This is a genomic window from Streptomyces sp. NPDC085931 (assembly GCF_044540565.1).
Lineage (GTDB): Bacteria > Actinomycetota > Actinomycetes > Streptomycetales > Streptomycetaceae > Streptomyces.
The window spans coordinates 1-112625 of the sequence record NZ_JBITSK010000015.1 but is presented as its reverse complement, the minus strand read 5'-3'; the positions used below and the strand labels follow the sequence as shown (position 1 = coordinate 112625).

General features: G+C 72.0%; 107 protein-coding genes, 1 rRNA gene and 1 pseudogene (1 of these 109 running past the window's edge). 45 read left to right on the top strand and 64 right to left on the bottom strand.

Features of this window, described 5'->3' with window-relative positions; all coding sequences use genetic code 11:
- On the bottom strand, positions 1-107 hold the start of the coding sequence (locus ACIGAN_RS28330; protein ID WP_365088704.1) for an A24 family peptidase. Its footprint begins 622 nt before the window's first position; only the first 107 of its 729 coding nucleotides appear in the window; the start codon lies at positions 105-107; the stop codon falls past the left edge of the window.
- Positions 104-3103 (bottom strand): BTAD domain-containing putative transcriptional regulator, encoded by a 3000-nt coding sequence (locus ACIGAN_RS28325; RefSeq protein ID WP_399861853.1) that lies wholly within the window; start codon positions 3101-3103, stop codon positions 104-106. The genes ACIGAN_RS28330 and ACIGAN_RS28325 overlap by 4 nt, the downstream gene beginning before the upstream one ends.
- Positions 3104-3276: 173 nt before the next feature.
- Here ACIGAN_RS28325 and ACIGAN_RS28320 point away from each other — a divergent pair, with 173 nt between their 5' ends.
- On the top strand, positions 3277-3603 hold the full coding sequence (locus ACIGAN_RS28320; protein WP_365741678.1) for a hypothetical protein: 327 nt from the start codon (positions 3277-3279) through the stop codon (positions 3601-3603).
- Positions 3604-3761: 158 nt separating this feature from the next.
- Here the strand turns inward: ACIGAN_RS28320 and ACIGAN_RS28315 are convergent, their stop codons facing one another.
- The 10 genes from ACIGAN_RS28315 to ACIGAN_RS28270 form a co-directional block, all read right to left on the bottom strand.
- Positions 3762-3989, bottom strand: coding sequence for a hypothetical protein (locus ACIGAN_RS28315; RefSeq protein WP_399861849.1), 228 nt, complete (start codon positions 3987-3989; stop codon positions 3762-3764).
- 299 nt (positions 3990-4288) lie between these two features.
- On the bottom strand, positions 4289-4759 hold the full coding sequence (locus ACIGAN_RS28310; protein WP_365741680.1) for a TadE/TadG family type IV pilus assembly protein: 471 nt from the start codon (positions 4757-4759) through the stop codon (positions 4289-4291).
- Positions 4760-4800: 41 nt separating this feature from the next.
- Complete coding sequence (locus tag ACIGAN_RS28305; protein ID WP_365741682.1) at positions 4801-5256, bottom strand: TadE/TadG family type IV pilus assembly protein; 456 nt, start codon at positions 5254-5256, stop codon at positions 4801-4803.
- A complete protein-coding gene (locus ACIGAN_RS28300; protein ID WP_365088698.1) occupies positions 5256-5717 on the bottom strand; it encodes a TadE family protein in 462 nt (153 codons plus the stop codon). Before ACIGAN_RS28300 ends, ACIGAN_RS28305 begins: the two co-directional genes overlap by 1 nt.
- Positions 5718-5746: 29 nt before the next feature.
- Positions 5747-5998, bottom strand: coding sequence for a hypothetical protein (locus ACIGAN_RS28295; protein ID WP_031107180.1), 252 nt, complete (start codon positions 5996-5998; stop codon positions 5747-5749).
- Between the two features lie 55 nt (positions 5999-6053).
- Entirely contained in the window at positions 6054-6977 is a 924-nt protein-coding gene (locus tag ACIGAN_RS28290) for a type II secretion system F family protein (RefSeq protein ID WP_399861846.1), read from the bottom strand.
- Positions 6974-7927, bottom strand: coding sequence for a type II secretion system F family protein (locus tag ACIGAN_RS28285; protein WP_365741716.1), 954 nt, complete (start codon positions 7925-7927; stop codon positions 6974-6976). The genes ACIGAN_RS28290 and ACIGAN_RS28285 overlap by 4 nt, the downstream gene beginning before the upstream one ends.
- 40 nt (positions 7928-7967) lie before the next feature.
- A complete protein-coding gene (locus ACIGAN_RS28280; protein WP_365088696.1) occupies positions 7968-9275 on the bottom strand; it encodes a CpaF family protein in 1308 nt (435 codons plus the stop codon).
- Entirely contained in the window at positions 9272-10210 is a 939-nt protein-coding gene (locus ACIGAN_RS28275; RefSeq protein ID WP_399861843.1) for a hypothetical protein, read from the bottom strand. Before ACIGAN_RS28275 ends, ACIGAN_RS28280 begins: the two co-directional genes overlap by 4 nt.
- A gap of 17 nt (positions 10211-10227) precedes the next feature.
- Positions 10228-10962: a hypothetical protein gene (locus ACIGAN_RS28270; protein ID WP_399861840.1), complete on the bottom strand. Its 735-nt coding sequence runs from the start codon at positions 10960-10962 to the stop codon at positions 10228-10230.
- A gap of 643 nt (positions 10963-11605) precedes the next feature.
- Between ACIGAN_RS28270 and ACIGAN_RS28265 the strand changes: the two genes are divergently transcribed.
- From ACIGAN_RS28265 to ACIGAN_RS28230, 8 genes are all read left to right on the top strand, one after another.
- A complete protein-coding gene (locus ACIGAN_RS28265) occupies positions 11606-13570 on the top strand; it encodes a hypothetical protein (RefSeq protein ID WP_399861838.1) in 1965 nt (654 codons plus the stop codon).
- Between the two features lie 711 nt (positions 13571-14281).
- Entirely contained in the window at positions 14282-14953 is a 672-nt protein-coding gene (locus ACIGAN_RS28260) for a hypothetical protein (protein ID WP_399861835.1), read from the top strand.
- Positions 14950-16035 (top strand): hypothetical protein, encoded by a 1086-nt coding sequence (locus tag ACIGAN_RS28255; RefSeq protein WP_399861832.1) that lies wholly within the window; start codon positions 14950-14952, stop codon positions 16033-16035. Before ACIGAN_RS28260 ends, ACIGAN_RS28255 begins: the two co-directional genes overlap by 4 nt.
- A 40-nt stretch (positions 16036-16075) precedes the next feature.
- Positions 16076-16375, top strand: a complete 300-nt coding sequence (locus ACIGAN_RS28250; RefSeq protein WP_399861829.1) for a hypothetical protein — start codon at positions 16076-16078, stop codon at positions 16373-16375.
- Positions 16372-17727, top strand: a complete 1356-nt coding sequence (locus ACIGAN_RS28245; RefSeq protein ID WP_399861826.1) for a hypothetical protein — start codon at positions 16372-16374, stop codon at positions 17725-17727. The genes ACIGAN_RS28250 and ACIGAN_RS28245 overlap by 4 nt, the downstream gene beginning before the upstream one ends.
- 9 nt (positions 17728-17736) lie before the next feature.
- Complete coding sequence (locus ACIGAN_RS28240; RefSeq protein WP_399861823.1) at positions 17737-18150, top strand: hypothetical protein; 414 nt, start codon at positions 17737-17739, stop codon at positions 18148-18150.
- A gap of 85 nt (positions 18151-18235) precedes the next feature.
- The gene (locus tag ACIGAN_RS28235) at positions 18236-18769 is read left to right on the top strand and encodes a hypothetical protein (protein ID WP_399861820.1); all 534 of its coding nucleotides are present in this window, start codon (positions 18236-18238) and stop codon (positions 18767-18769) included.
- Between the two features lie 43 nt (positions 18770-18812).
- Positions 18813-19454 (top strand): hypothetical protein, encoded by a 642-nt coding sequence (locus ACIGAN_RS28230; RefSeq protein WP_399861818.1) that lies wholly within the window; start codon positions 18813-18815, stop codon positions 19452-19454.
- A 995-nt stretch (positions 19455-20449) separates the two neighbouring features.
- Here the strand turns inward: ACIGAN_RS28230 and ACIGAN_RS28225 are convergent.
- The gene (locus tag ACIGAN_RS28225) at positions 20450-20749 is read right to left on the bottom strand and encodes a WXG100 family type VII secretion target (protein ID WP_365088685.1); all 300 of its coding nucleotides are present in this window, start codon (positions 20747-20749) and stop codon (positions 20450-20452) included.
- Between the two features lie 368 nt (positions 20750-21117).
- Here ACIGAN_RS28225 and ACIGAN_RS28220 point away from each other — a divergent pair, with 368 nt between their 5' ends.
- A complete protein-coding gene (locus ACIGAN_RS28220; protein ID WP_399861814.1) occupies positions 21118-25812 on the top strand; it encodes an FtsK/SpoIIIE domain-containing protein in 4695 nt (1564 codons plus the stop codon).
- Between the two features lie 57 nt (positions 25813-25869).
- On the opposite strand, the gene ACIGAN_RS28215 is transcribed toward ACIGAN_RS28220, so the two are convergent.
- Together ACIGAN_RS28215 and ACIGAN_RS28210 are read right to left on the bottom strand one after the other, a co-directional pair.
- The gene (locus tag ACIGAN_RS28215) at positions 25870-27672 is read right to left on the bottom strand and encodes a serine/threonine-protein kinase (protein ID WP_399861811.1); all 1803 of its coding nucleotides are present in this window, start codon (positions 27670-27672) and stop codon (positions 25870-25872) included.
- Positions 27673-27768: 96 nt separating this feature from the next.
- The gene (locus tag ACIGAN_RS28210) at positions 27769-28617 is read right to left on the bottom strand and encodes a menaquinone biosynthetic enzyme MqnA/MqnD family protein (protein ID WP_365088682.1); all 849 of its coding nucleotides are present in this window, start codon (positions 28615-28617) and stop codon (positions 27769-27771) included.
- Between the two features lie 320 nt (positions 28618-28937).
- On the opposite strand from ACIGAN_RS28210, the gene ACIGAN_RS28205 reads away from it, so the two are divergent.
- Together ACIGAN_RS28205 and ACIGAN_RS28200 are read left to right on the top strand one after the other, a co-directional pair.
- Positions 28938-29141 carry a cold-shock protein gene (locus ACIGAN_RS28205; RefSeq protein ID WP_003974443.1) on the top strand — a complete coding sequence of 68 codons (204 nt, stop codon included), beginning with the start codon at positions 28938-28940 and terminating at the stop codon, positions 29139-29141.
- A 219-nt stretch (positions 29142-29360) separates the two neighbouring features.
- Positions 29361-30056, top strand: coding sequence for a class I SAM-dependent methyltransferase (locus ACIGAN_RS28200; protein WP_399861808.1), 696 nt, complete (start codon positions 29361-29363; stop codon positions 30054-30056).
- Positions 30057-30170: 114 nt separating this feature from the next.
- Here the strand turns inward: ACIGAN_RS28200 and ACIGAN_RS28195 are convergent, their stop codons facing one another.
- The 3 genes from ACIGAN_RS28195 to ACIGAN_RS28185 form a co-directional block, all read right to left on the bottom strand.
- A complete protein-coding gene (locus ACIGAN_RS28195) occupies positions 30171-31295 on the bottom strand; it encodes a sugar ABC transporter substrate-binding protein (protein ID WP_399861805.1) in 1125 nt (374 codons plus the stop codon).
- A gap of 108 nt (positions 31296-31403) precedes the next feature.
- On the bottom strand, positions 31404-33323 hold the full coding sequence (locus tag ACIGAN_RS28190; protein WP_399861802.1) for an AMP-dependent synthetase/ligase: 1920 nt from the start codon (positions 33321-33323) through the stop codon (positions 31404-31406).
- Positions 33324-33552: 229 nt separating this feature from the next.
- Positions 33553-34842, bottom strand: a complete 1290-nt coding sequence (locus ACIGAN_RS28185; protein WP_365088678.1) for an acetyl-CoA C-acetyltransferase — start codon at positions 34840-34842, stop codon at positions 33553-33555.
- A gap of 102 nt (positions 34843-34944) precedes the next feature.
- Between ACIGAN_RS28185 and ACIGAN_RS28180 the strand changes: the two genes are divergently transcribed.
- Together ACIGAN_RS28180 and ACIGAN_RS28175 are read left to right on the top strand one after the other, a co-directional pair.
- A complete protein-coding gene (locus tag ACIGAN_RS28180) occupies positions 34945-36324 on the top strand; it encodes a 3-oxoacyl-ACP reductase (RefSeq protein ID WP_399861799.1) in 1380 nt (459 codons plus the stop codon).
- Complete coding sequence (locus ACIGAN_RS28175) at positions 36324-37169, top strand: MaoC family dehydratase (RefSeq protein ID WP_399861796.1); 846 nt, start codon at positions 36324-36326, stop codon at positions 37167-37169. Before ACIGAN_RS28180 ends, ACIGAN_RS28175 begins: the two co-directional genes overlap by 1 nt.
- On the opposite strand, the gene ACIGAN_RS28170 is transcribed toward ACIGAN_RS28175, so the two are convergent.
- The 9 genes from ACIGAN_RS28170 to ACIGAN_RS28130 form a co-directional block, all read right to left on the bottom strand.
- Complete coding sequence (locus ACIGAN_RS28170; protein WP_365088675.1) at positions 37157-37822, bottom strand: TetR/AcrR family transcriptional regulator; 666 nt, start codon at positions 37820-37822, stop codon at positions 37157-37159. The genes ACIGAN_RS28175 and ACIGAN_RS28170 overlap by 13 nt on opposite strands.
- A gap of 89 nt (positions 37823-37911) precedes the next feature.
- Positions 37912-39222 (bottom strand): dicarboxylate/amino acid:cation symporter, encoded by a 1311-nt coding sequence (locus tag ACIGAN_RS28165; protein ID WP_365088674.1) that lies wholly within the window; start codon positions 39220-39222, stop codon positions 37912-37914.
- A 72-nt stretch (positions 39223-39294) separates the two neighbouring features.
- Entirely contained in the window at positions 39295-39396 is a 102-nt protein-coding gene (locus ACIGAN_RS28160; protein WP_365088673.1) for a putative leader peptide, read from the bottom strand.
- Positions 39397-39538: 142 nt separating this feature from the next.
- The gene (locus tag ACIGAN_RS28155; protein ID WP_365088672.1) at positions 39539-39838 is read right to left on the bottom strand and encodes a DUF4229 domain-containing protein; all 300 of its coding nucleotides are present in this window, start codon (positions 39836-39838) and stop codon (positions 39539-39541) included.
- Positions 39839-39929: 91 nt separating this feature from the next.
- Positions 39930-40454, bottom strand: a complete 525-nt coding sequence (locus ACIGAN_RS28150) for a GNAT family N-acetyltransferase (protein WP_365742955.1) — start codon at positions 40452-40454, stop codon at positions 39930-39932.
- Positions 40455-40470: 16 nt separating this feature from the next.
- Entirely contained in the window at positions 40471-41121 is a 651-nt protein-coding gene (locus ACIGAN_RS28145) for a UdgX family uracil-DNA binding protein (protein WP_365742953.1), read from the bottom strand.
- Positions 41122-41190: 69 nt separating this feature from the next.
- Positions 41191-42354, bottom strand: coding sequence for an aminofutalosine synthase MqnE (gene mqnE, locus ACIGAN_RS28140; RefSeq protein WP_399861790.1), 1164 nt, complete (start codon positions 42352-42354; stop codon positions 41191-41193).
- Positions 42355-42436: 82 nt separating this feature from the next.
- Positions 42437-42892, bottom strand: coding sequence for an Lrp/AsnC family transcriptional regulator (locus ACIGAN_RS28135; protein WP_094056892.1), 456 nt, complete (start codon positions 42890-42892; stop codon positions 42437-42439).
- A 58-nt stretch (positions 42893-42950) separates the two neighbouring features.
- Positions 42951-43637 carry a UbiX family flavin prenyltransferase gene (locus ACIGAN_RS28130; protein WP_365088668.1) on the bottom strand — a complete coding sequence of 229 codons (687 nt, stop codon included), beginning with the start codon at positions 43635-43637 and terminating at the stop codon, positions 42951-42953.
- Positions 43638-43728: 91 nt separating this feature from the next.
- Between ACIGAN_RS28130 and ACIGAN_RS28125 the strand changes: the two genes are divergently transcribed.
- Complete coding sequence (locus ACIGAN_RS28125) at positions 43729-44343, top strand: rhomboid family intramembrane serine protease (RefSeq protein WP_399861786.1); 615 nt, start codon at positions 43729-43731, stop codon at positions 44341-44343.
- On the opposite strand, the gene ACIGAN_RS28120 is transcribed toward ACIGAN_RS28125, so the two are convergent.
- From ACIGAN_RS28120 to ACIGAN_RS28110, 3 genes are read right to left on the bottom strand one after another with little or no spacing between them, the layout of a single operon-like run.
- Positions 44340-44912: a Uma2 family endonuclease gene (locus ACIGAN_RS28120; RefSeq protein ID WP_311688044.1), complete on the bottom strand. Its 573-nt coding sequence runs from the start codon at positions 44910-44912 to the stop codon at positions 44340-44342. The genes ACIGAN_RS28125 and ACIGAN_RS28120 overlap by 4 nt on opposite strands.
- 46 nt (positions 44913-44958) lie before the next feature.
- Positions 44959-45861 (bottom strand): menaquinone biosynthesis prenyltransferase MqnP, encoded by a 903-nt coding sequence (gene mqnP, locus ACIGAN_RS28115; protein ID WP_365742947.1) that lies wholly within the window; start codon positions 45859-45861, stop codon positions 44959-44961.
- Positions 45858-47309, bottom strand: a complete 1452-nt coding sequence (locus tag ACIGAN_RS28110; protein ID WP_365742945.1) for a menaquinone biosynthesis decarboxylase — start codon at positions 47307-47309, stop codon at positions 45858-45860. Before ACIGAN_RS28110 ends, mqnP begins: the two co-directional genes overlap by 4 nt.
- Positions 47310-47377: 68 nt before the next feature.
- On the opposite strand from ACIGAN_RS28110, the gene ACIGAN_RS28105 reads away from it, so the two are divergent.
- The 3 genes from ACIGAN_RS28105 (at position 47378) to ACIGAN_RS28095 (ending at position 48750) form a co-directional block, all read left to right on the top strand.
- Entirely contained in the window at positions 47378-47698 is a 321-nt protein-coding gene (locus ACIGAN_RS28105; protein ID WP_365088664.1) for a PLD nuclease N-terminal domain-containing protein, read from the top strand.
- A gap of 105 nt (positions 47699-47803) precedes the next feature.
- Entirely contained in the window at positions 47804-48409 is a 606-nt protein-coding gene (locus tag ACIGAN_RS28100; RefSeq protein ID WP_365088663.1) for a DUF6232 family protein, read from the top strand.
- On the top strand, positions 48406-48750 hold the full coding sequence (locus ACIGAN_RS28095; RefSeq protein ID WP_365088662.1) for a hypothetical protein: 345 nt from the start codon (positions 48406-48408) through the stop codon (positions 48748-48750). Before ACIGAN_RS28100 ends, ACIGAN_RS28095 begins: the two co-directional genes overlap by 4 nt.
- A gap of 1 nt (position 48751) precedes the next feature.
- Here ACIGAN_RS28095 and ACIGAN_RS28090 read toward each other — a convergent pair whose 3' ends face one another.
- Positions 48752-48865, bottom strand: a complete 114-nt coding sequence (locus ACIGAN_RS28090; protein WP_365088774.1) for a DUF397 domain-containing protein — start codon at positions 48863-48865, stop codon at positions 48752-48754.
- Entirely contained in the window at positions 48813-49763 is a 951-nt protein-coding gene (locus ACIGAN_RS28085; protein WP_365742942.1) for a helix-turn-helix domain-containing protein, read from the bottom strand. Before ACIGAN_RS28085 ends, ACIGAN_RS28090 begins: the two co-directional genes overlap by 53 nt.
- Before the next feature lie 105 nt (positions 49764-49868).
- On the opposite strand from ACIGAN_RS28085, the gene ACIGAN_RS28080 reads away from it, so the two are divergent.
- Entirely contained in the window at positions 49869-50477 is a 609-nt protein-coding gene (locus ACIGAN_RS28080) for a DUF7848 domain-containing protein (protein ID WP_399861780.1), read from the top strand.
- Between the two features lie 15 nt (positions 50478-50492).
- Here ACIGAN_RS28080 and ACIGAN_RS28075 read toward each other — a convergent pair whose 3' ends face one another.
- Positions 50493-50891 (bottom strand): DUF6281 family protein, encoded by a 399-nt coding sequence (locus ACIGAN_RS28075; protein ID WP_399861778.1) that lies wholly within the window; start codon positions 50889-50891, stop codon positions 50493-50495.
- A 130-nt stretch (positions 50892-51021) separates the two neighbouring features.
- Complete coding sequence (uvrA, locus tag ACIGAN_RS28070) at positions 51022-53469, bottom strand: excinuclease ABC subunit UvrA (RefSeq protein ID WP_399861775.1); 2448 nt, start codon at positions 53467-53469, stop codon at positions 51022-51024.
- Positions 53470-53550: 81 nt separating this feature from the next.
- Between uvrA and ACIGAN_RS28065 the strand changes: the two genes are divergently transcribed.
- Complete coding sequence (locus tag ACIGAN_RS28065) at positions 53551-54300, top strand: MerR family transcriptional regulator (protein WP_399861773.1); 750 nt, start codon at positions 53551-53553, stop codon at positions 54298-54300.
- Here ACIGAN_RS28065 and ACIGAN_RS28060 read toward each other — a convergent pair.
- The 3 genes and pseudogenes from ACIGAN_RS28060 to ACIGAN_RS28050 all read right to left on the bottom strand — a co-directional run bounded on the left by ACIGAN_RS28060 (position 54275) and on the right by ACIGAN_RS28050 (position 57037).
- The gene (locus ACIGAN_RS28060) at positions 54275-55765 is read right to left on the bottom strand and encodes a hypothetical protein (RefSeq protein ID WP_399861770.1); all 1491 of its coding nucleotides are present in this window, start codon (positions 55763-55765) and stop codon (positions 54275-54277) included. The genes ACIGAN_RS28065 and ACIGAN_RS28060 overlap by 26 nt on opposite strands.
- A 71-nt stretch (positions 55766-55836) precedes the next feature.
- Positions 55837-56238 (bottom strand): annotated as a pseudogene (locus tag ACIGAN_RS28055) (HNH endonuclease); the annotation flags it as partial.
- 361 nt (positions 56239-56599) lie between these two features.
- Positions 56600-57037, bottom strand: coding sequence for a hypothetical protein (locus ACIGAN_RS28050; RefSeq protein WP_003992141.1), 438 nt, complete (start codon positions 57035-57037; stop codon positions 56600-56602).
- Between the two features lie 507 nt (positions 57038-57544).
- Between ACIGAN_RS28050 and hemL the strand changes: the two genes are divergently transcribed.
- From hemL to ccsB, 7 genes are all read left to right on the top strand, one after another.
- Positions 57545-58861: a glutamate-1-semialdehyde 2,1-aminomutase gene (hemL, locus tag ACIGAN_RS28045; RefSeq protein ID WP_399861767.1), complete on the top strand. Its 1317-nt coding sequence runs from the start codon at positions 57545-57547 to the stop codon at positions 58859-58861.
- A 5-nt stretch (positions 58862-58866) separates the two neighbouring features.
- On the top strand, positions 58867-59592 hold the full coding sequence (locus tag ACIGAN_RS28040) for a histidine phosphatase family protein (protein WP_399861955.1): 726 nt from the start codon (positions 58867-58869) through the stop codon (positions 59590-59592).
- A 120-nt stretch (positions 59593-59712) separates the two neighbouring features.
- Positions 59713-61005, top strand: a complete 1293-nt coding sequence (locus ACIGAN_RS28035; RefSeq protein ID WP_399861765.1) for a hypothetical protein — start codon at positions 59713-59715, stop codon at positions 61003-61005.
- A gap of 66 nt (positions 61006-61071) precedes the next feature.
- On the top strand, positions 61072-61695 hold the full coding sequence (locus tag ACIGAN_RS28030; protein ID WP_399861762.1) for a TlpA family protein disulfide reductase: 624 nt from the start codon (positions 61072-61074) through the stop codon (positions 61693-61695).
- A gap of 1 nt (position 61696) precedes the next feature.
- Positions 61697-62470: a cytochrome c biogenesis CcdA family protein gene (locus ACIGAN_RS28025; RefSeq protein WP_094056857.1), complete on the top strand. Its 774-nt coding sequence runs from the start codon at positions 61697-61699 to the stop codon at positions 62468-62470.
- Positions 62471-62473: 3 nt separating this feature from the next.
- A complete protein-coding gene (locus ACIGAN_RS28020; RefSeq protein WP_399861759.1) occupies positions 62474-64204 on the top strand; it encodes a cytochrome c biogenesis protein ResB in 1731 nt (576 codons plus the stop codon).
- Positions 64201-65280: a c-type cytochrome biogenesis protein CcsB gene (gene ccsB, locus ACIGAN_RS28015; protein ID WP_365088644.1), complete on the top strand. Its 1080-nt coding sequence runs from the start codon at positions 64201-64203 to the stop codon at positions 65278-65280. The genes ACIGAN_RS28020 and ccsB overlap by 4 nt, the downstream gene beginning before the upstream one ends.
- Before the next feature lie 12 nt (positions 65281-65292).
- Here ccsB and ACIGAN_RS28010 read toward each other — a convergent pair whose 3' ends face one another.
- Positions 65293-66705, bottom strand: coding sequence for a condensation domain-containing protein (locus ACIGAN_RS28010; protein ID WP_365088643.1), 1413 nt, complete (start codon positions 66703-66705; stop codon positions 65293-65295).
- A 229-nt stretch (positions 66706-66934) separates the two neighbouring features.
- On the opposite strand from ACIGAN_RS28010, the gene ACIGAN_RS28005 reads away from it, so the two are divergent.
- Positions 66935-67735 carry a GNAT family N-acetyltransferase gene (locus ACIGAN_RS28005; protein ID WP_365088642.1) on the top strand — a complete coding sequence of 267 codons (801 nt, stop codon included), beginning with the start codon at positions 66935-66937 and terminating at the stop codon, positions 67733-67735.
- 27 nt (positions 67736-67762) lie between these two features.
- On the opposite strand, the gene ACIGAN_RS28000 is transcribed toward ACIGAN_RS28005, so the two are convergent.
- From ACIGAN_RS28000 to ACIGAN_RS27980, 5 genes are all read right to left on the bottom strand, one after another.
- Positions 67763-69028 carry an ArgE/DapE family deacylase gene (locus ACIGAN_RS28000; protein WP_365088641.1) on the bottom strand — a complete coding sequence of 422 codons (1266 nt, stop codon included), beginning with the start codon at positions 69026-69028 and terminating at the stop codon, positions 67763-67765.
- A gap of 189 nt (positions 69029-69217) precedes the next feature.
- On the bottom strand, positions 69218-70642 hold the full coding sequence (locus ACIGAN_RS27995; protein WP_365088640.1) for a HAMP domain-containing sensor histidine kinase: 1425 nt from the start codon (positions 70640-70642) through the stop codon (positions 69218-69220).
- Positions 70643-71383, bottom strand: a complete 741-nt coding sequence (locus ACIGAN_RS27990; protein ID WP_399861754.1) for a response regulator transcription factor — start codon at positions 71381-71383, stop codon at positions 70643-70645. It lies immediately after the preceding gene.
- A 96-nt stretch (positions 71384-71479) separates the two neighbouring features.
- A complete protein-coding gene (locus ACIGAN_RS27985; RefSeq protein WP_399861752.1) occupies positions 71480-72556 on the bottom strand; it encodes an LLM class flavin-dependent oxidoreductase in 1077 nt (358 codons plus the stop codon).
- A 22-nt stretch (positions 72557-72578) separates the two neighbouring features.
- Positions 72579-73211 carry a TIGR03086 family metal-binding protein gene (locus ACIGAN_RS27980; RefSeq protein ID WP_399861750.1) on the bottom strand — a complete coding sequence of 211 codons (633 nt, stop codon included), beginning with the start codon at positions 73209-73211 and terminating at the stop codon, positions 72579-72581.
- Positions 73212-73273: 62 nt separating this feature from the next.
- Here ACIGAN_RS27980 and ACIGAN_RS27975 point away from each other — a divergent pair, with 62 nt between their 5' ends.
- The 3 genes from ACIGAN_RS27975 to ACIGAN_RS27965 all read left to right on the top strand — a co-directional run bounded on the left by ACIGAN_RS27975 (position 73274) and on the right by ACIGAN_RS27965 (position 75916).
- The gene (locus ACIGAN_RS27975) at positions 73274-74131 is read left to right on the top strand and encodes a DUF6597 domain-containing transcriptional factor (RefSeq protein WP_399861748.1); all 858 of its coding nucleotides are present in this window, start codon (positions 73274-73276) and stop codon (positions 74129-74131) included.
- A gap of 511 nt (positions 74132-74642) precedes the next feature.
- Positions 74643-74978: a YnfA family protein gene (locus tag ACIGAN_RS27970; RefSeq protein ID WP_365742913.1), complete on the top strand. Its 336-nt coding sequence runs from the start codon at positions 74643-74645 to the stop codon at positions 74976-74978.
- Between the two features lie 161 nt (positions 74979-75139).
- Positions 75140-75916, top strand: a complete 777-nt coding sequence (locus tag ACIGAN_RS27965; RefSeq protein ID WP_399861745.1) for an SDR family NAD(P)-dependent oxidoreductase — start codon at positions 75140-75142, stop codon at positions 75914-75916.
- Between the two features lie 12 nt (positions 75917-75928).
- Here the strand turns inward: ACIGAN_RS27965 and ACIGAN_RS27960 are convergent, their stop codons facing one another.
- A complete protein-coding gene (locus tag ACIGAN_RS27960; RefSeq protein WP_399861743.1) occupies positions 75929-77122 on the bottom strand; it encodes an RtcB family protein in 1194 nt (397 codons plus the stop codon).
- A 171-nt stretch (positions 77123-77293) separates the two neighbouring features.
- Here ACIGAN_RS27960 and ACIGAN_RS27955 point away from each other — a divergent pair, with 171 nt between their 5' ends.
- From ACIGAN_RS27955 to ACIGAN_RS27945, 3 genes are all read left to right on the top strand, one after another.
- Positions 77294-78127 carry a DUF3558 domain-containing protein gene (locus ACIGAN_RS27955; protein ID WP_399861741.1) on the top strand — a complete coding sequence of 278 codons (834 nt, stop codon included), beginning with the start codon at positions 77294-77296 and terminating at the stop codon, positions 78125-78127.
- 119 nt (positions 78128-78246) lie between these two features.
- Positions 78247-79155 carry a DUF3558 family protein gene (locus ACIGAN_RS27950; protein ID WP_399861739.1) on the top strand — a complete coding sequence of 303 codons (909 nt, stop codon included), beginning with the start codon at positions 78247-78249 and terminating at the stop codon, positions 79153-79155.
- 124 nt (positions 79156-79279) lie between these two features.
- Positions 79280-80548, top strand: coding sequence for a DUF2637 domain-containing protein (locus ACIGAN_RS27945; protein ID WP_365742903.1), 1269 nt, complete (start codon positions 79280-79282; stop codon positions 80546-80548).
- Between the two features lie 60 nt (positions 80549-80608).
- Here the strand turns inward: ACIGAN_RS27945 and lysS are convergent, their stop codons facing one another.
- Positions 80609-82351 carry a lysine--tRNA ligase gene (gene lysS / locus ACIGAN_RS27940; protein ID WP_365088629.1) on the bottom strand — a complete coding sequence of 581 codons (1743 nt, stop codon included), beginning with the start codon at positions 82349-82351 and terminating at the stop codon, positions 80609-80611.
- 149 nt (positions 82352-82500) lie between these two features.
- On the opposite strand from lysS, the gene argS reads away from it, so the two are divergent.
- Positions 82501-84264, top strand: a complete 1764-nt coding sequence (argS, locus tag ACIGAN_RS27935; protein ID WP_399861736.1) for an arginine--tRNA ligase — start codon at positions 82501-82503, stop codon at positions 84262-84264.
- A 77-nt stretch (positions 84265-84341) separates the two neighbouring features.
- On the opposite strand, the gene ACIGAN_RS27930 is transcribed toward argS, so the two are convergent.
- Complete coding sequence (locus tag ACIGAN_RS27930; protein ID WP_365088627.1) at positions 84342-84725, bottom strand: peptidase inhibitor family I36 protein; 384 nt, start codon at positions 84723-84725, stop codon at positions 84342-84344.
- Between the two features lie 305 nt (positions 84726-85030).
- Here ACIGAN_RS27930 and ACIGAN_RS27925 point away from each other — a divergent pair, with 305 nt between their 5' ends.
- From ACIGAN_RS27925 to ACIGAN_RS27915, 3 genes are read left to right on the top strand one after another with little or no spacing between them, the layout of a single operon-like run.
- On the top strand, positions 85031-85804 hold the full coding sequence (locus ACIGAN_RS27925) for a peptidoglycan-binding protein (RefSeq protein ID WP_399861733.1): 774 nt from the start codon (positions 85031-85033) through the stop codon (positions 85802-85804).
- On the top strand, positions 85801-86640 hold the full coding sequence (locus ACIGAN_RS27920) for a helix-turn-helix domain-containing protein (RefSeq protein WP_399861730.1): 840 nt from the start codon (positions 85801-85803) through the stop codon (positions 86638-86640). Before ACIGAN_RS27925 ends, ACIGAN_RS27920 begins: the two co-directional genes overlap by 4 nt.
- Positions 86641-86684: 44 nt before the next feature.
- Positions 86685-87470 carry a DUF4253 domain-containing protein gene (locus ACIGAN_RS27915; protein WP_399861728.1) on the top strand — a complete coding sequence of 262 codons (786 nt, stop codon included), beginning with the start codon at positions 86685-86687 and terminating at the stop codon, positions 87468-87470.
- 43 nt (positions 87471-87513) lie between these two features.
- Here ACIGAN_RS27915 and ACIGAN_RS27910 read toward each other — a convergent pair whose 3' ends face one another.
- Positions 87514-88737, bottom strand: a complete 1224-nt coding sequence (locus ACIGAN_RS27910; protein ID WP_399861725.1) for a PLP-dependent aminotransferase family protein — start codon at positions 88735-88737, stop codon at positions 87514-87516.
- Positions 88738-89080: 343 nt separating this feature from the next.
- On the opposite strand from ACIGAN_RS27910, the gene ACIGAN_RS27905 reads away from it, so the two are divergent.
- Entirely contained in the window at positions 89081-89635 is a 555-nt protein-coding gene (locus ACIGAN_RS27905; protein ID WP_365088622.1) for a hypothetical protein, read from the top strand.
- Between the two features lie 64 nt (positions 89636-89699).
- On the opposite strand, the gene ACIGAN_RS27900 is transcribed toward ACIGAN_RS27905, so the two are convergent.
- Both ACIGAN_RS27900 and ACIGAN_RS27895 read right to left on the bottom strand, forming a co-directional pair.
- On the bottom strand, positions 89700-90602 hold the full coding sequence (locus tag ACIGAN_RS27900; RefSeq protein WP_399861722.1) for an SAM-dependent methyltransferase: 903 nt from the start codon (positions 90600-90602) through the stop codon (positions 89700-89702).
- A gap of 127 nt (positions 90603-90729) precedes the next feature.
- Positions 90730-92229 carry a helix-turn-helix domain-containing protein gene (locus tag ACIGAN_RS27895; RefSeq protein WP_399861719.1) on the bottom strand — a complete coding sequence of 500 codons (1500 nt, stop codon included), beginning with the start codon at positions 92227-92229 and terminating at the stop codon, positions 90730-90732.
- 227 nt (positions 92230-92456) lie between these two features.
- Between ACIGAN_RS27895 and ACIGAN_RS27890 the strand changes: the two genes are divergently transcribed.
- The gene (locus tag ACIGAN_RS27890) at positions 92457-93170 is read left to right on the top strand and encodes a DUF4232 domain-containing protein (RefSeq protein ID WP_399861716.1); all 714 of its coding nucleotides are present in this window, start codon (positions 92457-92459) and stop codon (positions 93168-93170) included.
- Between the two features lie 23 nt (positions 93171-93193).
- On the opposite strand, the gene hemB is transcribed toward ACIGAN_RS27890, so the two are convergent.
- Entirely contained in the window at positions 93194-94192 is a 999-nt protein-coding gene (gene hemB, locus ACIGAN_RS27885; protein WP_365088618.1) for a porphobilinogen synthase, read from the bottom strand.
- A 233-nt stretch (positions 94193-94425) separates the two neighbouring features.
- On the opposite strand from hemB, the gene ACIGAN_RS27880 reads away from it, so the two are divergent.
- A complete protein-coding gene (locus tag ACIGAN_RS27880) occupies positions 94426-95814 on the top strand; it encodes an FAD-binding oxidoreductase (protein ID WP_399861714.1) in 1389 nt (462 codons plus the stop codon).
- 57 nt (positions 95815-95871) lie between these two features.
- Here ACIGAN_RS27880 and ACIGAN_RS27875 read toward each other — a convergent pair whose 3' ends face one another.
- The 5 genes from ACIGAN_RS27875 to ACIGAN_RS27855 all read right to left on the bottom strand — a co-directional run bounded on the left by ACIGAN_RS27875 (position 95872) and on the right by ACIGAN_RS27855 (position 101676).
- Positions 95872-97578 (bottom strand): uroporphyrinogen-III synthase, encoded by a 1707-nt coding sequence (locus ACIGAN_RS27875; protein ID WP_365088616.1) that lies wholly within the window; start codon positions 97576-97578, stop codon positions 95872-95874.
- Positions 97575-98570, bottom strand: coding sequence for a hydroxymethylbilane synthase (gene hemC, locus ACIGAN_RS27870; RefSeq protein WP_365088615.1), 996 nt, complete (start codon positions 98568-98570; stop codon positions 97575-97577). Before hemC ends, ACIGAN_RS27875 begins: the two co-directional genes overlap by 4 nt.
- Positions 98567-100324: a glutamyl-tRNA reductase gene (locus tag ACIGAN_RS27865; RefSeq protein WP_399861710.1), complete on the bottom strand. Its 1758-nt coding sequence runs from the start codon at positions 100322-100324 to the stop codon at positions 98567-98569. The genes hemC and ACIGAN_RS27865 overlap by 4 nt, the downstream gene beginning before the upstream one ends.
- Positions 100321-101085 carry a redox-sensing transcriptional repressor Rex gene (locus ACIGAN_RS27860; protein ID WP_399861707.1) on the bottom strand — a complete coding sequence of 255 codons (765 nt, stop codon included), beginning with the start codon at positions 101083-101085 and terminating at the stop codon, positions 100321-100323. The genes ACIGAN_RS27865 and ACIGAN_RS27860 overlap by 4 nt, the downstream gene beginning before the upstream one ends.
- A gap of 321 nt (positions 101086-101406) precedes the next feature.
- Positions 101407-101676 carry a glutaredoxin family protein gene (locus ACIGAN_RS27855; RefSeq protein WP_365099643.1) on the bottom strand — a complete coding sequence of 90 codons (270 nt, stop codon included), beginning with the start codon at positions 101674-101676 and terminating at the stop codon, positions 101407-101409.
- Between the two features lie 169 nt (positions 101677-101845).
- Here ACIGAN_RS27855 and ACIGAN_RS27850 point away from each other — a divergent pair, with 169 nt between their 5' ends.
- From ACIGAN_RS27850 to ACIGAN_RS27840, 3 genes are all read left to right on the top strand, one after another.
- Positions 101846-102763 (top strand): HAD family hydrolase, encoded by a 918-nt coding sequence (locus ACIGAN_RS27850; protein ID WP_365099644.1) that lies wholly within the window; start codon positions 101846-101848, stop codon positions 102761-102763.
- A 349-nt stretch (positions 102764-103112) separates the two neighbouring features.
- Entirely contained in the window at positions 103113-103883 is a 771-nt protein-coding gene (locus ACIGAN_RS27845; protein ID WP_031117141.1) for an ECF subfamily RNA polymerase sigma factor, BldN family, read from the top strand.
- Between the two features lie 235 nt (positions 103884-104118).
- On the top strand, positions 104119-105369 hold the full coding sequence (locus ACIGAN_RS27840) for a DUF5667 domain-containing protein (RefSeq protein WP_365099646.1): 1251 nt from the start codon (positions 104119-104121) through the stop codon (positions 105367-105369).
- A gap of 64 nt (positions 105370-105433) precedes the next feature.
- Here ACIGAN_RS27840 and ACIGAN_RS27835 read toward each other — a convergent pair whose 3' ends face one another.
- The 5 genes from ACIGAN_RS27835 to ACIGAN_RS27815 all read right to left on the bottom strand — a co-directional run bounded on the left by ACIGAN_RS27835 (position 105434) and on the right by ACIGAN_RS27815 (position 109176).
- Positions 105434-106486: a lysophospholipid acyltransferase family protein gene (locus ACIGAN_RS27835; protein WP_399861703.1), complete on the bottom strand. Its 1053-nt coding sequence runs from the start codon at positions 106484-106486 to the stop codon at positions 105434-105436.
- A gap of 14 nt (positions 106487-106500) precedes the next feature.
- Positions 106501-107562 carry an NAD-dependent epimerase/dehydratase family protein gene (locus tag ACIGAN_RS27830; protein ID WP_365742878.1) on the bottom strand — a complete coding sequence of 354 codons (1062 nt, stop codon included), beginning with the start codon at positions 107560-107562 and terminating at the stop codon, positions 106501-106503.
- A gap of 199 nt (positions 107563-107761) precedes the next feature.
- Positions 107762-107860 carry a 30S ribosomal protein bS22 gene (locus tag ACIGAN_RS27825; protein WP_003948845.1) on the bottom strand — a complete coding sequence of 33 codons (99 nt, stop codon included), beginning with the start codon at positions 107858-107860 and terminating at the stop codon, positions 107762-107764.
- 158 nt (positions 107861-108018) lie between these two features.
- Positions 108019-108231, bottom strand: a complete 213-nt coding sequence (locus tag ACIGAN_RS27820; protein WP_004984898.1) for a helix-turn-helix domain-containing protein — start codon at positions 108229-108231, stop codon at positions 108019-108021.
- Between the two features lie 129 nt (positions 108232-108360).
- On the bottom strand, positions 108361-109176 hold the full coding sequence (locus ACIGAN_RS27815; RefSeq protein WP_399861700.1) for a phosphatase: 816 nt from the start codon (positions 109174-109176) through the stop codon (positions 108361-108363).
- 29 nt (positions 109177-109205) lie between these two features.
- Here ACIGAN_RS27815 and ACIGAN_RS27810 point away from each other — a divergent pair, with 29 nt between their 5' ends.
- Complete coding sequence (locus tag ACIGAN_RS27810) at positions 109206-109406, top strand: hypothetical protein (protein WP_399861698.1); 201 nt, start codon at positions 109206-109208, stop codon at positions 109404-109406.
- Positions 109407-109411: 5 nt separating this feature from the next.
- On the opposite strand, the gene ACIGAN_RS27805 is transcribed toward ACIGAN_RS27810, so the two are convergent.
- The 4 genes from ACIGAN_RS27805 to rrf all read right to left on the bottom strand — a co-directional run.
- Complete coding sequence (locus tag ACIGAN_RS27805) at positions 109412-110584, bottom strand: acetoin utilization protein AcuC (protein ID WP_399861696.1); 1173 nt, start codon at positions 110582-110584, stop codon at positions 109412-109414.
- Positions 110535-111752 (bottom strand): MFS transporter, encoded by a 1218-nt coding sequence (locus ACIGAN_RS27800; RefSeq protein ID WP_399861693.1) that lies wholly within the window; start codon positions 111750-111752, stop codon positions 110535-110537. The genes ACIGAN_RS27805 and ACIGAN_RS27800 overlap by 50 nt, the downstream gene beginning before the upstream one ends.
- 75 nt (positions 111753-111827) lie before the next feature.
- Positions 111828-112472, bottom strand: coding sequence for an HAD family hydrolase (locus ACIGAN_RS27795; RefSeq protein ID WP_399861690.1), 645 nt, complete (start codon positions 112470-112472; stop codon positions 111828-111830).
- A gap of 61 nt (positions 112473-112533) precedes the next feature.
- Positions 112534-112625: ribosomal RNA gene (gene rrf, locus ACIGAN_RS27790) — 5S ribosomal RNA — on the bottom strand; the annotation flags it as partial.

Genomic DNA, 112625 nt, shown 5'->3' with positions numbered 1-112625 from the left:
CACGGCTCCCCCGACGGCGCCGAGAACCGGTAGGCCGCGCGCGGCAGCGACGCGCCCGCCGCCGCGCCCCACAGCGCGGCGGCCAGGACCAGCAGCCCGGTGCTCATCCCGCCGCCGCGATCGCGTCACGCCACGTCGGCAGCAGCTCGTCGAGCAGTGCCTCCGTGCGCGGCGGCAGCCCGCGGGCCCCGCTGCGGCCGATGAGGTCGCCGGCGAGGGCCGTCAGCCGGTCCGCCTCTCCGGTGGCGTGGGTGGCGCGCAGCAGTTCGTGCCACAGCCGCTCGTCCTCCGGGGCGGTGCGCAGCGCCGCGTTCAGGGCCTCGATGGCCTTCTCCTCGCGGCCCTTCTCCCTGTGGAAGGCGCTCAGCGCGAGCCCGGTGTCCGCGACCAGCAGCGGCAGTTGCGCGTCGACGATCTCGTGCGTGAGCCACTGGTAGCGGCCCTCGGGCCGGTCGGCGAGCAGCGGCCCGCGCACCAGCACGAGCGCGTCGGTGAGCAGCCGCCCGCGCACGGCCCGGCTGCCGACGCCCTTGCCCTGCGTGGCCTCGTAGTACAGCGACCGCAGAACGTCCAGGTCGGAGACGACGGACGGGGCGAGGGTGAGCCGCCCGGCGGCGTCGGTGCCGAGGCGGGGCGTGCCGTCGGGGTCGGTGCCGAGCCATGCGCGCAGCCGGTCCAGCAGCGCGCCGCGCACGTCGTCGGTGACGCCGCGCGGCCACAGCGCCGAGGACAGCACCCGCGGGTGCACGCCCTCCCGGTGCAGGAGCAGCAGCGCCAGCGCCTCGTGCAGCAGGGCGCTGCGGTCCCCGTCCGGGCTGTCCAGGCCGATGATCTCGTACGGCCCGACGAGCCGGGCGTAGACGGCCGGGCGTCCCTGCTCGCTGATGTCGACCAGGAACGGCGGCCGGTGCGGGGGGTCGCCGTCGGGGCGGCCGTCCGGGTCGGCCTCGACGAACAGCTCGACCACGGCGCGCCGCTGGGCGGCGGGCAGCGTCTGGGCGTCGAGTTCCAGGCCGAGGAGGGGCGCGAGCAGCCTGCCCTCGGCGGTGATCTCCATCTCCCAGGCGGCGCCGGGCAGATCACCGGTCTCGGTGCCGACGAGGTAGCCGATGCCCAGCCGGCTGGCGTCGGCGGCGAGTTCGGCGAGCCTGACGGCGTCCTCGGCCGAGGGCTGGGCGGCGAGCAGGACGAGGTGCGGGGCCCAACGTGTGTGCTGGGCGGGCCCGGTGCGCCCGGTGAGCACCGAGTCGTGCCCGGCGGCGCCCAGCGCTCCGCGCCGCTGCCGGGTCTCGGCCTCCATGGTCTCGATCAGCGCCTCGACGTCGTCCAGGTGGCGAATGCGGTTCGGGGCCAGCGGTGTGAGGTCCTCGCCGAAGCCGACGAGCGTGATGGTCATGCGGTCGGACCAGCCGTTGGTGGCCAACTCGGCCGCGATGGACGCGAAGACGGCGGCCCGGTCGGCCTCGCGGCCGGAGAGGGAGACGATGCCGGGCACGGCCTCCAGGTTCAGCAGCAGCCGCGAGTCGTCCATGGTGCCGAGGCTGACGAGGCCCGGGTAGGGCGCGGCGGTGTCGACGTCGCCGTAGCCCTCGGCGTCCGTGCGGGCCAGCATCCAGAACGTCTGGTCCTGCCCCTGCTGCCAGGGCGCGGGCGGCTTCCCCGAGGGCTGCGCGAGCTGCAGGTGCAGGTCGCCGTTGCTGAGCCAGGCCGCGTACACGACCGGCAGCGGCCGCGACTGCGCGGCGAGGGAGGCGGCGAGACCGCGCAGGGACCGGTCGAGCAGCCGGACGCCCTCGGGGTCGGCGCCGACGAGCAGCGCGTCCTGGACGTCCTGCGCGTCCCCGCTCGGCGTGGGCGGCTCCATGCCGCGCCGCCCGCCGACCGAGCCCAGCGCCGACTGCCACAGCGCCTGCCGGCGCCGCCGCCCGAGGGCGCCGAGGAGGCCGGCGGCGAGGAGGGGGGCGGCCAGGAGGGCTTCGGGGAGGCCGAAGGCGCTCTCGGACCCGGTGGCCGCCGTGGCCCGCTGCCGGTCGCCGTCGGGGGCGGGCTGCTGCTCGGGGACGGACTCGTGGGCGGCGCCACCACCGGTGTGCTCGTGCCCACCGCCCTGCGCGCCGGACCCGCCGTCCTGCGCGCCGGATCCCCCGCCGCCCTGGGCGTGGTCGCCGGTCCGGGCGTAGTCGGCGATCTGCTGCCGCACCTCGGGCGAGACGCTCGGTGCCTCGTCGGGCATCTCGACGAGTTCGCCGCCGCGCGCGTCGCCCGGCATCTCCATGATCCAGCCGGGCCGGATGAGGCTGGCCTCGGAGAGCCTGGACCCGTCCGGCTGCACGCGGTCCTTGTTGAGCTCGAAGATCTCCTTGTAGCGGCGCCCGTCGCCGAGGTGGCGTTCGGCTATCTCCCACAGCGAGTCGTGGTGGCGTCCCTCGGGCGGCTGGATGCGGTAGTACTTCGTGTCGCCCTGCCGGGCGGTGCCGCCGGCGGTGTCGGCCTGGGCGGCGGCGTGCGCGGCCTGTTCGGCGAGGGCGGCCGCGGCACCGGAGGCCTGCTCCTGCTGCTGGGCGAAGAGGCCGGGCGTGGCCTGGGCCGCGGCCACGGTCGGCCGGTGAGGGGTGTCGTACCCCTGCCCGAGCTGCGACAGCCCGGGCGCGAAACCGGCGGCGGTGGCACCGACGAGCAGCAGCGCGGCGACCAGTTGGCGCGCGAGCAACTGGCTGGGCCCGGCGCCCGGGACCCGGCCCGGTACGCCCACCCCCGACAGCGCGGCCTTCAACTCCACGAGCACGCAGGCGGTGAACTGTGCCCACGCCAGCCACACGATCACGGTGAGGATGTTGAGGAAGGTGTGGACGGTGATCTCTTGCTGCAGCCAGTCGAGGCTCGGCACGCCGTCGGGCAGCGGCCAGCCGATCTGCGTGGCGAGCGCGAGGGGCACACCGACCAGGAGCACCGCCAGCGCGACGAACGCGAGGAAGGCCTTGACGAAGTCCCCGAACGACCGCCGCCGGATCCGCACCGGCTGCGGCGTCCGGTTCCTCGGGGCCGTCGTTCCCGTCGTGTCTCCCGTCGGGCTTGACGGGCTTGGGGTGCGGCGTCGCGGCATGGCGGGTGTCCTGGGGTCGTGTGCGGCGGGCGGTGCGGCCGGGCGGGGGAGGGTGGGGGTGTGCCGAGCCTACAGAGATCTTATGGACTCACCGTCGGGAGGCACATCAGGGCCGGGATACGGTGCTGGGACGAAAAGGGTGCAGGACGCGCCGACGTGGGGGAGGCCGCGGCATGGGACAGGGCAAGAGTGATCTCGCGCTTCCGCTGACCGAGTTGGAGGGGTTCGGGCGCCGGCTGCGTTCCCTCAAGACCCGCCTGAACCACACCAAGAAGCTTTTCGAGGCCTACCAGGACGACATCGGTGACGGCAGCGTCAATGACGCGCTCGGGGATTTCGAGTCCAACTGGGAGGACGGGCGGGAGGACATCACCCAGCAGCTGGACGCGCTGGCGAGTATGTCCGACGCCGTCGTGCGCGAGTTCAAGAAGCTCGACGACGAACTCACCAAGAAGGTGAACGACGCGATGAGGACCGAGGACAAGCGGAAGACGAAGTGACCGCTGCGGGTGACCGCTGTCCGGGTAACGGGAAAAGGCCCCGGTTCCGGCCGACCGGGGCCTTTTCCCGTGCGTCAGGGAGCGTGCGACGCGACGCGTGCGTCAGGGAGCGTGCGTCGCGACGGGTGCGTCAGGAAGCGCACGACATGACGGGTGCGTCAGGAAGCGACGGCCGCGTTGAGGTGCAGGTCCGCCGCGATGCCCTGCGGGGAGACGGCGAGGCCCACGCCGCCGCCGACACCGGCGGTCAGACCGGCGGCCGTGGTCTCGACGCAGAGACCGGCAGCGGCGCCGGCGCCCGCGGCGGCACCCGCCTGCCCGCCGGCGATGCCGTCCAGCTCGGCGTCGGACATCTGGGCGGTCGCGATCTGCGGGGTGAAGGCCATGGGAGGCGGTTCCCTTCGTTTCGAGAATTCGGGGTGCTCAAGCGCGACCGATCAAAGCACGCGAGATCAACGCACGGCCAGGGGCGGGGTTTTCGGACGCGGTGCAGCGACGGGTCCTTATTCATGGGTGTGGTGGTTCGGTCACCGGCCGGCCCTTTCCCTTCACACCATCCGCCGTATCCCGTGACACGCGGAGCGCGGAAGGCGGGGGAATCGCGCATGTCCCGCTTCCCGGAGGGGATTTCCGCGACCTCGCGGTGAACGGTGTGCAGATCCCCGGAAGGTTCCGGCCGCAGTCGTCAGCCGACCTGGTTCTCCGCCACCGCCCGGCCGCGCACGGTCACGTCGCCGCCGTAGAACATGCCGGTGAAGACCGGGGAGTACGTGAGCTGCACCTCGACCTCCACCGCGTCGGCGTTCGCCGTGACGCAGTGGGTCGCGGCGATGTCCGGGCCCGTCAGGTCCATCTCGCGGGCGAAGGCCTTCACGCGGGCGTCGCAGTTCGCGAAGTTGATGGGGGCCGGGCCGCCCTCGTTCTCGTAGAGCGCCTCGCGGTCGATGTCCTGGGCGGCGTAGCGGGCAGCCTGTTCGGCGATGTCGGCGGCGCGTTCGCGCTTGGAGATGGACAGGCCCCCGTCGATGACGAACGCGGAGAGGGAGAGGAAGACGAGCGCGAAGATGATGACCGCGCCGGCTCCCGAGCCGCGGTCGTCCAGCCGGGTGCGGCGCGCCGACCACCAGGACCGCCCGGCCCGCGGCACGTCTCTCACACCGACCTCTCGCACGCCGGCCTCTCTCACGCCGGCCTCTCTCACGCCGACCTCCGGAACGGGTCGAGCGGGGAGCTGAAGCTGGCCGTCAGCCGGGTCGGCACGTCCAGGCCGAGCATGGCCAGGCCCCGCACCTGGCAGCTCACCTCGACCGTGAAGATGGTGTCCGGCTCGAAGCCCCGGCTCGTCTGGACGACCGAGACCGGACCCGAGCAGACGTCGGCCAGGTCGGCCTCGGCGGCCTTCTTCGCCTCGGCCATGGCCAGGGCGTGGTTCTTCTGGATGGAGCCCGCGCGGGCCGCGTCGCGGGCCGCTCCGTCCAGGGCTCCCCGGCCCTCCACGAGCTGGCCGAAGGCCACCAGGACGAGGATGAACAGGATCATCACGGGGGCGAGGATCACGACCTCGACGGTGGACAGGCCGCTGTCGTCGCTCCTGCGGAGGCTCTCCGACGGGAACCCGCGGGTGCTCTCCGGCGGGAAGGAGCAGCCCGGCATCAGTTTCCCTCCTCCTGCACGAACCGCTCCACGGGCCCGGCCGACCGTGCGTGCACCGTCAGGTCCAGGCCGGGGAAGACGGTGGGGACGCGCGCCTCGATCTCCACGCCGACCGTGTTCTGTTCCGGCTGCAGCATCGTCACGTCCGGTGAGAGGACCAACTGCGGGCCCAGCTGGCGGATGTAGCTGTCCACCACGTCCCGCGCCTCGCCCCGCCACGCGCCCGGCTGCTCGTCGGCCGTGGCGCGCGCCTTGCGCGCGCCCGCCTGGGCCGCCGCCTGGGCGACGTGGTCCGCGAAGAAGTACAGGGCGAACTGCACCGTCGCGAAGATCATGAAGAACAGGACCGGGGTGAGCAGCACGAACTCGATCGCGGTCATGCCCGAGTCGCCGCCGGCGGCCGCCCGTCTCCGCGCGGCCCGCACCCTGCGGCGTGTCCGTCTGCCCAGCTCTGCCGGCATCCCCGTGAACCCCGTTGTCCCTGAGCGGGTCAGCAGGTCTTGCCCGCGTCCGCGCCCTTGATGCAGTCGCCGACCTTGTTGGCGCCCTCGCTCAGCGCGGCGTTGATGATGGCGGCCACCACCCCGACGATCGCCACGACGACCGCGGAGATGATGACCCACTCGACCGCGGAGGCGCCGCGGTCCAGTTCGCCGGAGCGGGCGCGCTCGGTGCGGGCCTGGAGGAAGGTGACCAGGAAGTCCACGGCGGGGATGCCGGTGTGGAAGGTGCGTCCGTTCATGACGTCTTGTCCTTTCGAGATCCGTTCGGAGGGTTCTTCGGTCGGGGAGGCCGGCTCACTGCACCTGGAACACCCGCATCGCCGCCGGAAAGATCAGGAACACCAGGAACCCCGCGCACAGCAGCAGTTGCGCCACGAGCATCGACTGGGACTTCTCGCCCGCGCTGCCCTCGATCTCGGCGAGTTCGCGGTGCCGCATGGTCTCGGCACGGGAGGCGAGGGACTCGCGCACCTTCGCCCCGTCGTCCGCGACCAGGGCCAGGGAGGCGGAGAGGTCCTTGAGCTCCTCCACGCCGATCTCCTCGCCGAGCTGGCCGAGCGCCTGCCACTGGCTGACGCCGGTGATCCGGGCGTCGGACAGGGCGTTCCTGATGCGCTGGTTGGCCCACCCGTCGGACACCTCGGCCGCCGCCATCAGGGCCTCGGGCAGACCGCGTCCGCCGGCCAGGCTCATGGACACCAGGTCCAGGTAGGCGCCGATCACGCGCCGCAGGTCGCGTCGCTTCGCCGCGGCGTCGCGCCGCACCTCCAGGTCGGGCAGGAAGAAGAACACCGCCGCGCACAGCAGCGCCAGCCACACCGGGATGATCGGGCTGCGGCCGATCCCCAGGGTCCACACGACGGCGAAGAGGAACGGGCCGAAGAACAGGCCGGCCACCGCCAGCAGCACCTTCGTCGCCAGGAACTTCTCCCAGCTGCGCTCCAGCACCGCGAGGTCCGCACGCAGCGAGCGCTGTTCCCAGCCCTGCTGGAGGTAGAACTCGCTGACGCGCAGGCCGACTTCGGCCCGCAGTGCGCCCAGGCGGCCCGTCTCGCGCTCGACGCGCGCCGTTTCGTACGCCGAGCCGCGCGCCCGCATCGCGTCGATCCGGGCGACCTGCGCGATCGGGCTGCGCCGGCCGGGCATGAGGGCGCGGACGAGGGCGTAGAGGCCGAGGCCGATGACGGCGCCGACGACGAGCGGCATCGTGAGGTTCACCGGCGTGCCCCCTCTTCCTGCGGCAGCGTCTGCTGCGGCTGCTGCTGCGACGGCGTCCGGGGACGGACGAACCGGACACCCGCCTGGTCGCGGACGAGGAAGCGCTCGGGCGTCTCGATGGTGGACAGCTTGCGCAGCCACCAGAAGCCCAGCGCGAACAGACCGCAGACACAGGCGAGGACGAGCTGGCCGACCGCCGTGCCGTACGGCTCGACGAAGTCGCGGTTGAAGATGGACAGGCCGAGGACGAAGGCGATGGAGACCGCGACGACGATCTGCACCGAGCGGCGGGTCGAGGCGCGCTGGGCCATGACCCGCTGGCGCATGTCGACCTCCTCGCGGGCCGACTTGGCCAGGGCGCCCAGCACCTGGCGCAGACCGGGGCCGCGCAGCCGGGCGTTGAGGATCAGGGCGGCGACGATGATGTCGGCGGAGGCGTCGTCGATCTCGTCGGCGAGCTGCTGGAGTGCCTCGGGCAGCGGGGTGCGGGCGCGCAGCCGGTCGACGAGGGCGTCGAGGTGGGGCCGCAGGACGGGGGCCGCGGCGCGGGCGGAGGCCGGGATGGCCTGTTCCAGGCCGACGGCGCCGGCGATGGTGTCGCGCAGCGACTCCGTCCAGGAGGCCAGGGCCTCCACGCGGCGCATGGCGGCCCGCTCCTCGCCGGCGCCGCCGAAGAGGCGGTCCCAGAAGAAGACGAGGACACCGGCCGCGATGCCGGCGACCGCCCAGCGGGTCAGCAGCAGCACGACCAGGCCGACGATGGCGGCGAGGGAGCCGCGCTGCCCGGCGAAGCGGAGCAGTTCGCTCGCCCGCTGCGCGGCCTTCTGCTTCTCGTGGTCGGGCTTGGCGGGCAGTCCGCGTACGGCGACGAGCAGCAGGGCGAGGCCGCCGCCGACGGCGACACCGCTGCCGATCGAGTACAGGACCTGGGTGGAGAACAGGCCGCCCATGGAGCCGAGAGCGGCGAGAGTCGTCGTGTTCACCCCCGGCTCACCCCCAGGTCCCGGTCGGCCGGTAGCCGTGTGCCATCAGTTCCTCCAGGCAGGCAAGGGGGGCGTGCGGCACGACCCGGCCGTCGGGAGTCTCCGCGAACACCTCGCTGGACAGCACGCGCCCGTCGACGCCGTTGACCTCGCGGACGGAGGTGACCATGCGCTGGAGGCGGCCGCCGTTGCCGAAGTCGTTGCGCCGCCGGATGAAGACGACGAAGTTCACGGCGCCGGCGATCAGCATCTGGCTGGCCTCGATGGGCAGTCGCTCGGAGGCCTGCAGGGCGTAGGTGGAGATGCGGTTGAACACCTCGCTGGAGCTGTTGGCGTGGATCGTCGACAGCGAGCCGTCGTTGCCCTGGGACATCGCGTTGAGCATGGTGACGATCTCGTCGCCGAGGACCTCGCCGACGATGACCCGGGAGGGGTTCATGCGCAGCGACCGGCGCACCAGCTCCGCCATCGAGATGGCGCCCTGCCCTTCGGAGTTGGGCAGCCGCTCCTCGAAGGCGACGACGTTGGGGTGCAGGTCGGGGAAGGTGTCGAGGCCGAGCTCCAGGGCCCGTTCGACGGTGATGAGCCGCTCGTGCGGCGGGATCTCGTTGGCGAGGGCGCGCAGCAGCGTGGTCTTTCCGGCGTTGGTGGCACCGGCGATCATGATGTTCTTGCGGGCGCGGACCGCGCAGGCCAGGAAGTGGGCGACCTCGGGGGTCAGCGTGCCGTTGCCGACGAGGTCGGAGATGAACACCTTGCCCATGCGCGCGCGGCGGATGGACAGCGCCGGGCGCCGGGCGACGTCCATGACGGCCGACAGGCGCGACCCGTCGGGCAGCCGCAGGTCGAGCTGCGGGTTGGCCGAGTCGAAGGGGCGGGAGGACAGGCCCGAGTAGGCGCCGAGGACCTGGATCAGCTCGATGAGCTCCTCGTCGGTCTCGGCGACCGGCTCGCCCCGCACCTCGCGGCCGTCGGCGTACCCGACGAAGACCTGGTCGCAGCCGTTGATGTCGATGTTCTCGACCTCGGGGTCGTCCAGCAGCGGCTGGAGCCGGCCGACACCGAACAGGGCGGCGTGCACGGCGGCCGCGTACTGCTCCTCGGTCTCGGCGTCCAGCGGCGTACGGCCCGCGTTGATCTCGGCGCGGGCGTACTCCTCCAGGATCTGGGCTATGACGGCGCGGGCGTACTGCCGTTCGTCCTCCGTGGACATCGGAGTGACGTTGTTGAGCTGGTCCTGCCGGCGCTGCTCGGCGATGCGGTCGCCGGCGTCCTGGCGGAACCGCTTGACCAACTGGTGGTCGACAGCGGTCATGTGCCGGCCCCCGCGTGGCCCTGCGTGTGACCCGCCTGCTGATGCGGGACGTGCGGGGGCTGCTGGGCGGGGTCGCCCTGGTGGGCGTGGTTGCCCTGCGGGGCGCGCGGGGCCTGGTTCGCCTGGGCGGAGGCGGCCCACGCGGCGCCGTACTGCTGGTGGATGTCGGCGGCGACCTTGCGGGCCGAGCGGATCAGCAGCGACTTGTCGAGCCGGCCGCGCCTGCGGCCGGCCAGCTGGTCGGCGCCGGCCGGGTCGTCGGCGATGGTGCCGACCACGCGGGCGCCGGTCTGGGCGTGCACCAGCATGTCGTTGACCTGCGAGGCCAGCTTGCCCGCCGTGCCGGTGTCGGCGATCAGGACGACGCCGATGACCGGGTTGGCGAGGGATGCGGCGCCGCGCGGCCCGCCGTGCAGCTTGCCCGCGAGGGCGGCGGCCCGGTCGCGCACCCGCGCGAGGGACTCCGGCTCGGTGCGCGACAGCAGCAGCACCAGGGAGGCGTGCGGGAACAGTTCGAGGGCCGGGGTGTCACCGCTGATGCGTCCGCAGTCGGCGATGACGTCCGCGGCGGCGTGCGGGGAGTCGGCGAGGGAGGCGAAGGCGTGCCCGAGGGTGGGCCACAACCCGGCGAGCCCGGCGGCCTGTTCGGCGATGCCGAGCCCGACGAGCACCTCCAGTCCGCCGCTGAGCGGCTGGACGTGGTCCCAGAGCTGGTCCGGCACGAGGCCGCGGCGCGCGGTCGCGGCGATGGAGAGCATGCCGGTGTTGGGGTTGAGCGGTCCGCCGTGCGCGGCCGCGCTGCGGTAGACGAGGTCACCGCCCGCCGGGTCCGTCTCGGCGAGCAGGACACGCCGCGGCCAGACCGCCGCGAGGGCGACGGCCGCGGTGGTGACGCCGGGGGAACCCTTGTCGGCGGCGAGAGCGATGAGCGCCATGGGGTGGGTGCCGCCTTCTAGTTGCCGGGGACGTGCACGATGGCGACCTCGCCCGCGGCCGCCGCGGTGGCGAGCGCGGCCGCGTCGGCCTGGTCGACCAGGAGGGTGAGCGAGAGGTTGCCCGTGCTCACGGTGGCGTCGTCGTCCTCGGCGACGGTGTTCACCCGCGCGTCGTCGACGAGGGCGCCGCCGGAGGAGGTGCCGCCCGCACCGGAGCTGCCGCCGGAGTTGCCGGTGGAGTTGTTCGAGCCGGAACTCGTCGTGCCGACGCGGTAGGCCGAGACGACGTCTCCGGGCCTGATGTCGGCGGGGTACTGGCCCTCCTTCAGCGCGAGACCGACGGAGGCCTTCCCGGCGGGGAGACCGGCCTTCTTGGCGAACATCTCGCCGACGGCCAAGGTGCCCGGGTAGATCGTGGACTTCGCCTTGTACGTCTTGATGGTGTCGAGCTGTCCCCACTCGACGTAGTGGATGCTGTCGTCCCTGGCGACCATGACGGAGGTCACGTCGCTGTCCTTGAGCGAGTCCCCGGCCTGCACCTCGTTGATCACCTTGACGACCTCGATCCGGTCGCCGGCCTGGAGCACGAGCATCGTCGCGCCCAGCGCGCCCACGAGGATGAGCAGCACGGCGAGCGCGGCCAGCGCGGGTTTGCGCTCGCGAGGCGGGGTGGGAAGCCGGTCACCGACCGGCGGCTGAGCCGGAGCGGCGGTACGACCGGCGCCCGCCCCCGTACGCTCTTGGATCTTCACGCAACCGCTCCCCGTACACCCAAGAAGTCATCTACAAAATGGGACACTTCGCACTTCTCGGCCCGCCGATGTAGCGCCTGAGCTGGCCGAATAGCCAGCGCCGAAGTGAGTGTCAAGCCATGGCACCGTATCAGCCGCACATAAGCCCCTCAAGGCGCCTCAGACCTCACCGGCCCCGGGGTGCGACACGTTATCCGTCTGCAACGCCCACCCCGCTCCACCGGGCCGGCACCAGCCGCACGCCGCACCGGCACCTGTGCGCCAGCGAATCCCACCGACCCCCAACTGCCGTCGCCCGAAGCGACGTTGGTCACGCACCGGCCATCACGTCTGCACGATTCACTCACGAAGTCGATGACGCGCCGTTACCGTCTCCCGCTTCTCAGGGATGCGACTGTGCCGCCGCCGAACAGCCTGCCGCACCGGCCCGGTCCGCCAAACCCGTTACGGCCACGACCGGTTGCACCACCGCCGACCTGTAGCACTCGCGAAGCCCTTAGTAGAGTGCCGCGCGGACAGCGATCGGACCGCGGGGGACCCACAGGTGGAAGCAGGCACGTCGAACCACGCCTACCCAGGGCACATTCAGGCGGGGAGCAGCGGTCGCAGCCGCACCCTCGCGCTGCTCCTGAGCCTCTGCGCGTTGGCAGCGCTCTTCGCAGCTGCCACACCCGCCCGGGCCGAGACCCCCGGCACCCCCACTCAGGCGGCATACCTCGCCGAGCGCCTCCGTGAGGAACCGGTCTACGTCACGGACCAGTTGCCGCGCGCCGTTCCGCGCTCCACGAAGCGCGAGTTCACGCGACTCGCCGAGACGACCGGCGTCCCGACCTACGTTCTGGTGCTGCCCACCGAGAGCGTCCGGGACGGCAAGGAACTGCTGGGCGCGGTCCACGACCGGTTGGGGCGGGACGGGCTGTACGTGCTCGTCGACGATCACTCGGTGACCGACGCCACGGCCTTCGGTGTGCGTGCTCCGGCCCAAGAGGCCTGGACCACTCAGCTCTACGAACTCCCCTACGACGCGGGCCCCCTGCTGAGCTTCGAACGGTTCGCGGAGGTCGTCGCGCTGGGCCCGGACAAGGCCTCCGCCCGGGCTGAGGCAGCACGTGAGCGGTATGCGGACGACGAGCCCGACGCGATGTTCATCGGTCCGGCCGACCGCCGCAACCAGTCGTTCCTCACCGGAATCCTGCTCACGGGCCTGCCCGTACTGATCCTGTTGACGGCGGCGTACGTGCGCCACGCGCGCCGCCGCTACGCGGGGACCGCACGGAAGGCGAAGACCGCCGCACGCCGGATGCCGTCCGCGGCCCCCGCCGTCGCCGCGGCCGCCCTCGCCGCCGCCGCGGTCGCCCTGACCGCCACCGCAGTCTTCGACCAGACCGCCTCCAGCGGGACGAAGCCGCCCACCCCGGCGGAGATGTCCGCCCGTGTGGAACGCGTCGCGGCGGGCCTGCTGCAGGACTCGGTCTACACGGACCCGGAGAGCCCGCGCGTCCTCGACGCCCGCCGGCTCGACCGGCTGCACCAGCGGATCGACGACTTCCGGCGCTCCGACGGCGGTGGCCCGGTGTACGTCGCACTCGTGCCGCAGACGTCCGAGAACGAGTCGGCCGGCGACGCGGAGCTGTTCGCCGCGGCGGTGCACGCCAAGGTCGGCGAACCCGGGGTGTACGTCGTCGCGGACCCGGCCGACGGCACGATCAACGCGTACAACCACGGTCTGCGGCTGGACGGAGACCGTCTGCGCTTCGGCCTGCCGGACGACATCACGCTCGGCGACAGCGGGGCGGACGAGTCCGACGACCACCTCCTCGGTGAGCGCCTCGACGCGCTGATGACTTTCCTGGGCCGGACACCACGCACGGACCGGCCGGTCGAGGGCTCCTCCCCCGCACCGGCTCCGATTCCCGCCAAGGCCACCGCCCTACCGCCGCTCTTCGCCACCGACTTCTGGCCGGGGCTGCTGGTGGGCGTCTTCGCGGCCCTCACGCTTTCCGCCGTGCTGGCCGGTATCGCGTCGCTGGTGCTGCGCCGGTGGCGCCCGGCGACCGAGGCGCCCGACAGCCTGCCCTTCACGGCACCCGCGCGACCGTCGACGTCGTACTTGCGGCGCACCGCGTACGCCGAGGTCAGCGCGCTCATCCGCGAGTGCTCCGCGGTAAACGACGTGCCTCTCGCCCGGAACCGACTCGACGCCGCGCTGCTGCTCCTCGACGGCGATCCCGGCCGTGCCCGCCGGATGGGGACGGATCCGGCGACCCTGGTCACCGTGATCGCTCTGGCCCGGGCGGGCCGCGCCGCGCTCACCGGCCGCGACGGCGACCTGTGCTGCGGCGTCAACCCCCTGCACGGGCCCGGCGTGCGACTTTCCCACGTCCGGGTCAGCGCCACCAGCCGACGCCTGCTGCCGGTCTGCGAACTGTGCCGCGACACCGCCATCGTCGACCCCCTCGGCATCCCACCCCGGCTCCTGAGACTGCCCGCCCCGTCCGGCGGCGACCGCCTCCCCTACTACGACGCCACGGACGGACCGCTGACCGCCGTGCCCAGGGGCATCGCCCGGGTCGTCGACGAGGTGAGGGAGACGGCCGGTGTGCACTGACGCCAAGCGCGCGGCCCTCTCGATGTCGCGGCATACGACGAATGTTCCGCACGCCGTGATGACTGCGCCCGTGAGGTACTCCCGGACCAGGACGAGAAGGGCCGCACGCCCCCGTACTGCGAGGTCCCGGCCGAACGAGGCGTGTGGGCGGCTACGACGGCACGCAGGGGTCCGGCGAGGGACGAACAGATGAACAGGGCACCGGCGCACCGCCCCGGGACGACGCGTCCCCGGGCAGGAACACTCGGCTTCGACTTCACCCTCCCGCGTGACGGCTCCCCGGCCATGTTCTCCCCCGGCGGCACATCCTGGAGCCTGCTCGCTGGAACGGCTCCGGCCATACGCATCGGCACGCTGCCGACGGTCACGGCAGACAAGCGCCACAGCACGACGGACGACGCGAACTCCTTATCCCTCACGGCTAGTGCCTCCCGATCGGCTCCTTCCGGGCTGGGCGGTGGCCCAGATCGGCGTACCGGCGCCCTTCGTCCTGTTCGCAACGACGGGGCGTCACCCGCGGCTAGGACGATGAGTCCGGTACCGGCGGATCGAACTGCCGAAGGAGGTCGTCCCCTGAGCAGATCGCCCGGGCGGAGCCCCATACCTACCGGCTTGCCCTGTTCACTCGGGAAGTTCGCACTGGTGAAACCGAAATCCACACCGGTACCGTCAGTGCCCGTACTGCACTTCTGTCTTACACGGGGAGCCACTGTGAAGCGCCGCCCGATGCCCGTTGCCGTCGCCCTGACGGCAACGGCGGCACTGCTGTTGACGGCCTGCGGCAGCGGGGACGACAAGCCCCGCGACAACGACAAGATCGCCGGCGCCGACCAGGGCGCACCGACGCCGAAGGAGTCCACGAAGCCGTCACCCTCCCAGCCCGGGAACAAGCCGGACGGCGTGGACGTGTCCCTGCCGAAGGACATGAACCTGGTCTTCGACTGGAAGCGGCCGAAGGACGAGAACGAGGCGGCTGCCATGGATGACGCCGCGAACTTCCTCCGGGCGATCTACCGGGGCGTTGACAAGCGCACGTCCAATGACGCAGCCGTGACCGCTTACTCCACGGGCGACGGTCTGCACTACGCGAAGACACAGATCGACGGTCGCATCGACGGCGGCTGGACGGCCACCGGCACCCGCCGCCACTACCAGGCCACCACGCGCTCAGCACCGAACGGAAAGTCGGTCGAAGTCGCGTTCTGCGTCGACTCCAGCAAGTTCTATGGCAAAGAGGTCAAGACCGGAAAGGTCCTGAAGAGCGAGCCGAGCATCTCGGACTTCGACTACTTCAAGATCGTGATGGTCAAGTTCCCCACCAGCGAGAGTCTCTGGCAGGCCTCCAAGGTGTTCGTCGAAGCCAAGGCGGCGAGGTGCCGGTGAACGGAGCACCACGTACCGCCCTCCGTGCAAGCGCCCTCGGCCTGACGCTGGCCCTCGGCACTCTCAGCCTCTCGGGGCCGGCTCACGCGGAGGAGCCGATGCCGAACAACCAGGGCGCCAGCACGGAAGAACACGGCGGTCGAGACAGCACCGGCATCTACGCCGCTGCCCGCATCCAGTACTCCGGATCCGTCACCAAGGACGGCAGCCCCGGAAACGTACGGCCCGCCGACGTCAACTGGACACCGCCGCCCTGCTGGTACGCCCCCTACCTCGGCGCCAAGGACTTCAAGAAGAAGATGTCCGAGGACCTCGACCGCCAGCTGAACACACCTGGCATGGGCGGGACCGCGGGCTCGGCGCTGGGCCAGACCAAGCGCCACTACGAGGACGAGTTCGGCTGGGACGGCAGCCCCGGCTACAAGGACTACAACGTCGAGAACGACGGCAAGGGCATGTTCTGGGCCGGCGTCGAGAACCCCGACGAGCCGGACTACCTCAAGCGCACGTCCTGCACCGACCTGCCCTTCTGGGTGGAGAACGGCCAGGCCCCGCCGGCCCGGTACGAAGAGGCCATCAAGCCGGAGATGCTCGCTGCGCTGGCCTACCAGCACATGGAGCTGCCCGACACGAAGGTCACCCTCGCGCCCGAGGCGGAGACCAAGGTGAACCTGCCGACGTGGGCCTGGCTGGACAAGGCCGTCTTCGACGAGGTCCAAGCCACGGCCGCCATCAACGTCCCCGGCTTCAACATCCAGGCCACCACCACCGCCAAGCCGGTCGCCCTCAAGCTGCAACCGGGCACCGAGGACGCCGAGACCTACCCGGCTTCCGGTGAATGTGTCATCAACGCCGACGGCTCCATCGGCGAGCCGTACGCCAAGGGCAAGGCCGCCGAGACCCCGCCCTGCGGCCTCAAGTACCTCCGCTCCTCAGGCAACGGCACGTACAAACTCCAGGCCACCATCACCTGGGACATCGCCTGGACCGGCACAGGCGGAACGGGCGGAGACCTCCCGAACGGCACGTTCGGCAATGAACAGGCCGTCACGGTCCATGAGATCCAGGCCATCAACCGGTGAACTTAGAAAAGCGAGTACACACACGGGGGGAGGGTCATTCATGACAGACTCGGACCTCACGGTCGACTACGAATTCCTCGCGGACTGCGAGCGCAAGCTCGGTCAGCTCAAGAAGACCTTCGAGGACATCGAGAACCGTCGCGACGACATGAGCAAGCACTGGGGATCCAGTGCGATAGCCGACGTGATGAAGGACTTCGTCAACAACTGGGACGACTACCGCACCCGGCTCGTCGAGTCCCTCGAATCGGTCGGCAAACTGGTGGCCGGCAGCAAGAAGGCGTTCGACGATCTGGACAAGCAGTTGGCCAAGCAGGGCGAGAAGAAGCAGAAGAAGTGACACCGACATCCAAGCGCCGTCCGGTCGACTGGCAGCCCCTCTGCGACTCCGACCCCGTGCCCGGTGACCCGGAGGAAATCCGCGCCGAGGTCAAGCACATGGTCTCGGTCGCCGAAAAACTCCGAGAACAGGCAAAGAACCTCAAGGCGATCAGCGAGGAGGACACCCTCAAGGGAAAATACGTCAAACGCCTGCGCGAGGAGTCCAGCACGCTGGAGAAGCACATGCGGGAGGTGGCCAGCCGTTACGAGCGTGTGCACGGCCACCTGACCAAGTGGTCGAACGAGCTGGAGGACTTCCAGAGCGACGCCGACAAGCTGCTGCGCGAGACCAAGGAGAAGCAGGATGAGGTCGAGGCGGACAAGGCGAAAAAGGCTGCCGCGGAGGACAAGGACGTTCCGAACCCGTCTACCAGCGGCACCAGTCCAGCCGACGACCCCCTGCAGCCTTACCGGCTCCGTCTGTACACCCTCACTGACGAACGAGATTCTCGCGCTGGCCACTATGAGAAGAAGATCCGTGCCGAGATCGAAGACGTGATCGAGGACTCGCTGTGGGACAACGTAAAAGGCTGGGTCCATGAGAACGCGGATCTGATCAAGGCCTTCATCGACGTTCTCGGATGGGTAGCGACGGTTGCCGGCTTCGTGGCGCTCGCCATTCCCGGACTGAACATGCTCGTACTCGGCATCGCGGGCCTCACCATCCTGCTCAGACTCCTGCTGGTGGCATCCGGAGACGCTACCTGGACGGATGTCATTTTCGACGTCGTCGGCGGGCTGCTCGTCGTGGGCGGTCTCCGGGCCACTGCAAAGCTGGCCAGCGGCGCCAAGGCCACAGTGAACGCGGCTCAGGCGGCCCGGACCGCCGGCCTAAGCAAGGGGCTCAGGGGTGTCAAGAGCATCATGGACGACACCGGGCGGTTGATGACAAAAGTGCCGCCGGGACCCGGGCAGCAGGCCCTCGGAGCGGCTCGTAACGCCATGCGCAAGTCCATCTCACAGAATGTCGGGCTGGTAACCAAGAGTCCTCTGAGAGTCAGCCCGTTGTCGACGCTAGTGCACCTCGGCGACAAGGAGATGGCCGGAATGGCGAAAATGTTGCAGGCAAACAAGGCTGTCTTCCCGGAAGCCGCAGGGGCCGCCGCGGACAAGGCCTACAGGGCCTACCGAGCGGGCCTCGGCATTGCCTGGACCGGCATGGGGATGGACGTCATGGACAAAGCACTGGGGAAGAGCGACCTGACAAGCTTGACCAACGACAAGTTCGGTAGCGGCGAGAAGCCATACAATGCGGCGTACTCGGATTGGAAGGACAACACATTGAAGCCCGCCCCCGACACTCACTGGTAAGGAAAGGCCATGGACCTGTACTCGGCGCAACGCATTGTCGAGGCCGAAGCCGCCCGCACGGGCATCGGAACGGGCCCCAACCGGCGGCTTCGACTGACGTTGTTCATCGGTATGCCACTGTTCCTGCCGGTCTTGGGAATTATGATCCTGGTACCGAAATCTCTAATGAATGACGTACTCTACGCCTATGAGGCTGGGATCATCGGCTGCCTGCTGCACTACGTCTGGATATTTGCGAAGTACCCGCGTCATGCGAGCCGCCCTCCCTACCTCACCAGAGATTTGGCCATGGGTGGCGGTTTTTTCTTGCCTTCCCTGTTCTTCGGATTCTGGCCGGGCATGATCGCCGCCCCGGCGTGGGCACTCTTCGTAGGAATTTCCTATGCCGTGGAATTGATGCGGGGGCGCAATGACCAACATTGACCACCACCGGGCCCCGAGCGGCTTCAATTTGGTGCCCCCGCCTGGTTGGGACGTAATTCCGCTGCGCTCGGGTACCCGGGAGGCGATGGATCGCATCGTCCGCAAGGCCGTAGCGCAACTGCCCGTAAGCTTCCCCAAGGACGACATTCCACAGGCTCGGCTGAAGCTTATCCAAGAGTTGAAGAAGGTCACCCGGCGGGCCAGCGCCAAAGGAGGAATGACTCTTTACCTCCCTACCGAACGTCTCCACGGCATCGCGCTGCCCGTCTCGATCGTGGCCTCCGAGCCGATCGAAATTCCGCGGGTCAGGGCCGAAAGTGGCCCGGAAGCGGTTTTGACCGCGCTCGCCTCCGAGACCCCTGGAGCCGAGATCCGCGAGCTCGATGACACGGCGGCCCTACGCGCAGAGCGAGAGGTACCCGCTGACCCGGAACAGGGCGTCGAGGTTGCTCACCGGCAGGTCGATTACCTAGTGCCGATTCCGGACAGCACACCGGATAAATACCTCACCTTCTCCTACAGTGCGCTGATCGCACCCGGCTCGGATCCTGCCTTCTATGACACCCTGGTGGAGCTGTTCGACGCCGTGATGAGCACCTTCCGCTGGAGCTACACCTGAGAACCCCCCGCCACCGCCCGCGCCTCGACGAAAGGGACCGCTCATGTCAGACGGCACCCTCTGGAGCACCGACCTCGGTGCCCCACTCCACATCGACACAGATGCCGATCCGCGCCTTTGGGGCTATCTTCATCTGCAGATCGACAGGCGAACCTTCAAGGAATGGTTCGACCAACACCTGATCGGTCTAGCCGCCTTTCACGACATTGAACTCACCCGCAAACTCCGCCGCTTCCACAAGGACTTCTACGAGCGGACTATTGTCATCTTGCGGGACAAGCTCCAAGCCGACGAAGCCTTCATCTACCACCCCGTTCCCCTCACCTACATGCCCTTGGTGGTGCACGCCACCCGTATTCACTGTGATGCCCCTGACGCGGCCTCCTGCGACGGAATGAGCGCAGCGACCGTGCCGCACGAGGGCATCCCGGAATGGCAACAGCGCACCGGCAGCATCCCTTTCGCCTCCCCACACCTGGGCGAGGACGGCGTCCGGGTCACGCGTTCCTACCCGGCAGACAGCACCATCATGATGACCTCGGTGAGTTATCACTGGCATACGCCGCCCGGCATCCCTGACGTGAGCCTTCGAGGGCACCACGACGACCCCGAAGTGATGGCTGCGGCCATGGACGCACTGGACGACTTCGCACGCACGCTCCGACTTCCCGGGACGGCTCACTGATCAGCGCCGCCCAGGGCGGATTCAAGCAGTGAGCTATGCCCGACGGTGCCCCGGCTACGTATCCTCGCCCCGCTGTTCGCAAACACAAGATCGCCGATATCGCCGATGACGTGAGCAGTGGGGTGGCTTGACCTGCGCCCTCAGCGGACGTGCTGCTTCCCTCGGGAAAGGCGAACGAGTTGCCATCTCCCGGTGCCTCGGGGCCATTGCTCAGGCACTGGCTGCGGCAGGCATCCCAGCAGTGGCGGGCTGACGGCACTCCTCCGAGGCGCGAGACTTAGCCCGATGGCGGCCCGTGGACCCTACCGCTGCCGCGCCCCGCGGCTCTTCCCCTTCTTCCGCAACCTCCGAGCCCTATCCCGCTCAAAGGCCGCCCGCTCCGCGGCTCTCCCTCTGTTCCACCGATACACGCACCAGCCCACCAAGCCCCCGGTCACCGCGTAAGACAGGAACGCCGGCCCAGTCCCAGGGACGTACGCGCAGCTGAGGGAGCGGCAGTTCCGGCTGGGCAGGCCGCTCAGCAAGTAGAGGAAAGGGCCGAAGGCCGCCGCACAGCAGAGCGCCGAGAGGGTGGCCCGCCGGGCCCGATCAAAACGGGTCGACCGCCTGGCAACGGGCGGTGGCGCGGACCGGAGCGCGCCCGCCGCGCCCGCGACGGTGATCACCCCTAGAGTCCCACCGACCACCCACGTGCCCCCGGGGAAGTCCACCAGTTGCGGAAGCGTCTCCCGCGCGAGGCGTTTGGACAGGCCCATCGCCCACAGGATCACCGCGAGAACGGCCCCGAGGAAGGCGACCCCGCCCGCTATCCCGAGACCGTCCCGCATCCGGAAACCGGCGTCGGCGTCGGCCTGTTCACCGCTGAGCGGCCGCGTCGCACGTTTCACCGCCATCCCCACCCCCTCGCTCTCGCTCTCGCATACGAACGCTCCGCGCACGACGGTGCGGCGAGGTGCCCCGCACCCCGCCGCACCGCCCGCGACAACCGGAAGCCGCTACTTACGCGCCTGCTTCGCCAGTTCCTCGTCGATCTGCTCGAACTTGTCCGCCGCCATGGTCAGGTAGTCCCCCATGCCGTCGAGCCCGTCCAGCGTCGTCTTCGTGCCCTGCACGAACTCGTCGAAGTTCTCGTCGAACGCCTTCGACGAGCTCTTCGTGACATAGCCGGACTGCACGAGGTTGTTGATGTACTTGCGAAGGCCGTCGAGCTTCTCCTGGAGCTTTTCCTTCTCCTTCACGACATGCTTGGCCGCTTCCCGCATGTCCTGATATGTGATGTCAAGGTCCTTGGCCATGAAGCCGCTCCCTCTCGCAACGCCGCAGGGCCAACCCCCGTGGCTCCCTGTTTGCGGACTCGTCGGCGCCTGGGCCGAGTTGCCGATCGCACGTGGCAACCGGTGTGATCGTCCGCTCTTGCGCAAGCAGCTTACGGGTGTGGCCTGGGGTGCCACATCCTCGGCTTGTGAACGCGGCGTCGTGAAAGCGTGCACGACATTGCCATTGGGAACATCACCGCGCCGCCCCGTTGCCCCGCCGCCGCACCGAACGGATATCGTCCTTACGGCTGTGACCCCGGTGGCGGGAAGCGACAAGTGACCGGAGCGGGCGCAGCAATGGACACCACAGCGGCCACACCGGCCCAGTGGCACGGGGAGGACAAGTCGTGCGCCTGACTCTGACCGTCGTCGACCCGTACGGCGGTGGCACCGCCGACGTCGTGCTCGATGCCGATCCTGAGTCCACCGTGGGGGACATCGCCCAGGAGCTCGCCCGGCAGGTCGGGCACAGCGGGGCGCAGGTCATCCCGCTCGGGCAGCACCGGCACGCACCGGCCAACAACGCGCCCCTCGTGTACGTGGACGGATACGCCGTCGACCCCGCCGCCACCGTCGTCGGCTCGCCCCTGCGCGAGGGCGCGGTCGTCAGTCTGCAGGATCCCTCCGGGTGTCTGCCGGGTGAGCCCACGGGGCTGGTCGAGTTGCGGGTGGTCGGAGGGCCGGCCGCCGGGTTCGTGCACCGGCTCGGCGTCGGCCGCTACGACATCGGCAGCGGCGCCGCCTCCTACGTCCGCGTCGACGATCCCGAGGTCGACGCCCGGGCCCTGACCCTGTCCGTCGCCACCGACGGCACCTGCCAGGTCGCCGTCCACACGGACGAGGAGCACGTCACCCTCGACGGCACCCCCCTCGCCGGGGACGACGAAGAGGGGTCCGGCGGCGACAAGGGCTCCGGGAAGAACAGCAAGAACAAGAAGAACAAGAACAAGAGGAACAAGAACGACGGGGACAGGAAGCGTGGGCAGGAGCGCGACGTCCCGGGTGGGGCCCTCGAGTGGCCCCTCGGGGCTCAGATCGGGATCGGCAACACGCTTCTCGAACTCACCCGTTACACCCCGCCCAACGCCGCCCTGAAGTGGTCCGACGACGGCATCGGGCTGGACTACAACCGGCCCCCGCGGCTGCGCCCTCCGGAGCGGCAGACCACCTTCCGGCTGCCCTCCGCGCCCCGTGACTACGAGGCCCGGCCGCTGCCCTGGCTGATGGCGCTGACCCCGCTGGTCGGTGCCGTCGTGTCGGTGATGATCTTCCAGCGCTGGTACTACCTGATCATGGCCGCGCTGAGCCCGGTCCTGCTCTTCGCGAACTACTACAACGACAAGAAGCACGGCCGTAAGTCGCACGCCAAGCAGGTCCAGGAGTACGAGGAGCAGAAGAAGCGGATCGAGAAGGACGCGCAGGACGCCCTCGTCGCCGAGCGGAACGACCGGCGGCACGCCGTACCGGACCCCGCCACCGTCCTCGCCCTCGGGACCGGCCCGCGTACCCGGCTGTGGGAGCGGCGGCGTACCGACCGCGACCATCTGCTGATCCGCGTCGGCACCGGGCAGTTGCCCTCCGAGGTCGTCCTCGACGACCCCGAGCAGGACGACCACCGCCGCCAGGTGACCTGGAAGATCGAGGACGCCCCGGTCGCGCTGCACCTGCGCACCCTCGGGGTCGTCGGCATGGCCGGTCCCGGCGACTCCGCCCGGGCGCTGGGGCGTTGGGCCGTCGCGCAGACCGCGGCGCTGCACAGCCCGATGGACGTGCAGTTCTACGTGCTGAGCGAGAACGCCGCGCGGGAGTCCTGGGACTGGGTGCGCTGGCTGCCGCACGCCCGGCCGTCCGGCGGGCAGGACGTCAACGCGCTGATCGGGACGGACGCCGAGACCGTCGGCGCCCGGATCGGGGAGCTGACGCAGATCCTCGACGCCCGCAAGAAGGCCGCCGAGCAGAACAGGTCGCAGGGCTCGACCTTCAGCGACCCGGACATCGTGGTGGTGTGGGACGGCTCGCGGCGGCTGCGGTCCCTTCCCGGCGTGGTGCGGCTGCTGCGCGAGGGGCCGTCGGTGTCCATGTTCGCCCTCTGCCTGGACGCCGAGGAGCGGTTCCTGCCCGGCGAGTGCCAGGCGTACGTCGTCGCCGAGCCGAAGGCCGAGGAGACCGAGCCCGACCGGCAACTCCAGCGGCAGGACCAGCGGCAGGCGCAGCCGGCGGCCGGGGTCTTCCCCTCCTTCCAGGCCTGGCACACCACCGCCGCGCAGCCCGAACAGGTATCACGCGCCGAGAAGTTGCGGCTGCGCGTGGAGGAGGCCGGTGCCGAGCGGCGGAAGGACGTACGGCCCGACTTCGTCTCCCCCGCCTGGTGCCTGCGCCTGGCCCGGTCGCTGTCGCCGCTGCGGGACATCAGCGGCGAGACCGAGGACTCGGCCCTGCCCGCCTCCAGCCGGCTGCTGGACGTGCTGCAGCTGGAGCCGCCGACGAGCGAGGCGATCGTGGCCCGGTGGCGGACGGGCGGGCAGTCGACGCTCGCCGTGATCGGCGAGTCGTACGACGGGCCGTTCGGGATCGACATCCGCAAGGACGGGCCGCACGGGCTCATCGCCGGTACGACCGGTTCGGGCAAGTCGGAGCTGCTGCAGACGATCGTGGCGGCACTGGCGGTGGCGAACACACCCGAGAACATGACGTTCGTGCTGGTCGACTACAAGGGTGGCGCGGCCTTCAAGGACTGTGTGCACCTGCCGCACACGGTCGGGATGGTGACCGACCTCGACGCCCATCTCGTGGAGCGCGCGCTGGAGTCGCTCGGGGCGGAGCTGCACCGGCGCGAGCACATCCTGGCCGCCGCGGACGCCAAGGACATCGAGGACTACCAGGATCTGGTGCGCCGCGACCCGTCCCATCGGCCCGTGCCGCGGCTCCTCATCGTCATCGACGAGTTCGCCTCGATGGTGCGTGACCTGCCCGACTTCGTGACGGGCCTGGTGAACATCGCCCAGCGCGGCCGTTCCCTCGGCATCCACCTGCTGCTGGCGACGCAGCGGCCCTCCGGCGTCGTCTCCCCCGAGATCCGCGCCAACACCAACCTGCGGATCGCGCTGCGCGTGACGGACGGCGGCGAGTCGACCGACGTCATCGACTCGCCCGAGGCCGGGCACATCTCCAAGAGCACCCCGGGCCGCGCCTACGCCCGCCTCGGGCACGCCTCCCTGGTGCCCTTCCAGTCGGGGCGCGTCGGCGGGCGGCGGCCCGGCGCGGCCGACCCGGCCGCGCTGATGCCCTGGGTGGCCCCGCTGACCTGGGAGGATCTCGGCAGGGCCGCGCTGGCCAAGCCGAAGGCCGAGGCGCGGGAGGACGAGGAGATCACCGACCTGAAGGTCCTCGTCGACACGATCCGGGACGCCAACCGCTCCCTCGGCATCCCGCCCCAGCACAGCCCGTGGCTGCCCGCCCTGGACGAGACGCTGCTGCTGGACGAGATCGAGGTGCCCGCGTTCACCGGCGGCCCGGGCACACTGCCCCCGGCCCCGTACGGCATCGAGGACCTGCCCGCCAGCCAGTCGCGCCGCCCGGTCGTGGTGGACTTCTCGGCCTTCGGGCACCTGATGATCGGCGGTGCCCCGCGCAGCGGCCGTTCCCAGGTGCTGCGCACCCTGGCCGGCTCGATCGCCCGCACCCACTCCGTCGCCGACGTGCACCTGTACGGCATCGACTGCGGCAACGGCGCGCTCAACGCCCTGACGCGGCTGCCGCACTGCGGGGCGGTCGTCGGACGCAACCAGACCGAGCGGGTCGTGCGGCTGGTCAACCGGCTCAAGGGCGAGCTGGGCCGCCGCCAGGACCTGCTGTCCGAGAAGGGGTTCGCGGACATCGGCGAGCAGCGGGCCGCGGTGTCCGAGGACGAGCGGCTGCCGCACATCGTGGTGCTGCTGGACCGCTGGGAGGGCTGGGTGCCCACGCTGGGCGAGATCGACCACGGCTCGCTCACGGACGAGTTGCAGACGATGATGCGCGAGGGCGCGAGCGCCGGCATCCACCTGGTGCTCACCGGTGACCGGACGCTGCTGGTGGGCCGGATCGCCACGCTCACCGAGGACAAGTACGGTCTGCGGCTGGCGGACCGCAGCGACTTCTCCTCGCTCGGGATCCCGGTGCGCAAGGTGCCGGAGGAGATCCCGCCGGGCCGTGCCTTCCGCAACGAGTCCGGTACGGAGACGCAGTTCGCGCTGCTCGCCGAGGACACCAGCGGTCAGGGCCAGGCGGCGGCACTGGCGGCGATCGGCGAGGCGGCCGCCGCGCGCGACGCCGAAGTGCCGCGCTCGCGCCGTCCGTTCCGCGTGGACAGCCTGCCCAGCCGGATCTCCTTCGCGGAGGCGTGGGAGCTGCGCGACCCGGACGCGTCCCGTTCGCGGCTGTACGGTCTGGCCGGCATCGGAGGCGACGAGATCGTCGGCTTCGGGCCCGATCTCGCCCAGGGCGTACCGGCGTTCGTCATCGCGGGACCGGCCAAGTCGGGCCGCTCGACGGTGCTGCTGAACTTCGCGCACTCGTTCCTGGCCCAGGGCACGCGGCTGGTGATCGCGGCACCGCGCCAGTCACCGCTGCGCGGGCTCGACGGCGCGGACGGCGTGCTGAAGGTCTTCACCGGTGACGACATCGACGAGGACGAGTTCGAGGAGCTGATCGACCAGGCGTCCCCGCAGGAGCCGGTCGCCGTGCTCGTCGACGACGGGGAGATCCTGGAGGACTGCGACGCCGAGAGCCAGTTGAAGAAGCTGGTCTCGCGCGGCGCCGAACGGGGTCTCGCCCTGGTCATCGCCGGTGACGAGGAGGACGTGTGCAGCGGCTTCTCGGGCTGGCAGGTCGACGCGAAGAAGGCCCGCCGGGGCATCCTGCTCTCCCCGCAGGAGTCCTCCAGCGGCGACCTCGTCGGCGTCCGCCTCTCCCGCAGCATGGTCGGCGGCCCGGTCGCCCCGGGCAAGGGCATGCTCCACCTCGGCGACGGCGAGCTGCGCACGGTGGTCGTCCCGGGGTGAGGCGTCCCGGGCTCCGGCGGATCGGCCCGGTCACCCGGTGCACGGGCATCCCGTCCGCTACCGCACCTTCGACAGCCGGGCCTGCGGACGCCCCGACTCCGCGCTCTCCGAGCGGTACCGGAGGTCGTCACCCGCCGGGGTGAGGCGGACGGTGGTGGGGGCCGGGTTGCAGCCGCTGTGGTTGGTCTTCGCCCCGACCGACGTCGCGACCAACTCCTTCTTCGTGACCTGCTTGAGGGTGAGGACGTCGACGCAGACGCCGCCGAGCTGGTCGGTCTGGCGCAGGCGGCCCAGTTCCTGGCCGACGGCGGCCCGCTGGACGGTGATCCGGAACGTGCCGAGCGGCAGCCTGCCGTCCAGGGCGGTGCCCTGGCCCTCCCAGGTGCCGAGGTAGGCGGCGGGCACCGCACCGGGCGGGGCGGAACTCGCGGTCGCGCCGGGCGGCGAGTAGGCGTCGCCGCTGCCCGCGCCCCCGTCGTCGCCGCCCCCGCCCGGCAGCAGGTCGAGGACGAGGACCGACCCGATGGTCACGGCCGCCATCGCTCCCGCGACCGCCAGCGCGACGGTGCAGCTCAGTTTCCGCACCCGCCCCTCGCCCTCGCCCTCGCCCCCGGACGCGGAGGTGGAGGAGGTGGCGGCGACGGAGACGGAGACCTTGCCCGGCCGTCGACCGGCGGCGGGCACCACCGTCTCGTCCCGCCCTCGTCCGTCCCGGGGTTCGGGCCCGTCGGCGGGTGCGGGCGCGAACCCGTCCGCGGGTACCGGGGCGGACCCGTCGGCGGGTGCCGAGCCCGACGAGGCCGGTGAACCCGGGGTTGGCAGGGCCGGCGGGGCCGCCGGTGTTCCGTCCATCACCGGCGGCGGCCCGAACGCCCCCGCGCCCGCCGCGGACCCGCCCGCCCCCGGCGGTTCGCCCACCGCCGGGCTGCTGAACCCCACCGGCCCCGAGGGCGCGCCCGCCCCCGTCGCCTCCAGGTTCAGCAACCGCACGGCACTGCGGCTCACCTGCTCCACCAGCGTCCCCGGCAGCCACCCGCCCGCCACCAGCCGGGCCGCCCCCTCGGGGGCGAGCCGCCGGGCCAGTTCCCCGGGGGCCGGCCGCGTGTCCGGGTCCTTGGCCAGGCAGGCCGCCGTCAGGGAGCGCAACTCGCCGTCCAGCAGCCCGAGTTCCGGCTCCTCGTGCACCACCTTGTAGAGCAGGGCCGCCGAGGAGTCACCGGGGAAGGGCGGCTCGCCGGTCGCCGCGTACGCGAGGACCGCGCCCAGCGAGAAGACGTCCGCCGCGCCCGTGACGCCCTTGCCGAGGATCTGCTCGGGCGACATGTAGCCGGGCGAGCCGACGGAGACGCCGGTCGACGTCAGGGACGCCGTGCCGTCGGTGGCCCGGGCGATGCCGAAGTCGATCAGCAGCGGCCCGTCCAGGGTGAGCAGGACGTTCGACGGCTTCACGTCGCGGTGGACGAGCCCCAGCGCGTGCACCGCCGCCAGCGCCTCGGCGAGTCCCGCCCCGAGCGCCCGTACGGTGTGGGCGGGCAGGGGCCCGCCGTCGGCGACGGCGGCGGACAGCGGCGGTCCGGCGGCGTACGCCGTCGCCACCCACGGCACCCGCGCGTCCGGGTCCGCGTCCAGCACGGGCGCGGTCCAGGCACCGCCCACCCGGCGTGCGGCTTCGACCTCGCGCCGGAAGCGCGCCCGGAACTCCTCGTCCAGCGCGAAGTGCGGATGCACGATCTTCACCGCGACGGTACGGCCCCCGGCGCTGCGGCCCAGGTAGACCCGGCCCATGCCGCCGGAGCCCAGCCGGCCGAGCAGCCGGTAGGGACCCACGACCGTGGGTTCGTCGACGTCGAGCGGCCGCATGGCGTCACCCCTCCCCCGTGGGTGCGTGGGCGGGGCGCTCCCCGGCCCCGGCACTCCCGCACCTCCCAGCAGGGTAGTGCCGGGGTGCCGCCGGGCTCACGGCTGGAGCAGGTCCACCTTCACGTCGGCCGGGAAGCCGGTCGTCGGGCCGACCCGCCGGGCGAACTCGGCGACCGCCTCCAGCTGGGGTCCGCCGAAACGGAAGTCCAGGGTGGTGAAGTACCGGGCGAGGGTCTCCTCGTCGAAGGCCTCCCAGCGGGCGGCCTGCTCGGCGACCTTGTCGACCTCCTCCAGGGAGAGGTTGCGCGAGTCGAGGAACGCGGCGTGCACCTTGCGCGTGATGGCCGGCTCGCGCTCGGCGTACTCGCGGCGGGCCGCCCAGACCGCGAAGACGAACGGCAGGCCCGTCCACTCCTTCCACAGCGCGCCCAGGTCGTGCACGTCCAGGCCGAAGCGGGGCCCGTCGACCATGTTCGCGCGCAGTGCCGCGTCGCCGATGAGGACGGCGGCCTCGGCCTCGCGCATCATCAGGCTGAGGTCGGGCGGGCAGGTGTAGTAGTCCGGCTGCACGCCGTAACGCTCGGCGAGGAGCAGCTGGGCGAGGCGGACGGAGGTGCGGGAGGTCGAGCCGAGGGCGACCCGGGCGCCGTCCAGCCGGTCCAGGGGGACCTGCGAGACGATCACGCAGGACATGACCGGGCCGTCGCAGCCGACGGCGATGTCGGGGAAGGCGACCAGGTCGTCGGCGTGCTTGAGGAACTCGACCAGGGTGACCGGACCGATGTCGAGATCGCCCTGCACCAGCTTCTCGCTGAGCTTCTCCGGGGTGTCCTTGGTGAGCTCGAAGTCGAGGAGCGTGCCCGTTCTGGCGAGCCCCCAGTACAGGGGCAGGCAGTTCAGGAACTGGATGTGGCCGACGCGCGGCCGGGTGCGAGGATTGTCCACATCGTGAGGCTAGCCCTCATGGGTCACGGGGCCGCGTCCGGCCCCGCCGTCGGGCCGGGGACCGCCGATCGCGGGCGCACCGCCAGTCGGCCGGGGGATGTTCAAACATTCGGGTGACGTGATCTTGACCCCTATTGCATTCCGGGGTCCGCGTGCTAGGCTCGTCGCAAGTTGCAGTTTGGTTTCCCTTGCAGTACAGAGCCTGCGGAGCATGTGACCGCGGGCTCTCGTCATTCTCAGACATATGCAGTTGTGCAGAATTCATCTTCACACTTGCTGGTTCTGGAGCAGGGCAACCCTTTTGAGCCCAAGGAGGGCTTATGGCTACCGGAACCGTGAAGTGGTTCAACGCCGAAAAGGGCTTTGGTTTCATCGCCCAGGAGGGCGGCGGCCCCGACGTCTTCGTCCACTACTCCGCGATCAACGCGCAGGGATTCCGGTCCCTGGAGGAGAACCAGCAGGTGTCTTTCGACGTCACGCAGGGTCCGAAGGGCCCGCAGGCTGAGAACGTCACGCCGGTCTGACAGCAGTACCCAAGGAGCCCCGCGCCGCAAGGCGACGGGGCTCCTGCCCTTTTCCGGCCCTTTCTCCGGGTGAATTCCGGGCGAACTGTGCCTGTGGGGCGAGGGGCCCACGAGGAAAGACCGGACGAACGTTTCCGGGGGCCGGTGCCCGGCTCGAGGCGCGGGGCGCACGGCCGGCGCCGGGCCGGGTGCCGGTGGTGGGCAGTAGGGTCACCGGCCATGACCGACGCCGACTTCCTGAGCGAGACCCGTGCCTTCTACGACGCCGTGGCCGAGGAGTACGCCGAGCACTTCCGGGACGCCACCACACCCCTGGACCTGGGCCTGCTGTACGGGTTCGCGGAGCTCGTGGGCGAGGGCGGCGAGGTCGCCGACCTGGGCTGCGGGCCCGGGCGGGTGACGGCCTACCTGGCGTCCCGGGGGCTGTCGGTGTTCGGGCTGGACCTGTCGGAGTCGATGCTGGCGATCGCCCGGCGCGAGCATCCCGCGCTGCGGTTCCGGCAGGGCTCGATGCTGGACCTGGACCTGCCGGACGGCTCGCTGGACGGGGTCGTGGCCTGGTACTCCACCATCCACACGCCCCTGGAGCACCTGCCTGCCCTCTTCGCCGGCTTCCACCGCGTCCTGCGCCCGGGCGGGCACCTGCTCCTCGGCTTCCAGTACGGCGAGGAGCCCCGCCGCTACGAGGAGGCCTTCGGCCACCGGGTGTCGGTGAGTTTCCACCGCCGGCGGCCGGAGCGGATGGCCGCCCTGCTGGAGGGGGCCGGTTTCACCGTGCGCGCGCGGACGGTGCGGGAGGCCGACGAGGAACGCGGAGAGCCCGTCCCCCAGGCGTCCCTGGTGGCCCGCAAGCCCCACGAGCCCCACGAGCCCCACGGGCCCCACGAGCCCCACGCGCCCCACGAGCCGAGCTAGCCCCCCGAGCCGAGCGCCCGGCCCTGCCGCGCTCCGCCGTGCTCTGCCCCGCACTGTCCTGCCCTGCCCGGCCGGGGTCCTGCCCTGCCCGGCCGCGCGGGAGCGGCTGTCGGGTCATTCGAGGCCGATGGCCGCGCAGTCCGCCTTGTACTTCGCGGTGCAGATCTCCTTCACCGTGTACACGCCGTCGGTGACGACGGTCTCCTTGATGTTGTCCCGGGTGAGGGCGACCACCGGCACCAGCATCGCGGGGATGTTCTTCTTCGTCGGGCTGTCGACCGTCTCCCGTGTCAGCGCGGCGAACTCGATGGACCGGCCCTGGACCTTGGCCACGGCGATCTTCGCGGCGTTGGTCGCCTCCAGCAGGAAGGACTTGTACACGGTCATGTACTGCTCCCCGGACACCACCCGCTGCACCGCGTCCAGGTTCGCGTCCTGCCCGGTCACCGGCGGCATCCTGGTGGCGCCGGCCTCCTCGAGCGCCTCGATGACGGCACCGGCCATGCCGTCGTTGGCCGAGTAGACCGCGGCGATGTTGTTCAGCCCGACCGCCTTGATCGCCTTCGCCATGTTGGCCTTGGCGATCGCGGGCTTCCACTCCTTGGTGTCGTACTGCGCGACGATGTCGACCTGGCCCTGCAGTTCGCTCAGCGCGCCGCTCTTGAAGCGGGCCGTGTTGGGGTCGGCGGGGTCGCCGTTCATCATGACGACCTTGCTGTTCTCGGCCTTCTCGCCGAGTTCGCCGATGAGGGCGCGGCCCTGCACCTGCCCGACGAGTTCGTTGTCGTGGGAGACGTACGCGTCGACGGGCCCCTCGGCGAGCCGGTCGTAGGCGACGACCGGGATGCCCGCGGCCTTGGCCTTCGCCACGTCCGGGGCGATGGCCTTGGAGTTCAGCGCGTCGACGAGGATGACGTCCACCTTGTCGGCGATCATCTGCCGGAACTGCTCGCTCTGCCGGGAGACGCTGGCCTCGGCGTTGGCGTAGCGGACCTTGCCCCGGTTCTCGGTGAGGGAGGCGACCTCCTGCTTGATGAGCGGGTAGTCGAACCGCTCGAAGCGTGCCGTGTCCCGGTCGGGCAGCAGCAGTCCCACCGTGATGTCGTTGCCCCGCTTCCCGCCGGCCGCGTCGTCGCTTCCGCCGTCACCGCACGCGGCGAGGGACAGGGCCGATACGGAGACCGCCAGGCCTATGCAGCAACGACGCACGGCGGCCCGACGGGTGTAACGCGCTTTCACTGATGGTGCCTTCCGATGGTGGGGATCATCGCGACGAGGTGGCAGAAAGCCAACGGGGAGACACCGTGCGTCGTCAAGGACCAGGTGTGAAGACTCCGCAAAGGTGAGTCACCGCGCGTACAGACCCTCCACCTCCGCGGCGAACGCGCGCAGGATCGTCTCGCGGCGGAGTTTCATCGTCGGGGTGAGGTGGCCCTCGTCCTCCGTGAAGTCCCGGGGCAGGACGGTGAAGCGGCGGATGGACTCGGGGCGGGAGACGAGCTTGTTGGCCTCGTCGACGGCGCGTTGGAGGACGGCGCGCAGTTCCTCGTCGTCGGCGAGGAGGGCGGGCGGGACGGGGTGTTTGCCGTTCATGCGGCGCCAGTGGGTCAGGCCCGCCTCGTCGAGGGTGATCAGCGCGGTGACGTAGGGGCGGCCGTCGCCCAGGACCATGCACTGGGAGATCAGGGGGTGGGAGCGCAGCCAGTTCTCCAGGGGGGCCGGGGCGACCGACTTGCCGCCCGCGGTGATCAGGAGCTCCTTCTTGCGGCCGGTGATGGTGAGGTAGCCCTCGTCGTCCAGTTCGCCGATGTCGCCGGTGGCGAGCCAGCCGTCGGGCGCGGCGGGGACGACACCGCCGGCCTGCGGGTCCCAGTAGCCGCGCAGCACGTGGTCGCCGCCGACCAGGATCTCCCCGTCGGCGGCGATCCGGACGCGGGTGCCGGGCAGCGGCCAGCCGACCGTGCCCAGGCGGGGTTTGAGGGGCGGGGTGACGGTCGTCGCGCCGGTGGTCTCGGTCAGTCCGTAGCCCTCGAAGATCTCGATGCCGGCACCGGCGTAGAACGCGGCGAGGCGGCGGCCGAGCGGCGAGCCGCCGCAGATGGCGTAGCGGACCCGGCCGCCCATGGCGCTGCGGATGCGGCGGTAGACCAGCGGGTCGTAGAAGGCACGGGCGGCCTTCAGGGCGCGGGAGGGTCCGGGGCCGGTGCCCGTCTGGCGGGCCTCCACGGCCTCTCCGTAGCGCTGCGCCACCGCCGCCGCCCGGTCGAAGGAGGTGGCCCGGCCGCTCGCCTCGGCCTTGGCACGGGCGGAGTTGTACACCTTCTCCAGCATGTACGGGATGGCCAGCAGGCAGGTCGGCCGGAAGCCGGCGAGGTCCGGGAGCAGGTCGTCGGCCTTGATGCTCGGGGCGTGCCCGAGCCGGACTCGGGCGCGGACGCAGGCGATCGCGACCATGCGGCCGAACACGTGGGACATGGGCAGGAACAGCAGGACCGAGGCCTCTTCGCTGGTCCTCGCCTTGAAGACGGGGTAGAGCAGTTCGATGGCGTTGTCGACCTCGGCGAAGAAGTTGCCGTGGGTGAGCGCGCAGCCCTTGGGGCGGCCGGTGGTGCCGGAGGTGTAGATGAGGGTGGCGAGGGTGTCGGGGCCGAGCACGCCGCGCCGCACCTCGACCTCCTGGTCGCTCAGGTGCGCCCCGGCCTCGGCGAGCCGGTCCACGTGGCCCTTGTCCACGACCCACACGTGCTTGAGGTCGGGCAGCCGTGCGCGTTCGGGGCCGAGGGCGGCGGCCTGTGCGGTCGTCTCGGTGAGGAGCGCGACGGCGCCGGAGTCCTGCAGGATCCAGCGGGCCTGGAAGACGGAGGAGGTGGGGTAGATGGGCACGGTGACCAGTCCGGCGGCCCAGGCGGCGAAGTCCAGGACGGTCCACTCGTAGATCGTGCGGGCCATGACGGCGACCCGGTCGCCCGGCATCAGCCCTTCGGCGATCAGCCCCTTCGCCACGGCCTGCACCTGTCCGGCGAACCGGGCCGCGGTGACGTCGTTCCAGCGCCCGTCGGCGTCCTTGCGGCTGAGCACCACGGCGTCGGGGGCCGCGGTCGCGTTGTCGAACGGCAGGTCGGCGAGCGAGCCGTAGGTCCACGGCGGTGCCAGCGGCGGTACGGACGCCTCCCTCACCGCTCCGTCGAGCCGCTTGATCTCGGGCTCGACCGGGACCGGTCCGCCGTACACGTCGCCGTGGGCGGAGGAGGAATACGCAGTGGACACGGGCGGCTCCTGGGGCGTGCAGCGAAGGACTGCTTGCTGCATGACGTACGTGCCTCGCACGCCGAGGCGCTCAACCGGCTGAACCCCCAGAAAGGGGTTACTGACGGTAGGAACGGGATCGTACGGCGCTCACGTGGTGGCCTTGTGCGGGTTCGGGGATGGTCCGGAGCCGGGCCTGTGCATGCTCGGAGATTATGTGAGGGTCCCTCAGCTTCCGGTCGCCGTCGGCTCAGGCGCGTTCCAGGATCGCCGTCACGCCCTGTCCGCCCGCAGCGCAGACGGAGATCAACCCCCGTGCGGGAGCGTCCCGTTCGGCGAGGAGCTTGGCCAGCGTGGCCACGATCCGGGCGCCGGTGGCGGCGAAGGGGTGCCCGGTGGCGAGGGAGGAGCCCGCGACGTTCAGCCGGGCCCGGTCGAGCGTGCCGAGGCCGCGCTTCTCCCAGGCCGCGAGGGTGGCCAGCACCTGGGAGGCGAACGCCTCGTGGATCTCCACGAGGTCGAAGTCGGCCAGGCCGAGGCCGGCCCGCTCCAGCATGCGCGGGACGGCGTAGGCGGGTGCCATGAGCAGGCCGTCCTCACCGTCCGCGACGTCCCCGTGGACGAAGTCGACGGCCGCCGTCTCGTACGCGGTGAGGTAGGCCAGCGGCTCCAGTCCGCGCTCACGGGCCCAGTCCTCGCTCGCCAGCAGCACGGTCGCCGCCCCGTCGGTCAGCGGCGTCGAGTTACCGGCCGTCATGGTCGGTTCGGGGTGGTCCAGGCCGAACACCGGCTTGAGGGCGGCGAGTTTCTCCACCGTCGAGCCGGGGCGCAGGTTCTGGTCCCGGGCGAGTCCGCGGAAGGGCACCACCAGGTCCTGGAAGAAGCCGCGTTCGTACGCCGCCGCCAGCCGCTGGTGGCTGGTCGCGGCGAGTTCGTCCTGCGCCGCGCGGCCGATGCCCCAGGCCCGGGCGGTGACGGCGGCGTGTTCGCCCATGGACAGACCGGTGCGCGGCTCGGCGTTGCGCGGGATGTCGGGGACGAGGTGGCCCGGGCGCACCTTCGCCAGGGCCTTGATCCGGCCGGCCGCCGACTTCGCCCGGCGGGCTTGGAGCAGGATGCGGCGAAGGGAGTCGTTGACGCCGAGGGGCGCGTCGCTCGCGGTGTCCGCGCCGCCCGCGATCGCCGAGTCGGTCTGGCCGAGGGCGATCTTGTTGGCGGCGGCGATGACGGCCTGGAGGCCGGTGCCGCAGGCCTGCTGGATGTCGTAGGCCGGGGTGCGCGGGTGGAGCTTCGAGCCGAGGACGGTCTCGCGGGCCAGGTTGAAGTCGCGGCTGTGCTTGAGGACCGCGCCGGCGACGAACTCGCCGACCGCCCCGGGTCCGCCCAGGTCGTACCGCTCGACGAGGCCGTCCAGGGCGGCGGTGAGCATCTGCTGGTTGGAGGCGGTGGCGTAGGGGCCGTCGGAGCGGGCGAAGGGGATGCGGGCTCCGCCGACGATCGCCACGCGCCGGACCGACGGCGACAGCTGCTGGGGGCTCATCTCGACCTGCTCCTCGTCCGTGACATAGCCTTACCTCCGGTAACCTTACTCCAGAGTAAGCAGCCTTGTCCCCGCACGCCCTCGCCGGAACTGGGAGTCGCCATGGCCGACCGCTATCTACGCTTCACGGGTACCGCGCCCGGCCGCTTCCTCACCCGCCGGCTCGGGCTGCCGCAGCCCGCGGCGCTCGTCCGCTGGTCCCCCGAGCGCCCCGCTCTGGACGGGGGCCTGCGTCACCTGACCGCGGGGACGTCCGCCCTGGACCTGGCACCGGTCCTCGCCCGGACGGGACTCGGCCCGGCCGGGGCGGAGCGGGCGGCGGCCGTCGTCCTGGACGCGACCGGGGTGCGGGACGTCGAGGGCCTGGCCGGGGTGCACGCGGCGCTGCATCCGGCGGTGCGGTCGGTCGTCGCGAGCGGCCGGGTGGTCGTGCTCGGCGCGCCGCTCGACCCGACCGATCATCACCAGGCCGCGGCCCAGCAGGCCCTGGAGGGCTTCACGCGCTCGCTCGGCAAGGAGATCGGCCGGGGCAGGACGGTGAACCTGGTCCGGCTGACGGACGCGGCCGCCGCGCAGTCCACGCTCCGGTTCCTGCTGTCGCCCAAGTCGGCCTACGTCAGCGGCCAGGTGATCGAGGTGGGACCGCTCGGCGGGGCACCCGCCGCCCCGGACCGGAACCGTCCCCTCGATCCGGACCGGCCCCTGGACCCGGACCGGCCCGTGGACCCGGACCGGCCCGTGGACCCCGACCGCCCCCTGGCCGGCCACACCGCGCTGGTCACCGGCGGTGCCCGCGGCATCGGTGAGGCCGTCGCCGCGACGCTCGCGCGGGACGGGGCCCATGTCGTCGTCCTCGACGTGCCGCAGGCCGAGCAGGACGCCCGGCGCGTCGCCGACCGGATCGGCGGCACGGCCCTGCCGCTCGACATCACCGCCGCCGACGCGGGCGCGCGGATCGCCGAGGCCCTCCCGGACGGCCTGGACGTGCTGATCCACAACGCGGGCATCACCCGCGACCGGCGGCTGGTGAACATGCCGGCCGAGCGCTGGGCCGCCGTGCTGGAGGTGAACCTGGCGAGCGTGCTGCGCACCACGGACGCCCTGCTGAAGGCCGGCACGCTCAGGCGCGGCGGCTCCGTCGTCGCGACGGCCTCGATCGCCGGCCTCGCCGGGAACGCGGGCCAGACCAACTACGGGGCGAGCAAGGCGGGCATCGTCGGCCTGGTCCGCTCCCTGGCCCCGCGCGCGCTCGACGAGCACGGCGTGACGGTCAACGCGGTGGCGCCCGGCTTCATCGAGACGAAGATGACGGCCGCGATCCCGCTGTTCATCCGCGAGGCCGGCCGCCGGATGAACTCCCTCGCCCAGGGCGGTCTGCCGGCCGACGTCGCCGAGACGACCGCCTGGCTCGCCCACCCCGCCTCGGGGGCGGTCAACGGCCAGGTCGTGCGCGTGTGCGGCCAGAGTCTGCTGGGGGCCTGATGGCCGGCGCCGCTCTCGTCCTCACCGGGTCCCCCTGGCTCGCCCCGCTCCTGGCCCGCGGTGCCCTGCTGTCCCCCTTCAAACGGCCCGCCCCGGACGCGGAGTTCCCGCGCATCCGGCTCGTGCTGCCCGGCCTGCGGGTCGACCTCGCGCGGCTCGCGGCGTACGAGCGGGTGTGCGGCTTCCCCACCGGCGAGGACGCGCTGCCGGTGACCTATCCGCACGTGCTGGGATTCCCGCTGGCCATGCGGCTGATGAGCGAGCGGGCCTTCCCACTGCCGCTGCTCGGTCTGGTCCACACGTCGATCACGGTCACCCGGCACGCCAGGATGCCCGCCACCGGCGCGTACGACCTCGCCGTCCACGTCGAAGGGCTCGACCCGCACCGGCGCGGCACCCAGGCCACGGTCGTCACCGAGGCGCGGACCGGCGGAGACCTCGTGTGGGAGTCGCGGAGCACCTACCTGGCACGGCACGGGCGCCCGGCGGAGGCCCGCCCGGAGGACGGGGAGCGCAAGCCGCTGCCCGCCGTCGCCGAGTGGCGGCTCGCCGGGGACGTGGGGCGCCGCTACGGGGCCGCGTCCGGGGACCGCAACCCCATCCACCTCCACCCGCTCACCGCCCGGCTGTTCGGCTTCCCGCGGGCCATCGCGCACGGCATGTGGACGGTGGCCCGCTGCCTCGCCGCGCACGGCACGCCCGACGCCTGCCGGGTCCGGGCGGACTTCAGGGCGCCCGTGCTGCTCCCGGGGACGGTGACCTACGCGGCGGACGGCCAGGGCCGGTTCGCGCTGCTGGGCCGGGGCGACCGTCCGCACGTCACGGGGGACGTCTACCCGGCGTGAGGCTCCGGCTGCTCCTCCGGGGGCGGCCAGGGCCGTCCCTCCATGAGGTCGCCGAGGCCGGCCCAGGCGAAGTTCATCATGGTCGCGGCGGCCTGCCGGGCGGTGACGCCGGGGGTGGCGTTGGCCCAGGCCGCCAGGGACTCGGCGGCGCCGACCAGGGCCTCGGCGAGCCCGGCGACCTCACGCTCGGGCAGGTCCGGGTCCCGGTGCGCCTCGCGGGCTCCGGCGAGGATCAGCTGCGTCACGAAGACGACGATCTCCTCGCGCATCGCGGCGACTTCGGCGGCGAAGGGCTCCCCGTGCGTACGGGCCTGGAGGTGCAGGATCGACCAGGCGTCGGGGTTCTGGGCGGTGTGCGCGAAGAACGCGCCGAGGCCCTCCCACAGTTGCCGGTCGGCGGGCAGGTCCCGCCGGACACCGGCGCGCACGGCCTCGACGAGGGCCTTGGCCTCCCGGCGGATGCAGGCCGTGAAGAGGTCTTCCTTGGAGTTGAGGTACAGGTAGACCAACGGCTTGGACACGCCCGCCAGTTCGGCGATCTCGTCCATCGAGGCGGCCATGTAGCCGCGCTGGCCGAAGATGCGCACGGCGGCGTCCAGCATCTGCTGTTCACGGACCGCACGCGGCATCCGCTTCGTCTTCACGGCACCCATACCGCTTAGCGTACGGGCCCCCCGGCCGGCGCTCCGTCGGATGAACCGAGGGAGCGCCGGCCGGGGGGCCTCATCGCATCAGTACCGCGTCACGCGGCGGCGGGCACCCGCTCGGGCCGCGCGTCACGCGGCTCGTCGTCCGCCGCGAGGTCCGAGCCGTCGGCCGTGGCGTAGGCGTCGCGGTCGAGCAGGTTCTCGCGGGCCGAGACCAGGACCGGGATCAGCGCCTGCCCGGCGACGTTGGTCGCGGTGCGGATCATGTCCAGGATCGGGTCGATCGCGAGCAGCAGGCCCACGCCCTCCATCGGCAGGCCGAGGGTGGACAGCGTCAGGGTCAGCATGACCGTCGCGCCGGTCAGGCCGGCCGTGGCGGCGGAGCCGACCACCGAGACGAACGCGATCAGCAGGTAGTCGCCGACGCCCAGCTGGATGTCGAAGATCTGGGCGACGAAGATCGCGGCGATGGCCGGGTAGATCGCGGCGCAGCCGTCCATCTTGGTCGTGGCGCCGAACGGCACCGCGAAGGACGCGTACTCCTTCGGCACGCCGAGCCGCTCGGTGACCTTCTGCGTCAGCGGCATCGTGCCCACGGACGAGCGGGAGACGAAGGCCAGCTGGATCGCGGGCCAGGCGCCCTTGAAGAACTGGACCGGGTTGACCTTGGCGACGGTCGCGAGCAGCGTCGGGTAGACGCCGAACATCACCAGGAGGCAGCCGACGTAGATGTCGGCGGTGAAGGTCGCGTACTTGCCGATCAGGTCCCAGCCGTAGGTGGCGATGGCGTAGCCGATGAGGCCGATCGTGCCGAGCGGGGCGAGCCGGATGACCCACCACAGGGCCTTCTGCAGCAGGCTGAGCACGGACTCGCTCAGGGTGAGGATCGGCTGGGCCTTCTCGCCCAGCTGCAGGGCGGCGATACCGGCGACGGCGGCCATGAAGACGATCTGCAGGACGTTCAGCTCGGTGAACGGCGTGATGACGTCCGTCGGCACGATGCCGGTGAGGAAGTCGATCCAGGAGCCGGTGGTCTCGGGCTTCGCGCCGTCCTTGGGCGTGAGGCCGGTGCCGGAGCCGGGGTTGGTCACCAGGCCGATGACGAGGCCGATGCTGACCGCGATCAGCGACGTGATCATGAACCACAGAAGGGTGCGCGAGGCCAGGCGGGCCGCGTTGTTGACCTTCCGCAGGTTGGTGATCGACACCAGGATCGCGAAGAACACGAGCGGGGCGACGGCCAGCTTCAGCAGGCCGATGAAGGTGTCACCGACCTTCTCCAGGGTCGTGACCAGCCAGGACAGGTCCAGATCGCGGGCGATCCAGCCGAGCAGGACACCCAGGACGAGGCCGGAGAGTATCTGGACCCAGAAGGGGACGTTGAAGAACTTCAGACGTGGGGACACGCGACTGACTCCGTTGGGGGGACGCGTTACGGCGGGGGGGAACTGACGTGGGACGACGGGGGTTGCGTCACGTCAGGGACGACAGAAAGCGGACGCGCACCGACAGAGATCCACGTGCAGCCGCGCCACGAGCGGAGCGCCCGGGGGCGATTGAGGCGCAACTGCTGACTTCATACCAGAACCTTAACACCTGAACTTTGAGTACCTCAAAGCCTGGCTTTGATAGGTGATGGGTCACACACACCCATACAAGGCAAAGCGCCCCGTGTCCGCGCATGTGCGGAAACGGGGCGCTGTTCGCCTGCGGAGGGGGACCTTACGAGGTCTGCCCCTGGGCCCGGGCGGTGTCGTCGGCGACGTCCTCCTGGTTGCGGTTGGCGTCCAGGCTGGCCTTCATCCGGTCGACGCGCTGCGCGACCTGGATGGACGCCCGGTCGCGCTCCTTGCGCAGCACGACGAAGCTGATCGGCGCGGAGATCAGCAGCGCGAGCAGCACGACCCACAGGCCGTTGCTGTCGCCCAGGCCGCGCGGGGCGAGGCCCGAGTAGACGGCGCCCCAGACGACCACGAGGCAGCCCACGAAGACACCGAGGCGCATCAGCGTGTAGCGGAGCATCTCAATCCACTCTTCCGTTTCGAACGGCCGGAACACACCCAAAGGGGCACCGTCCAGTGAAGCACGCCGGACGGCCGATCTCGCAGGGGGGTCAGTGCAGCGGGAGGAGCATGATCACGTCGTCGCGGTCGTCGCCCGGCGCGACCCGGATGGCGCCGGGGATGCGGCCGACCTCCTTGTAGCCGCAGGAGGCGTAGAACCGCTCCAGGCCGAGGCCGCCGCGGCAGGTCAGGCGGATCGCCTCGATCCCGTCGATCCCGCGGGCGGCGTCGGCGGCCGCGGCGAGCAGCTCGCGGCCGTAGCCCTTGCCCTGGTGGCGCGGGTGCACCATCACCGTGTACAGCCACAGCCAGTGCGTCATCAGGTGGTGCGAGTTGAAGGTGAGGAACGCGGTCGCCGCGACCCGCCCCTCCTCGTCGTGCCCGACGAGCAGCCGGACCTTCCCCTCGGCCATGGACGCGAGGTGCCCCACCAGCTGCGGCCGGATGTCCTCACGGGTCACCGGGGGTACGAAGCCGACGGCCCCGCCCGCGTTGGAGACATCGGTCCACAGGTCGAGGATGCCGTCGCGAAGCTCCGGGGTGACGGCCGGGTCCAGCGTGAAGGTAAGGGGCATGCACGGATTGTAGCCATTACGACAGAGCGCGCGCCGCCACTTTCAGATCGGACACCAGCCCCTGGTAGGCCGCCTCCCGGTCGTCGGACCGCAGCACCGCCGACGGATGCACGGTCGGCACCAGCCGCTCGGCACGCCCGTGGATCTCCTCCTCCAGCACGGTCCCGCGCACCTGGGTGACCCGGAACGAGGACCCGAGCAGCGCCTTCCCGGCGGTCGCGCCCAGCACGACGATCAGCTCCGGCTCCACGACGGCCAGCTCGGCGGCGAGCCAGGGCCCGCACGCGGCCGCCTCCCGCAGGGTCGGCGCCTTGTGGATACGCCGCTTGCGCGGCTCGGCCCGCGTGAACTTGAAGTGCTTGACGGCGTTGGTGACGTACGCCTCGCCCGGGTCGATGCCGGCCTCGGCCAGCGCCCGGTCGAGCAGCTTCCCGGCCGGCCCGACGAACGGCTCCCCCTGCCGGTCCTCCTGATCCCCGGGCTGCTCCCCGACGAGCATCACCCGGGCGTCGGCGCTCCCGGCCCCGAAGACCACCTGGGTGGCGTCCCGGTGCAACGGACACCCCCGGCACCCGGCAGCGGCCTTCCGCAGAGCGGGAAGACCGCCGCGTCCGGGAACGAACGGCTCAGCGGTATAGGCGTCTTCCGGCGCCCCGGTGGCAACCATGCCGGCCGGGTACCCACCTCAGGGGCGCGGGGAACTGCGCGAGCGACCCCCACGCGCGGAAAGCCGCACTCACACCCGCATGGCCTGCGGGGCATCGCGAATCGAGGGGTCGGGCCCCGCGTACTCCCGGATGATCTCGTACCGCGTGTTGCGCTCCACCGGCCGGAACCCGGCGTCACGGATGAGATCCAGCAGATCCTCACGCGTCAGCTTGTTCGGCGTGCCGAAGTTGTCCGCGTCGTGCGTGATCTTGTACTCGACGACCGACCCGTCCATGTCGTCCGCGCCGTGCTGGAGGGCCAGCTGCGCGGTCTGCACTCCGTGCATCACCCAGAAGACCTTCACGTGCGGCACGTTGTCGAACAGCAGCCGCGACACCGCGAACGTCTTCAGCGCCTCCGCACCCGTCGCCATCTGCGTGCGCGCCTGGAGCCGGTTGCGGACCTTGCCGTCCTTCATGTCGACGAAGTCGTGCTGGTAGCGCAGCGGGATGAACACCTGGAAGCCACCGGTCTCGTCCTGCAGCTCGCGCAGCCGCAGCACGTGGTCCACCCGGTGCCGCGGCTCCTCGATGTGCCCGTACAGCATCGTGCACGGGGTCTTCAGGCCCTTCTCGTGCGCGAGGCGGTGGATCCGGGACCAGTCCTCCCAGTGCGTGCGGTGGTCGACGATGTGCTGACGGACCTCCCAGTCGAAGATCTCCGCGCCGCCGCCGGTCAGCGACTCCAGACCCGCGTCGATCAGCTCGTCCAGGATCTCGGACGCGCTCAGCCCGGAGATCGTCTCGAAGTGGTGGATCTCGGTGGCCGTGAAGGCCTTCAGCGACACGTTCGGCAGGGCGGCCTTCAGTTCCCGCAGCGAGCGCGGGTAGTAGCGCCACGGCAGGTTCGGGTGCAGCCCGTTGACGATGTGCAGCTCGGTGAGGTTCTCCGACTCCATCGCCTTGGCGAGCTTGACGGCCTCCTCGATGCGCATCGTGTACGCGTCCTTCTCCCCCGGCTTGCGCTGGAAGGAGCAGTACGCGCAGGAGGCCGTGCACACGTTCGTCATGTTGAGGTGGCGGTTGACGTTGAAGTGCACGACGTCGCCGTTCTTGCGCGTGCGCACCTCGTGCGCGAGGCCGCCGAGCCAGGCCAGGTCGTCCGACTCGTACAGCGCGATGCCGTCCTCACGGGTCAGGCGCTGACCGGCCCTGACCTTCTCCTCCAGCTCGCGCTTGAGCCCGAGATCCATGCCCACACCTTTCTACGGAGACGTCCCCCACGGTACGCCCCCACCCTTCGGGCGGGAGGTGCCCCCATACGGCCCTCCGGGCCTAGACCTCTTCGGGCAGTTCCCCGACCCGGTTCTCCCACTTCGTGGAGAGCACGATCGTCGTCCGGGTCCGGGAGACGCCCTTGGTGCCGCTGAGCCGCCGGATGATCTTCTCCAGGCCGTCCACGTCCGCCGCCCGCACCTTGAGCATGTACGAGTCGTCGCCCGCGATGAACCAGCAGTCCTCGATCTCCGAGAGGTCCCGCAGCCGCTGCGCCACGTCCTCGTGGTCGGTGGCGTCGGAGAGCGAGATGCCGATGAGGGCGGTGACGCCGAGGCCGAGCGAGGCCGCGTCGACGGTGGCCCGGTAGCCGGTGATGACACCGGCCGCCTCCAGCCGGTTGATGCGGTCGGTGACGCTGGGTCCCGACAGGCCGACGAGGCGTCCCAGCTCCGCGTAGGAGGCCCGGCCGTTCTCCCTGAGGGCCTGGATGAGCTGCCTGTCCACCGCGTCCATTGCGATCGAAGCCTTCCGCTGAAGTTGTCTGTGGTCCGATGAGTTCCGGTGTGCCCGCTCAGCCGGCGCGGTGTGCTCCGCCGCCGAGCTCACCTTGCCAACGGCGGTAGAGCGTGTGCGGCACGCCCGCCGCGTCGAGTACGCGTCCGGCGACGAAGTCCACCAGGTCCTGGATGTGCGTCGCGCCCGCGTAGAAGGCGGGTGAGGCGGGCACGACGACCGCGCCCGCGTCGTCGAGGGTGACCAGGTGCCGCAGGGTCTGGCCGTTCAGCGGGGTCTCCCGTACGGCCACGACCAGCTTGCGTCCCTCCTTGAGGGTCACGCTCGCCGCCCGCTGCAACAGGTCCTTCGACAGCCCGAGCGCGACCCCGGCCACGCTCGCCGTCGAGGCGGGCACGATGAGCATGCCCTGGGTGGGGTACGACCCCGAGGAGGGTCCGGCGGCCAGGTCGCCGGCGCTCCAGTGCCGTACGGCGTCGAGGTCGACGGAGAAGGTGTCCGGCTTGCCGTCGGCGCCCCGGGCGAGCCATGCGCGCAGGTCGTCACGCCAGTGGGCGTCCCGGAACGAGATCCCCGTCTCGTCCAGCAGGGTGAGCCGGGAGGCCCGGGACACCACGAGGTCGACGCTCTCGCCGGCGGCGAGCAGGGCCCGCAGCACGGCGGCGGCATACGGGGTGCCGGAGGCACCGGACACCCCTACGATCCAAGGCGTACGCGGCGTCTCGCCTGGCTTGACTGGGTTCACGACTCCGAGCCTATCCGGCGCCGTGGGGTGGGAACCGGCCCAGGGGTGCGGGCCGTTGCCCGGAGGGGACGAGCGAGCACTGGGGGTCGCCATGCCGGGTGTGCGTCAGGGGTGGTCGGCGGGGGACCGCGCGTGGGCCGCGGGCAAGCTGATGCTGGCCTGGATCGCGCTGCTGTGGCTGCTGGAAGCGGTCGACGTGGTGACGGGTCACGCGCTGGACGGCTTCGGCATCACCCCGCGCGAGCCGTCGGAGCTGGCCGACGTCGTGCCGTCGGCGTTCCTCCACTTCGGCTTCGCCCACCTGGCGTCGAACACGCTGCCGCTGCTGGTCCTCGGCTTCCTGGCGGCGCTGGCGGGCCTGCGCCGCTTCCTGCTCGTCTGCGCGCTGATCGTCCTCGTCGACGGCCTGGGCGTCTGGCTCATGTCCCCGGCGCACACGAACACGGCGGGCGCGTCGGGCCTGATCTTCGGCCTGTTCGGCTTCCTGCTGGTCAGCGGCTTCGTGGAGCGCCGCCCCTGGGGCATCCTGGCGGGTGTCCTGATCGCCGCGGTCTGGGGCGGCTCGATCCTGTCGGGCCTGGCCCCCACCCAGACGGGCATCAGCTGGCAGGGCCACCTGCTGGGGTTGCTGGCGGGGGTGGGGGCGGCGTTCGCCTTCCGCCGCCGGGCCGCGAGCCGAGCCCTCACCTGGGAGGAACGCCCTTAGTCGCGGTCGCGCGCCTTGCGATCGACCGGCAGGTGGGTGGTGGGGATGATCAGCTTGCCGAGCGGGGAGTCGAGGGTCAGTTCGTGACCGTACGGAAGGGTGTCCCGCCCGCGGTAGCCGTCGGGGCCGGGGTTCCACATGGTCACGAGGTGCCCTTGGAGCGGGTCGAGGACCAGGTAGTTGGCGATGCCGCGCGAGGCGTACCAGCGGGGCTTCACCTCGTAGTCGCGGCGAACGCTCTCCGGTGACACCACTTCGGCCACGAGCTCGATCAAGTCGGCCGGGTAAGCGCTGTGGTTCTCGTCCTCCGCCTCCGCCGGGATGACGGCGAGGTCGGGGCAGAACTCGTTGGCGTCGTCGAACGGAAAAGCGACGTCGCTCACCAGGGCCCACTCGGGTGGCAGCTGTCCCTCGACGATGTTCCACAGCCGCTGGATGGTCTTCCCGTGGAACGGCCTGACCGGGTTCATCACGATGCTGCCCTCGACAATCTCCGTCAGATAGCCGGGGAACAGGTCCTCCAGCTTGCTGAGCTGCGAGTGCAGGCGGTCGATGTCCGAGACGGTCATGGCGGCCTCCTTGGGATCCTGCACCCGATGGTAGGCCGCACCGTAATCACACGGTCAGACCCCGCACGAGCAGATCCAGCAGCGCGCACGCGAACAGGGCGATGCCGATGAAGCCGTTGACGCTGAAGAACGCCCTGTTCACGCGGGAGAGGTCGTGGGGGCGGACGATGGAGTGCTCGTAGAGGAACGCCGCCCCGACGATCAGCAGGCCCAGCCAGAAGAAGGCGCCCGCGTCCGTGGCCAGGGCGTACCAGACGAAGAGGGCCGTCGTCAGGGCATGGCACACCCGCGCGCCCCAGATCGCCGCCGGGATGCCGAACCGCGCCGGGACGGACCTGACGCCGATCTCGCGGTCGGTCTCCACGTCCTGGCAGGCGTAGATCAGGTCGAAGCCGCCGATCCAGATGCCCACGGCGAGGCCCAGTATCACCGCGTCCCAGGACCAGGAGCCGGTGATCGCCAGCCAGCCGCCGATCGGGCCCATCGCCTGGGCGAGTCCGAGGATGGCCTGCGGGAAGTTCGTGAACCGCTTGCCGTAGGGGTAGACCACCATCGGGATCACGGCGATGGGGGCCAGGGCCAGGCAGAGCGGGTTGAGCAGGGCCGCCGCGCCGAGGAAGACGGCCAGGGCGATCAGCGCACCCGTCCAGGCGTGCTTGACCGACATCGCGCCCGTCACCAGCTCGCGCTGCGCGGTGCGCGGGTTGCGGGCGTCGATCTCCCGGTCGATGATCCGGTTGACCGCCATGGCGAAGGTGCGCAGGCCGACCATGCAGACGGTGACGAGCAGCAGCCGGCCCCAGTGGATGTTCCTGTCCCACTGGTACATCGCGGTGAGCGCGGCGATGTAGGCGAAGGGCAGCGCGAAGACCGAGTGCTCGATCATCACCAGCCGCAGGAACGCCTTGGTGCGTCCCGGCTGCGGGATCGCGGCGGAAGCGGAGGTCACAGCCCGTACTCCTTCCAGCGGCGGTCCACCTTCGCCGCCGTCTGCGGGTCCGACTCGACCATGTCGGGCCAGCCGCCGTCGCGCGTGTAGCCCTCCTCGGGCCACTTCCTCGTCGCGTCGATCCCGGCCTTGCCGCCCCAGAACTGCTGGTAGGAGGCGTGGTCCAGATGGTCGACGGGGCCCTCGACGATGCTCAGGTCCCGGGCGTAGTCCGTGTTGCCCAGCGCCCGCCAGGCCACCTCGTGCAGGTCGTGCACGTCGCAGTCGGAGTCGACGACCACGATCAGCTTGGTCAGCGACATCATGTGCGCGCCCCAGATGGCGTGCATCACCTTCTGCGCGTGCTTGGGGTACTTCTTGTCGATCGAGACGATCGCGCAGTTGTGGAAGCCGCCCGCCTCCGGCAGGTGGTAGTCCACGATGTCCGGCACGATGATCTTCAGCAGGGGCAGGAAGAAGCGTTCCGTCGCCCGGCCCAGCGGCCCGTCCTCCGTCGGGGGCCTGCCCACCACGATCGACTGGAGCAGCGGCCGCTTCCGCATCGTGACGCAGTCGATCGTCAGCGCCGGGAAGGGCTCCTGCGGCGTGTAGAAGCCGGTGTGGTCGCCGAAGGGGCCCTCGGGCAGCATCTCGCCCGGCTCCAGCCAGCCCTCGATGACGACCTCCGCCTGCGCGGGCACCTGGAGCGGAACGGTCTTGCAGTCGACCATCTCGATCCGCTTGCCCGCGAGGAACCCGGCGAACAGGTACTCGTCGATGTCCCCCGGCAGCGGCGCGGTCGAGGCGTACGTCACGGCGGGCGGGCAGCCGAAGGCGATCGCGACCGGCAGCCGCTCACCGCGCCGGGCCGCCACCTGGTAGTGGTTGCGGCTGTCCTTGTGGATCTGCCAGTGCATGCCGATGGTGCGCTTGTCGTGCCGCTGGAGCCGGTACAGGCCCAGGTTGCGCACGCCGCTCTCGGGGTCCTTGGTGTGCGTGAGCCCCAGGTTGAAGAACGACCCGCCGTCCTTCGGCCAGGTGAACAGGGCGGGCAGCTGCTCCAGGTCCACGTCGTCCCCGGTCAGCACGACCTCCTGCACGGGGCCGTCCTTCACCTTCTTCGGCGGCACGTGCGTCATCGCGCCCAGCTTGCCGAAGGCCTCCCGCACGCCGACGAACCCGTGCGGCAGCTCGGGCTTCAGCAGCCCGCCGATCCGCTCCGAGATCTCCGCGTACGACTTCAGGCCCAGCGCCTTCAGCAGCCGCCGGTCGGTGCCGTACACGTTCATCGCGAGCGGCATGCTCGACCCGCGCACGTTCTCGAAGAGCAGCGCCGGGCCGCCGGACTTCTGCACCCGGTCGACGATCTCCCCGACCTCCAGGTACGGGTCCACCTCGGCCTTGATGCGCTTGAGGTCGCCCTCGCGCTCCAGCGCCCTGAGCAGGGAGCGAAGATCGTCGTAAGCCATGGGGTCCAGTATCCCCGAGCGGCTACGCTGGCCTGGAACCGCCCACCGCTTTCGCTGAGAGGCCGCGCATGCTCCGGGTACTGATGTTCCTCGTGCCGCTGGCGCTTAGCGTGTACGCGTTCATCGACTGCATCAGCACCAAGGACGACGACATCCGCCACATGCCCAAGCCGCTGTGGGCGATCCTGGTGCTGCTGTTCCCGCTCGTCGGCTCGATCTCCTGGCTGATCGCCGGCAAGAAGCGCAGCCCGGCCGCCGACGGCTGGTCCGGCGTCCGGAGCGGCCGCTCCCGGCAGCAGTGGGTGGCGCCGGACGACAACCCCGACTTCCTGAAGTCCCTCGACGAGGACAAGAAGAAGGACGACGACCCCCGGCGCGACGAGCCCTGACCGCTTCTGCGGGAAACGGGTTGCTCTCGCGGCACGCATGGTCGTCAATGGTGTTCCCACAGTGACCGCGGTCACTTCCCGCTCACCGGCCTTCAGGGGGACACCATGGAAACGAGACAGCCACCGGGGCAGTGGGACGTGCCGCCCCCGCCCGCGACTCCGCCCCGCGCCCTGACCGACGTCGAACTCCGCGTCCACAACCGCCTGTTATGGGTCGGCGGAGCGGCCTACCCGCTGCGGAACATCGCCCGGGTCTACACCTTCACGCTCCACCCCAAGCGCAAGGAAGCCGTCTTCCGCTTCCTGACCCGCACCGGGATCACCCTCGCCGTGGCGATCGGCCTGTCGATCATCGGCGGCCTGACCTACCTCGCCGACGAGTCGGCCGCCGGCGGACTGCTGACCTTCGTGTGGATCTGCTCGATCGCGGCCCTGATCTACTTCCTCGTCGAGATGCTCTCCGTCGTGACGGCCCAGTCGCACTACGTCCTCGCCGTCGAGACGGCCGGGCCGTCCACCGCGATGGTCACCAGCCGGGACCCGCAGCACCTCGACCGGCTGGTCGGTTACGTGGCGGGCGCGCTGGAGAACCCCGACACCGAGTTCCAGGTGACGGTGGAGCGCCTCACGATCAACTCACCGTCGAACTACCACTTCGGCGACAACGTCAACATGTACGGCGGTAGCGGCAACACGGGGATCGCGGCATGAGCGGCAACAACTACTACTACGGCGACAACGTCACCATGCACGGCGGCAGCGGCAACACGGGCATCGTGAAGAACGGCACGACCGGGGACGTGGATCCCGCGCTGCGGCTGGCCCTGGCCGAACTCCTCCAGGGTGTACGCGAGTTGCGCGAGCAGCTGCCACAGCCCAGCGCGCAGCTCATCGACGAGTCCCTGCCGGTGCTGGCCGCGGACGCGGCGCCGCCGCAGGAGCGGCACCGGGCGCTGATGGCCGTCGCGGCGATCGCCGCGGCCGTGGGGGCGGTGGGGCAACCGGTCGCGGAGGCCGCGAACCGGGTCCTGCAGATGCTGGGCGGGCAGTAGGTCAGCGCACGGCGGACAGGAACGCGGACCAGGCGGACCGGGTCACGACCAGGACCGGTCCGTCAGGGTTCTTGCTGTCGCGGACGGGGACGGTTTCGGGGAAACCGGGGGCTATTTCGATGCAGTTGCCGCCGTTGGCGTCGCTGTAGCTGCTCTTGACCCAGGTGAGCTCGTTCCGGTCCATGCTGCTCGTACCTCTCCATCGTCTCGCGGATCAGAGCGGCGGACTGGGAAGCCGACAGGGCGTCCGCCCTGAGCACATCATAGGTGTGGCTGTGCCTCGCGATGAGGGCTGGATTGTCGTTGAAATGGCCCTGATCCAGCGATTCCGAGTAGACCCACTCGTGCCCGTCGGGAAGCCTGATGAGGGACATGGATCCGCTGGGGCGGAACAGGCCGAGGCGGCCCGCCGGTGCGACCTGGACGCGGATATTGGGTCGCTTTCCGACGTCGAGCAAGTGCGCGCACTGGTCCCGCATCACGGCCGCGCTGCCGATCATGTTGCGTAGGCAGCTCTCATCCAGGACCACGATGTAGAGCGGGCCTCCATCCGACAGGAAACGCTGCTGACGACTGAGCCGCGCTCGCACTCGCTCCTCCACCTCCTCCCCGCTGACGAGCAAGGAGAACAACGCGCGGGCGTAGTCCGCCGTCTGCAACAAACCCGGCATGACACGCTCCTGGTACTCCCGAAGGGCGACCGCCTCCTCATCCATCTCGGCCCGCCGCCGGAACCAGTCGGGATGCTCCACTCGCGGATACCAGTCGATCCTGGCCCACAGCCGCGCCAACACCCCACCCGTGGAAAGAAGTTCGTCGCACGCCTTGGCGAACGACTCCTGCGGCACCCTCGTACCGGCCTCCACGCGGGCCACGTGCGAGCGGTCGCACGGGATCTGCCGTGCCAGGCCCTCCTGCGTGAGCAGCGCCGCCTCCCTGAAGTGCCGCAGCACCTCGCCGAACACGGCCGCCGTGCTCGCCCCCGACTCCGCCCCGCCGTTCCGTCGGCTCACGGCATCCCCCTCCGTGACAGTGCACCGGTGTCACACACAAAGCATTGAAGCGGGTCGTTCCCGTACGCAACGCTCGATACACACACAGTTACGGAGGTGCGCGAAATGGAACCGGGAACGCTCGTCTACGACCCGCAGACGAACAGGGTCGGCGAGTATCGGGACACAACCGGCCCGTACGCGATGCTGCGCCCGGTCGGCGGCGGCCGGGAGTGGCAGGCGGACGCGGCGCGGATCCGGGAGGCGACCCCGGACGAACGGCTCAGCGCGGGCGTGCGCGCGGCCAACGACCGTTCCAGGGAAGGGCTGTCGGCTGATCCGGACCGGCCGCCGCTGCCGGTGCGGGGCTGCGCGGCGTGCGAGGAACTGTCGTTGCGGCGGGACAGGGCACGGGCGGCGTTCGACGCGAGCGGCGTGACGGACGCGAACGTCCTGCTGCGCAAGCACCAGCGCGAGGAGCACGGCGGGGAGCCGGCGGGACGCCGTGTCTTCCGGTACGTGCCGTACACGATCGTGCAGGACCCGTCCGCGCTGCCCGAGTACCAGGCGTACTGCGTCTCGGGCGAGGACGCGGACTGCGGGGCGAGTTCGGGGCCGTGCGCGGCGCCCGGCGAGGTGGAGGAGTGGCAGCGCAGGCACACCCAGGAGACCCGGCACCTGCGCTACCGCCGCAGCTTCGCCGACTACGCGGTGCTGGAGCGGCAGGGCGGCTGAGGCCCCGGCCGGGTCTCAGGGCCCCTCGGTCAGCTTCCGCAGTCCGGGCGGGAGGTCCTCGACGGACTCCGCGACGACGAGACGGTGGGTGCCGGTGCCTTCGGCGACCGCGACCGCGACGGCGGGGTCCACGCCCGGCACGGCGAACGCGGTCGTCGCGACCGGGCCCTCCCCGTCGTCGCCGTCGCCGGGCGTGTCGTCGCAGGCCGGGCGGGTCGCGGAGCCGAGCGACCGCCCCAGGGGCACGGTGGTCTCCTCCCAGTCGAGGTACCTGCGGCCGTCGTACTCGACGACGTAGGCGCACGAGGGCGCGGCTCGCGCGACGCCGTCCGGGGACGAGGGCGCGCAGCCCGCGCTCAGGGCGGCGCCGACGGCCACCACCGCCGGCGCCCACGTCGTTCGGCCCGCCTTCATCGGTGCGCCTTCATCGGTGCGCCTTCATCGGTACGCCTTCATCGGTGCGCCTTCATCGGTACGTCTCCTTCCGGAGCCCGGGCTCCGTACGACGGTCACGTGACGAAGACGGGTGGGGGCCCGGAAGCGTTCAGTCGCCGGGTGCGCCCTGTGCCACCAGCTGCCCGCCGCCCGCGCCGCCCTCGGGGCCGAGGTCGATGAGCCAGTCGGAGGCCCGGACGACGTCGGTGTTGTGCTCGATGGTGACGACCGAGTGCCCGGCGTCGACGAGCCGCTGGAGGACGTCGAGGAGGCGGGCGGTGTCGGCGGAGTGCAGGCCCGTCGTCGGTTCGTCGAGCAGGTACAGGGCGCGGCCGGTGGTGCGCCGGCCCAGTTCCCTGGCGAGTTTCAGGCGCTGCGCCTCGCCGCCGGAGAGGGTGGTGGCGGGCTGCCCGAGCGGGAGGTAGCCGAGGCCCACGTCGGCCATGCGGCGCAGCCGGGTCGCGACGGCCGGGACGTCCGCGAACACGGTCAGCGCCTCGTCCACCGTCGCGGCGAGCACCTCGGCGATGTCGTGCCCCTGGTGGCGGACCGACAGCACCTCCGGGCGGAAGCGCCGCCCCTGGCACGTGGGGCAGCGCACCTCGACGGCGGGGAGGAAGTGCATGCGGACGGTGAGGACGCCCGCGCCCTCGCAGCGTTCGCAGCGGCCCCCGGGCACGTTGAAGGAGAAGTGCCCGGCGGTGAGGGCGCCCCGGCTGTGGGCGGCGAAGACCTGGCGGATCGGGGTGAAGACGTCCGAGTAGGTGGCCGCGTTGGAGCGCGGGAGGCGGCTGATGGGCTCCTGGTCGATGAGGACGGCCTTGGACAGGTGCTGCCAGCCGTCGATGCCGTCGTGCTCGGCGGGCAGCTCGCCGGCCCGGTCGAAGTGCCGGCGGGCGGCCCGGCCCAGGATGTCCAGCAGCAGCGTCGACTTGCCGGAGCCGGACGGGCCGGTGACCGTCACCAGGCGGCGCAGCGGGATCCGTACGGTGAGGTCCTTGAGGTTGTGGGCCCGGGCCCCGCGGATCACGACGGCCGTGCCGCTGTCGCCGCGGGCGCGGGAGCGGGGGGCGGGGAGCCGGCCCGACAGGTACGCGCCGGTCACCGAGCCCTCGGTGCGGGCGACCTCCTCCGGGGTGCCCGCCGCGACGATCCGGCCGCCGTCCCGGCCCGCGCCCGGGCCGACGTCGATCACGTGGTCCGCGGCGCGCAGCACCTCCAGGTCGTGCTCGATGACCAGGACGGTGTTGCCGAGGTCCCGCAGCCGGCGCAGGACGCGGACCAGGCGCGCGGTGTCGGACGGGTGCAGGCCGATCGTCGGCTCGTCCAGGACGTAGAGGACGCCGGTGAGGCCGGAGCCGAGCAGGGCGGCCAGGCGCAGCCGCTGTGTCTCCCCGGCGGAGAGGCTGGGCGTGGCCTGGGCGAGGGTGAGGTAGCCGACGCCGACGTCCACCAGGCGCCGCACCCGCTCCTCCAGGTCGGCGACGACCGGTTCGACGAGCAGCCACTCGTCACCGGCGGACCGCTCGCGCAGCCCGGCGAGCCAGGTGCCGAGGTCGGTCAGCGGGAGCCGCGCGGCCTCCACGATGCTCAGGCCGTGCACGGTCACCGCCCGGCTCTCGGCACGCAGCCGCGTGCCGCCGCACTCCGCGCAGGGCTGCTTCACCAGGCCCTGCCGTTCGGCCCGTTCGCGGTACTCGGGGTCGTCGGCGCGTTCGGTGTAGCGGCGCAGCAGGGCCGTCGCGACGCCCTCGAAGCGGCCGTCCGACACGGTCTTCGGCGGTTCGGTGCCGGGGAAGTGCTGCCGGAACTCGGGGCTTTCGACGCCGTGGAGCAGCAAGTCCCGTTCCGGACGGCTGAGTTCGTCGATCGGCCGGTCCGTGTCGAAGGTGAAGCCGTAGTGCCCGGCGGCGGCCCGCAGCTGGGGCAGGCTCCACTCGGTGAACTTGGCGTTCCAGCCGCGCACTCCGCCGCCGGCGACCGACTTGGCGCCGTCGACCAGACGCCGCACGTCGGGTCGGATCACCTCGCCCAGGCCGGTGCAGGACGGGCAGGCACCGGCGGGCTTGTTGAACGAGAAGGAGCCCATGACGAGGTCGGGGACGAGGGTGCCGCAGTGCGGGCAGGGCCGCTGCTCGGCCTCGGCGTCCTCGTCGGGTTCGGCGCCGTCGGCGTAGGCGGGCGGGATGCTCTGCCCGCAGCCCGGGCAGGGCCGTACGCCGATGCGTGACCACAGCAGGCGCAGATAGGTGAAGACCTCCGTGACCGTGCCGACCGTGGAGCGGGGGCTGCGGTTGGTGTGGTGCTGGTCGACGCTGATGGACGGGGACAGGCCGGTGATCGAGTCGACGGCGGGTTTGCTCACGAAGCCGGTGACCATGCCCAGCGACTCCAGGTACTGCCGCTGGCCCTCCCGGTGGAGGGTGTCGAAGGCGAGGGTGGACTTGCCGGAGCCGGACAGGCCGGTCATGACGACCAGCTTGTTCTTCGGCAGGGAGAGGGAGACGTTCTTGAGGTTGTTCAGCCGCGCACCGGTGACATGAATGCAGGAGTCCATTCCTTCAAGTGTTCCATTGAAGTGCGGTCTTGAGACTTTGCGCCCTCTGAGGCGGCAGCTCCTCCCGTAACCTTCAAATCGATGACGAAAGACGACCGCCGCCTGCGCCCCGTCGACCTGGCCCGCCTGGCCGGGGTCTCGACGCAGCAGATCCGCAACTACGAGGGCGCCGGGGTGCTCCCTCCCGCGGCGCGCACCGCGTCCGGCTACCGCGTCTTCGGGGACGCGCACCGCCGCGCCCTGCTGGCGTACCGGGCCCTGATGCGGGGCTACGGCCCGCCGACGGCGACGGCGATCATGCGCGCGGTCCACGACGGTGACGTCCCGGGCGCGCTCGCCCTGGTCGACGCCGCGCACGCCGCGCTGCACGAGGAGCGGGTGTCCCTGCGGGCGGCGAGCGAGGCCCTGGAACTGCTCGCCCTGGAACCCCCGGCCCCACTCCCCCGCTCCGGCGGCCTGCGCATCGGCGAGGTGGCGGCCCTGCTGGGCGTCCGCCCGTCCGCCCTCCGCGTCTGGGAGACCGCCGGCCTGCTCACCCCGCCCCGCGAACGCGCCACGGGCTACCGCGTCTACACCCCCGCGGACGTCCGCGACGCCCGCCTGGTCCACACCCTGCGCCGCAGCCACTACCTCTTCACCCAGATCAAACCGATCCTGGACGACCTGCGCCGCGAGGGCAGCACGGAGGCCCTCCGGGCGGCGATCACCACCCGCGGCGAAACCCTGACGACCCGAAGCCGGACGATGATCGAGGGGTCGGGGGCGTTGCACGCCTACCTGAACGGCCTGACCGGCTCCGGGGGCGTCACCTCTCCCAGTGCGGGCTCGTGAAGGCGGCGCCGAAGTAGCCCTTCACCTCGCCCACGGTGATGCCGGCGCTCTTGCCGCACAGGTTGACCGAGCCGCTCAGGACGGGGCCGGATGCCGAGCCACGGGCGACCCACGCGCAGCCGTCGGAGTTCTCGGTCGGCGCGCCGACGACCGTCTCGGCCTTGCCGTCCTTGGTGAGGTCGGCGAGGTGGACGGCGATACCGAACCAGTCACCGGTCTCCGCGGCGCCGGGGACCCCTGCCGTGTTCTGGGTGTAGGCGACTGCCTTGGCCGTGGTCAGGCCTGACGCGGAGCCGCGCAGCAGGACGGCGGTGCCCGCGGAGGCGAGGGAGCCGACGGCCTCCTCGGGGGAACCGACCAGGACATCGGCGTACCTGTCGCCGTTGGTGTCACCGACGCTCAGGGACCGGCCGAACCGGTCGCCCCACTCCGCAGTCCCGGGAACGCCTGGCGTGTCCTGGTGGAAGACCTTCGGCTTCTGCGCGGGAGTGATGCCCTGGGGGCCGCCGTGGAGGACCTGGATCTCGCCGCCGCGGTGGGCGGCGGGGGTGGGTCCGTTGGCGACGGAGTCGTCGGACGGAATGCCGGTGACGAGGTCGCCGTAGCCGTCACCGTCGACGTCGCCGATCTGCCCGGCGTAGCCGTCGGCGTACGGCAGGTCGATGCCCCGGTTGACGGTCGTGTCCTGCGGGTCGGGGGCTCCGGTGTCGAGCGTCACCGGTCCACGGACGTCGTCGTCGGCGGGACCGGCCAGGTAGAAGCGCTCGGCCCTGCCGTCGCCGTTCACGTCACCCATGACCACACCACGGACGTTCTGCCGCCATTCCAGGTAGCGCCCGGCGGCCTGCCCGGTGCGGCTGAAGGGGCCGCTGTAGGAGGCGACGGCACAGAGGTCCGAGGCGACGCCGAGCTCGGGGGCCCCGTCGCCGTCCATGTCACCGGCGGCGAGCGACAAGCCGAACCCGCAAGAGGACGTGTACTCGTCATAGCCGGCCGGAGGGGAGATGTTCGCGCCGCCCTTCAGCCCGTTCGGCCCGCCCCACACCACGGTCACGGAGCCCCGCGATCCGGCACCGTCCACGTCCTCGTCCGGGGCGCCGACGATCAGGTCCGCGTAGCCGTCGCGGTCCAGGTCGGCACTGGCCACGGTGGCCCCGAAGTGGTCGAACTCCTCGGCGGTGCCGGGGACGCCGGTGGTCGACTGGGTGATGACCGTCCTGCGGGCGCTGCTCACCGAGGAGGCGGAGCCGTACAGGACGACGACCGAACCGGCCGCCTGCACCGTGCCGTTGGTGGCATTCGGAGCCCCGACGGCCAGATCGCGATAGCCGTCACCGTTGAAGTCGTCCTGCACGGCGGCCGTGTTCGCCCCCTTGTGGGGCGCGGCGGCGGACGAGGCCACCGGCGTGAGGGTGACAGCGGCGGAAGCGGTGAGCACGGCGACGGCCGTGACTGCTCTGCGCAACGGGACTCCTTGTTCTGAACAGCGGACGACCCCATGACACGCGAGGCACGGACAAGGTTGTAAGGCCAAGGTCAGACGACCGTCGCAGGGCGCGGCTCGCCGTGGAAGACCTGCCGGGTATGCCAGTCGCGGTGCTCGGCCGCCACAGGGCTCGCGCCCGGTTGCGGCCCGACGAGCGGACGGCCCGAGAGGGCTGTGACGTGCTCCCGCGCGGCGTCACTGTGACCGACGAAGCGCTGCGAGACCAGGATGCGGTGATCGTCCCCCACCCCGAGGACGCCCTTGTCGAACAGCTTGTGGTGCAGCGAGCACAGGCACAGCCCGTTCTCGACCTGGTCGGGTCCGCCGAACGCCCACCACCGCACGTGGGCGGCCTCGAGACCGACCGGTACCGCACCGATCCTGCCGTCGTATCCGCAGAAGGCGCACCGGTATTCGTAGGCGGTCAGGACGAGTTCCCGCATCCGCGGGTCCCATCCGCGACCGTCTCGGGCCGAGGCTGTCCGAACTCAGCGGCGTTCACGGCTCCGTTTTCGGCTGGGAGATGTACCACCGTGACGATGCGCGCCGTATCACGCGCAAGCGACTGCAGGCCGCAGTGGATCTCTTCACTTACTCCGTGTTACCGATGGCCTGTGTGACCGGCTTCTGGTGCTCCTCAGTCGTCCAGCCCGTGCTGCTGATTGTCTCGCTCGCACAGACATTGGCCCTGGCCGTACTGAGTTGGCAGTTCTTGCGCTATGCGGAGCTGTAGTGCTGCCGGAGGCCCGCTTCGACCGTGCAGGCTTCAGGGCGAGGCCCGCAAACCCCGCCCGGAACCTGTTGCAACCCAGCTCAGGGCCACACCAAGCAGTAAGCCTGATGCCCCGCCTCGTGCAACCGATGGCTGAAGTCCTGCCATTCGTGCAGCAGTTGGTAGACGTTGAACGCGTCCCGGGGGCCGCCGCGGTCGGGGACCGTCGACCAGATGAAGGCCGCCGCTCCGACCGCCTCCTCGCCGATGCCGCGCAGGGGGTCGACGACGGTCATGGGGAGTTTGACGACCGCGTAGTCGGGGTGCAGGACGACCAGTTCCAGGGGCGGGACCTTGTGCAGGGGGACGCCCTCGATGCCCGTGAGGACCATCGCGGCCATCGTCTCCGGCTTGATCTTCGTGAACATGCCGTTCATGCCGAGCTCGTCGCCGCCGAGTTCCTCGGGACGCATCGAGATCGGGACACGGGCCGCGGTGGCGCCGTCGGGCGCGCCGAAGTACTTGTACGTCACCCCCACCCGACCACCATTCCCGCTCCCGGCCCGAAGATCGTCCACTCGGCGTTCAGTACGTCCCTCGACGCGCTCCGGTTCACTCGGCCGACCCGCTGCCTGACGTGTCTCCTGCGTGTCCTCCGCTTCGCGCCGGTGCCTTCCCCGCCGGGCACGTCGAGGACCCAGGTCATCAGTCCCCTCGCCCAGTCCGCCACCGCGATGCATATCTCCACCCGACTGCTTTTCTAGGACGCGTCGCCCCCGCCGCGCAACCCGATCATCGTGTCAGTGACCTCCCCCACGGCCGCCCGCCGAAACGTGCGCTGAAACATCTGTCCGCAGGGATCTTCGCAGCCTCCGACCAGGCCGGGGCCGTTCGAGCTGTGTGTATCAGGTCCCAGTCTCGCAGACGCCGGGACCCGGGGGTCCGGTTGTCCCACGCCCGGGCCCGCGGCCCCCTGGCCTACCCTGAACAGGTCACTGGCACCCGGAGCCCGACTACGTCGGAGAAGGTCGGAGAAGTCGCAGGTCATGAGCGAACTGTCATATCCGTATGAAGCACCGGCCTCGCAGGCTCTGTTCGACCGCGCGGCCGCCGTCACGCCGGGCGGCGTGAACTCCCCGGTCCGGGCCTTCCGGGCCGTCGGCGGCACCCCCCGGTTCATGGTGTCCGGGTCGGGCCCGTACCTGACGGACGCCGACGGGCGGGAGTACGTGGACCTGGTGTGCTCCTGGGGTCCGATGATCCTCGGGCACGCGCACCCCGAGGTGATCGCCGCCGTGCAGGAGGCGGTCGCCCGCGGCACGTCCTTCGGCACGCCCGGCGAGGGCGAGGTCGCGCTGGCCGAGGAGATGATCGCCCGGGTCGCGCCGCTGGAGCAGGTGCGGCTCGTGTCCAGCGGCACCGAGGCGACCATGTCCGCGATCCGGCTCGCGCGGGGGTTCACGCGGCGGACGAAGGTGGTCAAGTTCGCGGGCTGCTACCACGGCCACGTCGACTCGCTGCTCGCCGCGGCCGGCAGCGGCGTCGCCACCTTCGCGCTGCCCGACACCCCGGGCGTGACCGGCGCCCAGGCGGGCGACACGATCGTGCTGCCGTACAACGACCTCGACGCCGTGCGCGAGGCCTTCCGGGCCCACCCCGGCGAGATCGCCTGTGTGATCACCGAGGCCTCCCCGGGCAACATGGGCGTCGTGCCGCCCGCCGAGGGGTTCAACCAGGGCCTGAAGGACCTGTGCTCCGCCGACGGCGCCCTGTACATCTCCGACGAGGTCATGACCGGCTTCCGGACCAGCCGCGCCGGGTGGTTCGGCGTGGACGGCGTCGTCCCGGACCTGATGACCTTCGGCAAGGTGATGGGCGGCGGCTTCCCGGCCGCGGCCTTCGGCGGACGCGCGGACGTGATGGCGCACCTCGCCCCGGCCGGGCCCGTCTACCAGGCCGGCACGCTCTCCGGGAACCCGGTCGCCACCGCCGCCGGCCTCGCCCAGCTGCGGCTGCTCGACGACGCCGCGTACGCCAAGGTCGACGCCGTGTCGAAGGAGATCCAGGGCCTGGTCACCGAGGCCCTGGCCAAGGAGGGCGTCGCGCACCGGCTGCAGACCGCCTCCAACATGTTCTCGGTGTTCTTCACCGACCGGCCCGTGCGCAATTACGAGGACGCCAAGGCGCAGGAGTCGTTCCGCTTCACCGCGTTCTTCCACGCGATGCTCGCGCACGGCGTCTACCTGCCGCCGTCCTCCTTCGAGTCCTGGTTCGTGTCCACCGCGCACGACGAGCGGGCCCTGCAGAAGATCGCCGACGCCCTCCCGGCGGCGGCCCGCGCGGCGGCGGAGGCGACGGCATGAGCGACATGACGAACCCCGACAGCGGCAAGAGCAGCGGCAAGAGCAGCGGCAGGAGCGACGAGGACATCACCGTCGTCCATCTCATGCGGCACGGCGAGGTCGCCAACCCGGACGGCATCCTCTACGGCCGGCTGCCCGGTTACCACCTCTCCGACCTCGGCCGCCGCATGGCCGACCGGGTCGCCGAGCACCTGGCCCCGCGCGACGTGACGTACGTCGTCGCCTCGCCGCTGGAGCGCGCGCAGGAGACGGCCGAGCCGATCGCCAAGGCGCACGGGCTGGACCTCGCCACGGACGAGCGGCTGATCGAGGCCGAGAACATCTTCCAGGGCAAGACGTTCGGCGTCGGGGACGGGGCGCTGCGCAAGCCCGGCAACTGGCGGCACCTGGTCAACCCGTTCCGGCCGTCCTGGGGCGAGCCGTACGTGGACCAGGTGGTGCGCATGATGAGCGCGCTGGGCGCGGCGAAAGACAAGGCCCGCGGGCACGAGGCGGTCGTGGTCAGCCACCAGCTGCCCATCTGGATCGTGCGGTCCTACGTCGAGCGGCGGCGGCTGTGGCACGACCCGCGCAAGCGGCAGTGCACCCTCGCCTCGCTGACGACCTTCACGTACCGCGGCGACCGGATCGTCTCCGTCGGCTACAGCGAGCCGGCCCGCGATCTCGTCCCGGCGCATCTCCTCGCGGGCGCGAAGCCGGTGAAGGGCAAGGACAAGGCGTTCGGCGCATAAGCCGTTTCTGATCGCTTCCGACCGTTCCGTTACGGAATCTGCGCATTTCGCAGGAACCTTTCCGGCCGTCACGTCCTCTGACTGGGTGACCACCAGAGAACGTGACGGATCGGGGAAGCAATGCGCCCTTACTCCCGCAGGGGAATGCTCTCAATCGGCGCGGGAGCCGCCGCCGCTGTCTCGCTCGCCGGGTGCGCCGGTCTCACGGGGTCGGACGACGCGAGCCACGCCGACGGTTCCGGCGGTGACAGCGCACAGGGCCGGCCGAAGCCCGGGCCCACCGCCCGCCCCATCGGCGACGGCTCCACCGCCTACACCGGCAAGCAGCCCCACCAGCCCGCGAAGCCCGAACCGCTCGAGCCGGGTCAGGCGCCCCCGCAGTTCGTCGTGTTCTCCTGGGACGGCGCCGGCGAGGTCGGCAACGGCCTCTTCCCGCGCTTCCTGGACCTGGCCGAGGAGCACGGCGCGAGCATGACCTTCTTCCTGTCCGGGCTGTACCTGCTGCCCGAGTCGAAGAAGCGCCTCTACGACCCGCCGAACAACCCGCGCGGCGCCTCCGACATCGGCTACCTCACCGACGCGCACATCAAGGACACCCTGAAGAACGTCCGCCGCGCCTGGCTGGAGGGCCACGAGATCGGCACGCACTTCAACGGCCACTTCTGCGGCGAGTCCCACGGCTCGGTCAAGCACTGGACGCCCCGGCAGTGGCGCAGCGAGATCGACCAGGCGAAGTCCTTCGTGAAGGAGTGGCGCACCAACACCGGCTGGACCGACCTGCCGGCCCTGCCGTTCGACTACGACAAGGAACTCGTCGGCGGCCGCACGCCCTGCCTGCTCGGCCAGGACAACCTGCTGCCCACCGCCCGCGCGCTGGGCTGGCGCTACGACGCCTCCTCCCCGGGCGGCCGCCAGGTGTGGCCGGTGAAGCGGCAGGGCATCTGGGACCTGCCGCTCCAGCAGATACCTTTCCCCGGCCGCCGCTTCGAGGTCCTCTCCATGGACTACAACATGCTGGCCAACCAGTCCCTGAACTCCACCAAGGCCCCCGCGCACAACTACCCGGGCTGGCGCGAGCAGTCGGCCCAGGCGTACATCCAGGGATTCAAGCGGGCATACGAGACAAACCGGGCACCTCTCTTCATCGGCAACCACTTCGAGCAGTGGAACGGCGGCATCTACATGGACGCCGTGGAGGAGGCGTTCAAGCACATCGCGCGCGCCAAGGACAAGGGCGGGGATGTGCGTCTCGTCTCTTTCCGGCAGTACGTCGACTGGATGGACGCGCAGCGGCCCGAGGTGCTGGCCAGGCTGCGCACCCTCGACGTCGGGCAGCAGCCGGCGGGCGGCTGGCGGGAGTTCCTGAAGGCGACCCCCGCCAGCTCGGGCTCCCCCTCCTCGAACGCCGCCTGAAATGCGGTTTTCCGCCCGCAAGGGGGGTGGGCGAGATCCCCGGAACGGACATGCGAAACTTTTCACATGAGTGCCGCCAGCCACGCCCTCCTGCGCTCGAACCGCACCCGCAGCCGCGCCGCCCTGCTCGCCGCCGGTGCCGCGGCCGCGGCGCTGACCCTGTCCGCGTGCAGCTCCGGCGGGACGTCGGGCGGGGGCGGTGACACCAACTTCGTCCTGGGCAAGGACGGCATCGCCACCGCCGACAAGGGCGAGCGCGCCGACGCACCCGACCTGTCCGGCAAGACCGTCGACGGCAAGCAGCTGGACGTCGACGACTACAAGGGCAAGGTCGTCGTCGTCAACGTCTGGGGCTCCTGGTGCCCGCCCTGCCGCGCCGAGGCCCCCGGCTTCCAGAAGGTCTCCGAGGACCTGAAGGACCAGGGCGTGCAGTTCGTCGGCATCAACACCCGCGACACCAGCACCGGCCCGGCCCTGGCCTTCGAGAAGGCCTACAAGGTGACGTACCCGAGCCTGTACGACCCGACGGGCAAGCTGATGCTCCGCTTCGAGCGCGGCACCCTCAACCCGCAGGCCATCCCCTCCACGCTCGTCCTCGACCGGGAGGGGAAGATCGCCGCCCGCTCGCTCCAGGCGCTGAGCGAGGAGAAGCTGCGCAAGATGATCGCCCCGGTCCTCGCGGAGAAGTGACGTGACCTCCGCAGTCACCACGCTCGCGGCGACGGGCTACAACGGCACGGTGCTCAACGGCGCCCTGCTGGCGGCCCTGCCGATCGCCCTGCTCGGCGGGCTCGTCTCCTTCTTCTCCCCCTGCGTCCTGCCGCTCGTCCCCGGCTACCTCTCCTACGTGACCGGCGTCACCGGCACCGACCTGGCCGAGGCCCGGCGCGGCCGGATGGTCGCCGGCGCCTCCCTGTTCGTGCTCGGCTTCACCGCCGTGTTCGTCTCCTCCGGCGCGCTGTTCGGCTACTTCGGCGACACGCTCCAGGCCAACCGGGGCGTGCTGTCCAAGGTGCTCGGCGGGCTCATGATCCTCATGGGCGTGTTCTTCATGGGGCTGATGCCCTGGATGACCCAGCGCGAGTTCCGCTTCCACAAGCGGCCGGTGACCGGCCTGGTCGGGGCGCCGCTGCTGGGCGCGCTGTTCGGCATCGGCTGGACGCCCTGCATCGGCCCCACCCTCGCCTCCGTGCTGGCGCTCTCCTCCAACCAGGGCAGCGCGGGCCGCGGCGCCATACTGACGGTGGCCTACTGCCTCGGCCTCGGGGTGCCGTTCGTGCTCGCCGCGGTCGCCTTCCGCAAGGCGCTGGGCGCCTTCGGCTGGGTCAAGCGCCACTACGTCTGGGTGATGCGCATCGGCGGCAGCATGATGATCATCACCGGTCTGCTGCTGCTGACCGGCGCCTGGGACGTCATCGTGCAGGACATGCAGTCCTGGTCCAACGGCTTCACTGTGGGGATCTGATCGATGAGCAAGACCAGCACCACCGACCCGGCCCCCGCGGGCCGCCCCGGGGACTCCGACCTCGGCGACGCCGGAGCCCAGCTGTCCACCGCCCCCAAGGAGGAGGCGCCCGGCCTGCCCTCCCTCGGGGTCGTCGGCTGGGCCCGCTGGTTCTGGCGGCAGCTCACCTCCATGCGGGTCGCGCTGCTGCTGCTGTTGCTGCTGTCGCTGGGCGCGATCCCCGGCTCGCTGATCCCGCAGACCGGCATCGACGCCACCAAGGTCGCCGAGTTCCGCAAGAACAACCCCACCCTCGGTGACGTCTACGACAAGCTCGGGCTGTTCCACGTCTACAGCTCGGTGTGGTTCTCCGCGATCTACATCCTGCTGTTCGTCTCGCTCATCGGCTGCATCGTGCCCCGCACCTGGCAGTTCGTCGGCCAGCTGCGCGGCCGCCCGCCGGGCGCGCCCAGGCGGCTGACCCGGCTGCCCGCCCACACCACGTGGCGCACCACGGCCGAGCCCGAGCAGGTCCGCGAGGCCGCGCTGGCCCTGCTGCGGAAGCGCCGCTTCCGCGCGCACCTCGCCGGGGACGCGGTCGCCGCCGAGAAGGGCTATCTGCGCGAGGTCGGCAACCTCGTCTTCCACCTCGCCCTGATCGTGATGCTGATCGCCTTCGCCTGGGGCCAGCTGTTCAAGGCCGAGGGCTTCAAGCTGGTCGTCGAGGGCGACGGCTTCTCCAACACCCTCACCCAGTACGACGACTTCAAGTCCGGCAACCTCTTCACCCAGGACGACCTGAACCCCTTCAGCTTCCGCCTGAAGGACTTCGAGGGCACCTACGAGATGAGCGGCCCCAACCGGGGCACCCCGCGCACGTACCAGGCGACCGTCGACTACAGCGAAGGCGCCTACGGCAAGGACCGGCACAGGACCATCAAGGTCAACGAGCCGCTCACCATCGGCGACACCAAGGTCTACCTCGCCGCCCACGGCTACGCCCCGGTCGTCACCGTCCGCGACGGCAAGGGCCGCGTCGTCTACCGCGACGCCGTGCCGCTGCTGCCGCTGGACGGCTTCGCGACCTCCTCCGGCGCCGTCAAGGTCATGGACGGCTACCGCAACGCCGAGGGCGAGAAGGAACAGCTGGGCTTCCAGGCGTTCTTCGTGCCCACCTACAACGGCGGCGCGATGGTCTCCCAGTTCCCGGCGCTGATGAGCCCGGTGCTCGCGCTGAACGCCTACCACGGCGACCTGGGCGTCGACTCGGGCCTGCCGCAGAGCGTCTACCAGCTCGACAAGAAGAACATGAAGGAGTTCAAGAACTCCAAGGGCGAGCTGCTGAAGAAGCTGCTCAAGCCGGGCCAGACCATGCAGCTGCCGAACGGCGCCGGCTCGATCACCTTCGAGAAGGACATCAAGGAGTGGGCGCAGTTCCAGATCACCCAGCAGCCCGCCAGCGGCTGGGCCCTGGGCGGCGCCGTCGCCGCGATCCTCGGACTGGCCGGCTCGCTGTTCATCCAGCGCCGCCGCGTCTGGGTGCGCGCGGTGCGGGGCGCCGACGGCGTCACCGTCGTCGAGATGGCCGGCCTCGGCCGCAGCGAGTCCGCGAAGGTCCCCGAGGAACTGGGGGACCTCGCCGGGATCCTGTACGACCAGGCGCCCGCCGCGCCCGACCCCGCAGATTCCCCCGACCCCGCCCAGGAGCCGGGCACCACGACCCCCGTACCCGCCGAAGGGGCTGAGAAGCAGTGACGCTCGCCGCCGCGACCCACGAGAACCTGGCCAACCTCAGCAATACGCTGATCTACTCCGCGATGGCCGTCTACACCCTGGCCTTCTTCGCGTACATCGCCGAATGGCTCCTCGGCAGCCGCAGCAAGGTCGCCCGCACGGCGGCCGCGCTCACGGCGAAGCCCGAGGCGAAGAAGGCACCCGCCGTCACCGTCAACCAGGCGGGCGGCACCGCCGTGCTGGAGCGGCCCAAGGTCACCGTGCGGGCCGCGGCCGGTCAGCGGGACGTGCCGGACGGCCCGGGGGCGCACGGCGGCGACGAACAGGGCGACCTGTACGGCCGCATCGCCATCTCCCTCACCGTGCTCGCGTTCCTGCTGGAGCTGGGCGGCGTCATCGCCCGCGCGGCCTCGGTGGAGCGGGCGCCGTGGGGCAACATGTACGAGTTCAACATCACGTTCTCCACGGTCGCCGTCGGCGTGTACCTCGGGCTGCTGGCGCTGAAGAAGAACATCCGCTGGCTCGGCCTGTTCCTGACCACCACCGTCCTGCTCGACCTGGGCCTCGCCGTCACGGTCCTCTACACCGAGAGCGACCAGCTGGTCCCGGCGCTGCACTCGTACTGGCTGTACATCCACGTCTCCACCGCGATCTTCTGCGGCGCGGTCTTCTACGTGGGCGCGGTCGGCACGATCCTCTACCTGTTCAAGGACTCCTACGAGAACAAGCTCGCGAGCGGCGGCCGGCCCGGCACCTTCGCGACCTCGGTGCTGGAGCGGCTGCCCTCCGCGGCCTCCCTGGACAAGTTCTCCTACCGCGTCAACGCCGCCGTCTTCCCGCTGTGGACGTTCACGATCATCGCGGGGGCGATCTGGGCGGGCGACGCCTGGGGCCGCTACTGGGGCTGGGACCCCAAGGAGACCTGGTCCTTCATCACCTGGGTCGCCTACGCGGGCTACCTGCACGCCCGCGCCACGGCCGGCTGGAAGGGGCGCAAGGCCGCCTACCTGGCCCTGCTCGCCTTCGCCTGCTGGCTGTTCAACTACTACGGCGTGAACATGTTCGTCTCCGGCCTGCACTCGTACGCGGGCGTGTAGCCCGGGGCTTCCTCACCGCCTGGTGTGGGGGGCGCGGTCCGCGACCGACGCGATGATGTCGCGCAGCCGGTCGGCGTACAGCCGCAGGTTCTTGTGGGCGACGTCGGTGTCCGGGTGGCGGGCCGCGAACCACAGCCCCTCGTGCAGCCGGGTCACCCACGCGCAGACCTGGTCGCCGTAGGACACCCGGATCAGGCCGTAGGCGTTGCGCTCGGTCCAGGTCGTGGAGTCCGGGATGGCCCGGGTGTCGGTGTACGACACGATCGAGTACATGTCGGGGGAGGTCGGCCGGAAGTCGGCGCCGAGCAGCCGCAGCACCCGGGCCAGCGGCATGCGGGCCAGCGGCCGGGCGGCGTGCAGGGCGTTGCGCACGGTCGTCAGCGCGGCCGGGAAGTCGGGCGTGCGGGCCACGGGCACCTCGATCGGCGCGCCGCCGACGTACCAGCCGACGGAGTCCGAGTACGCCGACCTCGCCCGGGTGTGGAAGGGCACCACGGTGCGGTAGACGGACTCGCCGCCGATCTCGTGGACGATCAGGGCGGTCGCCGCCAGCAGCCCGACCAGGGTGCCGCCGCACGGGCGGCAGTACGCCTCGAACGCGGCGGCCGCGTCCGCGTCCACGAGCATCTCCCGCATCAGCTTCTGCGTGGGCAGCTCGCCCCCGGGTTCCAGGCCGAGATCGACCGGGAAGCCCGGCAGCCGCCCGTCGCAGCGCTGGATGAACTCCCGCCACCGGGCGACGATCTCGTGGTCGGCGTCGATCCGGTCCGCGTCCGCCCGCTCGGCCTCGCAGAAGTCGACGTAGCTGCTGACCGGCGACTGGTCCGGGGCGCGGCCGCTGCGGTGGGCGGCGTACAGCTCGCGGATCTCGGCCGGCATGCGGTAGATCGAGAACGCGTCGACGTTGCTGTGGTCGAAGGCCATGTACACGCTGGTGCTGTCGTCGCGCAGGACGGCCGTGTAGATGAGGTTGGGCCAGCGCAGGGCGTCCGCCGTGGTGTCGAAGCGGTCCTGGAGGTGCTGGGCGAGGGCCGCGGCGTCGGTGAAGTCGCCGACGTCCTCGCGGTGCAGGGACACGGAGTCCGCGTCGAGCGTGAAGCGGCGGATCGAGTCGCCGGGCCCGCCCGCCCAGCGGAATCCGCTGCGCAGCGTCTCGTGCCGCAGCGTCCAGCCGCGCAGCGCCGCGCCCAGCGCGTCGAGATCGGCCCGGCCGGGCAGGTCGAAGGCGGCGCCGATCCAGGTCGGCACGAACAGGCCGTCCTCGCGCACCGAACGCGCCGTCCTCAGGTGGGACTCCTGGATGTACGCGGGCGGCCGGGAGTCCTCCGGCAGCGCCTTCGCCGTCGCGACGGTCGCCGGACTGAGCGTCCATTCGACGAGTCGTCCAGGCCGGACCTCGCAGCGCTGGATATCAGACATTCGCACAGGGCGGCTCCGTTCGCAGTTGGGACAGACCCGACCAGCACAATCGCGCGGCGGCTGCCGGACACACGGCCTGGCGCCGTATTTCAGGGGAACGGATGGCATCTCGAACGGTGATCCGACACCGTGCCGTCGCCGTCCGGCCGACGACCTGGCCGGTACGCGTCCCCGGGCCGTGACGGGCGTGTACTGTCCGTGCGGCTCGCGCCCTTCCGACGACCTTGGGGGTCTCATGCACCGTCGCGCGGACTCGGTCGAATCGATGGAACAACTCGCCCTGGTCTGGCGGGCGATGGTGCTCGACCGCGACCCGCGCGCGGACGTCCGCGACCTGCCGGGGATCGCCGTGCGGTGGGCCGACTGCCGGTTCGTGTTCTGGAACTGCCTCACGCTGACGGACGTCGGCGCGGACGCCGGGCTGATGAGGCAGCGGCTCGGCGAGGCGGCGCGGGTGATGCGGGCGAAGCAGCGGCCCGGCTTCCTGTGGGTCTTCGAGGACCTCCTCGACGAGCGGGCCCGCGCCGGGCTCGACGAGGCCGCCGACGCGGCCGGGCTCGCCTACGCCTTCCCCGGCACCGGCATGGCGGGAGACCTGCCGCCCCTGCCCGAACCGGCCCACCCCGACCTGACGTTCGTGCGCGTCACCGACGACGAGCAGCTGCGCGCCTACGCGGACCTCAACGCGCGGGCCTACGGCTTCCCGCCGGAGGACGCCCGCGACGGGCTCGCCGGCTCCGCGCTGTGGAAGAGCGAGGTGCACGCCTACCTGGGGGTGCGCGACGGTGTGCCCGTCACCTGCGCCGCCACCGTGGCGGCCCAGGGGCGTCTCTTCGTGATCCTCGTCGCCACCGACCCGGAGTGCGAACGGCGGGGCTACGGGGAGGCGGTGACCCGCAAGGCCCTGTACGAGGGCGCCCGGGCCACCGGGCTGACCCGGGCGACCCTGCACGCGACGGTGGCCGGAGCGCCGGTGTACCCGCGGATCGGCTTCGAGCCGAACTCACCCCTGCGCTTCTACGGGCTCAAGGGGTAGCCGCCCGGCCCGGACCCGTCCGGCGGCTCACTTCGTCCCCACCGTGCGCAGCACCCCCACCACCAGCGCCCGGGCCACCGCCAGCGTCTCGCGCACCGACACCCGCTCCTGCGCGCTGTGCGCCACCTGGATGTCGCCCGGCCCGAACTGCAGCGTGGGGATGCCGGCGGCGGTGTACAGGCGCAGGTCGCTGCCGTAGGTCGCGCCGCGTTCGCGCAGGGCGGGTCCGCCGGCCGTGTCGGACCAGGCGCCGCGCAGGACGCCGGGCAGCCGGTGGCCGTCGGGCAGGCGGCCGGGGGCGAACTGGCCGCCGGGCCAGGTCACGGCCGGCGGGTGGGCGCGCAGCCACGGGTCGGCGGCGCAGGCCTCGGCCACGCACTCCTCCAGGGCGCGGCGCGCGTCGGCCGGGTCCTCGTCGAGCCGCACCCCGAGCCGGCCCTCGGCGACCAGCAGGTCGGGGACGCTGCTGGCCCAGTCGCCGGAGCGCACCGTGCCGACGGACAGGGCGTAGGGGATGGGGTACTCCGCGAGCAGCGGGTCGGGGTCGGTGTTGCGTACGGTCTCCAGCCGGGCCAGGGCGCGGTGCAGCGGCAGGTACGCGTCGATCGCGCTCACGCCCCGCTCCCGGGAACTGGCGTGGGCGGCCCGGCCGGGCACGGTGACGCGGAACGTGAGGGCACCGGCGTTGGCGGTGATCAGGGTGCCCGCGGTGGGTTCGGCGATGACGCAGGCGTCGCCGCGGTGGCCGCGCTGCAGGGTGCCGAAGGCGCCGAGGCCGCCGTCCTCCTCGCCGACGACGAAGTGCGCGGCGACCCGGCCGCGCAGGCGGATCCCGGCCGCGCGGATCGCGCCCAGGGCGGCGAGCTGCGCGGCGATACCGGCCTTCATGTCGCAGGCGCCGCGTCCGTGCACCTCGTCCCCGGTCACCCGGGGCACGAACGGGTCGCCGTCCCAGGAGGCGGGGTCCCCGGGCGGGACGACGTCGACATGGCCCTGGAGGATCAGGGTGGGCCCGTCGCCGCCGTCGGGCGTGGTGCCGACCAGCCCCCAGGCCTCGTCGCGGGGCGCCTCGGTGCCCGGGAAGTCCGGGTGGGCCCGCAGGGCGGGCAGGTCCATGGACCACAGGTCGGTCTCCAGGCCGAGCCACTCCAGCCGGCCCGCCAGCTGGTGCTGCAGCTCCGACTCGGCGGCGCTGCCGGTCACGCTGGGCACGGCGATCAGCTCCTGCAGGGTCCGCGCCAGGGCCGCCTCGTCGATCTCCGCCAGGGCGGCGGCCTCCTCGTCACTCAGCACGCTGCCGGTCCTCCCCTCACCCCGGGGCGCGCCGCTCGCACCCCCGCCCCGGATATCTGCTCAGGCGGGGCCGCCCGTGAACACCCGTACGGGGAACGGCTCTGCGGCCGGCGCGTCCGGCCACGGCGGCAAGGGGGCGGGCACCCGCCCCACCGTCGGCCGATCCGGCCGCGGCGGTGCACGGCGGCGTCAGTCCCGCGGGATTCCGCCGCCGACGGTGAACCCGATCACCGTTCCGCCCCCGTCCCGGCGGCGGGCGAACGGCGCGCCCCCGTGCGCGAGGGCCACCTCCCGCACGATGGACAGGCCCAGCCCCGAACCCGGCAGGGAGCGCGCGTCGGCGGCGCGGTAGAAGCGGTCGAAGACGCGGTCCAGGTCGCTGTCGGCTATGCCGGGCCCGCGGTCGAGGACCTCGACGCGGATCGTGCCGGGCCGGGCGGGACCGGCGACCACGATCTCGACGGGGGCCGTGCCGCCCTGGTCGAACTTGACGGCGTTCTCGACGAGGTTGGACAGCGCCCGGGTCAGCATCCCGGGCCGCCCGTCGGTCGTGGTGTCGCCGACGGCGCGCAGCAGGATCCGCCGGCCGCTGCGGCGGCGGGCGAGGGCCGCCACCTCCTCCGCGAGGTCGGCGACGTCCACCCGCCGCGGCGGTTCGGTGTCGGACTGTCCGGCCGCGAGGTCGACCAGCTCGTTGACCAGGTCGGTCAGCTCGCGGGCCTCCTGGCCGAGGTCGGCGACCAGTTCCTCGCGGGCGGCGGGCGGGAGTTCGTCGATGCGGCGCAGCAGGGAGATGTTGGTCCGCAGGGAGGTCAGGGGCGTGCGCAGCTCGTGGCCGGCGTCCTGGACCAGACGGCGCTGGTCCTCCTCGGACTGGGCGAGCCGGCCCAGCATGCGGTCGAAGGCCCGGCCCAGCCGCCCGACCTCGTCGTGTCCGGCCACGGGCACCTGGACGCCGAGGCGGCGGGTGCGGGCGACGTCCTCGGCGGCGTCGGTGAGCACCACCAGCCGGCGGGTGATCCGCCGGGCCAGCCACCAGCCGAACAGCCCGGCGCCGAGCACCACCGCGGCCATCAGCACCAGCGTGCGCCGCTGGAGCGCTCGCAGCAGGTCCTCGACGTCGCTGAACTCCTGCGCGATCTGCACGGCCCCCCGGCCGTCCCCGAGGGAGACGGTCGCGACGCGGTAGACGTCGTCGCCGACGTCGACGTCCTTGTGCTGCACCACCCGGCCGGAGTCAGGCGCGGCGGCGATCCGCACGTCGGCGCCGACGACCGGCAGTCCCGGGCTGCCCGGGTCGACGACCCGTCCGTCCGGGCCCAGCACCTGCACGTCCGTGCGGGCGGGCCGCACCAGGTCGTGTCCGGGCGCCGCGGAGGAGAAGTCGCCGGGTGTCATCCGGTTCTGGCTGACCTCGTCCCGCAGGTCCTGCACGACCTCGTCGAACACGGTCTGCTGGTCCACCCGCACCAGCCGCGCGGCCGCGCTGTACGACAGGATGCCGACCAGGATCGTCACGGCCGCCGTCACCGCCGCGAACGACACCGCGAACGTGGTGCGCAGCGAGACCAGCTTCGGCCGGCGTCCGCCCGGCAGCCGGCCGAGGCGGCCCACTCAGTCCTCCCGCAGCACGTAACCCACGCCGCGCACCGTGTGGATCAGCTGCGGCGCGCCCGGCTCGTCGAGCTTGCGGCGCAGGTAGCCGACGTAGACGGCGAGGTTCTTGGAGCCGGGCCCGAAGTCGTAGCCCCAGATGCGGTCGTAGATCGTGGAGTGGTCCAGGACGATGCCCGCGTTGCGGACCAGCAGTTCCAGCAGTTCGAACTCGGTGCGGGTCAGCTCCAGCTCGCGCGTGCCGCGCCAGGCGCGGCGGGCCTGCGGGTCCATGCGGAGGCCGGCGGCCTCCAGGAACCGCTCGGGCAGCGGCCGGGGCGCCTCGACGGGCGCGGCGGGCGCGGTGGGCGCGGCGGCGCTGCCGGCGCCGACCGGGCTGGTGCGGCGCAGCAGGGCGCGCAGCCGGGCGAAGACCTCCTCCACGTCGAAGGGCTTCACGACGTAGTCGTCGGCGCCCGCGTCCAGGCCGGCGATCCGGTCTGCGGTCTCCACCAGCGCCGTCAGCATCAGGATCGGCGTCCGGTCGCCCTCGGCGCGCAGCACGCGGCACACCTGGAGCCCGTCGATGCCGGGCATCATCACGTCCAGGACGAGGACGTCCGGGCGGTTGCGGTGGGCCTGCGCCAGTGCCTCGACTCCGTCGGCGACGGCCACGACCCGGTAGCCCTCCAGGGTCAGGGCGCGCTCCAGGGCGTTGCGGATGGCGCGGTCGTCTTCGGCGAGCAGCACGGTGTGGGGCACGCGTCCAGTGTGCCCCGGCGCGGGGGCGGCGGGAGGGGACGAGCCGCGCCGGGGCGTCCTTCTTACTGCCCTCTCACCGGGGGCGGCGCCTCCGTCTCATCGCCGGGAGCCGGCGAGCAGGGAGCCGTGGGTGGGCGCGTCGGGCACGTCCGCCGGGCGGCCCACGGCGAACTCCTTGCGGAGCACCGGCACGACCTCCTCGCCCAGCAGGTCGATCTGCTCCAGCACGGTCTTCAGCGGCAGCCCGGCGTGGTCGACGAGGAACAGCTGGCGCTGGTAGTCGCCCGCGTACTCGCGGAAGGTCAGGGTCTTCTCGATGACCTGCTGCGGCGAGCCGACGGTCAGCGGCGTCTGGTCCATGAAGTCCTCCAGCGACGGCCCGTGCCCGTAGACCGGGGCGACGTCGAAGTAGGGCCGGAACTCGCGCACCGCGTCCTGGCTGTTCCTCCGCATGAACACGTGCCCGCCGAGGCCGACGATCGCCTGCTCGGGCGTGCCGTGGCCGTGGTGCGCGAACCGCTCCCGGTACAGCTCGACCATGCGGCGGGTGTGGTCGGCCGGCCAGAAGATGTTGTTGTGGAAGAAGCCGTCGCCGTAGAAGGCGGCCTGCTCGGCGATCTCCGGGGAGCGGATCGAGCCGTGCCAGACGAACGGGGGCACGCCGTCCAGCGGGCGGGGCGTGGAGGTGAAGCCCTGCAGCGGGGTGCGGAACCTCCCCTCCCAGTCGACGGCGTCCTCGCGCCACAGCCGGCGCAGCAGGGCGTAGTTCTCCAGGGCGAGGTTGATGCCCTGGCGGATGTCCTGCCCGAACCAGGGATATACCGGCCCGGTGTTGCCGCGGCCCATCATCAGGTCGACCCGGCCGTCGGCCAGGTGCTGGAGCATCGCGTAGTCCTCGGCGATCTTCACCGGGTCGTTGGTGGTGATCAGGGTGGTGGCCGTGGACAGGATCAGCCGCTCGGTGCGGGCGGCGACGTAGCCGAGCATTGTGGTCGGTGAGGAGGGCACGAAGGGCGGGTTGTGGTGCTCGCCGGTCGCGAAGACGTCCAGGCCCACCTCCTCGGCCTTCAGCGCGATCGCGACCATGGCCTTGATCCGCTCACGCTCCGTCGGCGTCCGGCCGGTGGTGGGGTCGGGCGTGACGTCGCCGACGCTGAAGATCCCGAACTGCATGGTCGCTCACCCTCCAGGTTGTTTACCGTTCAACTATACCCGGAGAGCGCGGGAGCGCGCGGGATTGTTCCCAGGACGGATTCCGGCCGGTCCGCGTCAGCAGCCGCTCGAACGCCGACGCGCCCTCGGCCTCGGGCACCGGCGCCCCGAAGACGCCCATCCTGCGGGCCGTCGGAGCCAGCTCCGCCACCGCGCCGGCCAGCTCCGCCACGACCGCCGCGTCGGCACCCGGGTCGTCCTGGCCCGTCGCCCGCGCCAGGTCCCACACGTGCACGGTCAGATCCAGCAGCGCCATCGAGCCGACCAGCCGCGCCGGCATGCCCATCGCACCGGTGGTGCCCTCCTCGGCACCGGGCGCCGACCAGGCCGCCACCAGCCGCTCCGCCTCCTCCACCAGCCGCTCCCGCCACCGAGGCCCCTGCGCGACCACATCGGCCGGCTCCCCGAAGTCCGACGCCTCCTTCACAGCCAGCCGCTGGAACTGCACGATCACCTGGAACAGATGGTTGACCAGGGCTTTCACGTCGTACTCGGCACAGGGCGTGGGGGCGGCGAGCGCCTCGTCCCCGATGCCCCGCACCACCGGAACCGCCCGCTCCAGGGCCAGCCCCAACAGCTCTCCGATGCCGTACGTCCGCATGTCGTCAATGTCCATGCCCCGACCGTAGGAAGACCCGGGGCTGCCCTTCTTGAACAAACGCGACGTACGATCCGGCCATGGAGGCACCCCGCCAGGACACCCGCGGGATCGTCGACCCGTCCGGGCTGCTCAGCCGTGTGCGCTTCCGCCGCCACCAGCCCGCCGAACCGCTGCGCCGGTACGTCGAGTGGTACTGGCTGATCGACTGGGACCTGCCCGCGCCCTACGCCTCCCACGTCGTGCCGCACCCGGCCGTCAACCTCACCTTCCAGTGGGACGAGGACGAAGGACCCCCCTACGCCGAGGTCACCGGCGTCGCACTCGGGCTCTACACCCGGAAGCTGACCGGCCGCGGCCGGGTCTGCGGGGTGAAGTTCCGCCCGGGCGGCTTCCGGCCGTACACGCCCGGGACGCCGGTCTCCCACTGGACGGGCCGCGCGCTGCCCGCCCAGGACGTGTTCCGGCAGATCACCGAGGACACGGCCCGTTCGATCGTCACCGGCGCCGACGACCGCGCCCGGGTGGCCGCCCTCGACACCTTCCTGCTCTCCCTGCCCTGCGCCCCCGATCCGCAGGCCGACCTCGCGATCGACCTCGTGCGGCGCATCCGCGCCGACCGCAGCGTGCGCCGCGTCGGCGACTTCGCCCGCGCGCACGGCCTGTCGGTGCGGGCGCTGCAACGGCTCTTCGCCGCCCAGGTCGGCGTCGGCCCCAAGTGGATCATCCTCCGCTACCGCATCCACGAGGCCCTGGAACAGGCCGGCACCCGCAGCGACGTCGACTGGGCCGGCCTCGCCGCCGACCTCGGCTACGCCGACCAGGCCCACCTGGTACGCGACTTCACGGCGACGATCGGAGTGCCGCCCACGGCCTACACGGCGGAGACCGCGCCGGGCCCCCGGCACGCCCCCGGACACGAGACCACCGAGCCCTGACACCGGACGGCACCGCGCGGCGGCAGCACGCGGCGGCACGACGCGTCCGCACCACACGGCGACATCACGCGGCGGGAGCACACGGGCCGAACCACACGGCGGCACCACACCGCCGCACCGCACAACCGCACGCACGGCGGCAGCTCGCGGCCGCACCACACAGCCGCGCGCACGGCGGCACCACGCGGCCGAGCCACACGGCGGCCCCGCACGGCGGCAGCACGCGTCGGCACCACAGCCGCAGCACACGGCGGCACCGCACGGCCGCACCGCACAACCGCGCGCACGGCGGCACCACGCGGCCGAACCACGCGTCCGCACCACACAGCGACACCACGCGGCCGAACCACACAGCCGCACGCACGGCGGCACTACGCGGCCGAGCCACACGGCGGCCCCGCACGGCGGCAGCACGCGTCCGCACCACAGCCGCAGCACGCGTCGGCACCACACCGCCGCACCGCACAACCGCACGCACGGCGGTGCCGCACGGCATGGGAAGCTGGCCGCCATGTCCGTGCTCCGCTCCGCCGCCCTCTTCGTCCTCGCCGCGCTGCTGGAGATCGGCGGCGCCTGGCTCGTCTGGCAGGGCGTGCGCGAGCACAAGGGCTGGCTCTGGGCGGCCGGCGGCGTCCTCGCGCTCGGCGCCTACGGATTCGTCGCGACCTTCCAGCCCGACGCCCACTTCGGCCGCGTCCTCGCCGCCTACGGCGGGATCTTCGTCGCCGGTTCCCTCCTGTGGGGCGTCGTCGCCGACGGCTACCGCCCGGACCGCTGGGACATCGCGGGCGCGCTGATCTGCCTCGCGGGCATGGCGGTCATCATGTACGCCCCGCGCGGGAACTGACCCGAGGCCCCGCCCCGCGCCCAGGAAGGGCCCGTCGGGCAGCAGGCCCGGCGAGGGGAAACAGGGGATCACCCGCCCCCGTTCTCCCACCGCGGGCGCCTTCTATCCTGGCCGCGAGCCCGGCGCACCAGCCGGCCGGCCCACCCACCCGAGGAGCTCCCATGGCCACCGCCGTCCCGCCCGCAGCCTCCCGCATCGCCGTCGTCACCGGTGCGAGCAGCGGCATCGGCGCCGCCACGGCACGCCAACTCGCCGCCGCGGGCTACCGCGTGGTCCTCACCGCGCGCCGCAAGGACCGCATCGAGGCCCTGGCCGAGGAGATCACCGCGGCGGGCCACCAGGCCACGGCCTACCCGCTGGACGTCACCGACCGCGCGGCCGTCGACGAGTTCGCCACGGCCTTCAAGACGATCGGCGTGCTGGTCAACAACGCGGGCGGCGCGCTCGGCGCCGACCCGGTCGCGACCGGCGACCCGGCCGACTGGCGGACGATGTACGAGACGAACGTCATCGGCACGCTCAACCTCACCCAGGCGCTGCTGCCCAAGCTGATCGCGAGCGGCGACGGCACGGTCGTGGTCGTCTCCTCCACCGCGGGCCACGCCACCTACGAGGGCGGCGCCGGCTACGTCGCCGCCAAGCACGGCGCCCACGTGCTGGCCGAGACCCTGCGCCTGGAGATCGTCGGACAGCCGGTCCGCGTCATCGAAGTCGCCCCCGGCATGGTCAGGACGGAGGAGTTCGCCCTGACCCGCTTCGGCGGCGACACGGAGAAGGCGGCGAAGGTCTACGAGGGCGTGGCCGAACCCCTCACCGCCGACGACGTCGCCGACACGATCACCTGGGCGGTCACCCGCCCCGCCCACGTCAACATCGACCTCCTGGTGGTCCGCCCCCGCGCCCAGGCCTCGAACACGAAGGTGCACCGGGAGGCGTAGGGCCCCGGCCGGTCAGCCCTTGACGCAGACGACCTGCTTGATCTGCGCCACGACCTCCACCAGGTCGCGCTGCTGGTCGATGACCTGCTCGATCGGCTTGTAGGCGGCCGGGATCTCGTCCACGACACCGGAGTCCTTGCGGCACTCCACGCCCCGCGTCTGCTCCTCCAGGTCCTTCGCCGAGAACCGGCGCTTGGCCGCGTTGCGGCTCATGCGCCGGCCCGCGCCGTGCGACGCGGAGTTGAAGGACTTCTCGTTGCCGAGGCCCTTCACGATGTACGAACCCGTGCCCATCGAGCCCGGGATGATCCCGTACTCGCCGGAGCCCGCCCGGATCGCGCCCTTGCGGGTCACGAGCAGGTCCATGCCCTCGTACCGCTCCTCCGCCACGTAGTTGTGGTGGCAGGAGATCTCCGGCTCGAAGACCGGCCGGGCCTTCTTGAACTCCTTGCGGACCACGTCCTTCAGGAGCGCCATCATGATCGAGCGGTTGTACTTCGCGTACTCCTGCGCCCAGAACAGGTCGTTGCGGTAGGCCGCCATCTGCGGGGTGTCCGCGACGAAGACGGCCAGGTCCCGGTCGACCAGACCCTGGTTGTGCGGGAGTTTCTGGGCCACGCCGATGTGATGCTCGGCCAGTTCCTTGCCGATGTTGCGGGAACCGGAGTGCAGCATCAGCCAGACAGAACCGTTCGTATCCGTGCGTACCTCGACAAAGTGGTTTCCGCCGCCGAGCGTTCCCATCTGCTTTCCGGCGCGTTCCGAGCGGAACTTGACCGCCTCCGCCACCCCCTCGAACCGCCCCCAGAAGTCGTCCCACCCCGCCGTGCCGAAGCCGTGCAGGCGCCCCGGGTCGACCGGCTCGTCGTGCATGCCGCGGCCCACCGGGATCGCCTGCTCGATGCGCGAGCGCAGCCGGGACAGGTCGCCGGGCAGGTCGTTGGCCGTCAGGGACGTCTTCACCGCCGACATGCCGCAGCCGATGTCGACGCCGACCGCCGCCGGGCACACCGCGTCCCGCATGGCGATGACCGAACCGACCGTCGCGCCCTTGCCGTAGTGCACGTCGGGCATGACCGCCAGGCCCTTGATCCACGGCAGCGTGGAGACGTTGCGAAGCTGCTGGAGCGCGCCGTCCTCGACCGTGGCCGGGTCGGCCCACATCCGGATCGGCACCTTCGCGCCAGGTATCTCTACATACGACATAACGTCCCCAATCCCCCGTGAACGAACAGAAGTCCTCAAGAGCAAATACCGGAGCCAAGGTCGACGAAAGGGATTCCGGACCGGCGTCCACGGCAGTGCGTGCGATACACATTGTGTTCACCGGCCGCCCCGCGGCGGCAAGCAGATTTCCGCGTCGAGAGGAGCCACCACGTGCAACGGAAGGCGTACGCGTCCGGTATCGCCGCGCTCCTCGCGGCGCTGCTGGCCGGCTGCACCGGCGGTTCGGGCGACGGCGGCACCACGGACGACTCCAACCCGGGTGACACCGGCACGGCCTCCCCCGCCGCCGAGCCCGGCCGCTACCGCACCCTGCCCGAGCCCTGCACCGCGGTCGGCGAGGGCACCCTCGACGAACTCCTGCCCGGCATCCGGCAGATCGCCGACGGCGAGCAGCGCGAGAAGGCCTACGAGGGCGAGCCGACGACGACGTTCGACACCGACCGCAAGGTCGGCTGCCGCTGGAAGGTCGACTCCCGGGACGCCACCGACCATCTGCTCGTCGACTTCGAGCGGGTCGTCTCCTACGACAACGCCGTCAGCGACGACAGCCAGGCCGAGCAGCTGTTCGCGGAGCAGGAGGCGGCGGCCCACCTGCCGGAGCCGACGACCACGGAGTCGGCGGTGACCGGCAGCACCCCGGCGGGCGGCGCCTCCGAGGCCCCGTCCGGCTCCCCCTCCCCGTCGAGCTCCTCCCCCTCCGGTTCGTCCTCGCCCTCGGCGTCCGCTTCCGCGACCCCGACGGAGCTGCGGCCGCGCCTCCTGGAGGACCTCGGCGACGAGGCGTTCCTCGACGACGAGCTGAGCAGCTCCGGTTCGACCGCCAAGCAGCGGACGGTGACTGTGGCGTTCCGCACGTCCAACGTCATCGTGACCATCGAGTACGCGGAGCAGCCGGCGACCGTGGGCACGGTCCCGGACAGCAAGGAAATGCAGGACAGGGCCCAGAAACTGGCCTCGCGGCTGGCGGATTCGCTGAGCGGCTGAGGCCCTTTCACCGCCCCTTCACGGGCGCCCGCGAAGCGTCCGAAGGACGAACGCACGGGCGGCTCACCGCGTACCGTGACCACTCGGACCCGTTCCGACCGCAGGGAACCACGAGCGTCATGAGTGAAGGAACCATGCAGCGACGAGCACAGCGAGAAGAGCGAGAGCAGCGAGCGAAGCGCCGGAACCGCGTCCTTGTCTGCGCGGCCGCCGTCCCCGTGATGCTGGTCGCCGCCGGCTGCTCCTCGGACTCCGGCTCCGGCGACAGCACGGACAAGGCCGGGAAGGCCGCGGCGTCGGCGTCCGCGAGCCCGTCGCCGACCGTGGAGGCGGCGGCGTACGGCAAGCTCCCGGAGCCGTGCAAGGTGGTGTCGAAGAAGACGCTGGAGGACCTCGTCCCCAAGGACAAGTCCGGCAAGGAGGGCAAGTCCGACGACATCTCCACGCGCGCCGGCTGCTCCTGGAACAGCCTGGACAACAACGGCGTCAAGGGCTCGCAGTTCCGCTGGCTGAACGTGTCGCTGCTGCGCTTCGAGTCGGACGTCACCCGCGGCCCGGCCGACAAGCTGGCCCAGGAGTACTACGAGAAGCAGGTCCAGGACGCGCAGGCCGCCGAGGGCGCCAAGGGCGTCGAGTCGGAGCCGGTGCCCGGTACGGGCGACCAGGCGACGGCCGTCCACTACGACCTGAAGAAGAAGGAAGGCACCTTCAAGCAGCAGACGGTCGTGGCGCGCGTGGAGAACGTCGTCGTCACCGTCGACTACAACGGCGCCGGCCTGGCGGGCGACAAGACGCCGAGCGCCGACGAGTTGCTGAAGGACGCGAAGAAGGCCACCGCGGAGGCCGTCGCCGCGGTGTCCGAGGCCAACGGGGCGGGCGGCGGCAAGGCGGGCGGCGCCCCTTCGAAGTCCCCGTCGAAGTCCCCGTCGAAGTCGCCCTCGAAGTCGCCCTCGAAGCCGGCGTCCGAGGGCGCCTCGGACGAGCCCTCGAAGGGTGCCTCCACGTCGCCGTCGAAGAAGAGCGCGTAGCCGGGCCGGACGAGCCCGGCGGGATCCGACCACCCGTTCCCCGCACACATGTGCCACCCTGTTGCGCGCAACAACACGCAAGGGGAGGGGAGTACGGGTGGCCGCGCCACTGCAGCTGACTCGGATGCACCGCGTTCTCATCGGCGTGGTCGTGGCCGGTGCCGTGATCATCGCCGGCATCGGCTTCGCCGGTTCGTACGCGGCGGTACGCGAGTTGGCCCTCAAGAAGGGCTTCGGGGACTTCTCCTACGTCTTCCCGATCGGCATCGACGCGGGCATCTGCGTCCTGCTGGCCCTGGACCTGCTCCTGACGTGGATCAGGATCCCGTTCCCCCTGCTGCGCCAGACGGCCTGGCTGCTGACGGCGGCGACGATCGCCTTCAACGGCGCCGCCGCCTGGCCGGATCCGCTCGGCGTGGGGATGCACGGGGTGATCCCGATCCTGTTCGTCGTCTCCGTCGAGGCGGCCCGGCACGCGATCGGACGCATCGCCGACATCACGGCCGACAAGCACATGGAGGGCGTCCGCCTCACCCGCTGGGTGCTCTCCCCCGTCCCGACGTTCCTGCTGTGGCGCCGGATGAAGCTCTGGGAGCTCCGCTCCTACGAGCAGGTGATCAAGCTGGAGCAGGAACGCCTGGTGTACCAGGCGCGGCTGCGCTCCCGCTTCGGGCGCGCGTGGCGCCGCAAGGCACCGGTGGAGTCGCTGATGCCGCTGCGGCTGGCCCGCTACGGCGTGCCGCTGGCGGAGACGGCCCCGGCGGGCCTGGCGGCGGCCGGCATAGAGCCGGCGCTGATCCCTCCGCCCCCGCCGCAGGCACAGGTCGGGGCGGGCCGCCGGGAAGCGGAGGCGGCGCCCGGCCCGCGCGGGGCGGCTCCGGCCGCGGAGCAGCGCCTGGAGCTCGACAGCGGTCCCGGGAGCGGGTACCCGGACCGGTATTCGGACCAGGAGCCGGAGCCGGAGCAGAGCCCGTGGTTCAACACCCCGCGCGAGGTCGAGTACCAGGGCGGCTACGACCCGAACTACGACCCGGCCGAGCACTACGCCCAGTGGATCGCGGAGCAGCAGGAGGCCGAGCGGTACCAGCCCGAGTACGACCGTGAGCCGCCGTCTGCGGAGGACACCGGCAGCTTCCCCATACCGGTGGGCCCGAACCGTACGCGCGAGCTCGGCGAGGGCGGCGGCACGCCTCCGGCCCCGGAGCCGGACGAGGAGGCGTACTACCAGGTGTTCCGCCAGTCGATCGACGGCAGCTACCCCACTCCCCGCGCGCTGGGCGACAACATCCAGGCCACCTACGGCACGACACTGAGCCCCGGTGAGCTGAAGTCGCTCGTGGAGCGCTTCCAGAAGCGCCACTCGGCGGAGCTGGAGGAGGACCACATCGCCTGACGGCGGGGCGGGACGCGAAGAGGGGCCCTCCTCCGAGGGCCCCTCCTCACTGTCCGCTCGTCACGCGCCGAGCAGGGTCCGCACCCGGTCCTGGCCCACCGCGAGCAGCAGCGTGGGCAGCCGGGGGCCGGTGTCCCGGCCGACCAGCAGGTGGTACAGCAGCGCGAAGAAGGACCGCTGGGCGGTCTTGATCTCCGGCGGCAGCTCCTTGGGCGTGGCGTCGGCGGAGAACCCGGCCTGCACCTTCGGCACGCCGTAGACGAGGTGGGTCAGCCCGTCCAGCGACCAGTGGTCGGCGAGCCCGTCGAGCAGCAGCCGCAGCGAGGCGCGGCCCTGCTCGTCGAGCGACTTCAGCAGCTCAGTGTCGGGCTCGTCGCGCACGATGGTGCGCTGGTCGGCGGGGACGTGCGTGTTGATCCACGCCTCGGCCTTGTCGTAGCGCGGGCGGGCCTCGTCCAGCGAGGTCAGCGGCTGCTCCGGGTCGAGCTCGCTGAGGATGCGCAGTGCCTGGTCCTCGTGCCCGGCGGTGATGTCCGCGACGGACGCGAGCGTCCGGTACGGCAGCGGGCGGGGCGTGCGCGGCAGCTCGCCGGCGGCGGTGCGCACCGCGCGGGAGTGCGCGGCCACGTCGGCCGGCAGGGCGCTGCCGTCGGCGACCTTGGCGTCGAGCCGGTCCCACTCGTCGTACAGCCGCTGGATCTCCTGGTCGAAGGCGACCTTGAAGGACTGGTTGGGGCGGCGGCGGGCGTAGAGCCAGCGCAGCAGCTGCGGCTCCATGATCTGCAGGGCGTCGGCCGGGGTGGGCACGCCGCCCTTGGAGGAGGACATCTTGGCCATGCCGGAGATGCCGACGAAGGCGTACATCGGGCCGATGGGCTGCTTGCCGCCGAAGATCCCGACGATCTGCCCGCCGACCTGGAACGACGAACCGGGCGAGGAGTGGTCGACGCCGGAGGGCTCGAAGATCACGCCCTCGTACGCCCACCGCATCGGCCAGTCGACCTTCCAGACCAGCTTGCCGCGGTTGAACTCGCTGAGCCGGACCGTCTCCGAGAAGCCGCACGCGGTGCAGGCGTAGGTCAGCTCGGTGGAGTCGTCGTCGTAGGACGTGACGGTGGTGAGGTCCTTCTCGCAGTTGCCGCAGTACGGCTTGTACGGGAAGTAGCCGGCGGAGCCGGAGCTGCCGTCGTCCTCGGCGGCGGCGCCGGAGCCTTCGGCGGCCTCCAGCTCGGCCTCGTCGAGGGGCTTCTGCTGCTTCTTGGCCGGGGCCTTCTTCGTCCGGTACTGGTCGAGGACGGCGTCGATGTCGGCGCGGTGCCGCATGGCGTGCAGGATCTGCTCGCGGTACGCGCCGGAGGTGTACTGCTCGGTCTGGCTGATCCCGTCGAACTCCACGCCGAGCTCGGCCAGCGACTCGATCATCGCGGCCTTGAAGTGCTCGGCCCAGTTGGGGTGCGCGGAGCCCTTGGGCGCGGGCACGGACGTCAGCGGCTTGCCGATGTGCGCCTGCCACTCGTCCTCGTCCACCCCGGCGATGCCCTTGGGCACCTTGCGGTAGCGGTCGTAGTCGTCCCAGGAGATCAGGTGGCGCACCTGGTGGCCCCGGCGGCGGATCTCGTCGGCGACGAGGTGCGGGGTCATGACCTCGCGGAGGTTGCCGAGGTGGATGGGGCCGGACGGGGACAGCCCGGACGCGACGACGACGGGTTTGCCCGGGGCCCGGCGCTCCGACTCCTCGATGACCTCATCCGCGAAACGGGAGACCCAGTCGGTGGTCTCGGTGCTCTGAGCCACGATCGGCACGTCCTTCTTTCTGCATCGGGCAGCCGGTACGGTCGCACGGCTGACCCCCCCATTGTCCCAGACCGCCTCGCGCCCGGAAAAACGGCTTTACCCCCGTGGGATACTGGCCGGGTCCATCGATTTCCCCTAGGAGAACGGCACCCTCGCCCATGGCCTCGGTCACGTCCCTCAGCGACTCCGTCCACCAGCGCCTCGCGGCGGCCCTGTCGGCCGCCCTGCCGCAGGCCGGTTCCGCGGACCCGCTGCTGCGACGAAGCGACCGGGCCGACTTCCAGGCCAACGGGATCCTGGCCCTCGCCAAGAAGGAGAAGGCCAACCCGCGGGAGCTGGCGACGCAGGTCGTCTCCCGGGTGGAGTCGGGCGGGCTGATCGGGGACGTCGAGGTCTCCGGGCCCGGCTTCCTGAACGTCACGGTCACCGACCGGGCGATCACGGAGAACCTCGCGGCGCGCTGGGCCGACGACACCGGCCGCCTCGGCGTGCCGCTCGCCGAGCACCCCGGCACCACGGTCATCGACTACGCCCAGCCGAACGTGGCGAAGGAGATGCACGTCGGTCACCTGCGCTCCGCGGTGATCGGCGACGCGGTGGTGCAGCTGCTGGAGTTCACCGGCGAGAACGTGGTCCGGCGTCACCACATCGGCGACTGGGGCACCCAGTTCGGCATGCTCATCCAGTACCTGGACGAGCACCCGCACGAGCTGGACCACGGTTCGGCCGAGGTGTCCGGCGAGGAGGCGATGTCGAACCTCGACCGCCTCTACAAGGCCTCGCGCAAGCTGTTCGACTCCGACGAGGACTTCAAGACGCGCGCCCGGCGCCGGGTGGTGGACCTCCAGGCGGGCGACGAGAAGACCCTCGCCATGTGGCAGAGGTTCGTCGACGAGTCGAAGATCTACTTCTTCTCCGTCTTCGAGAAGCTGGACATGGAGATCCGCGACGCGGACATCGTCGGCGAGTCCGGCTACAACGACATGCTCGCCGAGACCTGCCGCCTGCTGGAGGAGTCGGGCGTGGCGGTCCGCTCGGAGGGCGCGCTGTGCGTGTTCTTCGACGACATCAAGGGCCCGGACGGCAAGCCGGTCCCGCTGATCGTGCAGAAGTCGGACGGCGGCTACGGCTACGCGGCGACCGACCTGTCCGCGATCCGCGACCGCGTCTTCGGCCTCGAGGCGGACACGCTCCTGTACGTGGTGGACGCCCGGCAGTCGCTGCACTTCAAGATGGTCTTCGAGACGGCCCGCCGCGCCGGCTGGCTGAACGAGGACGTCAGGGCGGTGCAGCTGGCCTTCGGCACGGTCCTCGGCAAGGACGGCAAGCCGTTCAAGACCCGTGAGGGCGAGACGGTCCGCCTGGTCGACCTGCTGGACGAGGCGATCGACCGCGCCTCCGCGGTGGTCCGGGAGAAGGCCCAGGACCTGTCCGAGGAGGAGATCGCCGAGCGGGGCGCCCAGGTGGGGGTCGGCGCGGTGAAGTACGCGGACCTGTCGACGTCGGCCAACCGGGACTACAAGTTCGACCTGGACCAGATGGTCTCGCTGAACGGCGACACGTCGGTCTACCTGCAGTACGCCTACGCCCGTATCCAGTCGATCCTGCGCAAGGCCGGCGCCTCCCGCCCGGCCCCGCACCCGGAGCTGCAACTGCACGCCGCGGAGCGGGCGCTGGGCCTGCACGTGGACTCGTTCGCGGAGACGGTGGCGGAGGCGGCGAAGGAGTACGCCCCGCACAAGCTGGCCGCGTACCTGTACCAGCTGGCGTCGCTGTACACGACGTTCTACGACAAGTGCCCGGTGCTGAAGGCCGAGACGCCCGAGCAGGTCGAGAACCGCCTGTTCCTGTGCGACCTCACGGCGCGCACCCTGCACCGGGGCATGGCCCTGCTGGGCATCCGGACGCCCGAGCGGCTCTGACACCCGGCCGGACGGACGGACCGAGGGCGGCACTCCCCCGTGAGTGTCGCCCTCGGCGTTTTGAGAGTCCGCGTGGATCAGGAGCAGTTGACCCACGTGTTGGACTTCATGTAGCGGCTGACGCTGCCGGTCTCCTTGTAGCCCCTCGGGACGACGCCGCTGGACCCGCCGTGGTTCTTCTCCGAGTACCACTTGAAGTCGCAGGACGCGCCGTGGTTGTACCAGGACTTGAAGCTCTGGAACACGGCGTACTGGGTCAGGTCCCGGTTGGTGCCGGCGACCTTCTGCATGCGGCCCGTGTAGTTCTGCCCGGCCCAGACGCAGAACCAGCCCGACGGACAGTCGGAGGCGGCCTGCGGCGCGGCCTGTGCCGCACCGGCCGTGCCCGCGGTGCCGGCCAGCAGACCGCCGGTCAGCGCGATGCCCCCGGCCATGACGGCGAGCTTGTTGGCCATGCGCATGATGTGTCCCCCTTCGTGGTCGGCCGACCGCACCGGCCGGCTCGTCAACGAGACTGCGGCCCCCGGGCCCCGACCCGCCACCGTCGCCGCGGAAGTGACGTCCGCGCGGGACGTCCCGCGCCCTGACCTGGCCGGACGCCTCGCGCCGGGACGGTGCGGCGGGACGCTCGCGGCGCGGTGTGGCCGAATCGGTGGGGGCGGGCGGGGGGAACGGAACCGTTGTACGGGGCTCCGCGTGGATGCTGATGCACAATGCGGCGGTGAGGGACCGCTGACCACGGTCCGCGCACGCGAGTGGGGGGAACATGTCGCGTTGGAAAGGGCTGCCCGAAGAACTCGACCCGCGCCTGCGCCACTTGGTGGTGGGGTTGCGCCGGGTCAAGGACCGCAGCGGACTGAGCCTGCGCCGCCTGGCCGCGAAGACGGGCTACAGCACCTCGTCCTGGGAGCGGTACCTGTCCGGCCGGTCGCTCCCGCCCCGGGAGGCCGTCGAGGCGATCGCCCGGCTCGGCGGTGACGACCCGGCCCGGCTGCTGGCGCTGCACGAGGTCGCGGCCGAGGTGTGGGGCAGGGCCCCGGACGTGACGCCGGCACCGCGTCCACCGGCGGCGGCGGAGCCCGGGGCGGATCCGCCCCGGGCGCCCGGGCGGGCGCTGCGGGTCACGCTGGTCGCCGGGTCGGTGGCGCTGGTGCTGGCCGTCGCCGCCGCGGTCCTGCTGGCGGTGCGGCTGACGGACGGCGAGGAGCCGGCGGCGGCCCCGCGCGCCGTCTCCGGGCCGGTGACGGAGTCGGCCCGGGAGTCGCGGCGCCCGGTGTACACCTGCCGCTCGGAGCGGATCGGCGGCCGGTGGTACGCGGGCAACAGCCGTACCGTGAAGGCGATCCTGGCGAAGGGGCACGCGGGCCCGGAGGTCGCCGAGGCCCAGTGCCTGCTGCGGGAGGCCGGTCTGGCGCCGGGGGCCGTCGACGGCATCTTCGGGCCGCACACCGAACGCGCGGTCAGGGACCTGCAGCAGCGGGCCGGGCTGGTCGTGGACGGCATCATCGGGCCGCACACCTGGAAGGCGCTGCGGGAATGACCCGCACCCCGCCGTCCGGGCTGCCTCCGGAACGCGCCCGGCTGGTGTGCCGCCTGCGGGAGCTGAAGGACGGCACGGGCCTGAGTCTGGCGTCCCTGGCGGCCGGGACGACCTTCAGCAAGTCGTCCTGGGAGCGGTATCTCAACGGCAAGACGCTGCCTCCGGAGCAGGCGGTACGGGAGCTGTGCCGTCTCGCGGGCGAGCCGGAGGGCCGGTGTCTGGCGCTCTGGGAGCTGGCGGAGTCGGAGTGGAGCGGGCGGGCCGCCGCACCGCCTCCCGGTCCGCAGATGGCGCGGACGCCGCCGGCGCCGCCGCCCCCGGTGGCCCCGCAGGTCCGGCGGGCGGGCGGCCGGGGCCGGTTCATGGCGGTGCTGGCCGCGCTGTGCGTGCTGGCGGCCGGTGGTCTCTCGGTCGCCCTGGTACTGCTGGCGGGCCGGCCCACGGAGCCCCGTACGGCCCCGCCGTCGCCGTCGGTCCCCGCGCCCCGCTGCCGGGGCAGCGCCTGCGAGGGCGCGAGCCCGATGCTCATGAAGTGCGGCACGGACCCGCTCACCCTCGCCTCGCACCGCACGTCGACCGGGGCCCACCTCGAACTGCGCTACAGCGCCGGGTGCGGGGCCAGCTGGGCGCGGATGTGGAGCACACGCATCGGCGACCGCCTGGAGCTGCGGGCGGCCGGCGGCGGACGGCCGCACTCCGCGGCGATCACCGACGGCCTGGCCGCGCAGTCCTACGTCTACACGCCCATGACGGCGGCCCGTTCCGGCACGGTGCTCCGCGCCTGCTTCCGCCCGGTGACGGGGGCGGGCGGCGAGTGCTTCGAGGCCCGGCTGTGAGCGGGCCGGCCGCGTTGTCAGTGGCCGGCCCTACAGTCACCCCCATGGCGACTCTCCCGAACCCCCTGCCCGCGCTGGCCGCGGACCCCGGCGGCCGTGCGCTCGGACTGCGTCTTCCCGCCGGTGCGCTCGTCGGCACCACGGCCGCGGGGCCCTGGCACGAGCCGTTGCTGTGGTGCGCGCGGGAGCGGGCCCGGCCCGGTGACCGGGAGCTGCTGGAACCGGCCAGGCGCCGGGGCCTGCTGCCGGTCGTGCTGGACGCCGGCGGCGGTCACGGCGGCCCGGACCGCTGGGAGCTGGCGCCCGCGGACGTGTCGTACCCGGGGGACCACGACGCCGAGGAGGTCCTCGCGGAGTACTGGCAGGAGCACGCGGCGGACGGCGTCCCCTGGCCGGGCGCGGACACCGCGCCGCCCGCCGGCCGGGACCCGGACGCGGTGGCCGCCGAGGTCGCGGACGCCCTCCTGGAGGACGGCGGCCCCCTCAAGGACCCTCGCACGGCCCTCGTCCCGGCCCGCCGCAGCGCCGACATACCGGCGGCGATCGGCTGGACCGGCGCGGTGCACCACGAGGCGGACCCGGCCCGGCTCAGCGCGGTGCTGCGCGACTGGGAGGACCGCTTCGGCATACGCGTCGCGGCGCTCGGCTTCGACCATCTGCTGGTGTCGGTCGCCGCACCGCCCGTCACGCCCGCCGACGCGGAGGCCGTCGCCGCGGAGCACTTCGCGTTCTGCCCGGACAACGTGCGGCACGGCGCCGACCCGGATCTGCGGTCCTACGCCGAGCACCAGGTCCTCGGCCGGCAGACCTGGCACTTCTGGTGGGACTGACCGCGCCCCCGGGCCTGCCCGCGTGCCGGGGGTGCGGCGGGTCCTAGGCAGCCGGCGCGCCGTCGCGCAGCCCTTCGCCCAGCCTGCGCAGCCCCTCGGCGATCTCCTCCGGGGCCTGCGTCACGAAGCACAGCCGCAGGGTCCTCCGGTCGGGCCGGCCCGCGTAGAAGGGGGCGCCGGGGACGTAGGCCACGTCGTGGCGCACCACCCGCGGCAGCAGCGCCGTCGTGTCGTACGGCTCCGGCAGCCGGGCCCAGAGGAACATGCCGCCCTCGGGCCGGTTCCACACCGAGCCCTCGGGCAGCGCCCCGGCCAGTCCCGCGAGCAGGGCGTCCCGGCGGGCGCGGTAGACCCCGGCGACGCGCGTGACGTGGGCGTCCAGGTCGTGGTCGGCGAGGTACCGGGCGGCGGCGAGCTGGTTGACGGTCGGGGTGTGCAGGTCGGCGGCCTGCTTGGCGACGGCGCAGGCCCGCCGCAGGTCGCCGGGCGCCCGCAGCCAGCCCAGCCGCAGCCCGGGTGCCATGACCTTGGAGAAGCTGCCGAGCAGCACCGTGCGGTCCTCGGCGCCCGGCCTGGAGGCGATCCAGGGCACGCGTTCGCCCTCGTAGCGCAGCTCCCCGTAGGGGTCGTCCTCGACGATCCACAGTCCGCGCCGGGCGGCGACGGCGGCCACGGCCGCGCGCCGCTCGGCGGGCAGCGTACGGCCGGTGGGGTTGTGGAAGGTGGGCACGGTGTAGAGCAGCTTGGGCCGCTCGCGCACGACCAGGTCCTCCAGCGCCTCGGGATCGAGCCCGTGCTCGTCACCGGGCACGGGCACGACCCGGGCCCCGGCGAAACCGAAGGCCTGGAGCGCCGCCAGGTAGCAGGGGTTCTCGACGAGGACGGTGTCGCCGGGTTCGAGCAGCGCGGTGGCCAGCAGGGAGAGGGCCTGCTGGGAGCCGGTGGTGACGAGCAGGTCGTCCTCCGCGGTAGGCAGTCCGCGGGCGGTGGTCCGGGCGGCCAGGGCGGCCCGCAGTGCGGGTTCGCCCTCGGTCGTGGAGTACTGCAGGGCCCGCGCGGGCTGCTCGGCCAGGACCGCCCGGTAGGACTGAGCGATGCCCCGCGCGTCGAACAGCTCCGGCGCCGGCAGCCCGCCCGCGAAGTTGATCACCTCGGGGCGCGCGGTGACGGCGAGGATGTCCCGCACGGGGGAGCCCCCGACCGCCCGCGCCCGCCCGGCGAGCGGCGGCACGGGCGAATGAACGGCGGCGGACTCGGCGACGGTCATGACACGACTCCTTCGACAACGGCGACGACGTGCCCGCAGCCTAGAGACATACATGCTGCCTACAAGCAAGATTTCCGGGATACGGACGCGGCACCGGCAGGACGGTGTCCGGCCGGCGCGACCTGGCCGGTGCGTGCGGAACCCGTGCCCGTACGCTCGTCCGTCGGCGGGCCGACGTCGACGGAAGGGGGAGCGCGTGGCGACGCGCAGGGACGGACACGGGGTCACGACCGGAGCCGGCCGAGGAGCCCGGCCGGCCGGGGGCACTCCTCCTCGGCGCCGGCCGGTCCGTACGGGCCCGGCGGGCTGGTCGCTGTTCACCTGCGGGTGTGCGGCGGCCTCCGTGACCCTGATGTGGTGCGCCCCGGTGGTGCCCCTGCCGGGTCTCCTGCGCGGCCCGCTCCTCGTCCTCTGCGCACTGGCGATTCCCCTGGCACTCGTCCTGGTCCCCGGGGTCGCGCTGCGCCGTGTCCGGCACAGGAGGACGCCGAAGGCTGCCGTCGGGGCGCTCGTCGTCACCGTCCCCGCCGCCGTCGTGCTGGCGGTGGTCACCCGGCAGGCGGCCGAGGAGCGTGCGCTGCAGGAGCGGGGCCGGTGGGCCGAGGCGGTCGTCGCCGACGTCCAGCGCGGCAGGACCGACGAGTGCGCGCTGCGCACCCGCGACGGGCGGGAGATCTCCCCCGCCCTGTCGGACGGCTGCGACCCGGAACGCCTGGAGCCGGGAGACGCACTGCGCGTGCTGTACGACCCCGAGGGCGCGGCCGCGCCGCTGGAGGACGAGGACACCGCGGTCGATCTGGACCCCGGCGCGTACGCGGGGCCGGCGGGCGGCCTGGCGGCACTGGTCGTCGTGGCGGGCACGTGGGGCTGCGCACGGCTGAGCCGGGGGGACACGTAACACGCCCCGGCCCGCCCCCTGCCCCGGCCCGCCCCCTGCCCCTGCCCCGGTGGAGGGGCCGGCCTCAGTCCTTGCCGCCGACCGCCGCGTAGACGTTGATGTCCGCGTCCGTGACGTCGTCGATGTCGTGGTAGCGCACCTGGTCGATGGCGTCGAGCCCCGCGAGGAAGGTCTCCTCCGGCCGCTCCGCCACCGGCGCCGCGTGGTCGGGTCGCCAGCGGTGTGCGGGGACGACGCCCGGGTCGGCGATCTCCAGCCCGTTGCCGGTGAAGAACCGCTCGACCTCGGCCCGGGAGCGCAGCACGAAGGTGAACCCCCGCTCGGTGTACGTCCGCTGGACCGCGCGGATGTTCTCGGGGTTGAGGTCCTCGGTGAGATGACTGAGCACCAGCCGGCTGCCGGCGGGCAGCGCGTCGAGCAGCTCCCGCACCAGCGGATACGCCTCGTCGTCCGCGACGAAGTGCAGGACGGCGACCAGGCAGAGCGCGACCGGCCGGCCGAAGTCCAGGGTCCTGGCGGCCTGTTCGAGGATCCGGCCCGGGTCCCGCAGGTCGGCGTCGATGTAGTCCGTACGCCCCTCGGGTCCGCTGGTGAGCAGGGCGCGCGCGTGGGCGAGCACGACGGGGTCGTTGTCCACGTACACGACCCGCGCCCCGGGCGTGATCCGCTGTGCGATCTGGTGCACGTTCTCCGCGGTCGGCAGCCCGGTCCCGATGTCGAGGAACTGCCGGATGCCGTCCCGCTCGACCAGCTGCGTCACCGCGCGGCGCAGGAAGTCCCGGTTGTGCCGGACGTCGAGGTACCCGCGCGGATGGGCGGCGAGCGCGGCGGCGGCCGCCTCCCGGTCCGCCGGGTAGTGGTCCTTGCCGCCGAGGAAGACGTCGTAGACCCGCGCCGGGTGCGCCTTGCTGCTGTCGATCCTCCTCCGCAGCTCGGCGGGGTCCTGGCTGAGGGCGTCACCGGACATGGACGTCTCCTGGGGCGTGGGGGGGTGCCGTCGGCGACCGCGTGGTCGGTCGACAACGTAACGTCCGCCGTGGCGTGAGGGTGCCCGCGGCTGCGGCCTCGCGGGCGCCGCGGGCACCCTCCGGCCGTCAGGACGCGCCGGTCGTCCCGGCCTTCACCCACTTCTCGCCGCCCAGCGGGAACTCGTAGGCCGGGCGCCCGTTGTTGCCGCTCGTGCGGAACGGCCGGCCCTCGTCGTCCACGGTCAGCGTGCCCTGCCGGCCGCCGCTGGACCACCGCAGCTCCAGGTACCAGCTGACGTCGTAGGCGGAGGCGTCGGCCCGGATGTAGTAGACCTCCGGGTCGGACTCGCTCACCTTGAACGGGAAGTCGTCGTGGCCCGCTTCCGGCACGACGGCCGGCCGCGACGCGTCGAGGGCGACCGTGAAGAACCGGGTCGGCACACCGCCGCCGCAGCCCACGCCCGGGTAGCCCATGGCGTAGTCGTTCCAGGCGAGCGGGGCGCGCTTGCCTGCCATGCGCACCGTCAGCCCCTTGAGGACCACCGTCTCGTCCCCGGTCCCCTGCACGGTGACCTTCAGCAGCTGCTCCCCCGACGGGACGGCGTCCATCGCCGCCACCCAGCCCGGCGCGTCCTGCTCCAGGGGCGGCGGCACCACGCGCCCCGGCGGCAGCTTCACCAGGTAGCGCTGGGAGCAGGGGCTCTCCCAGGCGTGCGGCTCGGTGTCGACGGAGAGCGGGGCCGGGCCGGAGGCGGGGGCGGCGGCACGGCCGGGGCGGGCGCCACCGGTGGCCGGGGCCGAGGGGACGGACGACGCCCCGGCCCCCCTCGCCTTCTCCTTGTCCCTGTCGTTCTTGCCCTTCCCCTCGTGCCCGTCCGCGCCGGACGGGGCGGCGGAACGGCCCGAGGGCGACACGGAGGCGAGCACGGAAGCGTCGGGCCGCGCGGCCGGATCCGGCGGGGCCGCCGACCCGCGCCGCCCGTCCCCGTCGGTCCCGCCGGACGGCACGGCCACGGCGAGCCCGACCCCGCCGAGCACGACGGCCAGGGCGACTCCGGCGAGCACGGCGGGACGCGGCCGGCGCGCACGCCGTCCGGCGGACCCGGCCGACAGCACCTCACCCGCCCGCTCGGGCCGCTCCTCCTCCCCGGCGTTCCCCCCGGCGCCCTCACCGGGCCCGGCCGGGTCCGGACGACTGCCGGCCGGTTCCGGACGGTTCCCGTCCGAGCCGTCCCCCTCCCGAACGCCCTGCTCCGCGACCGGCTCCGGATCTCCCGGCGGCGGCTCCCCCGCTCCCGGCGACGGACGGTCCGCCGCGGGTACCTCGTCCACGACGGACCCGGCCGCCGCGTCGGCGCCCGCTCCCCCCTTCCGCCCCCGCACCGCGTCCGCCAGCACCCACCGCCGGTGCAGCTCCACCAGCTCCCGCGGCGACGCCTTGCACAGCCGCGCGAGTCGCTCCACGGGCGCGTAGTCGGTCGGTACGGCGTCCCCGTTGCAGTACCGGTGCAGCGTCGACGTGCTCATGTGCAGTCGTCTGGCGAGCACTCCGTAGCTCAGCCCGGAGCGCTCCTTCAACTCCCCCAGCAGCGCCGCGAATTCCCCCGCGGCCGTGCTCTCCGACACTGTTCCTCCAGCCCCCGTGTCCCGTTCCGCCGTTCCAGGGAATGGTCGTTTCGCCTGGTCAGTGGCCGTGCGGGCGTTCCAGCGTCCCTGATCGCCCGCCGAGTGTGGCGGCCGGGACGCATCCCCCCACAAGCTCTTGTCATCCAAGCACGCCGCTCCCGGCAGACCGGTCGAGCGGCTCGCCCGGGCCCACTTCCCAACCGCCTTTGTCCGAAAGGAACCCAGCCATGCGCAAGTACCACGCCCTCCCCGTCGCCCTCCTGGCCGCCCTCGCCCTCACCGCGTGCGAGGACGGCACGGGCACCCAGAACGAGGGCGCGGCGGCGAGCACGTCGATCACGTCCGGCGCGAGCACGACGGGCACCCCCGGGACCACGGAAACCACCGGCACCCCGGAAACCACCGGCACCCCGGAAACCACCGACAGGACGGGCACCAGCACCACCCGCACCAGCACCACAACCGGCACCACCGGCAAGCCCGCCAAGAAGCCCGGAACGCCGGCCCCCCGGACCCGCGTCTCCTGCAACGGCTCCAACACCACGGTCACGGCCCAGCCGGTGCCCCGCCCGCTCAACCACATGCTGATCACGGTCAGGAACACCGGCTCGACGACCTGCGACCTCACCTACTACCCGGTGCTCCGCTTCGACGAGATGCAGTGGGCCCCGCAGGCGATCGAGGACTCCAAGCCGCAGGCGGTGACGACCCTGGCCCCCGGCGAGTCCGGCTACGCGGGTGTCCTGCTGTCGGCGGCCGACGGCAGCGGCGAGGCCGGCACCACCGGCCGCAAGCTCACCGTCGGCTTCCAGGGCCGCACGCCGAACAGCAGCGGCGGCCCCTCCGCGCTCCCGGCCCTGCCGGCCGAGGGCGTGTACTACGACAGCACCCTGAAGGTCACCTACTGGCTGCGCGACATGGACCAGGCGCTGTCCTACTGAGTCCGGCCCCGCGGGTCACCGCCCTACTGATCCCTCAGCTTCTGGGCCACCTCGGTGGCCCAGTAGGTGAGGATGTTCCGCGCTCCGGCCCGCTTGATACCGGTCAGGCTCTCCAGGATCGCCCGGTCGCGGTCGATCCAGCCCTTCTCGGCGGCGGCCTCGATCATCGAGTACTCGCCGGAGATCTGGTACGCGGCGACGGGCACGTCCACGGCGTCCGCGACCCGGGCGAGGATGTCCAGGTAGGGCCCGGCCGGCTTGACCATCACCATGTCGGCGCCCTCCTCCAGGTCGAGGGCGAGTTCGCGCAGGGACTCGCGGGCGTTGGCCGGGTCCTGCTGGTAGGTCTTGCGGTCGCCCCGGAGCGAGGAGCCGACGGCCTCGCGGAAGGGTCCGTAGAAGGCGGAGGCGTACTTCGCGGTGTAGGCGAGGATGGCGACGTCCTCCCGCCCGATCTGGTCGAGGGCGTCCCGGACGACGCCGATCTGCCCGTCCATCATGCCGCTGGGGCCCACCACATGGGCCCCGGCGTCGGCCTGCACCTGGGCCATCTCGGCGTACCGCTCCAGGGTCGCGTCGTTGTCGACCCGCCCCTGCGCGTCGAGCACCCCGCAGTGGCCGTGGTCGGTCGTCTCGTCGAGGCACAGGTCCGACATGACGAGCAGGTCGTCGCCGACCTCGGCCCGCACGTCCCGCAGGGCGACCTGGAGGATGCCGTCCGGATCGGTTCCCGGCGTCCCGAGCGCGTCCTTCTTCGACTCCTCCGGCACGCCGAACAGCATGATCCCGGAGATCCCGGCCGCGACCGCCTCCGCGGCGGCCTTCTTCAGGCTGTCCCGCGTGTGCTGCACCACCCCGGGCATGGCCGCGATCGGCACCGGCTCGCTGACGCCCTCGCGCACGAAGGCGGGCAGGATGAGGTCGGCGGGGTGCAGCCGGGTCTCGGCGACCATCCGACGCATCACGGGGGTGCTCCGCAACCGCCGCGGCCGCGCACCGGGAAATGATCCGTACGTCGTCATGTCCTCTACGCTACGCCCGCCCCGAACGCCCCGATGCCGACGCGGTGTCGGCGCCCGGCGGCCCGCCCACCGCAGCCCGGCGGCCCGCCCACCGCACCCGGAGCCCCGCTTCCCGCGATGCGCCCACCACTGCCGGGGTCCATCCTGAAAGCAACGAACACAAGGACCCCGACGGCCCGTCCCCCACTCCTCGCCGCCGCCGTCCCTCCGTACCCGCCCCCACGGAGGACGCGATGACCGCCCCGCACCACACCCCCGACCTCTTCGCCCTCTCGGACGTCTCCGGCCCCGTCCTGCGCCCCGGCGACGACGCCTACGCCGACGAGGTCACCGGCTTCAACCTGGCCGCCCTCCACACCCCGGACGTCGTCGTGGGGGCCACCGGCACCGATGACGTCGTCACCGCGATGCGCTGGGCGCACGCCACCCGCACCCCGGTCGCCGTCCAGGCCACCGGCCACGGCGCCAACTTCCCCATCGAACGCGGCCTGCTGATCACCACGTCCCGCATGACGGACGTGCAGGTCGACCCGGCCACCCGCACCGCGCGGATCGCGGCGGGCGCGAAGTGGAGCCACGTGCTGGCGGCCTGCGCCCCGCACGGCCTGGCCGGGCTGTGCGGCACCTCCACCGACGCGGGCGTCGTCGGCTACACGCTCGGCGGCGGACTGCCGGTCCTCGGCCGGGCCTACGGCTACGCCGCCGACCTGGTCCGCTCCTTCCAGGTCGTCACCCCGGACGGCCGGCTGCGCGAGGCGGACCCCCACCACGAGCCGGAACTGTTCTGGGCCCTGCGCGGCGGCAAGGGCAACGTGGGCGTGGTCACCTCACTGGTCACCGGACTGCTCGCGCTGCCCCGCCTCTACGGCGGCGGCCTCCACTGGCACGCCGAGCACACCGCGTCCGTGCTGCACGCCTGGTCGGAGTGGACCCGCACGGTCCCGGACGAGATGGGCAGCATGTTCTCGGTGCTGCGCCTGCCGCCCATCCCGCAGCTGCCGGAACCCCTGCGCGGCGGCTTCTGGGCCCGGGTCGCGATCGCCTGGCCGGGCGACCCGGCCGAGGGCGAGGCCCTGGCCGCCCCGCTGCGCCGGGTGGCCCCCGTGGCCGTCGACATGGTGGAGGAGATGGACTACGCGGACCTGGACCGCATCCACATGGAACCCCAGGACCCGCTCCCGGCACGCGAGTGCTGCATGCTCCTGCGCGACCTGACCCCGGACGCCGTGAGCGCGTTCCTGGAGCAGGTCGGTCCGGCGGCCGGGGCCGACCACCCCCTGCTCGTGGCCTCGCTGCGCCACATGGGCGGGGCACTGGCCCGCCCGGCCCCCGTCGAGGACGCCGTCTGCGCCCGCGACGCCCGGTACTTCATGGAATCGGTCGGGATCATGCCCGCGCCACCCGTGGCGGAGGCCGTCGAACAGGCCACCCGCCGCCTCTACACCGCCATGGCCTCCTACGGCACCGGCCGCACCATGGTCAACATCCACGGCACCCCCGGCGACGAACGGGACATCGCCCGCGCCTGGACCCCGGAGGTCTACGCCCGGCTGCGCCACGACAAGGCCACCTACGACCCGGACAACCTGCTGCGCTACGGCCACGCGGTGACTCCCGCGTAGCCGCAGCCGCCCCGCAGGTCGCCCAGGTCGTCGACCGCAGCCGCCCCGCAGGTCCGCCTAGGTCGTCGACCGCCGCCGCCGCGCCCCCGGCCGCCGCTCGCTCGGGCGGGTCACCGGGTCCCCGGCCTCCAGGGCCGCGGCCCGCCGCTTCGCGCCGAAGTCGGCCAGGGCCTCCGCCAGCTTGAGCACGGACGGCTCCGGAGCCATGACGTCGACCCGCAGCCCGTGCTCCTCGGCGGTCTTCGCCGTGGCCGGGCCGATACAGGCGATCACCGTGACGTTGTGCGGCTTGCCGGCGATGCCGACCAGGTTCCGCACGGTGGACGACGAGGTGAACAGCACCGCGTCGAAGCCGCCGCCCTTGATCGCCTCGCGGGTCTCCGCCGGCGGCGGCGAGGCCCGCACGGTCCGGTAGGCCGTGACGTCGTCGACCTCCCAGCCCAGCTCGATGAGCCCGGCGACCAGGGTCTCCGTGGCGATGTCGGCCCGCGGCAGGAACACCCGGTCGATCGGGTCGAACACGGGGTCGTAGGGCGGCCAGTCCTCCAGCAGCCCGGCGGCCGACTGCTCACCGCTGGGCACCAGGTCCGGCTTCACGCCGAAGGCGATCAGCGCCTTGGCGGTCTGCTCGCCCACGGCCGCGACCTTGATGCCCGCGAAGGCACGCGCGTCGAGCCCGTACTCCTCGAACTTCTCCCGCACGGCCTTGACCGCGTTCACCGAGGTGAAGGCGATCCACTCGTAGCGGCCCGTGACCAGGCCCTTGACCGCGCGCTCCATCTGCTGGGGCGTGCGCGGGGGCTCGACGGCGATGGTCGGCACCTCGTGCGGCACGGCCCCGTACGACCGCAGCTGGTCGGAGAGCGACACCGCCTGCTCCTTCGTGCGCGGCACGAGCACCTTCCAGCCGAACAGCGGCTTGGACTCGAACCACGCGAGCTGGTCGCGCTGGGCGGCGGAGGAACGCTCACCGACCACGGCTATCACCGGTCGGCCGCCCTCGGGCGAGGGCAGCACCTTGGCCTGCTTCAGCGTCTGCGCGATGGTGCCGAGCGTGGCGGTCCAGGTGCGCTGCCGGGTGGTCGTGCCGGCGACGGTGACCGTCATCGGGGTGTCCGGCTTGCGCCCGGCGGAGACGAGCTCGCCGGCCGCGGCGGCGACGGAATCCAGCGTCGTGGAGACCACGACCGTGCCGTCCGACGCCCCGACCTCCGTCCAGCACCGGTCCGAGGCCGTGCGCGCGTCGACGAACCGCACGTCCGCGCCCTGCGCGTCCCGCAGCGGCACACCGGCGTACGCGGGCACCCCGACGGCGCTCGCGACACCGGGCACCACCTCGAAGGGCACCCCGGCGGCGGCGCACGCCAGCATCTCCTCGGCCGCGTACGTGTCGAGGCCCGGGTCACCGGACACCGCACGCACGACCCGCCTGCCGCCCCGCGCGGCCTCCATGACAAGATGTGCGGCATCCCGCACCACGGGGACGGGCGCGGTGGTTGACGTGCCGTCAACTACCGTCAGCTGGGGCGTTCCTGTGCCCGGAGTCGGTTCCTGGGAAGGATCCGCGTCCGTGTGCACCTCGGAGACGCCCTGCCTGGCGTGCTGACGTACGACATCGAGCACTTCGTGCTCGGCGACGAGGACGTCCGCGTTGGCCAGTGCCTCGACGGCGCGCAGAGTCAGCAGTCCCGGATCTCCGGGTCCGGCACCCAGGAAGGTGACGTGCCCCTGTTCAGGACCGGCGGAAAGGGTGGTGGGGCTCACTGTGCTCGCTCCCCCATCAGACCGGCCGCGCCCTGGGCGAGCATCTCGGCCGCGAGTTCGCGACCGAGCGCCATTGCCCCGTCGTGCGTCTCGGGCGCGGGACCGGTGGTGGACAGCTGCACCATGCGCGTGCCGTCGGTGGTCCCGACGACGCCACGCAGGCGCATTTCCTTGACAATCTGCCTGTCGGCCTGGGGGTCCCGCCGCTCCAGCGGAGCCGAGAGCGGGGGAAGGTCGGCCAACGCGCCCACCGGGGCGCTGCAGCCGGCCTCCAGGGCGGCGAGCAGTGATCGCTCGGCCGTCACGGCGACCCGGGTGAACGGGTCGTCGAGTTCGGCGAGCGCGGCGACGAGGTCCGCGTTGCCCGCGGTGCACTCGATCGCCAGGGCCCCCTGGCCGGGGGCGGGCAAAATCGTGTCGACCGACAGGAAGTCGGTCACCTCGTCGCCCCGGCCGATCCGGTTCAGCCCGGCGGCGGCCAGCACGACGGCGTCGAGCTCACCGCTGCGCACGAACCCGATGCGGGTGTCGACGTTGCCGCGGATCGGAACCGTCGCTATGTCCAGGCCGTGGCTGCGCGCGTACGCGTTGAGCTGGGCCATGCGGCGCGGCGAACCGGTGCCGATGCGCGCCCCGGCGGGCAGATCGGTGAGCTTCAGGGCGTCCCGGGCGACGACGACGTCGCGCGGGTCCTCCCGCTCGGGCACGGCGGCCACGACCAGCTCGTCGGGCTGCGTGGTCGGCAGGTCCTTCAGGGAGTGCACGGCGAAGTCGACCTCACCCCTGAGCAGCGCGTCGCGCAGGGCGGTCACGAACACGCCGGTGCCGCCGATCTGGGCGAGCGCCTCACGCGAGACGTCGCCGTACGTGGTGATCTCGACGAGCTCCACGGGCCGGCCGGTCACCCGGCTCACGGCCTCGGCCACCTGGCCGGACTGGGCCATGGCGAGCCTGCTCCGCCGGGTGCCGAGCCTCAGCGCCTTGTCAGTCATGCCGGGCCTCGGTCTCTCTGGGTGGTGCTGTCCTCGGCTCGGGAGACGGCGGCCACCGTCTCGGGGTCGAGGTCGAACAGGGTGCGCAGCGCGTCCGCGTACCCGGCGCCGCCGGGCTCGGCCGCGAGCTGCTTGACCCGCACGGTCGGCGCGTGCAGCAGCTTGTCGACCACGCGCCGCACGGTCTGGGTGATCTCCGCCCGGTGCTTGTCGTCGAGGCCGGGCAGCCGTCCGTCCAGGCGGGCGATCTCGCTGGCCACGACATCGGCGGCCATGGTGCGCAGGGCGACCACGGTCGGCGTGATGTGCGCGGCCCGCAGCGCCGCCCCGAACGCCGCGACCTCGTCGGAGACGATACGCCGGACCTGGTCCACGTCGGCAGCCATCGGAGCGTCCGCGGAGGCATCCGCGAGCGACTCGATGTCCACCAGCCGCACCCCGGCCAGCCGGTGCGCCGCCGCGTCGATGTCGCGCGGCATGGCCAGATCCAGCAGGAACAGGACGGGTTCGGGCCGCTGCGGCTCCTCGGCCGGCTCGGGCCGGCGCCGCTCGGGGATCCGCCCGGCGGCGGCCGCGGTCGCGGCGAGCGCGGCGATGGCGTCGGCGTCGGCGGCCGGGTCGAGCGTGCCGGTGGCCCCCGGCCGGGCGGGGCCGCGCTGGGCGCCGCCCGCCGTGCCGTTGTCGACCCACGCCGCGTGCTGTTCCAGCTCGGCGGCGGCCATCCCGGCCACCGCGGCCTCGCCCAGCACGGAGAAGCCGGCGGTGCCCTGCACCGCGGTCAGGTCCAGCGGGCAGCCGTCCTCGCCGCCCACAGCGGTGACGGGCGGACCGCCGCGCTGCGCGTCCGGTCCGGCCGTACGGGCCGTGCCGTCCGGCGTCACCGGTCCCGCGTCGCCGGCCGGGGACATCGGCGCGCGGCCCTCGACCGCCTGGGCGACCGCCTCGGCCGTCAGGACCAGGCCCGTCGCGCCGGTGCAGGAGACGGCGACATCGGCACGTGTCAGCTCGACCGGCACCGATTCCATCGGGACCGCGCGGGCCGGCACGTCCGTGTCGTCGCCCTGGGACAGGATCCGGGCGAGCCGCTCGGCACGGTCGAAGGTGCGGTTGGCGACGACGACCTCGGCGACCCCGGCCCGCGCGAGCGTGGCCGCGGCCAGGGACGACATCGAACCGGCCCCGATGACCAGGGCCTTCTTGCCCCGGGCCCATTCCCGGACGTCGCCGCCGCGGGCCAGCTGCTCCAGGCCGAAGGTGACCAGGGACTGGCCGGCGCGGTCGATGCCGGTCTCGGAGTGGGCGCGCTTGCCGACCCGCAGGGCCTGCTGGAACAGGTCGTTCAGCAGCCGGCCCGCGGAGTGCAGCTCCTGCGCCCGGGCCAGGGAGTCCTTGATCTGCCCGAGGATCTGCCCCTCGCCGACGACCATGGAGTCCAGGCCGCAGGCCACCGAGAACAGATGGTGGACGGCCCGGTCCTCGTAGTGCACGTAGAGATAGGGAGTGAGCTCCTCCAGGCCGACCCCGCTGTGCTGGGCGAGCAGCGTGGACAGCTCGGCGACACCGGCGTGGAACTTGTCCACATCGGCGTAGAGCTCGATGCGGTTGCAGGTGGCGAGGACCGCGGCCTCGGTGGCCGGTTCGGCGGCGACCGTGTCCTGCAGCAGCTTGACCTGGGCGTCCGCGGTGAGCGAGGCCCGCTCCAGGACGCTGACCGGGGCGCTGCGGTGGCTGAGTCCGACGACGAGGAGGCTCATGCCGGCATCACGGCGGGCATGTCCCCGTCGGGTCCCTGGTCGGCGGACTCGCCGCGGGCGGCGGCGGCCGGGACGCCGCCGTCGGCGGCGGCGGCCTCCTCGCCGGCCTTGCGCTGCTCGTGGAAGGCGAGGATCTGCAGCTCGATGGAGAGGTCGACCTTGCGCACGTCGACGCCGTCGGGCACGGACAGCACGGTCGGCGCGAAGTTCAGGATGGAGGTGACACCGGCGGCCACGAGCCGGTCGCAGACCTGCTGGGCGGCACCGGCGGGGGTGGCGATGACACCGATCGACACGCCGTTGTCCTGGATGATCTCCTCCAGGTCGTCGGAGTGCTGCACGGGAATGCCGGCGACGGGCTTGCCCGCCATGGCCGGGTCGGCGTCGATCAGCGCGGCGACCCGGAACCCGCGGGAGGCGAAGCCGCCGTAGTTGGCGAGGGCGGCGCCGAGGTTGCCGATACCGACGATCACGACCGGCCAGTCCTGGGTGAGCCCCAGTTCGCGGGAGATCTGGTACACGAGATACTCGACGTCGTAGCCGACACCCCGGGTGCCGTAGGACCCGAGGTAGGAGAAGTCCTTGCGCAGCTTCGCGGAGTTGACCCCCGCCGCGGCCGCGAGCTCCTCGGAGGAGACCGTGGGCACCGAGCGCTCCGACAGTGCGGTCAGCGCGCGGAGGTACAGCGGAAGCCGGGCGACGGTGGCCTCGGGAATCCCTCGGCTGCGGGTCGCCGGTCGGTGAGTTCGGCCAGTTGCCACGGTGCTCCTGCGGGTAGAGCGGGGCTGTAGGCGGTCATACGTCCCCACATGACCGCCCCGTCGAATGCAGGCTATGTCTTTGTGAACGCGTGCACAAAGATGGTGTCCGATTTGCCCGCCCAACGTGACCGGGCTCACGCGCCCCCGGCGCACGTGTGGGGAACCGGCGCACGGGCACCACCGTTCCTTGTCTTCTGGGGGCAAAACCACACACTTCCTCAGTGAATCCCGCCCCCGAGACCAAGTCACCATCGATCCTAAGCGACGTTCCGGCCACTTTGTACTGCTCGGTCAGTCCGCTCACGGCCAGCCGAGCCGGGCTCAGCCGGTCAGCGCCCTGCGCAGGCGGTCCTCGTTCACGCGCCAGAACGTGTGCTGCTCGCCGTCCACCAGCACGACCGGGATCTGCTCCCAGTACCGGTCGTACAGGTCCCGGTCCTCGGTGATGTCCTTCTGCTCCCAGGGGACGCCCAGATCGGCGCACACCTTCTCCACGACGACCTGTGCGTCGTCGCACAGATGGCAGCCGGGTTTGCGGATCAGCGTGACGAGCCGGTCCCGAGGGGGCTCGCGGCGGAAGAGAGGGCTCATTCGGCCATTGTCGCGCGCCCGCGAACGAGGGGAGGACTCGCGCCGGACCGGCGGACACGCCGGACGCGCCCGTCCCGCACGGCATCTTTGACGACACGCTCGCCGAGAGTTCACAGGGTCCCGACCTCTCGGCTCCGGAACCCCCGAACCGACTGGCTATGCTCACGCCATGGCCGCTCTCGGATGGCTCACCCCCCGTAGGCGCTCCGCCACGGCGCGGAGCGTTTTGGCAGGCGAGGCCTCGGCGGAGGCAGCGCGCAAGTCCTCCCAGGAAGCCGCCGGCACGACCGAGGAACCGCAGTTCCCGGTCCACGGCGACGACCGGGCCGCCGCCTTCTTCGACCTGGACAACACCGTCATGCAGGGCGCCGCCCTGTTCCACTTCGGGCGGGGCCTGTACAAACGGAAGTTCTTCGAGACCCGCGAGCTGGCGAGGTTCGCCTGGCAGCAGGCGTGGTTCCGGCTGGCCGGCGTCGAGGACCCCGAGCACATGCAGGAGGCCCGCGACTCGGCCCTGTCCATCGTCAAGGGCCACCGCGTCGCCGAACTCCAGTCGATCGGCGAGGAGATCTACGACGAGTACATGGCCGAGCGCATCTGGCCCGGCACCCGCGCCCTCGCCCAGGCCCACCTGGACGCCGGCCAGAAGGTGTGGCTGGTCACGGCCGCCCCCGTCGAGATCGCCACGGTCATCGCCCGCCGCCTCGGTCTGACCGGCGCCCTGGGCACGGTCGCCGAGTCCGTGGACGGCGTCTACACCGGCAAACTCGTCGGCGAGCCGCTGCACGGCCCCGCCAAGGCCGAGGCCGTGCGCGCCCTGGCCATCGCGGAGGGCCTCGACCTGCGCCGCTGCGCCGCCTACAGCGACTCGCACAACGACATCCCGATGCTCTCCCTGGTCGGCCACCCCTACGCCATCAACCCCGACTCCAAGCTGCGCAAGCACGCCCGCGAGCTGGACTGGCGGCTGCGCGACTACCGCACCGGCCGCAAGGCCGCGAAGGTCGGCATCCCCGCCGCCGCGGGAGTCGGCGCGGTGGCCGGCGGCACGGCGGCCGCGATCGCCCTGCACCGCCGCCGCCGCTGACCGGTCGATCAAACCGGGACACCTTCGTTTACGGGATGACAAACCCCGTAAATCCAACTGGCGTACCCCCACAACCTCGTGTTCAGTCCTCTTGGCTGGACACGGCCACAACACGCCCTGAACTCCGCCCCTATCCGAAGCGATTCGATCAACAACCGCTCACTCTCCGGTACTTGATCCGGCGTGAATCGGTTACGGAAGCGACGTAATCGATGATTTGAGCAACTCGGTGTAGCAGCGCCTGTACGAAGCGTTATTCTCCTCAGACGCAATCCGGTACCCCTCCGTCGCTACGACGGGTGAAAGGTCCCGCACTGCACGTGATGGAAGCTCTGCCTCTGGGAGTCCCGTGTACCCACACGTCGGGGTTGACGCCTCGGGCCTGGCTACGCTGCGCGCAACGGTCCTCGACCTGTTGCGCGGCTTCGTCCCCACCGCGTACGCCGTCCCCGCATTCGCCACCGCCGCGCCCGTCGGCCCGTGCTACGCACTGGCCGACGGCAGCGCCGCGGTCGGCAGACGAGGCCGCCCGTCCGGGGCGGCCACCGCCCGCCGCCCGGCGGCGGACAGCGACAGCGCCCGGATGATGGACCTCGTCGAGCGCGCCCAGGCCGGCGAGGCCGACGCCTTCGGCCGCCTCTACGACCAGTACAGCGACACCGTCTACCGGTACATCTACTACCGGGTCGGAGGAAAGGCGACGGCCGAGGACCTCACCAGCGAGACCTTTCTGCGCGCCCTGCGCCGCATCGGAACCTTCACCTGGCAGGGCCGCGACTTCGGCGCCTGGCTCGTGACGATCGCCCGCAACCTCGTCGCGGACCACTTCAAGTCCAGCCGCTTCCGGCTGGAGGTCACCACCGGCGAGATGCTCGACGCCAACGAGGTCGAGCGCTCCCCCGAGGACTCCGTCCTGGAGTCCCTCTCCAACGCCGCCCTGCTCGACGCGGTGCGGCGGCTCAACCCCCAGCAGCAGGAGTGCGTGACGCTCCGCTTCCTCCAGGGCCTGTCCGTCGCCGAGACGGCCCGTGTCATGGGCAAGAACGAGGGCGCCATCAAGACCCTCCAGTACCGGGCCGTCCGCACCCTCGCCCGGCTCCTCCCGGAAGACGCCCGCTGACCACCCGCACGCACGGCGACCGTCAACTCACTTTCCGTGAAAGTCCGTTGACTTCGGCATCCGATCCTCCGGCGTCCGTAACCCAAGTGCCGCGCCACTCGTTGTGCGGGATGCAGGCTCCCTGTGGTCACCCCCTGGCTGACTTCGATCACCCGATCGTGTGGTTGTCATCAGGGCGTGCAACCCTCAGGACCCCCTGGGGAGTCGACCGTCATGACGAGAGGAGGTGCCGCCAGTGATCGCGAACGTATCGGCGCACCGGCGGGCGAACGCCTTCGCCCAGGCCCTGGAGGAGCAGTCCGAGCCGGGCACGGCGGCGGCCGAGCAGTCCGAGGGCGCGGCACCGGCCCCGGCGGCCGCGGAAGCGACCGAGGGGGGCCGCCTGCTGGCGCTCGCCTCCGGTCTCGGCGCGCTGCCCAAGCCGGAGCTCGACCCGGAGGTCAAGGTCGTCCAGCGGGCCCAGCTGGTGGCCGCGTTCGAGGCCATGCTCCAGGAGGGCACCGCGGGAGGCGGGGCGACGGACCGCGCGGTCCCCGAGCAGCGCTCCACCCGCGCCCGGGGCGCTCACCGCGCGAGTTCCCTGAAGAAGTTCCGGCCGCGGTCCCGCCTGGCCAAGGGCCTCACCGCGGGCGGACTCAGCGTCGGCGTGGCCGCGAGCGCCTTCGGCGGAGTCTCCGCCGCCAGCTCCGACGCCCTGCCCGGCGACTCGCTCTACGGCCTCAAGCGCGGCATCGAGGACGTCAAGCTCGGCCTCGCCGACGGGGCGGACGAGCGCGGCCGGGTCTACCTGGACCACGCCTCCACGCGCCTCAGCGAGGCCCGCCGCCTGATGGAGCGCGGCCGCAGCGGCCCCCTGGACCACGAATCCCTGGGCGAGATCCGCCGCGCCCTGTCCGGGATGCGGCACGACGCCTCCGAGGGCCACCGGCTGCTGAGCGAGGCGTACGAGCGCGACCCGGACTCGCTCGGCCCCATCCAGGCCCTGTCCGCGTTCTCCCGCTCCCACCGCGCGGCCTGGGGCGAACTGCGTGAGAGACTCCCCGTCCAGCTCGGGGACGTCAGCGACCAGGTGTCGTCGGTGTTCGACGCCATAGAGGAGGACGTCGCCCCGCTGCGCTCCCTGCTGCCCGAGCCCCCGGCCACGGGCGGCGGCGACGGCAAACGGCAGGGCGCCTCCGAGTCGGCCCCCAGCGGCTCCTCCGGCACGGACCGCTCGACCCGTCCCAGTGACGGCGCCGGGCGGCACAGCGAGGAGGGCAGCACCGGCAGCGGCAGCCCCAGCCGCTCCGCCGGCTCCGGCACCGAGGACGACGGCCTGCTCGGCGGCAACACCGGCGGCCTCCTCGACCCGCCGAAGGACGCCCAGGAGAGCACCTCCCCGTCAGCGGACGGCACCACTCCCGCCCCCGAGCCGGATGTGACGCTCCCGCCGCTCCTGCCGGGCCTGCTGCCCGGGCTGGGCATCGACGGCGAGGACGCCGACTGACGACGGCAGCAAAGCGGGGGCGCCCCTTCCCGGAAGGGGCGCCCCCGTCGTCGTACGCGCGGGATCAGAAGAACACCGACCGCCGCTGCACCAGCAGCTTGTACAGGGTGTGCTGGATCTGCTCCCTGACCTGGTCGGTCAGGTTGAACATCAGCATCGGGTCCTCGGCCGCCTCCGGCGGATAGCCGTCCGTGGGGATCGGCTCGCCGAACTGGATCGTCCACTTGGTCGGCAGCGGGATCGCCCCGAGCGGGCCCAGCCACGGGAAGGTCGGCGTGAGCGGGAAGTACGGGAAGCCCAGCAGCCGGGCGACCGTCCTGGCGTTGCCGATCATCGGGTAGATCTCCTCGGCCCCGACGATCGAGCAGGGAATGATCGGCGTCCCGGCGCGCAGGGCCGTGGAGACGAAACCGCCGCGGCCGAAGCGCTGCAGCTTGTAGCGGTCCGCGAAGGGCTTGCCCAGGCCCTTGAAGCCCTCCGGCATCACCCCGACCAGTTCGCCCTGCTCCAGCAGCCGGGAGGCGTCCTCGGCGCACGCCAGGGTGTGACCGAGCTTGCGGGCCAGCTCGTTGACCACCGGCAGCATGAACACCAGGTCCGCGGCGAGCAGCCGCAGATGCCGGCCCGCCGGGTGGTTGTCGTGCACGGCGACCTGCATCATCAGGCCGTCCATCGGCAGCGTCCCGGAGTGGTTGGCGACGATCAGGGCGCCGCCCTCGGACGGGATGTTCTCCACGCCCTTCACCTCGACCCGGAAGTACTTCTCGTACAGCGGGCGCAGCAGGGACATCAGGACCTGGTCGGTGAGCTCCTCGTCGTAGCCGAAGTCGTCGACCTCGTAGTCACCGGTGAGGCGGCGGCGCAGGAAGGACAGGCCGCTGGCGATGCGCCGCTCCAGGCCGCCGTCACCGTCCGGGGACCGCCCCGGCCGCTGTTCCTCCGCGGTCACGGGGACGTCGTCCTGCTCGGCGCTCCCGGGCAGGGGCTGCACCTGGCGCACCGGCACGGGCTCCGTGCCCGGGCGGCGGCCGGCCCCGCTCCGGCGCCGCGGGGGGCGCTGCGCGGCGCTCCCCCGGGACCGGTCGTCGTCGAAGGGAATGACCTTGGCATCCGCCATCGTTGATGCGCTCCTCAGTTGGCGCTCTGCGTCGGGGGCTGACCGCCGCCCGCGAGGGGCAGCGCGGCGATCCGGTCGACGGCCGCCGCGACGGCCTCCGGCGGAAGCAGCCCGGGGCCCTGGCTGCGGGCGAAGTCCGCGAACGTCTCGGCGGTCGTGTACGTGGGCTGGAATCCCAGCGTCTCGCGCATCTGCACCGTGGAGACGACCCTGCCGTGGGTGAGCAGCCGGATCTGCTCGGGCGAGAAGTCCGACATCCCCAGCGTACGCACCAGGGACCCTGCCCAGGTGACCGCCGGGAGCGGCAGGGGCGCGGTGGGGCGCCCCAGGCGCCGGGAGCACTGGGACAGCAGCAGCACGCCGTCGCCGGCGATGTTGAAGGTGCCGCTGTTGAGCGTGCCCCGCCGCGGCTCGTGCGAGGCGATCCGCAGCACCTCGATCACGTCGTCCTCGTGCACGAACTGCAGCCGCGGGTCGTAGCCGAACACGGTGGGCAGCACCGGCAGCGCGAAGTAAGAGGCCAGCGGGGTGTCGGCGGTCGGGCCGAGGATGTTGGCGAACCGCAGCACACACACGGCCACGTCGGGCCGCCGGCGTGCGAAGCCCCGCACATAGCCCTCGACCTCGACGGTGTCCTTGGCGAAGCCGCCGCTGGGCAGGGACTTGGGCGGGGTCGTCTCGGTGAAGACGGCCGGGTCGCGGGGCGCCGAACCGTAGACGTTCGTACTGGACTTCACGACCAGGCGCTGCACCGACGGGGACTTCTGGCAGGCACCGAGCAGCTGCATGGTGCCGATGACGTTGGTCTCCTTCAGGGAGGCCCGGCTGCCGCTGCCCAGCGGCGTGCCCGTCACGTCCAGGTGGACGATCGTGTCCGCGCCCGTCTCGGCGAGCACCCGCGCGATGCCGGGCTGGCGGATGTCGGCCTGGACGAAGTCCGCACCGCCCAGGTGGTGCTCGGGCGGCACCGCGTCCACGGCCACGACCCGGTCCACGTCGGGGTCACGCTGGATCCGCCGGACGAACCGGCCCCCCAGCGGGCGGGCCACTCCGGTGACGAGCACGACCTTGCCCAAGATCAGCGCCTTCCTTCCAGGAACCTCTTGTCCCGCCGCGTTCCCCCGTGGGGCCAACTTAGCGGGTCAACGTCGCGCTGTGACGACCGCGCGATGCGCGAGGTGACGGAAGCGGCCGGACGGGCGCGGACATGCGTGTGGCCCCCCACCCGTGGGTGGAGGGCCACAGCGACGCTCTCGCGGCGTCCGCGTCGCGAACTTACTTCTTGTTGCGACGCTGGACGCGCGTGCGCTTGAGCAGCTTGCGGTGCTTCTTCTTAGCCATCCGCTTGCGCCGCTTCTTGATAACAGAGCCCACGACTACCCTCGCTCACTTCTCATCACTCGGTTGTTTGGGCGCCATGGGCCCACACGACCTACGAGGGGCTAGCCTACCCGCCCGAGCGCTGAGGTCGTAAATCGAGGGGGGCCGGGATGGTCCCGAGTGCCCTGTGAGGGACCACCCCGCCCCAGCCGTCAGGCCGTTTCCACCCCCACGTAGCTCTCGCGGAGGTACTCGTGAACCGCTTGCTCCGGGACGCGGAAGGACCGCCCCACACGGATCGCGGGCAGATGACCGCTGTGCACCAAGCGGTACACGGTCATCTTCGACACTCGCATCACCGAGGCGACTTCCGCCACGGTAAGGAACTGAACCTCGTTCAGAGGCCTCTCGCCAGCTGCAGCCATGACACACCTGAACCTTCCGCACTCGACGGCCACCGGCTTCCCCTTCCGGTGACTCTTCGTCGCTGCGTGCTCACTCCCCAATGTAGGGGCGGGTGATGCGAGTGGGGAAGAGGTGCACCCATCGGCGGCCTACTGTGACAGACACGCCCGATTGAGTACGTAGCGGGTAAGCGGCAGGTAGTAATCGGACCGCACTCCGTCATCAAGTGGAACGGCGACGGACACGGACCCCTCGGCCTCCCCCACGAACAGCGCCGGGTCGTCCGCATCGGCCGGTCCGATGGCCTCGAACCCCAGCTGACCTGCCCCGCAGACCCAGCCGTGGTCCCCGATCACCAGCTCGGGCAGGGGCCCGCCGGCCTCCGCGGCGGCGGCCAGAGCGGTACGAACCGGGAGCGGTGAGTGCGTGTGTGCGCCGGGCTCACAACCGGGGCGTTCCGCACCGGGGGCCCGCACCAGCGCGACTCCCCGTACGTAGGCGAGGTTGTACGTACGTAGACCGAACCGGGTCGTTATGTCGACACAGCGACCCTGCGCCGGGGTGAGGACGGTACATCCCGCCGCCGACAAGGCGTCTGCCAGAGCGGCGTAGAAACCGAGCAGCCGGTGCGGGTGACCGGTACCGAGCAGCACGGGCGCACCCCGCCGGGCCACCTCGGCCAGCCGGTCCGCGAAGGCGTCCAGCGCGGCCACCGTCCGGCCCGGGTCGATCACGTCCTGGCCGGAAGTGCGACGGAAATCGACCGGCACCCCGCACCGGTCGGCCATCAACTCGACCACATCCCGCTGGTCCCAGGCCCCTTCGGGATCGATGCCGAGCAGCACACGGGGATCGCGCGCGGCGAAGAGCCGGTAGCGGCGCAGGCTCTCCTCCCGCGAGGTCGCCACGACCCCGGCCAGCCGCGCGCCGATCAGATGCGCGCGAAGAGCTTCGGAAGTCAGCACACGGCGATCGTGCGCGACCGGACCCTCACGTGTCCCGGGAACGCGCGAACACCGCACGGTCGGCGTACAAGACCCTGGCCCCGGACGCCCCGCCCGAGCCGGCACCCGCGAGCCATCCGGACGCCCCGGGCCGGCACCTCGCGAGCCACCCGGCCCACCCGGACCGCCCGGCCCACTCGGACCGCCCACACCGGCAGCCCGCCGAGGCCGGCACCACCCCCGCCCCCTGACCCGATCAGGCCAGCAACCCCCGCAGCGGGAACACCGCCCGCCGGGTCGCCAGTACCGCCTGGTCCAGCCGGTCGGCGGGGTCGTAGCCCTCCTCCCAGCCGGACCACTCCACCGGCCAGCGCCCGTCCGTCATCCGCCCGGGCGCCAACTGCCGTGTCCGCGCGAACACTTCCTGCCGCCACGACTCGGGGATCATCGACTCGGGCGCCACGGGCCGGCCCGCCGCGATCGCCACCAGATGCGTCCACGACCTCGGCACGACGTCCACCACGGCGTAGCCGCCCCCGCCCAGGGCCACCCAGCGCCCGTCGGCGTACTGGTGCGCCAGGTCGTGACAGGCCACCTGCACCGCCCGCTGCGCGTCCAGCGACACCGCCAGGTGGGCCAGCGGGTCCTCGAAGTGCGTGTCGGCCCCGTGCTGCGTCACCAGCACCTGCGGCCGGAAGTCCGCGATCAGCTCCGGCACCACGGCGTGGAACGCCCGCAGCCACCCGGCGTCCCCGGTCCCGGCCGGCAGCGCCACGTTCACCGCCGAGCCCTCCGCCGACTCCGCCCCGGTCTCCTCCGGCCACCCGGTCTGCGGGAACAGCGTCCGGGGATGCTCGTGCAGCGAGATCGTCAGCACCCGCGGATCGTCCCAGAACGCCGCCTGCACCCCGTCCCCGTGGTGCACGTCGACGTCGACGTACGCGACCCGCTCGGCCCCGAGCTCCAGCAGCCGGGCGATGGCCAGCGAGGCGTCGTTGTAGATGCAGAACCCGGACGCGGCACCCGGCATCGCATGGTGCAGCCCGCCCGCGAAGTTCACCGCGTGCAGCGCCTCGCCCCGCCACACGGCCTCCGCCGCCCCCACCGACTGCCCGGCGATCAGTGCCGACACCTCGTGCATCCCGGCGAACGCCGGGTCGTCCATGGTCCCCAGCCCGTACGACTGGTCCGCCGCCCCCGGATCCGCCGAGGCGGCCCTCACCGCGGCGATGTAGTCCTCCCGGTGAACGAGCCGCAGCGTCGACTCCCCGGCCGCCTTCGCGGCGACCACCTCCACCTCACGGTCCAGCCCGAAGGCGTCGACCAGTTGCCGGGTCAGGGCGAGCCGGACCGGGTCCATCGGATGGCCCGAGCCGAAGTCATAGCCCGTTACTGCCTCGTCCCACATCAGCTGTGCGCGGCCGCTCATGCCCGCCACCGTATCGGTCCGGTCGAGGCGCGAACGACCGGGCGTACACCAGCGTCACCAGCACCAACACCGTCGGCACGAGCATGGCCCCGCGATAGCTCCACAGATCGCCGAGCGCTCCCACCAGCGGCGAACCGATCAGGAACCCCACGTAGTTGAAGACGTTCAGCCGCGCCACGGCCGCGTCGGAGGCCCCCGGGAACAGCCTCCCGGCCGCCGCGAAGGTCTGCGGCACCAGCACGCACAACCCGAGCCCCACCAGCGTGAAGCCCAGCATCCCCGCCCACGCCCCCGGCGCCCCGGCCACCACGGCGAACCCCCCGGCCGCCACCACCGCCCCGCCCCGTACGACCGCCACGGCCCCGAACCGCCGCACCCCGAAGTCCCCGATCGCCCGCCCCACCAACGTGGTGACCATGTACACGTTGTACGGCACCGTCGCCAGCTGCTCCGAACTGCCCAGTACGTCCTGCAGATACTTGGCGCTCCAGTTGGAGACCGTCGAGTCCCCGATGTAGGCGACCGTCATCACCAGGCACAGCGGCAGCAGCCACCTGAAGACGACGACCTGCTCCTCCCCCGCCCCGGTCTCCTCGACGACCCCGGCCCCCCGGTCGTCGGCATACCACCGGCTCCCCACCAGCACCGCCGGCAGCAACACCGCCACGACCGGCAGGTACGACACCCACAACGCCAGGTCCCAGTGCGCCCCCACCCAGGCCAGCGAGGCCCCGACGATCCCGCCGAGACTGTAGGCCGCGTGAAAACCGAGCATGATGCTGCGCCCGTACGACCGCTGCAGACTCACGCCGAGCATGTTCATCGACGCGTCGAGCATCCCGACCGCGAGCCCGAACGCGGCGAGCGCGACGCCCAGTTCCACCATCCGCTCCCCGGCCCCGACCCCGAGCAGCGCCAGCAGCACCACGGGCTGCGACCACCGCAGCAGCCGGCTCGGCGGCACCCGCCTCACCAGCCGCTCGGTGCACACGCTCCCTACCCCGGCGAGGATCGGCACCGCCGCCAGAAAGGCCGGCAGCAGCGCGTCGGAGACCCCGTAGCGGTCCTGGATGGCCGGAATCCGCGTCACGAGCAGAGCGAAGGCGACTCCCTGCACGAAGAAGCTGAACGCCAGCGAGGCCCTGCCGCGCCGCAGCACATCAGTCATGGCGGCGAGCGTAGGGCCCGGGCCTACCCGTGGGTAGATCCGGTCAAAGATGAATGCGGTTCAGCTTCCGCGGGCTTACCCGAGCAGTCCGGGCAGCTCTCCCATGTCCGAGAAGAGCCGTCCCGCTCCGGCCAGCCGCTCCGCCGGCGTCATGGCGGTGAACCCGTAGACGTCCATGCCGGCCGCGATCGCCGCCTGCACGCCGAGCGGACTGTCCTCGATGACGACACACCGCTCGGGCGCGACGCCCATCCGCTCGGCCGCGTACAGGAACAGATCCGGCGCGGGCTTGCCCCGGCCCACGTCCTCCGAGCTGAAGATCCGCCCGTCGTCGAACCACCGGTCGAGCCCCGTCGTCCGGTGTCCCACCCGGATCCGCTGATGGCTCCCGGACGACGCCACGCAGTACGGCACCGAGTCGGCGGCCAGCTTCTGCAGGACCTCCTCGACGCCGGGCACCGGCTTCAGATCCTGCGCGAAAGCGGCGAAGACCCGGGCGTGGAACACGTCGTCGAAGTCGGCCGGCAGCCGCTGCCCGGTCCGCTCGGCCACCAGATCGTGAATGCGGTGCATGGCCGAGCCCATGTAGTCGCGCAGGGAGTCCTCGTAGGAGGTCGGGTGCCCCAGTTCGGTCAGATAGGCGGCCAGGAGCCGGTTGGAAATGGGCTCGCTGTCGACGAGGACACCGTCGTTGTCGAAGATCACGAGGTCATGGCGCATAACACGAGCCTAAACGCAGAAAACCCCCGCATCACCAGATGCGGGGGTTTTCCCAAGAATTGTTCGGCGGCGTCCTACTCTCCCACAGGGTCCCCCCTGCAGTACCATCGGCGCTGTAAGGCTTAGCTTCCGGGTTCGGAATGTAACCGGGCG

Coding starts and splice junctions, on each gene's coding strand:
- ACIGAN_RS28325 (WP_399861853.1), bottom strand. CDS start 3,103: ATGCCGCGACGCCGCACCCCAAGCCCGTCAAGCCCGACGGGAGACACG.
- ACIGAN_RS28320 (WP_365741678.1), top strand. CDS start 3,277: ATGGGACAGGGCAAGAGTGATCTCGCGCTTCCGCTGACCGAGTTGGAG.
- ACIGAN_RS28315 (WP_399861849.1), bottom strand. CDS start 3,989: ATGGCCTTCACCCCGCAGATCGCGACCGCCCAGATGTCCGACGCCGAG.
- ACIGAN_RS28305 (WP_365741682.1), bottom strand. CDS start 5,256: ATGCCGGGCTGCTCCTTCCCGCCGGAGAGCACCCGCGGGTTCCCGTCG.
- ACIGAN_RS28300 (WP_365088698.1), bottom strand. CDS start 5,717: ATGCCGGCAGAGCTGGGCAGACGGACACGCCGCAGGGTGCGGGCCGCG.
- ACIGAN_RS28295 (WP_031107180.1), bottom strand. CDS start 5,998: ATGAACGGACGCACCTTCCACACCGGCATCCCCGCCGTGGACTTCCTG.
- ACIGAN_RS28285 (WP_365741716.1), bottom strand. CDS start 7,927: ATGGGCGGCCTGTTCTCCACCCAGGTCCTGTACTCGATCGGCAGCGGT.
- ACIGAN_RS28280 (WP_365088696.1), bottom strand. CDS start 9,275: ATGACCGCTGTCGACCACCAGTTGGTCAAGCGGTTCCGCCAGGACGCC.
- ACIGAN_RS28275 (WP_399861843.1), bottom strand. CDS start 10,210: ATGGCGCTCATCGCTCTCGCCGCCGACAAGGGTTCCCCCGGCGTCACC.
- ACIGAN_RS28250 (WP_399861829.1), top strand. CDS start 16,076: ATGACAGACTCGGACCTCACGGTCGACTACGAATTCCTCGCGGACTGC.
- ACIGAN_RS28240 (WP_399861823.1), top strand. CDS start 17,737: ATGGACCTGTACTCGGCGCAACGCATTGTCGAGGCCGAAGCCGCCCGC.
- ACIGAN_RS28235 (WP_399861820.1), top strand. CDS start 18,236: ATGGATCGCATCGTCCGCAAGGCCGTAGCGCAACTGCCCGTAAGCTTC.
- ACIGAN_RS28230 (WP_399861818.1), top strand. CDS start 18,813: ATGTCAGACGGCACCCTCTGGAGCACCGACCTCGGTGCCCCACTCCAC.
- ACIGAN_RS28225 (WP_365088685.1), bottom strand. CDS start 20,749: ATGGCCAAGGACCTTGACATCACATATCAGGACATGCGGGAAGCGGCC.
- ACIGAN_RS28215 (WP_399861811.1), bottom strand. CDS start 27,672: ATGCGGCCGCTCGACGTCGACGAACCCACGGTCGTGGGTCCCTACCGG.
- ACIGAN_RS28205 (WP_003974443.1), top strand. CDS start 28,938: ATGGCTACCGGAACCGTGAAGTGGTTCAACGCCGAAAAGGGCTTTGGT.
- ACIGAN_RS28200 (WP_399861808.1), top strand. CDS start 29,361: ATGACCGACGCCGACTTCCTGAGCGAGACCCGTGCCTTCTACGACGCC.
- ACIGAN_RS28185 (WP_365088678.1), bottom strand. CDS start 34,842: ATGAGCCCCCAGCAGCTGTCGCCGTCGGTCCGGCGCGTGGCGATCGTC.
- ACIGAN_RS28180 (WP_399861799.1), top strand. CDS start 34,945: ATGGCCGACCGCTATCTACGCTTCACGGGTACCGCGCCCGGCCGCTTC.
- ACIGAN_RS28175 (WP_399861796.1), top strand. CDS start 36,324: ATGGCCGGCGCCGCTCTCGTCCTCACCGGGTCCCCCTGGCTCGCCCCG.
- ACIGAN_RS28170 (WP_365088675.1), bottom strand. CDS start 37,822: ATGGGTGCCGTGAAGACGAAGCGGATGCCGCGTGCGGTCCGTGAACAG.
- ACIGAN_RS28160 (WP_365088673.1), bottom strand. CDS start 39,396: ATGAAGTCAGCAGTTGCGCCTCAATCGCCCCCGGGCGCTCCGCTCGTG.
- ACIGAN_RS28155 (WP_365088672.1), bottom strand. CDS start 39,838: ATGCTCCGCTACACGCTGATGCGCCTCGGTGTCTTCGTGGGCTGCCTC.
- ACIGAN_RS28150 (WP_365742955.1), bottom strand. CDS start 40,454: ATGCCCCTTACCTTCACGCTGGACCCGGCCGTCACCCCGGAGCTTCGC.
- ACIGAN_RS28145 (WP_365742953.1), bottom strand. CDS start 41,121: ATGGTTGCCACCGGGGCGCCGGAAGACGCCTATACCGCTGAGCCGTTC.
- mqnE (WP_399861790.1), bottom strand. CDS start 42,354: ATGGATCTCGGGCTCAAGCGCGAGCTGGAGGAGAAGGTCAGGGCCGGT.
- ACIGAN_RS28135 (WP_094056892.1), bottom strand. CDS start 42,892: ATGGACGCGGTGGACAGGCAGCTCATCCAGGCCCTCAGGGAGAACGGC.
- ACIGAN_RS28125 (WP_399861786.1), top strand. CDS start 43,729: ATGCCGGGTGTGCGTCAGGGGTGGTCGGCGGGGGACCGCGCGTGGGCC.
- ACIGAN_RS28120 (WP_311688044.1), bottom strand. CDS start 44,912: ATGACCGTCTCGGACATCGACCGCCTGCACTCGCAGCTCAGCAAGCTG.
- ACIGAN_RS28110 (WP_365742945.1), bottom strand. CDS start 47,309: ATGGCTTACGACGATCTTCGCTCCCTGCTCAGGGCGCTGGAGCGCGAG.
- ACIGAN_RS28105 (WP_365088664.1), top strand. CDS start 47,378: ATGCTCCGGGTACTGATGTTCCTCGTGCCGCTGGCGCTTAGCGTGTAC.
- ACIGAN_RS28100 (WP_365088663.1), top strand. CDS start 47,804: ATGGAAACGAGACAGCCACCGGGGCAGTGGGACGTGCCGCCCCCGCCC.
- ACIGAN_RS28095 (WP_365088662.1), top strand. CDS start 48,406: ATGAGCGGCAACAACTACTACTACGGCGACAACGTCACCATGCACGGC.
- ACIGAN_RS28080 (WP_399861780.1), top strand. CDS start 49,869: ATGGAACCGGGAACGCTCGTCTACGACCCGCAGACGAACAGGGTCGGC.
- ACIGAN_RS28075 (WP_399861778.1), bottom strand. CDS start 50,891: ATGAAGGCGGGCCGAACGACGTGGGCGCCGGCGGTGGTGGCCGTCGGC.
- uvrA (WP_399861775.1), bottom strand. CDS start 53,469: ATGGACTCCTGCATTCATGTCACCGGTGCGCGGCTGAACAACCTCAAG.
- ACIGAN_RS28065 (WP_399861773.1), top strand. CDS start 53,551: ATGACGAAAGACGACCGCCGCCTGCGCCCCGTCGACCTGGCCCGCCTG.
- hemL (WP_399861767.1), top strand. CDS start 57,545: ATGAGCGAACTGTCATATCCGTATGAAGCACCGGCCTCGCAGGCTCTG.
- ACIGAN_RS28040 (WP_399861955.1), top strand. CDS start 58,867: ATGACGAACCCCGACAGCGGCAAGAGCAGCGGCAAGAGCAGCGGCAGG.
- ACIGAN_RS28035 (WP_399861765.1), top strand. CDS start 59,713: ATGCGCCCTTACTCCCGCAGGGGAATGCTCTCAATCGGCGCGGGAGCC.
- ACIGAN_RS28030 (WP_399861762.1), top strand. CDS start 61,072: ATGAGTGCCGCCAGCCACGCCCTCCTGCGCTCGAACCGCACCCGCAGC.
- ACIGAN_RS28020 (WP_399861759.1), top strand. CDS start 62,474: ATGAGCAAGACCAGCACCACCGACCCGGCCCCCGCGGGCCGCCCCGGG.
- ACIGAN_RS28005 (WP_365088642.1), top strand. CDS start 66,935: ATGCACCGTCGCGCGGACTCGGTCGAATCGATGGAACAACTCGCCCTG.
- ACIGAN_RS27985 (WP_399861752.1), bottom strand. CDS start 72,556: ATGCAGTTCGGGATCTTCAGCGTCGGCGACGTCACGCCCGACCCCACC.
- ACIGAN_RS27980 (WP_399861750.1), bottom strand. CDS start 73,211: ATGGACATTGACGACATGCGGACGTACGGCATCGGAGAGCTGTTGGGG.
- ACIGAN_RS27975 (WP_399861748.1), top strand. CDS start 73,274: ATGGAGGCACCCCGCCAGGACACCCGCGGGATCGTCGACCCGTCCGGG.
- ACIGAN_RS27970 (WP_365742913.1), top strand. CDS start 74,643: ATGTCCGTGCTCCGCTCCGCCGCCCTCTTCGTCCTCGCCGCGCTGCTG.
- ACIGAN_RS27965 (WP_399861745.1), top strand. CDS start 75,140: ATGGCCACCGCCGTCCCGCCCGCAGCCTCCCGCATCGCCGTCGTCACC.
- ACIGAN_RS27960 (WP_399861743.1), bottom strand. CDS start 77,122: ATGTCGTATGTAGAGATACCTGGCGCGAAGGTGCCGATCCGGATGTGG.
- ACIGAN_RS27950 (WP_399861739.1), top strand. CDS start 78,247: ATGAGTGAAGGAACCATGCAGCGACGAGCACAGCGAGAAGAGCGAGAG.
- ACIGAN_RS27945 (WP_365742903.1), top strand. CDS start 79,280: ATGCACCGCGTTCTCATCGGCGTGGTCGTGGCCGGTGCCGTGATCATC.
- argS (WP_399861736.1), top strand. CDS start 82,501: ATGGCCTCGGTCACGTCCCTCAGCGACTCCGTCCACCAGCGCCTCGCG.
- ACIGAN_RS27930 (WP_365088627.1), bottom strand. CDS start 84,725: ATGCGCATGGCCAACAAGCTCGCCGTCATGGCCGGGGGCATCGCGCTG.
- ACIGAN_RS27925 (WP_399861733.1), top strand. CDS start 85,031: ATGTCGCGTTGGAAAGGGCTGCCCGAAGAACTCGACCCGCGCCTGCGC.
- ACIGAN_RS27920 (WP_399861730.1), top strand. CDS start 85,801: ATGACCCGCACCCCGCCGTCCGGGCTGCCTCCGGAACGCGCCCGGCTG.
- ACIGAN_RS27915 (WP_399861728.1), top strand. CDS start 86,685: ATGGCGACTCTCCCGAACCCCCTGCCCGCGCTGGCCGCGGACCCCGGC.
- ACIGAN_RS27910 (WP_399861725.1), bottom strand. CDS start 88,737: ATGACCGTCGCCGAGTCCGCCGCCGTTCATTCGCCCGTGCCGCCGCTC.
- ACIGAN_RS27900 (WP_399861722.1), bottom strand. CDS start 90,602: ATGTCCGGTGACGCCCTCAGCCAGGACCCCGCCGAGCTGCGGAGGAGG.
- ACIGAN_RS27890 (WP_399861716.1), top strand. CDS start 92,457: ATGCGCAAGTACCACGCCCTCCCCGTCGCCCTCCTGGCCGCCCTCGCC.
- hemB (WP_365088618.1), bottom strand. CDS start 94,192: ATGACGACGTACGGATCATTTCCCGGTGCGCGGCCGCGGCGGTTGCGG.
- ACIGAN_RS27880 (WP_399861714.1), top strand. CDS start 94,426: ATGACCGCCCCGCACCACACCCCCGACCTCTTCGCCCTCTCGGACGTC.
- hemC (WP_365088615.1), bottom strand. CDS start 98,570: ATGACTGACAAGGCGCTGAGGCTCGGCACCCGGCGGAGCAGGCTCGCC.
- ACIGAN_RS27865 (WP_399861710.1), bottom strand. CDS start 100,324: ATGAGCCTCCTCGTCGTCGGACTCAGCCACCGCAGCGCCCCGGTCAGC.
- ACIGAN_RS27855 (WP_365099643.1), bottom strand. CDS start 101,676: ATGAGCCCTCTCTTCCGCCGCGAGCCCCCTCGGGACCGGCTCGTCACG.
- ACIGAN_RS27850 (WP_365099644.1), top strand. CDS start 101,846: ATGGCCGCTCTCGGATGGCTCACCCCCCGTAGGCGCTCCGCCACGGCG.
- ACIGAN_RS27835 (WP_399861703.1), bottom strand. CDS start 106,486: ATGGCGGATGCCAAGGTCATTCCCTTCGACGACGACCGGTCCCGGGGG.
- ACIGAN_RS27820 (WP_004984898.1), bottom strand. CDS start 108,231: ATGGCTGCAGCTGGCGAGAGGCCTCTGAACGAGGTTCAGTTCCTTACC.
- ACIGAN_RS27805 (WP_399861696.1), bottom strand. CDS start 110,584: ATGAGCGGCCGCGCACAGCTGATGTGGGACGAGGCAGTAACGGGCTAT.
- ACIGAN_RS27800 (WP_399861693.1), bottom strand. CDS start 111,752: ATGACTGATGTGCTGCGGCGCGGCAGGGCCTCGCTGGCGTTCAGCTTC.
- ACIGAN_RS27795 (WP_399861690.1), bottom strand. CDS start 112,472: ATGCGCCATGACCTCGTGATCTTCGACAACGACGGTGTCCTCGTCGAC.